We start from the raw sequence: 83535 nt of genomic DNA on the forward strand, positions 1-83535 counted from the left end.
CGGCGGCCCGGCCGACCAGTGGGGCGACCCCGACGAGGACACCATGATGGCGACCGCCCAGCAGCTGAAACTGGGCTACCTGGCCTGGTCGTGGAGCGGCAACACGGACCCGATCCTCGACCTGTCGATCGGCTTCGACCCCAAGCAGCTCAGCGCCTGGGGCCAGCGCATCTTCAACGGCGCCAACGGCATCGCCCAGACCGCCAAGGAGGCCACCGTCTACGGCGGCGGCACGGGCACCGACACCCAGGCCCCGACGGCCCCCGGCGCCCCGGCGGCTTCCGGAACCACCGCCACGTCAACCACCCTGAGCTGGGCCGCAGCCACGGACAACGTTGCCGTGACCGGCTACGACGTCGTCCGCGTCAACGGCACCACGGAGACGACAGCCGCCGCCTCCACCACCAACACGGTCACGGTGACCGGCCTGACCGCGTCCACCGCGTACACCTTCGCCGTGTACGCACGGGACGCGGCCGGCAACCGCTCGCAGCGCTCGGCCACAGTGAACGTCACCACGTCCCCGGGCGGCGGCACCCCGGGCGTCAGCTGCTCGGTCGCCTACCGGGTCGTCGGCGAATGGCAGGGCGGATTCCAGGGCGACATCACCCTGCGCAACACGGGTACGGCCGCCCTCACCAACTGGACGCTGGGCTTCAGCTTCGCGGGCGGCCAGACGATCAACAACATGTGGGGCGGTACGCCGACGCAGAGCGGCGCCAACGTGAGCGTCGTACCCGCGTCCTACACGGCCACGATCCCGGCGGCGGGCTCGGTCACGGTCGGCTTCATCGGGGCGAAGGGGGCGACGAACCCGGCGCCGACGTCGTTCACGCTCAACGGCAGTACCTGCACGACGAGTTGACCAACTCTGCCTGATCGCACACCAGTCACCAGTCACCAGTCACCGGAGGGCGGCGTCCCGTAATCGGAACGCCGCCCTCTGGCCTGCTGATTGACTGTTCGTCAGCCCTGGTGGACCGTGCCGTTGACGATGAGCTCGGACATGTCCATGTACTGGCAGCCGGACGGGCCGCTGTCCTGCGCGCAGTCCACGCCGTTGTCGACGGCCTGGTTGCCCAGCATCGTCACACGGACGTACCGGACGTTCTGCCCGGTGCCCGTGTTGAGGGCCACGACGTTCTCCCGGCCGGTGTCGGCGGGAGAGAAGTGGCCCTCGGCGGCGGTGGCCCAGGTGGTGCCGTCCGCGGACGTCTCGATCCGGTAGTCACCGAGGGACGCCGTCAGGTCGTCCCCGCAGCCCGACGTCGGGTCGACGCGCAGCTCGCTGACGTCCACGGCCGCGGGCAGCCGTACGGTGTTGTGGACCGGGTCGACCCCGGTGCCGTTGGTGCCGCCGTTGGCCTCGGAACCCCAGACGGAGCCCCCCATGTCGATCAGACCGGCGGGTCCGCAGCCGAAGTCGCTGTAGTCGGCGCCGCTGAACTCCGCGATCTCGGCGCCGCCGGAGGAGGCCGACCAGTTCCGGCGCAACGCCCAGTCGGCGGCACCGGCGGTGATGGTGACCGTACGGATCTGCGGCTCGTAACCGCCGCCGCTCGCGTACACCTTCCGGTACGTGCCCTCGGGGACGTTCCGGATCGCGTACGTGCCGTCCGCCGCGCTCACGGCGGAGAGGTCGGCGCCGGGGAAGCCGGAGGCGTGGCCGCTGATGCTGACGGTGACCCCGCCGACCGGGTTGCCGGACAGCGTGTCGGTGACCTTGCCGGTCAGCGTGGCCAGCGGGGTGTCCGGGCCGGGCGGCAGCGAGAAGTCCTCGTCGGGCCGTACGTCGTCACCCGTGAGGGCGGCGGCGTACCAGCCCATGCCCCGGTGGGCGAAGACCTTCCAGATGCGGTCGTGGGCACGCCCGCCGTTGACCACGGTGTCGGCCTGCAGAATGGCGTTCCGCTGGTCGAGGAAGGACGGGTTGACGGGCGACAGCTCCATCGCCCGGGTCACCAGCGACTCGGTGAGCCGGCTGCCGAGGGTGTTGCGCAGGTCCCAGAGCGTCTGGCCCCAGATCTCGCCGTCGGCGTGCACCTCGGGACCGCCGCGGCGGGAGATCTTCCCGTAGTCGCCGTAGGTGTACCCGCCCGGACCCGCGGCGTCGGTTCCCTGGCACTTGGCCGACGTGGCGCCGACCGGGCAGTCCATCGACTGGGTGCGCGCGGGCAGTTCGTCGCTCCAGCCGGGCGCGTCGAGGTTCACGTCGCCGTCGACGCGCCGGTTGTCCTTCAGCAGGCCCTCGTTGTTGAGGAAGTCGAGGGCGTACCAGTCGCTCCACGCCTCGCCCATGGCGTTCGACTGCTGGCTGTTGAGGGCGGGGACGCCGTCGGCGTCGGTGATGAGCCGGTGCGACAGGCCGTGGGTGTACTCGTGGTACACGGTGGCGGCGTCGTCGCCGAAGTTGCCCTGCAGGACGTTGAAGCCCGGTATGGACCCGGTCAGGTACATCTGCATCGTGGGCGCCTGGCCGTCCGGCGGCGTACCCATGTTGGCGTTGTTCAGGTGGTCGCCGTCGGGCAGGCCGTCCTTGATGGCCGCGCCGTCGTCGGTCTGCGCCTGCACGGCGTCGCCGTCCCGGCTGTCGAAGTTGCCGGCGGCCCGGGTGAAACCGATCGGACCGGCTTCCAGATGGTCGTGGAAGGTGCCGAGGAAGTAGAAGACCTGCGCGGCGTTCTGCTCGCGGTTGGTCTGCCAGGAGTTCGGCGTCTTCTGGTCCCACGAGCAGGGCAGCGGGGTGCCGCAGCCGTCGCCGGTGAACGGCTTGAACGGGAAGGAGAACGTCCCGTCGGCGGCAGGGGTGATCTCCTCGCCCGGGTCCAGCTCGTCGTTGTCGTTGACGTCGCTGAAGACGTGCGCCACCGACCCGTTGAGGGTCTGGGCGCCCTGGGGGAGCCAGCCCCGGGCGGTCAGATGGCGGGTGTGCTGCTTGCCACCGGACCGGGCACCCGGGTACTGGTCCCAGACCAGCACCTTGCCGGTACGCAGGAGAGGGCCGGTGGACTGCTTTGCGGGCTTGTCGGAGGCGAGCGACGCAGCATGCCTGGCGGATCCGGCGGACGACGAGTCGGAAGAGGAGTCGGAAGAGGAGTCGGACGACAGGTCGGAGGACAGGTTCTGTCGGTACAGCACCCGTCCGGTAGCCGCGTCGACGACGTGCAGCCACATACCCTGGCCGTCCGGCACGGTGACCGTCCGCCACGCACGCCGGGCCACGCCGCCCGGCTCCGTGTACACCACCTGCTTGGCCGTGTCCGAGGCGCCGAGGCTGCTGTCCCCGGCGCCCGCGATGTCGCGAAGGGCGTTGCGCCGGGCCTGAGTTCCGCTGACCTTGGCGGGCGCCAGCGCGGACGGCAGCCCCCGTACCGGGGAGCCCAGCACGCTGATCAGCCGTCCGTCGCGGGCGACGTTGGCCTTGACGCCGTTGCCGAACACCGGGACGCCTTCGACCGACTGGACGAACGACAGATGACGGGTGCCGGCGACATCGGTGTACTGCTTGCGCAGGGTGAGACCACGGACCTGGTCGGCGGAGAGCCCGAACACATCGGGATGCGCCCGCAGATAGTTCCGGGCGATGTCCTCCGGGGTGGCGCCACTGGCCGAGGTCAGATACCCGTCGAGCCGGGCGACCTGGCGTGCGGTACCGGTGTCCGGGTCCAGCTCGAGCACACCCTGCGTTCCGAGCTGCTTGCGCAACTGCCGTACGCCGGGCCGCTGTTCGGCCTTCGTGAGCCGGGCGTCGCTTCGCGCGAGCGACTGCTGCGAGGGTATGACCGGCGGACTGTCGGCCGCCGGTGAGCCGGAGTCGGCCGCTGGGCGGTCCACCGGGTCGCCGGGGGCCGCGCTCGCGCCGCCCGGCAGCAGAGCGACGGCCAGCGAAAGGCATGCCGTCGCGGTGAGTATGGACGCGCGTGTTCTGCGCGAGAAGGGGGCTTTCGCCATGCTGCGCCTCGTGGGGGGTGAGGTTTCAACGACCGCGTGTGGCAGCCGAGTTGTACTTCACAAACCTCTCAGGACGCCCAGCACAACAGGAAGTCCGAGAGTTCGATGTTCACAGGAGCCTCACAGACCTCAGGGTTGGCCGAGCGTCACCCCGGTGAGCACGTTGCCCGTGCCGGCGCCGAGTGTGGGTCTCGTGGACGCCGAGTACGGCTCGGAACTGGTCCTGCGCCTCGTGGACCCGGCCTGCGTGCGGACGTCGCGGATCGACTCCACAGGCAGCTGAGTCATCTGCGGCAAGAGCGCAAGGGTGCTGAACGGCTCATATCCGCGTATCGGGGACTTGGCGTGCGCGCGCGGTCTCACCCCGCTGACCAGGGATGTGAGTTCGGCGCAATCCAAGTCCTCACGGGGTCTAACAGGTCCGAAACCGGCCGCTGCGGCAAGGGGACTAGCTTCGGGACATGAGGGTGTGGACGCCATCACGGCGACTGGTAGCCAGGCTCGGCAGGCCCGGCGCGGTCGGCAAGCGCGTTGTCGGAAGGGACCTTTCCGGGGGCGTTTCCAGGGGTGCGGGGGGCACGGGGGGTGCGTCAGGTGAGGTGATCGCGTCAGGTGAGGGGATCGCCGTGGGTGAGGCGAGTGCCGGGGCGTCGCGTCGCCACCGTGGTCCCGCGGCTTCTCCGCGCCGTCCGCTGCCCGGCTGGCGCACCATCAGGGGCCGGGTGGCGGTGGTCATCACCGTCCCGATCTGTCTGCTGCTGACGGTGGCCGGGCTGGCCGTATACGGCCGTGCCGAGGCCGTGGGGGACGCCCGCACGACCCGCGCCGAGGTCGGCCTCAGTCTGCGCGTCCAGGCACTGGTGCATCAGCTGCAACGCGAACGCGGCCTGACGAACGGTCTGTTGGGCGGCGAGTCGGGATACCGCACACAACTCGCCACCACTCGCAAGCGCGTCGACACGGCGCTGCGCGCGATGCGCTCCGAGCGCGACGTCGAGGCTGTCGTCCAGCGGCACCTGCGCCGCCTGACCGCCATCCGCACCGCCGCCGACCGGGACGCCGACGGAATGAGCACCACGGGCCGCACCGCCGACCGCACAGCCACCCTCACCTTCTACACCACCGCCGTCGACGCCCTGAACGCCGTCGACCCGGTGGCGGACACCGCGACGCGCGACGACCGCCAACTGCGCGACGGACTGGCCGCGTTGCGGGAACTGGCGGCGGCCAAGGAGTCCGTCGCCCTCGAACGCGGCCTGCTCAACGGCGTGTTCGCCGACGGCGCCTTCCACGACCGCGAGTACCTGACCTTCACCGAGGTGCGGGCCACCCGCGTAGCCGCCCTCGCCCGCTTCCGGCAGGTCGCCACAGCACCCCAACTCACAGCTCTCAAGCGTGCGTTCGCCACGAAGGACGCCACCCGCGCCACCGCCTACGAGAGCAGGGCGGAAACCGCCGCCGACGGCTCCCCGCTCCGCGCCGACGCCGCCACCTGGTGGGACGCGATGACCGTACTCGTGGACGACCTGTACGCCGTCCAGCAGACGGTCGGCGACGACGCACGGGACCGGTCCGACCAGCTCAGTCACGACGCCGAACTGGCCCTGGCCGCCTACCTCTTCGCGGGCGCGCTGATGGCCACCCTGGTCGCCGCCCTCGCCGCATTCGCCTCGCGCTCCCTCACCCGCCCCCTCCGCGCACTCGCCGAGGCCGCCCACGACGTCGCCAGGAACCGACTGCCGGCGACCGTCGCCCGTATCCAGCAGTCCCCGCAGAACCAGGCGGAGCTCCCCGAGGCCGAGGCGCAACCACAACAACTGGGCGGCGCGGCCGAGATCACCGAAGTCGCGGAATCCCTGCGCCAAGTGGAGCAAACCGCCGTTCAACTGGCCGCCCAGCAAGCCGGTTTGCGTCGCAACACCACCGAATCGCTCGCCAACCTCGGCCGCCGCAACCAGAATCTCGTACGCCGTCAGCTCGGCCTCATCACCCGTCTGGAACGACAGGAACTCGACCCGGACGCCCTCGCCGAACTCTTCGAACTCGACCACCTGGCCACCCGGATGCGGCGCAACGCCGAGAGCCTGCTGGTCCTGGCCGGACAGAATCCGCCCCGGCCCACGGCGGCGCCCGCCGACGGTCTGGAGGTCGTCCAGTCCGCCGTAGCCGAGGTGGAGCAGTACCGCAGGGTCCTGATCGCGGCGGTGGAACCGGTGCGCGTACGCGGCCACGCCGTCGCCGATGTCGCCCACCTCCTCGCCGAACTCCTGGAGAACGGGCTGACGTTCTCGCCCCCGACCGAACGGGTCGAGGTGCACGGCTGGTACGACACCGAGGACGACACGTACAGCTTCGCCGTCGTCGATCACGGCGTCGGCATGTCGGCGGCCGACAAGGAACGCGCGGAGGCCCGCCTCTCAGGTTCCGGCGAGGACGCGTTCCTCGCCGCGCCGACCCGCTTCCTGGGCCACCTCGTCGTCGGCCGGCTCGCGCAACGCCTCGGCGAGGGCGCGAAGGTCCACCTCTTCGACACCCCGGGCGGCGGCCTGTCGGCCCTCCTCGTCCTGCCCGCCCGCCTGCTGGCCCCCGCACAACCCCCGCAGCCCCTATCCGCCCCACCCACACCTGCTCCAGCCACACCTGCCCCACTCCCGCCCGCCGCACCACCCGCTCCCGCTGTCTCCGCCCTGCTCAACGGTTTCCGGGCAGGTGTCGCCCGAGCCGAGGCCCGAAGCACACCTCGAAGCACACCTCGAAGCACACCCCGAAGCACCCAAGGAGCGTCATCGTGACCACCGCCGTCCAGAGTTTCGGCTGGCTCGTCTCGGAGTTCGTACGGACCGCCGACGGCGTCACCGACGCCGTCGCCGTCTCCTCCGACGGCCTGCTCATGGCCGCCTCCGACAACCTCGGCCGAGACCGCGCCGACCACCTCGCCGCCGTCGTCTCCGGCATCACCAGCCTCGCCCAGAACGCGGCGACGACACACGGCTTCCGAGGCATGAAGCTCGTCATGATCGAAATGCTCGGCGGCTTCCTCATGGTCGGCCGCATCCGCGACGGCAGCTGCCTGGGAGTCCTCGCCACAGAGGGCTGCGACGTAGGCCTGGTCGGCTACGAAATGGCCGTCCTCGCCGATCGCGCGGGCGAACTCCTGACCCCGCAACTGGTACGGGAGCTGCATTCGGCGCCGCTGGGGGCGGGATAGCCGCGCTCGGCGGCGCCGAATGGGGGAGATGACCGCTGGTGCACAGCCACAGCGTGAACCGCGCTCAGAACCTGGTAGGCATCGAACTCGGGGACGCTCCCTCTTTAATGATGTGATCATGCCGAGCTGATCCGACACACTGGTTCGATGCGGCACGATGATGAACAGCCTTTGTCCGGTGGCAACGTCAGTGATGGTGTCGTTCGCGTCGGGGACACCGTTCGCCGTCCGGCCGGACCATGGACTCCCGCTGTGCATGCCCTGCTCGCCCACCTGCACGAGGTGGGATTCGGCGCGGCGCCTCGTCCGCTCGGCATCGACGATCAGGGGCGTGAGGTCCTGACCTTCATGCCGGGAGACGTGATCTGGCCCGACCGGTTCTCGCTGCTGGAACCCGCTCGTCAACTGGCTCGCGTGGCACGGCTGATCAGGGACTTCCACGACGCCGTGCAGGACTTCACGCCGCCCTCCGACGCACGGTGGCAGACGCTGATCCCCCCTGAGGGCAGTGACATCATCGCCCACCACGACCTGGCCCCCTGGAACCTCGTGGTCGCAGACGAGGCGCGGTGGGCCTTCATCGACTGGGACGGTGCGGGTCCCGGCTCGCGCCTGTGGGATGTCGCGTACGCCATTCACGGGTTCCTCCCGCTGTCCGCGCATCCGGACTGGCAGAGCCCGGACGCGGCGGACCGACTGCGAGTCTTCGCCGACGCCTACGGTCTGGCCGAGTCCGAACGCCGCCAGTTGGTCCCTCTACTGGGGCGCCGTACGCGTTCCATGCACGACTTCCTGCGCGACCAGGCAGCCCAAGGAGCCCAGCCCTGGGCAAGGCTGTGGGCCGAAGGCCACGGGGACGCCTGGCGAAACGACGCCGAATACATCGAGCAACGCGAAGAGCAGTGGATGCAGGCCCTGCTCGCCGGCTGAGGCCTCAGCGCCCGTGCCTGGCTCCCGGCGTCGAACGACATGACGACATCTCGAAATGGATCACTCACCTGGGCATTCGCCGGACATTGAAGCGGAGCCTTCGCCTGATCATGTGCTCCGACCAGGTGCACCGATCGAGACGAAGGCCGTGAGGGTGAGACTGCTGCCTGACGCCATGACCGCGCGCGGGGACGAACTGTTCGACCTCGTGGACGCGTTGTTGTGCGCGGACGAGAGCTACGGCCTCAACTCGGTGCGGATACTACGAGAGTTCGGGCGGCGCGTATCCGAAGGGCAGCCAGTGCTCTGACCACGATGGTCCGGGTTCGGGTACTGTCCGCGTATGCGCCAGTTCCCTCGCACTCTGGAAGCCCTCGTCGTGCGCACCGACTTCTCGGCAGATGGTGCTTGGGAGACGAAGACCTGACGCCCGACCAGGCCCTCGAACTGGTCCCTGCGGACTACCAGCATCCCCTCCTTGTCCTGGTCGACTCCACAGCTGTCTCCTCAGCTGAACTGCCGCTCCTCGTAGTGGACAGGAGAGGGGAACGTGGACGTTGCGTCCGCGTTGTGGCAGCCGAGTTGTGGAGCATCGAGAACAACCTCTCGGGCGCGAATATGGACTTCGAGGCGTTCGTCGGCGCCAGGGACGACGACGGGGTGTTCCGAGGGTTTTGAGGTGGCGTAAGGGCAAGTGGATGTGTACGGGAGAGCAACCGCCTTTGTCTTTGCGGGCGTTGTTCGGAGACATTGCTGTTCATTGACAACTTTTTCGACTGTCGGCCCATCTCACTCCCCGAATCGCATCACGCGGAACTGCGAAACCTGACGCGAAAGAGGAGCCTTTGATGAGAACCCCCATCCGACGCCGCGCCCTCCACCTCGCCGGTGTGGCCGTCGCCGCGCTGGCGACCACCGTCGCGACCGCTCTCCCGGCCCATGCCATCAACCGGGTGGACTGCGGCACCTACGGTGAGCTCCTCTACTTCGAGACCGACGGAATCGATCCCTGCTTCGCCAACGCCGGCACCGTCGACGTCGCCATTTACGGCGTGGGATGGATGAACACCGGCAACAACGAGGTCAGCATCAAATACCGCACGGTCCTGGGCGGCCCACAGTGGGACTCGGGCCGACTCCCCAAGTACATGGCCTTCGATTTCGGCCGAGCGTCCGGTGCCCCCAGCGGCAAGGTCCACAAGATCGAGCAGATCACCATTTACTGAGCTGTTTCAGCGTGCTCGCAGATCTGTGAACCTACGCAGTCGGAGCACTGGTGAGCCCGATACTGTCGACGACGAAGGCCCAGGTCCGAGAATTCTCTCCTTGACCTGGGCCTTCACCGATCTACCCTGTGCCCTCGGCAGGATTCGAACCTGCGACACCGGCTTTAGGAGAGCCGTGCTCTATCCCCTGAGCTACGAAGGCGAGGGCTTGTAGAAGACCTTGTTGAAAACCCAGGGTGTGGATCTTCGGCGAGGAGTACAAGCCCGCTGGTCAAACGTGGTGCAACGCTCTCCACAGGGTCATCTGAGCAGACAACGTCACGTACCAACGGCTGACCAGGGACAGCCTAGCGGATGCGCGCCAGTGAGGGTCCTCGGTATAGGGGCAGAAGGGCGCTACGGCGAGCTGGAGTGCCTCTGACCTGCCGTGCCTGTGGTCTGGAGAGCGTGGTCGGTGGACGTGGAGGGAGCCGGGAGCGAGGGCGGTTGGACCGTTCTGCTCTCAGGCGGCTCGACCGGTGAAGGAGCGGCTGAACTGCTGTCCCGACTGGACCATGCCGCGGACGTTGCCGAGCCGCTTCCTTTCGTACGCTCCGAGAGACTGCGCCACCGTCGATCCACGCACGCCCACAGCAACGGATTCGGCGACGGCCTCGGCGTCGTAGAGCGATGCGCTGAAGCCCGAGCCGGTCATCGGGGTCGGCACATGCGCGGCATCTCCCACGAGGGCAAGACGCCCGTTGGCGAGCTTGTCGGGGACGTACTCGGCGATGGGGGTGCCGATGACGGCACGCCGCTCGACGCAATCAAGGATGGCCTCGCGCCAGGGCGACGGCCACAAGTCCTCGGCTCTGTCCGCGAGCTCGCGCAAGGTCGCCTCCGGTATGTCGGCGGAGGTCAGCGACCGGCGCACGACGTTGCCGACAACACTGCCCGTTTCGCGAAGGAGAACATTGTGGCTCGCGTCGTACCAGGCCCAGCCGACCTGGCGGGAGCCTGGTGCGACGGAACCGTCAGGGCCGGGCAGTGGGTAGCCGAGGAGATAGTCCTGGCCGCCGCTGACGATGTCGACGTTCCGTGGCAGGCGGCGTGAGGACGCGAGCGAGGACTCGTTGGTGAGGCCGAGCCAGATCAGGTAGCCGGCGAACGTCGCGTCGGGCTTGTCGGGTGCGACGCCGAGGCGCACGACACTTCCGTGGCCATCCGCCCCGATCACAACATCGCCGCGGAACGTCTGCTGGTCCGAGGTGATCACCCAAGCGGAATCCGCGTCCTGGTCGACGCTCCGTACGATCGTGTGGGGACGAAGCTCGATATAGGGGTCGGCGTCGACGGCCGCCCGGAGCCGGGCGTGGACCGCCATCCAGCTCTGCACACCGGGAGCCACTGAACTCAGTGGCGCCGAACCGCTCTGCGAGTGACGGGATCCCGTGATTCTGCTGAGGAAGCCCTCACTCACCCCGCCGAGAGCAGCCCCCTTCCGGGCCCGAGGGGCGGCCCCCGATCGCTCCAGCATCGTCACGTCGACTCCGGCCTGCGACAGAGCCAATGCGGTCATCAGACCCGCGAGAGACGCACCGACGACGATGGCGGCGCCATGGCGCTCGTCCCGGTTCCCGGAACGGGGCACGTCGCGCATAGCTGTGGTCATGCTGTTGTTCTCCTCACGGAGTCGTCACGGTGGTGGTCCGGGCGGGCGCGCTGTGGCAGGCGCCGAGGCTCTGGGCGGACATCTCGGCGGCGCTGCCCAGCGTGATCACCGGAATTACGAGGAGCTGCCGGGGCGCTCAGTGTGAGAGCAGCGCGCCGAGGTCGATCTTCCCGCTCTGCACTTGCGCGTCGTGGGGCTCGTTGAGTCCGCCGTCGGTGATGTACAGCCGCTTCCCGCGCACCGCGGTGGCGGTGGGCGAGGCGAGGCCGTGAGAGGCGGTCAGCACGGTCCTGGTGGTCCCGTTCGGGTAGACGACCGCGATCTGGTTCTGTGTGTTCAGCGCGGCGAACACGACGTCGGAGCGGTCGCTGAGGAAGTTGAAGTCATCGATGCCAGTGAGGCCGCCGGAGACGGTGTGGACCCGGCCCGGAGCTCCGGCGGCTGTGACGGGGATCCGCAGCAGGGTGCCCTTGCTGAGGTTGGAGACCCATACGGCGCCATTGTGGAAACGGAGTCCGTTCGCGCCGTACGGCACCGGTGCGGACGCCTCGATCGCGAGGGCGGGGTCGACCAGCCACGCGGTCGCAAGGCCGCCGGAGACCGGTACGGCCCAGACGGTGGCCATCCGGCTGTCGGCGACGTACAAGGTGCGCCCGGCCGGATCGATGGCCAGACCGTTGGGGACTCCGCCCGCGGGCAATGCCGCGATGCGGTGAGGAGTGCCGCCGTGCGGCAGCTTCCACACCCCGTTGCGGGAGGCATCGGAGGACCACACGTTGTAGTAGACGGTGCCGTCGTGGCCGCGGGTGTTGCCGGTGATCCCGTCGCCCTTCTGCCCGGTGACCAGCACCGTGCGGTGCCCGGACGGCGCGATCCGCACCAGCGCCGGCCGTTCGCCCGCGGGCGCGCCCACCATCGAGACGGTCAGCGAATTGTCCGGGGCGACGGTGATGTTCTCGGGCACGTCGCCGGTGGCGAAGTCGAAGGCGGCCACGGTCTTCACGTGGGTGACGGCGGGCCGCGCGTTCGCGTGTCCGGTCGCGGCGGACGCGTACGGTGCCGAGACGATGACGGCTGCGGTCGCGGAGATCGCCGCGAGCTTGAACGACTTCTTCATGGATATGTCTTTCGTGATCATTGCGCTCTTTCGTTTTCTGCGTCGGCGCCGGGGAGTCCCTAGGCGGGGATCGGGAAGCCGGCGTTGTCCAGGTTGAGCGAGTCAGGGTCGGGTCCGCCGCGTACGCCGGTGTCGAGGGCGTCGATCGCGGCCACCTCGTCGGGGGTCAGGGCGAAGTCGAAGACGTCGAAGTTCTCGGCGATGCGATGGGCCTTGACGGACTTGGGGATCGCGCAGAAGCCGTGGTCGAGGTGCCAGCGCAGCACCACTTGCGCGGGTGTCTTCGCGTACTTGTCGGCGAGGGCGGTGATGACGGGGTCTTCGAGTGGGTTGGTGTCGGCACCCCGGTAGACGTAGGAGCCGCCGATGGGCGACCACGACTGGGTCAGGATGCCGTGGCTTTCGTTCGCCGCGCGCCACTCGCCCTGCGTGTAGTAGGGGTGCACCTGGATCTGGTTCACCGCCGGAACGATGTCGGTGCGGGAGATGAGCTCGTCGAGCTGCTTCGGCGTCTGGTTCGACACGCCGATCGCACGGACGCGCCCCTCGGCGAGGAGCTTCTCCGCCGCCTTGTACGCCGCGATCGTCTGCTCGAAGTCGGACGGCAGCGGCTGGTGCAGCAGCCACAGGTCGAGCTGCTCGATGCCCAGCTTGCGCAGACTCACGTCGAAGGCCCGCAGCGCGGAGTCGTAGCCGTAGTCGCTGATCCACAGCTTGGTCGTCACGAAGATCTCGGAGCGGTCCACGTCGGAGCGGGTGATCGCTTCGCCGACCTCCCGCTCGTTGAAGTAGGCGGCGGCGGTGTCGATCAGCCGGTAGCCGTCGTGCAGCGCGGTCAGGACCGCGTCGGTGGTCTCCTCGGGGGCGCTCTGGTAGACGCCGAGTCCCAGGGCGGGGATCCGTACGCCGTTGTTCAGGGTGATGAGTGGGTTCGTTGCGGTCATCGTTCACTCCGATCGGGTGGGCGCACGCAGCGGTGCCCGCGTGCGGACGGGAAGGGGGACGGACGCGGGCTCAGTCGGCAGAGACCGCTGTCGGCAGTTCGACGCCTGTGAGATCGGCGCAGTACTTCAGCAGTTGGTCCTGCACTTCGGGCGACTGAGTCGCCGGGTGCGGAGGGCGGGGCTGCTGGTGGTGGAAGTAGCGGCCGGTGACCAGCGCCGCCGCGTCGTTGCCGACCGCCAGCCAGGCCTGGGTCACCGGAGCCGGCCGCAGGTCGTCGGTGGCGCCGCTCCCGCCCATCTTCGTGGGGACCCAGCCTGGGTCGACGGCGTTGGAGAGCACCTCGGGCCATCTCCTCGCGACGGCGAGCATGAGAGCGGTGACGTGGAACTTCGACTCCGAGTACGCCTGGGAGCCCTGCCACGGCCGCGTCGCCCACTGCGGGTCCCGCAGGGTGGCCTCGCCGCTGTGGTGCATGCCGGAGCTGAGATAGACGACGCGTCGGGGCGGGGTGATCAGCGTCGTGAGGAGGTAGGGCGCCAGCACGTTGACCGCGAAGACGTCCGAGAGGCCGTCCTCGGTCTCCACCCTGCCTCGCCCGTAGTAGCCGACGCCGGCGTTGTGGATGACCGCGTCGAAGGTGCCCAAGTCGTTGACCTGGGTGGCCACATCGCGGGTCCGGGCGATGCTGGAGAGGTCACCGACGGCGACGCCCGCGTTGTCCGGGAGCGCGGCGTGTGCGTCGCGGGCCCGGGGGTTGTTACGTGCGTGGAGCGCCACCGTGTGGCCCTGCCGCAAGAGCAGTTGGGCGGCCATCAGGCCGAGGCCGTCGGTGGAACCGGTGATGAAGATGCGAGCCATGAGTATGTCCTGAAGGGTTCGGACCCCGGCCGGTCGCTAGTTGGGGTCGCTGACCCGATTGCTGGTGGTGACCTTGAGGGGTACGGCGAGCAGCGGGAGGAGTTGCTCGACGACTTTGGTCACGTTCGGGTGCTCGGCGTGTTCCGCGACGGCCTCGGGCGAGGCCCAGCCGTCGACGATGTAGAAGGTGTCGGGCTCGTCCGACTGCTGGTAGAGGTCGTAGTAGAGGCATCCCGCCTCGGCCCGCGCGGGGCCCACGAACTCCAGCAGGAGCTCCTTGACCCTGGCGCGGTGGGCCGCCTTGCCGCGTACCTCGCAGATGATGTGGCGCTCTGCCGACTTGACCGTGGTCATGTGGATTCCTTTGTCAGTTCTGGCCGGCGTAAACGCAGGTCATGCCGCCGTCCACGACGAGGTCGACGCCCCTGATGTAGCGGCTGCTGTCCGAGGCCAGGAAGACGAGGGCGTCGCCGATGTCCTCGGCCGTTCCCACGCGGCCCGCCGGAATCTCCTTCGCGACGCGCTCGACGTAGGCGGCGATGTCGTCGTCGCTCAGCTTCTGTTCGTGGTTGTAGCCCTCGGTGGGCACCACTCCGGGGCTGATCGAGTTGACCCGGATCCCCCGGTCCTTGAGGTCCGTCGTCCAGCTGCGGGCGAGGGAGCGTACGGCCGCCTTCGACGACGCGTAGACGGCGAACCCGGGCAGCCCCATGTCGGCGGTGATCGACGCGTTGAGGACGATGGACGCGCCGTCGCGCAGGACGTCCAGCACGCTCTGCACCGTGAGGACGACGCCCTTGATGTTGATACCGAGCTCGCTGTCGATCTGCTCCTCGGTCAGCTCGGCGAGGGGCGTGGCGTGTCCGCCACCCGCGTTGGCGAAGAGGATGTCGAGGTGGCCGTGCGCCGCCTTGATCGTTTCGGCTACGTGCAGCATGTCGCTCTTGCTCGTGACGTCGGCACGGATTCCGGTGGCGGACGGGCCGAGCTTCTCCGCGGCGGCGTCGAGCACGTCCTTGCGCCGGCCTGTGATGTAGACAGTGGCTCCCTCTTCGATCAGCCGCTTGGCGGCGCCGAAGCCGAGTCCGGTCGTGCCGCCCGTGACCAGGGCGATCCGCCCCCTGAATGCCTGCGATTCCACGTGAACTTCTCCTGAGGTGCAGGGCCTTCCTGGCGAAGCGCCTCGAACAGGGCTCCGGCGCTTCGTCAGGAACGGGCCGATGGAGGCCGGTGACTTACCGGTTGATGGTCTTCTGCTGCGCTGCGGTGTACCGATCGCCCTTGATCTGCACCTGGGCAACGGCCTCTTCGATGCGCTTGAGGTCCTCGGAGGTCAGTTCCACGGTGTCGGCGCCGATGTTCTCTTCGAGGCGGTGCAGCTTCGTCGTGCCCGGGATCGGTGCGATCCACGGCTTCTGCGCCAGCAGCCAAGCGATGGCGGTCTGAGCCCGGGTCGCCTGCTTGGCGTCCGCGATCTCACCCAGCAGCGCGATCAGTGCGAGGTTGGCCTCACGCGCCTCTTCCTCGAAGCGCGGCAGCACGTTACGGATGTCGTTGGCCTCGAACTTCGTGTCCTGGCTGATCGCGCCGGTGAGGAAGCCCTTGCCGAGCGGGCTGAACGGCACGAAGCCGATGCCCAGTTCTTCCAGGGTCGGCAGGATGGTCTCCTCGGGCTCGCGCCACCACAGCGAGTACTCGCTCTGCAGGGCCGTGACCGGCTGGACCGCGTGAGCCCTGCGGATGACGTCCGGACCCGCTTCGGACAGGCCGAAGTGCTTGACCTTGCCTTCCTGGATGAGGTCCCGGACCGTGCCGGCGACCTCTTCGATCGGCACGTCGGGGTCCACCCGGTGCTGGTAGAACAGATCGATGCGGTCGGTCTGCAGACGCTGCAGGGACTGCTCGGCGACCAGCCGGATCCGCTCCGGCCGACTGTCCAGCCCCGCCGTGGGGTTGCCGTCCTTGAACCCGAACTTCGTGGCGATGGAGACCTGGTCGCGCACCGGCGCCAGGGCCTCGCCCACCAGCCTTTCGTTCGCTTCCCCGTACCCTTCCGCGGTGTCGAAGAGCGTCACACCGCGCTCGGCGGCCGCCCGGATCAGCTTGATGGCCTCACCCGTGTCCGCGGCTTGGCCGTAGCCGAAGGTCATTCCCATGCAGCCGAGCCCGATCGACGACACTTCGAGCCCGCTGTTTCCCAGTTCACGCTTCTTCATTTTCGTTCTCCTTTCGAGTGGCCACGAGCGACGACAACGCCGTGGCCGGTATGGGTCCTTCGGCGCGGTGGAGGGCGACCAGGGTGGCAACGGTGATCAGGCTGCGGTCCCGCTGGGACAGGCCCTCACTCGCCCACACCTCGCCGAAGAGGACGTCGTCGGTGAGCCAGTTCGGGCGCGAAGTCGCCGAGCAGCTTCTGTGCGGCGGTCTGTTCTTCCGTCATGGCGTTTCATCCTTATCGCGGACAGGCCGTGCTCGATGTGCCAGCGCAGCACGATCTGCGCGGGGGTCTTGCCGTACTTGGCGGCGATTCGAGTGATGACCGGGTCCTGCAGCGGGCTCCTGCCCGCGTGCGGGGCGTCGGGCCAGTACAGGTTCACCGCGCAGAGGAGCGACCACGCCTGGGTGACGATGCCGAGGCCGGCATGCGCCTCGCGCGGCTCGCGCTGGATGAAGTAGGGGTGCAGCTCGACCTGGTTGACCGCCGGTACGACGTCGGTGCGCTCGATCAGGTCGTCCAGACGCCCGCGGCTGAAGTTGGAGACGCCGATCGCCCGCACCCGCCCGTCGGCCAGCAGCTTCTGCGCTGCCTCGTACGCGGCGACCGTGGAGTCGAACTCGGACGTGTACGCCTTCTCGTTGCCGTGGACGGCAGCGGTGTCGATCAGTCGGTAGCCGTGCTGGAGCGCGGTCGTGACCGCGGTGGCGGTCTCCTCCGGTGGGCTCTGGAAGATGCCCAGGCCGAGCGCGGGCATCTGCACGCCGTTGTTCAGCGTGATCATCGTGCTCTCGCCAGTCATGGTGTCCTTCCATGAGCAGGGACGGACCGATACGAGGTTCGGCACCGGTCGGCCCCAAAGCGGGGCACTGACCATGCAACCGGGAACGGACACGATGAGGGAGTCTCCGCTGTGAGGGGTAACAGCAGGGACCCCCAGCGGCATATGCGCAGGTCAAAACCCCGCCCTCGCTGCCGGCGGCAGCCGGAGAAGGCGGGGCTGTGGACGTCGGTTCAGTTCTCGGAGTCCACCTCGGCAGCCTGCACGTCCGCGGTCTCGGCCGTGGCGGACCAGCTCGCCAGCAGGTTCAGCGCGTCCGCGGCCGCGGAGCCTGGGGCCGCGTTGTACAAGGCCACGACCAGCCCCGAGCCGTCCGGCAGGTTCATCGATTCGAAGTTGAGCTCCAGCTCGCCGACGACCGGATGCCTGAGGCGTTTCGTCCCGTCATGGAAGACGTGCACGTCGTGGGCGCCCCACATCACGCGGAAGGCGTCGCTGCGGGTCGACAGTTCACCGATCAGGTTCGACAACTCGCGGTCGTACGGGTTCTTGCCCGCCTCTATTTGCAGCGCGCCCACAGCGCCCCTGGCGATGCGCTCCCAGTCGACGTAGAACCGCCGGGCCGCGGGGCTGAGAAACACGAACCGCACGGTGTTCGCCCCACAGACCGGATCGGCGTACATCTCCGAGAACAGTGCGCGACCGAGCGGATTGGCGACCAGAATGTCGAATCGGTGGTTCTTCACGAACGCCGGCATGCCCGGCATCCCGTCAACGATGCGCTGCACGCTGGGCCGCACAGCCGGCCGGGCGGTCCGGCGCCGCACACGGGCGGGCGTCTTGTTCGCCGCTCGGGCCAGGTCGTACAAGTGCGTGCGCTCCGTGTCGTCGAGCCGCAGAGCCTGGGCCAGCGCGTCCAGGACGCTGTCGGAGACACCGCTGAGATTGCCGCGCTCCAGGCGCGTGTAGTACTCGACGCTGACGCCGGCGAGCGTCGCGACCTCGTTCCTGCGCAGCCCGGCCACCCGGCGGTGGCCGTACGCGGGCAGACCGGCCTGCTCGGGCGTGATCTTGTCACGGCGAGACTTCAGAAACGCACTGATTTCGGCGCGGTTGTCCATGAGGCCAGAGTAGGTTCGCCGCACACGGGCTGAGAGACCCTGCCATTACCCCTCACAGCAGTAATCCCCAACGCCTCCCCTTCCGGTAGGGCGGAGCCGCAGGTCAGAGGGGTTCGCCGCCGGATACCGGCTGCAGCCCGCCCCAGGACCCCCTCGTTTCTGCAGCTGGCAGCGATGGCCCCAGGGCCGAAGAGGCGTCTGCGCTCGCCGCGCGCGACGCGTTTCTCGAGGGAGTACGCCGCGAATGTGCCCAGGGTGGGTCCGAACCCGGGTAGCAGGCTGGAGAGGAAGCCGACAAGCGTGCCACGGCCGTAGGCGGGCAGTGAGAGGCACAGCTTCTCGCGGTTCATCCAGGCACGGCTGGTCATCGCCACCCCCTCGTCCGGCCGCTTCCGGCCGACCGACAACTGGCGCAGGGCCTCGGGCACGGCGAACAGCGCCATGGCGACCAGGGAGATGTCGATGCCGTCGGAGAGTTCCAGCACGCCGAAGGTCCAGCGTCCGACCGACGACTGGCTGTCGGTGCCGACCAGGGCGACGGCCATCCCGAACAGGGCGGAGATGCCCGCCTTCAGGCGCGAGCCGGTGATCAGCGAGGCCGTCATGGCCAGGGCGCCGACCATCAACACGGTGTACTCGGCCGAGCCGAAGGCGACGGAGACCTTCGACATGAGGGGCGCGACGAGGACCAGACCGAGGACGGCCACGATCCCGCCGATGTACGAGCCCACGGCGGCGGTGGCCAGGGCTGCGCCGGCGCGGCCCCTGCGAGCCACCAGAGCGAGGAACTCGGGGCCGCAGGGCGACCGTCCGACCGCGTCAACACATTTGCTCGGACGTCCGCATTGCACTCGCGCGCGACTCCGCGCCAGGGAATTGTAAGAAAACTTAATCCTTCACAAAATCGATCCAGTACCCAGCGGTATGAATCCGGAACGTCCGCGACGCGCCTATAGGATTCTAGTGATCGGTTGTCGCCCAATTCTTCGGGAGTGTCAGTTCTTATCCCTTACACATTTTCGACAATGTCGCGGAGTGTTTCTCCAATTCCACCTTTTACGGAGTATTGCCATTAACGCCGCGTTCTCCCCGGTGAGCGACGTGGTCAAGGCGCCGGCGGTGACCTACAACTCCGAGCTGGTGCCGGTGGGCGCCAGGGTCCAGGTCAAGGAAGAGCTGCGCCGCGACGGCGGGACCCGGATCGAGCTGCGCCTGAGGGGCCTGGTCGGCAACCGCGTCTCCGGTGCCCACGTCCACACCAAGCCGTGCGGCAAGCTGCCGACGGACGCGGGACCGCACTACCAGGACAAGGCTGGCCCGACGCAGCCCTCGGTCAACCCCGAATTCGCCAACCCGCGCAACGAGGTGTGGCTGGACCTGCCGACCAACAAGGACGGCTCGGACCGCTGACGGCAGCGTCTGCTCCGACTACTGACCTGGCCTTTGGCTGCTTGGCCGTTACGGAGATCACGAACCGTCCGTGATCTCCGAGCGCAAGCGAGTGCGTCTTCGACCGCCTGGCGACGCCCAGGGGGATCGGGAGCCCGATGACGCCGAGGCGACCGATCAGCGGTAGGTGTTGTTGGTGGTGTGTTCGCCCGCGAGCCACGAGGCGAGATCCGCGTGGGCGGTGCGGCGGCGTTCGGCGTCGCTCGCCTCGATACCGGGGGCGTCCACGGTGAACTCGAGGAGCAGGCCGTTGGGGTCGCTGGTGTAGAGGGAGCGGCAGTAGCCGTGTTCCAGGACGTAGGTCTCCTCGGGCCGCCAGCCCGCCTTCTCCAGTCGCTCGGCGATCGCGCTCTGCACCGCCTCGGTGACCTTGAGCGCGATGTGCTGGAACGGGGAGTGCGGCATCTCGGGGCCGAACTGCTTCTGGTCCTCGGGGTCGGCGAACTGGAAGAACGCGAGGGCGCTGCCGTCGCCGAGGGCGTAGAAGGTGTGGCAGTACGTGCGTACCGCGCCGAACAGTTCGTCGGACTCCTTCCAGGTGGCGACGAGGGGCAGGCCGATGAGGTCCTCGTAGAAGGCCCGGGTCGCCTCCTGGTCGCGGGTGACGTAGGCGTTGTGGTGCAGCCGTGACGGCAGGTCGGCGGCGCTGGACGCGGCTGAGGGGGCGGGGGAAGTCTGGGTCATCGTCGACTCTCCTTGAGATTTCTTGGTCCGCCGGGCAGCAGGCAGCAGGCAGCAGACAAGGCGACGGGGGCAGGACGAAAAACTGGACGACGGAACAGGGCGACGGACGTCTGTCCGACAGGCGGTCGCTCTCGTTACCTTCGTGCGCTTCGCCCCCGCCGTCAAGAGCGTCGCGGGAGCCCGTTGCCCGTATACGGCTTTCTCCACAGACGTGACGGCACGCGGACACTGGGCAGTAACCTGAACACCCAGCCGAACGACTGTGAGGGGCCGCAGATGCCGCGCACCGGTACCGGGCCCGACTTCATCGAAGCGTTGGCCCGGGGGCTCGACGTGATCACCGCCTTCGCCCCGCAGCGCCCGGTGATGTCCCTCTCGGAGCTGGCGACGACGACCGGCCTGGCCCGCCCGACCGTACGGCGGATCCTGCTGACCCTCGAAGAACTCGGCTACGTGCGCGCCCTGGACAAGGGTTTCGCGCTCACCCCGCGCGTGCTCGACCTGGGCGCGGCGTACGTCGGTTCACTGGGCCTCTGGGACGTCGCCCGTCCGCACATGGAGCGACTGGTGGAGCGCACGCGCGAGTCCTGCTCGATCGCGCAGCTCGACGGCAGCGACATCGTGTACGTGGCGCGGGTCGCCGTCCCGAAGATCGTGACGCTCTCCGTGCAGATCGGTACGCGTTTCCCGGCGCTGCAGACCTCCCTGGGCAAGGTGCTGCTCGCGGCACTGGAGCCGGAGCGGCTGGAGAAGACCCTGGCGGAGCCGACCCGCTCCGGACTCACCCCTCTCCGGCAGCCCGGCCGGGAGGAACGGGACGAGGCTCTGCGCGAGGTACGGGCCCGCGGCTGGGCCCTGGCCGACGAGGAACTGGCGCTGGGCATCCGCTCGGTCGCGGTGCCCCTGCGGGACGGCGGGGGCCGGGTGATCGCGGCCGTCAACGTCAACGCCCATGCCGCCGAGACCTCGGTGGCCAAGCTGCGGGAGGAACATCTGCCGCTCCTGCTGCAGACGGCGGGCGACATCAGCTGCGACTTCGCCAAGCTCGCCGCCCTCCCGCAGTCGCTGGTCCTTCCCCGCCCCTGACCCGCTCACCGCGACGGGCCGGCACACGCCGGATCGACTTCCCGGGGGCGGGCAGCGCCGGGCCGCAGCGCCGGACCGGGCCGTTGCGCACGCCGTCCAGCCGTCTCCCCTCGCGTTCGCGTCGGCGCCCCGGGCCGCCCCGGCTCCGCCCGCATCCGGCTGCCGACGACACCCGTGGGGCCCGGTGACGGCCCGCGGCCCCTCGCCGCCCCGCCGGTCGCCGTGCCACAATCCAACTTGGCGGACAAGTGTCCGCTGTGCGGTCGAAGGGATGGTGTCATGGAAATGCCCTCAACGCCGGCAGCCTCGGGCAGGGGCGTCGGGCCGCTGTCCGGGCTGCTTGTCGCCGACTTCTCCCGCGTGCTGGCGGGCCCGTACGCGACCATGCTGCTCGCCGATCTCGGGGCCGAGGTCGTCAAGGTCGAGTCCCCGGCCGGTGACGAGACCCGGACCTGGATGCCGCCGACCCGGGGCGAGACGTCCACGTACTACCTGGGGGTCAACCGCAACAAGCGTTCCATCGCCCTCGACCTGCGCGCGGAGGACGACGCCACGGCCGCCCGTGAACTCGCGCACCGCGCGGACGTCGTGATCGAGAACTTCAAGCCCGGCGCGCTCGCCAAGTTCGGGCTGGACTACGCGGGCGTCGCGGCCCGCAACCCCGGGGTCGTCTACGCCTCGATCAGCGGCTTCGGATCCGGCGCGGGCCGGCACGTACCCGGCTACGACCTGATGGTGCAGGCGATTTCCGGTCTGATGAGCCTCACCGGCGACCCGGACGGCGAGCCCTACCGGGCCGGCATCTCCGTCTTCGACGTCATGGCGGGCAACCACGCGACCATCGGCATCCTGGCCGCGCTACGGCACCGCGACGCGACCGGCGAGGGCCAGCACGTCGAGGTCAATCTGCTGTCCTCGGCCCTGTCCGGCCTGGTCAACCACAGTTCCGCCTATGTGGCGGGCGGCACCGTGCCCTACCGGATGGGCAACGCCCACCCGAGCGTCTTCCCGTACGAACCCTTCCCGACCGCAGATCGCGACCTGATCGTGGCCGCCGCCAACGACGGCCAGTTCCGGCGGCTGTGCGAGGTGCTCGGCATACCCGACGCGGCCGACGACCCCCGGTTCGCGCACAACAGGGACCGCACCGCCCGCCGTGAGGAACTGCGGCCCCTGCTGGTGGAGCGGCTCGCCACCCGGGGCGCGGCCGAGTGGTTCGACGCCCTGGTCGCCGCCGGGGTACCGGCCGCCCCCATCAACACCATCGACGGAGGCTTCGCCATGGCCGAGCGCTTCGAACTGGACCCGGTCGTGGAGGTCGGCCAGGGCGAGCGGGCCGTCCCCATGGCACGCCACCCGATCACGTTCTCCGGGACACCGGCCCGCTACGAACTGCCGCCCCCGGAACTCGACGAGCACGGCCCCGAACTCCGCAAGTGGCTCTCGGCACCGCACCCAACCACCCCCCAAGCCCCGCTCACCACCGGAAAGGACTCCCGTGACTGACGTGACTGACGTGACTGACGTGACCGACCAGCCCGCCCCCTACCCCACAGCGCTCGGGGCCTCCTCTCCCACCACGATCACCCTGCTCGGCACGGACCTCGCCCGGGACGTGATGGGCGAGGTGGGATTCGGTGAACTCGCCTACTGGCTGGCCACCCAGCGCCGCCCCACCCCCGGACAGGTACGGGTCTTCGAGGCCGTCCTCGCCGCGCTGGCCGACCACGGCTTCACCCCTACCGCGATCGTCACGCGCCTCACCTATCTGTCGGCGCCGGACTCGGTGCAGGGCGCGCTCGCGGCCGGGCTGCTGGGCGGCGGCTCCCGCTTCCTCGGGGTCACCGAGGACACGGGGACCTTTCTGCACGAGGTCATCGCTCAGCATCGCGGCCCCCTGCCGGACGACGAGGCGGGATGGGACGTCCTCGCCCTGGAGACCGTACGCGCGCAGCGGGCGGCCGGGCGGTTCGTGCCCGGTCTCGGCCATCACGTCCACAAGGACGGCGACCCGCGCACCCCCCGGCTGATGGAGATCGCCGCCGAGGAGGGGCAGTTCGGCCCCCACCTGTCGCTGTTCGCCGCGATCGGCCGCACCCATCCCCAACTGCTCGGGAAAACCCTGCCGTTGAACGGCGCCGGGGTGTGCGGAGCCGCCCTCGCCGACCTCGACCTGCCCATCCCGCTGCTGCGCGGCTTCGCGCTGCTGGCCCGTACGGCGGGGCTGATCGGCCAGCTCGCGGAGGAGATGAGGCATCCGGTCGCGAACGACATCTTCCTCTCCGTCGACCTCAACAACCGGCCCGTGGCCCCCGACCCGCACCCCGGCAACCTGCCGTGACCCGGTCGCCGACACGCGAGCCCGTGCCCCTCGTCCTGCTCGTCCACGGCGCCCACCACGGCTCCCACTGCTGGGAGGAGGTGACACAACAGCTGACCGCGGCGGGCGTCCGCAGCCGGGCGATCGACCTCCCCCTCACCTCCTTCACCGACGACACCGAGGCCGTCCGCGCCGCCGTACGGGAGGCGGCCGGACGCGGGCCCGTGCTGCTGGTCGCGCACAGCTACGCCGGTCTGCCGGTCTCGGCCGGCGGGCACACGGCGGCACGCCTGGTCTACGTCGCCGCGCGGATGCCGCTGCCCGGCGAGTCGCCCGCACAACTGACGCCCACCTGGAACGACCCCGCCTTCCACCGCTCGGTACGGACGGCCCCGGACGGTACGCGGACCCTGCTGCCGTCCGCCCGCGAGGCGCTCTACTCCACCACGCCTCCCCGGACCGCCGAGCGCGCGGCGGGCCTCTGGCGGCCGATGCGCAGCCGGGTGCCGGACACGCCCCTCGACGACCCGGCGTGGCTGACGGTCCCCAGCGCGTACGTCGTGTGCGCCGCGGACCGGACCGTGCGCCCCGAAGCACAGCGCGCCTGCGCCGCACGTGCCGCCGCACACGTCGAACTCGACTGCGACCACTCGCCGTTCTACTCCGCGCCGGGCCCACTGGCCCGGTTCCTCGCCACGCAGGCCGCGCTTCTGCCGTGACAGACGGTGTGCGGACGCGGTACGCGACGATCGTGGGCCGCGTCCGCACACGGCTCTGGAACCGGGTTACTCCGGTGCTGTCGGCGTCAGCCGGTCTCGACTCCCACGGTCAGCGTCGCCCCGTATCCCGCCGAGGGTGAAGTCCCCAGCGCGGTGAGGGTGAGGAGGCCGGAGACGGCGCCCCCGCCGTCGTAGATCGAGTCCTGGGTGAGGGTCGTACGGGGGACGGTGTTGACCGCGTAGGTCGGGAGTGCGGCCACCCGGCGGGTGATCGTCTCGCTGAAGTACAGCTGGCCGGTGTGGAGTTCGCGGCCACCGGTGAACGAGCCGTCCGGGGTGAGGGTGACGTTGGTGTGCACCTTGAGGTGGATGTGGACGCAGCGGCCCCGGTACCAGCCGGGGTAAACGGTGGTGATGTTCGCGAGGCCACTGGCGTCGGTCAGAACGCCGCCGCGCAGGAACGTGCCGTTGTCGGGTTCGCTGTGGCCGTTCTGGCCGACGAAGCCGGAGTACTCGCCGAGCGCGTCGCAGTGCCACAGCTCGACCAGGGCGTTCTTGAGGGGCGCGCAGGTGTCGTCGTCGACGACGGTCAGGGTGAGCTTGAGGGGGATGCCGGTCTTGTTCTCGTGGATGTCGGCGCGGACGTACTGCCCGTCGAGGTAGTAGGGCCCTTCCGTCATCTCCCTCGTGAGGGTGCAGACGGCGGTGGCGGCGACGGGGACGGTGTCCACGGAGTCACCGGCCTGGGCGGAGGTGGGGGGAGTGGGGGAAGTGGGGGTTTTCGGGGTGGCCGCTGTCACGGCCAGAGCGGCGGCCGTGGCACCCGTCGCGAGGAGCACGGTACGGCGGCCGATCTGGGTGGGCAACGTTTCCCGTTTCTCTGTCATGAACACGGGAAGATAGCGGAGAAGTGGTGGACGGTGTGAGTGTTCGGTGAGGTGATGGGCAGTCAAGTTTCTTATGAGACAAGGGGGTTGGGGTGGAGTCGGCGTGGAGTCGAAGTGGACAAAAATGGATAAGGTAATCCAATTGCTAGACTCGCCGCCATGAACCCAGGCGCCCAGCACCCCGACGGTCACGCCGCCCCGCCCCTGCGCAGTGACGCCGAGCGCAACCGGGAGCGGATCATCGCCGCCGCGCGCACGGTGTTCGCACGGGACGGCCTGAGTGCCTCCATGGCCTCCGTGGCCCGCGAGGCCGGCGTCGGGATCGCCACCATGTTCCGCCGCTTCCCCACGAAGGAAGAACTGGTCGACGCCGTCTTCTCCGACCGCATGGGCGCCTACGCGGACGCGGTCGCCGCCGCCCTGGACGACCCCGACCCCTGGCATGGCTTCGTCGGTTACATCGAGTCCGCCTGTGCCATGCAGGCCGCCGACAACGGCTTCGCCGACGTCCTGACCATGACCTTCCCCACCGCCAAGGTCCTGGAGCAACGCCGGAACGAGGCGTACGAGGCCATGCTGCGCCTCATCGACCGCGCCAAGGCCACCGGCCGTCTGCGCGCGGACTTCGACCCCTCGGACCTCGTACTGATCCACATGGCCAACGCCGGCGTCGTGGGCGCCATCGGCGACGCCGCCCCGGACGCCTGGCGACGCGTAGTCGCCCTGCTCGTCCAGTCCCTCGAGACCCCGGCGCGCGGACCCCTGCCCGCCTCACCCGGACACGAACCCCTCTACCAGGCCATGCTCCGCGCCGGCCAGGGGACGTCAACACCGCCGCCCGGCAAGAGCAGTTGAGCTGACAGACGGAGTCGACGCCTCACCGGGGCCGAGGCCCGGAAAATCATTGGAGCGCCGCCCCCGTACGCCGCTACCGTGCTGCCGAACGCGAACCCCGTCGTCGAGGCAAAGGCATGCCGTTGTACACCAAGTGAGACCCCCCGAACGCTGATCGGTCGCGCGTCGCGCCTATGCGCCGCGCTGCTTTCTGCTGCGGTCTTCTCACTGGAAACGGTGTCCTTCTGTGCTCAATCGCTGGGTGGTCATGCCCACCTGCCTGCCTCTCGTTCTCCGGCGTTGCCACACGTGCACTGCCGAGCGCTTCCGCGTGAACGGCAAGTTCCGCGTCAACGCGAACCACAAACTCATCGACGCCTGGCTCCTCGCGCTCTGCACCGGCTGCGGGGAAACCACGAAGCTCGCGATCCTGGAGCGGGTGAACGTGCGCTCCGTACGGCCCGAGCTGCTGGACCGGATGCACGACAACGACCCTGTACTGGCAGGCGAGTTGCTCCAGGATCCGGTCGTACGGCGCCGTAACCGCATCGCCCTCGACTGGGACCGCGCCTGGCGTCTCGACACCGGCGGATCGGATCACCTGGACCGCGAGAAGGTCGACGTCTCGGTCCGTTTCGTCGCGCGGATCCCTGTCCGGCCGGTGCGGCTGATCGCCGAGGGGTGCGGTCTCTCGCGGGCCGAGGTCGAGCGGCTGATCGTGGAGGGGAAGCTCGTCTCGGCGGTCCGGCTGACCGGCAAGCTCTCCGGCGACTTCACCTTCACGCTCAAGCGCTGAGCATCCCCCCTCCCGGGGGCGGGGTCTGTCCGGCGGCGCAATCCGTCGGGCAGACCCCCTTTCCGCTTACCGCACCAGGCACGGCCGCTTCCCGTCGAACTCCCAGCCCGGCACCAGGTACCGCATCCCGATCGCGTCGTCCCGCGCCCCCAACGCCCGCTCCTGGTACAGCTCGTGGGCCGCGAGCACCCGCTCCATGTCCACCTGGACCCCCAGCCCCGGCGCGTCCGGCACCGCGATCTCGCCCCCGACGATCTGGGGCGGAGCGACCGTGAGGCGTTCCAGGCCCTCCTGCCAGATCCAGTGGGTGTCGAGGGCGTTGTACTCACCCGGCGCCGCCGCCCCGCAGTGCGTGACCATGGCCAGGGAGATGTCGAAGTGGTTGTTGGAGTGGCAACCCCAGGTCAGACCCATCGCGTTGCACAGCTGGGCCACGCGCACCGAGCCCTGCATGGTCCAGAAGTGCGGGTCGGCCAGCGGGATCGACACCGACTGGAGGGCCAGGGCGTGGGTGAGTTGCCGCCAGTCCGTGGCGATCATGTTGGTCGCCGTCGGGAGACCCGTCGCCCGGCGGAACTCGGCGAGGATCTCGCGCCCCGAGTAGCCGTTCTCCGCGCCGCACGGGTCCTCGGCGTAGGCGAGCGTGTCGTTCAGGGGCGCGCACAGTTCGATCGCCTCGCGCAGCGACCACGCGCCGTTCGGGTCGAGGGTGATCCGCGCCTCGGGGAAGCGGTCCTTCAGCGCGCGTACGGCCTTGGCCTCCTCGGCGCCTTCCAGGACCCCGCCCTTGAGCTTGAAGTCGCGGAAGCCGTAGCGGGCGTGGGTCGCCTCGGCCTGCCGGACGATCGCCTCCGGGGTGAGGGCCTCCTCGTGCCGGACGCGGTACCAGTCCACCGGTGAGTCGGGCTCGCGGACGTAGTCCAGGTCGGTGCGGTCCGGGTCGCCGACGTAGAAGAGGTAGCCCAACACCCGTACGGAATCCCGCTGTTGGCCGTCGCCGAGCAGGGCGGCGACCGGTACGTCCAGATGCTGGCCGAGGAGGTCGAGGAGGGCCGACTCGACCGCGGTCACCGCGTGGACGGTGGTGCGCAGGTCGAAGGTCTGGGCGCCGCGTCCGCCCGAGTCACGGTCGGCGAAGCGGGCCCCGATCTCCCTGAGGACGCGCTTGTAGTCGCCCACCTTCGCCCCGACGACCAGCGACTCGGCGTCGCGCAGCGTCCGCGTGATCTTCTCGCCGCCCGGCACCTCACCGAGTCCCGTACGGCCCTCGGAGTCGGTGAGGATCACGATGTTGCGTGTGAAGTAGGGGCCGTGGGCGCCGGAGAGGTTCAGCTCCATGCTGTCCCGGCCGGCGACCGGGTAGACGGAGAGGGCGGTGACGGTCGGCTGATTCGTACGCGTGCTCATGCTCATCGAGGTCCTTGTGCGGGGGGAGAAGGGGGAGGGGGGAGGTGGAGTGGGTCAGATGTTGAGGATGTCGAGGGCCCATTCCGCCGCCAGCACCCCGCCCAGGCCCAGTACGGCCAGCACGGTCGTGTAGCTCGTACGGACCTTGATGGCTTCGACGACGGACAGGTTGAAGTACTCCTTGAAGAGCCAGAAGCCCGGGTCGTTGACGTGCGAGCAGGCGATCGAGCCGCAGGCGACGGCCAGCACCATGATCTCCGGGTGGACACCGCTGCCCGCGAGGAGCGGCAGCACCACGCCGGACGCCGTCACGACTGCGACCGTCGCCGAGCCGAGCGCGATGCGGAGGATCACCGCGATGAGCCAGGCGAGGATGATGGGGGAGACGGACCAGGTGTCCGTGGTGTCCTTGATGTACTCGGAGATACCGCCCTCCACCAGCACGTTCTTGAAGGCGCCGCCCGCGCCGATCACCAGCAGGATCATCGCCATCGCCTGCGCCGCCGACGTGCAGGACGCGCCGACCTCCTCGAGGCTCCGGCCGATGCGCGGACCGAACGCCCACACCGCCAGACACAGGGTGAGCAGCAGCGCGATCGGGGCCGAGCCGATGAACGCGACGACGTTGAGGAAGGGGCTCTCGGTGGAGGTGGCGAGGTCGGTGACCGCCGCGCCCGCTATCAGGATCACCGGGAACAGAGCCACCGACAGCGACCAGCCGAGGCCGGGCATCTCCTCGTCGGTGAACTCGCGGTCGCTGACCAGGCCCTTCGGGATGGACGGGTCCATCGCCCTGATGAACGGCAGCCGCGGCCACACCAGTGCGATGAGCGCGCCCGCCGGGACGGCGATGAACAGGCCGTAGAACAGGGTCAGTCCTACGGAGGCGTCGAAGGTGGCCGCCACGGCGGTCGGGCCGGGGTGCGGGGGCAGGAAGCTGTGCATCGTCGAGAGGGTGATCGACATCGGCAGGCCGACCCAGAGCAGCTTGGCGCCGGTGACCCTGACCAGGGTGAACGCGATCGGCACGATGATGATGAAGGCGACCTCGTAGAACATGGTCACGCCGATGAGCATGGACGTGATCACCATGGCCACCTGGACGCCGCGCGGTCCGCCGGCGTCGAGCAGTTTCCCGGCGATCCGCTGGGCGGCGCCGGAGTCGCCCATGACCCGGCCGACCATCGCACCGAGGCCGATGGTGAGCATGGTGTCGCCGATCTGACCCCCGATGCCGTCGGAGAGGACGTCCGGGATGGTCGCCACCGGGATGCCCCGGACGAGCGCGACGCCGACGGCGACGAGGAGCAGTGCGGCGAAGCCGTTGAGTCTGAACCGGGTCATGAGGAGCAGCAGAATCAGAACACTGATAGCGACCACGAGGAGAGGCAAGACAGTTCTCCTTTGAACTGTTTGTACCGAACTGAACCGAACTGAACCGAACCGAACCGAAGCGTCTGGAGGCGAGCCGCGCTCTTGCGAAAGTGCTGGTCAGAAGGCCTGCTGTCGTACCGCCCCCACCAGTGACAGGCCGTGGTCGAGGATCTTTGCCAGGTCGGCGAGGTCGCCGGGACCCGGGTCGGTGAGCGGGGCGCGGACCGGGCCGACCGGGAGGCCGCGCAGTCGGGCCGCCGCCTTCACCAGGGACACGGCGTAGCCCGGCACCCGGTCGCGGAGTTCGACCAGCGGGACGTAGAACTCGCGCAGCAGCTCGGTCACGACCGTGTCGTCTCCGTCCCGCAGCGCGCCGAAGAACGCGTTCGCGATCTCGGGTGCGAACGCGTGCACGGCGGAGGAGTAGGCGGGCACACCGACCGTGGCGTACGCGCGGGCCTGGATCTCGGCGGTCGAGGCGCCGTTGAAGAAGAGGAAGCCGTCGGGGGCGGCGAGGGTCAGCCGCTGAAGGCGGTCGAGGTCGCTGTGGCCGTCCTTCAGGCCGACGACCCCCGGAATCGCGGCGATGCGGCGCAGGCCCTCGGCCGTGAACGTGACCTGGCCGCGCTGGTACGCGATCAGCGGCAGCCGCGTTCCGGCGGCGATGTGCCGCAACTGCTCCACCAGCCCGTCCTGCGGGGCCCCGACCAGATAGTGCGGCAGGACCAGCAGCGCGTCCGCGCCCGCCTCCTCCGCGATACGGGCGAACCGCAGCGCCTGCGCCCAGCCGTAGCCGATGCCCGCGACCACCGGCAGCCGGCCGTCCGCGATCTCGACGGTGGCCGTGACGACCGCGCGGTACTCGTCCTCGTCGAGCGAGAAGAACTCGCCGGTTCCGCAGGCGGGGAAGACCGCGCCGGGGGCGGCGGCGAGCCGTCCGGTCAGGTAGGCGCGGTAGGCGTCCAGGTCGAGACGGCCGTCGTCGGCGAAGCTCGTGAGCGGAAACGACAGCACGCCACCGGCCATGCCGTCCCGGAGCCGCTGGACCACTGCGGCTGTCCCCGTCTCCGTATCCGTGCCCGGAGCCGTCTCCGCGTCCGTGTTGATCACTGGCATGAATCTCATCTCTCTATGCAGATGACGTCTGCGTATGGAGATGGAGGTTAGATGCGTGAACGGGTAGGGGTCAATGGCAACGACAGCGCTGATTCCTGGCCGATCTACGATTGGGCCATGCTGGAGAAGAGGGGTGTCCGCAGCGTGAAGTCGGCGGCCCGGACCGTCGCGCTGCTGGAACTTCTCGCCGCCCGGGGTGAGCGGCCCTCACGGCTGGACGAACTCGCCGAGGAACTGGATGTGCCGCGCAGCAGCATGTACCAGCTGCTCCAGACCCTCGTCGACTGCGGCTGGGTCCGCTCCGACGCCACCGGCTCCCTCTACGGCATCGGCATCCGCGCCCTGCTCACCGGCACCAGCTATCTGGACGGCGACCGGCGTATCCGCGCGGTCCGCCCCTACCTCGACGAGGCCTCGGACGCGCTCGGCGAGACGATCCACCTGGCCCGCCTCGACGGCCCCGACGTCGTCTACCTCGCCACCCGCGAGTCCCACGAGTACCTGCGCACGATAAGCCGCGTCGGCCGCCGCGTCCCCGCCCACGCCGGCGCCCTCGGCAAGGCGCTCCTCGCCGAACGACCCGACGCCGAACTCCCGTTGTCCGAGGGGGAGTTGGTCGCCCTCACGGACAACACCCACACCACCCGGGCCGCCCTGCACGCCGATCTCGCCGAGGTGCGTGAGCGCGGCTACTCCGTGGACCGCGAGGAGACGGTGGCCGGCCTCGCGGGGTTCGGCTTCGCGCTGCGGTACGACGAACCGGCGACCGACGCGATCAGCTGTTCGGTGCCGGTGGCTCGGCTGACGCCGGAACACGAGCTCCGGATCGTCGCCGTCATGCGGGAGACGCGGGCGAGGATCGAGTCAGCGGTGCCTATGCATTCGGGGGCGGTTGACTGGCGTTGAGCGGGTGGTTCGGTTGCCTGCGGGTGGGTGGGGGCTTGTCGCGCCCACGCGGCGGAGCCGCAAAACGATACAGCCCCGCGCCCCTGTGGGGCGCGGCCCGTCCCTCTACTCCTCTACTCCTCTACGCCAACGGGACCCGAGAGAACCTTCCCGCTGTCCGCAGCTCGCCCTCGATCCGGGACGCCGTCCTGTACAGCTCCGGAAGGATCTCCGTCACGCACTGCTCCGCCGTACGCCGGGTCGTGTGCATCGCGACGTTCACCGCTGCCACCACCCGGCCCGTACGGTCGCGCACCGGGACCGCGATCGACCGCAGCCCCTCCTCCAACTCCTCGTCGACCAGGGCGTATCCCTGGTTCCGCACCTCCGTGAGCAGCCGTGCGAAGGCCGCCGGGTCCGTCACGGTGTGCGGGGTCAGCGGGGCAAGGTCCCGCACCGCACGCGCCGCCTCGGGTATGTCGGCGAGCAGCACCCGGCCCATCGACGTCGGGTACGCCGGAAGCCTCGTCCCGAGGGTGATGTTGGCGCTCATGATGCGCCGGGTCGCCACCCGGGCCGTGTACTGGATCTCCGCGCCGGAGTGGCCCGCCGGCACGGCCAGCGACGCCGACTCGTCGACGCGCCCCGCGAGTTCGGCCAGGTGCGGGGAGGCGATCTCGGCCAGGGACGTGTGGGAGAGGGGCGGGAAGCCCAGGGACAGGACCCGGGGGGTGAGGGCGAAGGTGCGGCCGTGGGCCTCGACGTAGCCCAGGTGCTCGTAGGTGATCAGGGCCCGGCGGGCGGTCGCCCGCGCGAGGCCCGTCGCCCGGGCGACCTCCGTCAGGGTCAGCTCGGCGCGGCCCTCGCCGAAGGCCGTCAGCACGGTCAGGCCTCTGGCCAGGGACTCGATGAACTCCCGGCCCAGTTCCTGCTTGGACGCCCCGGTCCAGGCCGCGAGGCCGGAGGGCGGCGCCGGGGTCCCGGCGGGCGGGCGGCCCCGTAGTTCCGCCTCCATCGCGGTCACCGTCGCCCGCAGGCGCGGCAGCAGGGTGTCGCGCAGGTCGGTCGCGGTGTGGCGGCTGGTGTGGCTGACGACGCTCGCGACACAGGCCACCCGGCCGGTACGGGGGTCCCGTACGGGTACGGAGACGGCGACCAGGCCCGGTTCGATCAGCTGGTCGTCCAGTGCCCAGCCGTCGACGCGGGCCCGCTCGGCGTACGCCTCGAAGTCGGCGCCCAAGGCGTCGGTGCGGGGCGGGACCGCGGGGAAGCCGTGGTCGGCCGGGTCCGCGGCCCGGCGTTCGCGCCAGCGCTGCCAGTCGGCCGGGGTCCACTCGGTGGCGAACAGCGGGCCGGGGGCGGTGCGTTCGGCGGGGAGGAGGTCGCCGATGCGGAAGCTGAGGGACATCGCGCGGCGGCGGGTGGCCTGGTGGATGAACCGGATGCCGTCCCGGTCGCCGACGGCGAGCGACACCGACTCGTCCAGCTCGTCGGCGAGGGCGTCCGCGTGCGCGTCGAGCAGGGCGGGCAGCCGGAGGGCGGCCAGATAGGCGTTGCCGAGCTCCATCAGCCGAGGGGTGAGAACCGCGTCCCGGCCGTCGAGACGGACGTACCCCATGCGGGCGAGGGTCGCGGTGATCCGGTCGACCGTGGAACGGGCCAGTCCGGTCGCGCGCTCGAGACCGCTCAGGCTCAGTGTCCCGCCCGCGTCGGTCAGTTGCCGCAGCACGGCGAGCCCACGCATCAGCGGGGCGACGGCCTCGGCCGGGACGGTGGCGTCGGCGGACGACGCCGTGGCGGAGTCGGGCAGTGACATAGGCGGTGTGTGCTCCCCGTGGAGGATCTCCCGGACACCGTAACGGGGATCATGGCTTGGAACCGGACAGGGTGTCCATGTAGTGGGTTCCGTCGGCCGTGAGGCCCGCGACGGCCTGTTGGGCGTCCTTGCCGGACACGGCCTGGTCCGCCCGGCAGTAGAGCCAGTCGACCTTCATGTCCCAGCCGCGCGCTCCCTTGAAGGGAAGGTCGATGAACCAGTTGCTGAAGTTTACGGTCATGGGCTCACGCGGGGAGTACCTGCTGCCGCTGGTGAACAGTTCGCGGCCGTCGAGGGAGTAGGTGGTCCTGCCGCCGTGTGCGGTGATCACCATGGTGTGCCAGCCGCCGAGCTTGATGATCCGCGACTTGGTGACCCGGTCGTTCGTCTCGCTGTTGCGCCAGCTGGTGGTGTCGAGACGCGGCCCGTACGCTCCCCACCCGCCGTTGGGCAGGTACTCGAAGTCGAGTTCGCTGTACTTCTTCGACTCGTGGTCGGGCGAGATCGTGAAGAAGGACTCGGCGATGTGGTCGCCGTCGGCGCCGCTGGACGGCTTGTCGCTGAGGTGGATGCGGGCGACGAGGGTTCCCTCGAAGAAGGTCGCCCGGGTGCTGTGGAACTCGGACTGCCGGGTGCCCTTCGCGGTTCCGTCGGTCTCGGCCCGCAGCTGGAGAACCTGACCGGCCGTGCCGCCCGCCACTCCGGCCGCCGTGCCGCCCGTCGGCCCGTCCTCCCGGGCGGGGAAGCTGACGCCGTCCTTCGACCAGGTGTCCTTGATGCCCGGCCCGCCGGCGCCGTCGCGGACCTCCCAGCCGTGGGCCGCGAGCGCGGGATCACCGGGACCGGTGTAGTCGAAGTCGTCGAAGAGGACCCCCCGGGGCAGCGCGGGCGCCGCCGCCGTCACCACCGCCGACTTGGGTGCGGGCGAGCCGGCCGGCGCCGGGGTGTCGCCGTTCGGCTCCTCGCCCCAGACGAGTGCGCCGCCGAGGTAGGCCGTCACGCGCTTCGACGGTGTGTACGTGGTGTCGTCGGCGTCGAAGGAACGGTCGTCGGCCTGGTCGAGGTCCTTGTGGTCGACGCGGTAGAGCTGCAGTCCGATGCCGTGGGTGCTCCCGCCCGGCTTCAGGGTCCCGGTGGCCTGCCTGAAGCCGATCTCCAGGTAGTGGTCGGCCTGCGGCGCCGCGTCGTCCGCCGCCGCGGTCCGCTGGGTGAGCTGCGAGCAGCCCAGGGACGTCTGGACACAGTTCGAGGCGTACGCGGAACCGCCGTCGGCCGTGTAGTAGTAGCGCAGGGTGACCTCGCTCAGGTCCACGGGCCTGTCCGACGTGTTGACGACTTCCAGCCAGGGCCTTGCCACGGCGCCCTTGGCGGGCGCGTCGGTCCGGTAGCGGACCGTCAGCTCAAAGGACTCGGCGGTGCCGGAGGACCACCACAGGAAGTAGAAGGCGGCTCCCGCGCCGGCGAGCGCGCCGGCGACAAGCAGCGATATGAGGGCCTTCCGCCCACGGCGAGGGGGCTTGCGGCGGCTCACTGGGGCTCCTGTGTGTCCTGGTTGTTCGAGTTGGCTGAATCCTTGCCTGACGATTCCGTCGTATCGTAGTCATATCTCCACTGTCATCCGACGCGCCTTATGACCATTAAGTGTCTGAATTATCGCCTTTTTGATCGCATGTGATCATCGAAGGGTCTCGGCAGGTGGGAGGGTCTGTTCCGGTTGGCTGCGACTGGGGTATTTTGCAGGCAGCTTTCATGACAAAAACACAGCGGGGGGTCGCTGTGTGCAAAGCCGTGCGGCCGTAGCGGTTTGGGCTGTATGAACCGTATGAACTGGGTGGGGAGAATTTTCGATGGCCGGCACGACGGCGCGCCCTGCGCGCGTTGAACCGCGGCGGGCCTCCCGCAGTCGGCACCGCAGGGGGCGCGGCGCGTACGAGACACCGGTCGAGGCGACGGTACGGGAGACGGCGGTCTACGAGACCGTGGTCCTCGTACCGGCCCGCAACGAGGAGGTCGGTGTCCTCACCTCGCTGGAGTCCCTGGCCGCTCAGTCCCGTCGGCCGGACCTCATCGTCGTGGTGGTCAACAACTCGACCGATCGCACGGACGAATACGCCCGCCGGTTCGCCGACGATGAGAACACGCCACCCACGGTCGTCCTGAATTTCCCGGACAATCCACACAAAAAGGCGGGCGCCCTCAACTACGGCCTGCGCTGGCTGCGGGAGAACGTCGGCGGCCGGCTCACCAACCGGGTGGGCCACATCCTGGTCATGGACGCCGACACCGCCCTGCACCGCAGGTTCGTCGAGAGGGCCCAGAACGTCATCGCCTCCGACCCGGAGATCGGCGGGGTCAGTGCCGCCTGCTTCGGCCGCACCGACCTGTGGCGCAACCCCTGGCAGCGGTTCCTGCTCGGCATGCAGATCATCGAGTACGGACGGGCCGCCCACTCCCGCTACCGCCAGGACGTCCACACGATGTCGGGCGCCGGCTCCTTCTACCGGGCCGAGGCCCTGCAGAACCTGATCGACTGGCGGGGCGAGGTCTTCTGGGAGGACCACCGCAACCTGGTCGAGGACTACGAGACCACGCTGGCGCTCAAGGAGTCCGGCTGGAAGGTGACGGCCAACCAGCTCTGCATCGCGTACACCGACCTCATGCCCACCCTGCGTGAGCTGATCCAGCAGCGCGAGCGGTGGAGCCGAGGGACGGTGGACACGCTGCGCCGCCGTGGCTGGACCAGGTTCACCTGGCACTCCATCGCCACCATGATCATGGGGCTCATCGGCTTCGTCTACATCCTGGGGTGGGGCTCGGGACAGCTTCTGCTGCTCGCCAAGTACGGCTTCTACCACCAGACGCTGCTGTGGGCGCTGTTCGGCTTCTGGATCGTCTATCCCGCCCTGCGGGTACGGCGCCTCGGCTGGAAGGCCATGCTCGTCGAGGCTCTGCTGATCCCCGAGCTGGTCTACACAGTCGTGCGCGCGTACTGGATGGTGTCGTCCCTCGTGAAGTCCTACCTGACTCGTGTCTCGGCCTGGAAATAGCTGGAAGCAGGTCGGAGAGAGACAGATGAACACCCTCAAGGGCCTGGGGGCCTGTGCGGTGCTCGCGGGCATCGCCTTCGCGGTGACCCGGGTGACGACCGTCGATCAGCTGACGCTCGGTATCACCGTCGCGATCGTGGTCATCAGTCTGACCACCTACGCGGCCTCCCTCCGGCAGCGTCGGCGGGATCGCCGGATGGCGAAGGGCAGGGTCAGGTCCCGACGCTAGCTCCTTGAGGAAACGTTCCTGTGAAGTTGGAGCCCTGCGCGGACCGCCCGTACTACCGGCCCCGGGTCACCCGCACCCGGTAGTTCCCCTCGAGGTCCGCGCTCGCGACCGCGATCTGTATGCCACGCCGGGGATCCTTGAAGGCCTCGCCGGGGGCGAAGGGCGCGTCGGAGAGTTCCGCGTGGACGTTCGGGCTGCGCGTGCACCCGCCGCTGTCCCGGCGGGAGTCGTACACCGTGACCGGGCCGCGGCCGGTGTCCACGTTCGCGTCGACCCGGTAGATCAGCACGCCCGGCCGGCACACCGTCTCGTCGTTGCCCTCGCGCGTGCGCAGCTCGACGGCGTATCCCGTACGGGAGGTAAGGGGCACGAAGACGAGTTTCGCGCCGCCGGGACGGGCCAGCGGGGTGAGTGTGTACTCCGTCGTGCCGGCCGTCAGCGCGCAGCCGACCTGCGAGGCGTCCAGCCAGCCGAGCTTCCACTTGTGCCAGCCCAGCAGATCGTTGTTGGCCCCCCAGTCCTCGCTCATGATGTCCCAGTGGCCGACCGCGCCTCCGCCGTGCTGGGTGTAGAGGTCGGGCAGCCCGAACACATGGCCGTTCTCGTGGGGGAGGACGCGGTAGCCGGTCGTGTCGTACGAACCGGAGCCGTCGTCCTGACGTGAGTAGACGAAGGACGCGTTGGCGACGGGCACCCCGTCCGCGACCGGTGCCTCACGGTTGCCGGCGAAGGTGACGGACAGCACGGTGTCCAGGGCGGAGGGTCCCGCGTTCGGGGTGACCAGCACGTTCAGCAGGTCGTACGAGCGGAAGTCGACCGTGGGGTCCGCGGCGGCCACGATGTCGTGGACCAGCCGCCGGTAGCCGGGGTCGAAGGGGGCGCCGCGCTCTATGCCGTACGAGCGGAAGGTCCGCGGCATCCGCAGCCAGCCGGGGACGGGGGCCTCGGGGCGGTAGTCGAGGCGGCCGTACGAGCTGGTGGTGAACCAGTCGCGGGTCTGCGGGAAGAACTCCGCGAGCCGGTCGAGGGCGCTGCCCTGGCCGGGGGCGTCGGAGAAGTCGACCATCAGGTTCAGCGCGCGGACGGTACCGGTGGACCGGGAGTAGCCGGCCGGAGTGGGCAGGCCCTCGGACATCTGGACGCCGAGGCCGCCCCGGATCAGACAGGGGCCGAGCGGGGAGGAGCGGGCCAGCGGGACGGAGCCTGCGGCCGTCGTGGGGTCCCGGGTGAGGTCCCCGGTGCCCGCCGAGGTGCTGACCGCGAGGGTCAGCGCGGCCACAGAGACCAGGGCGGCCATCCGGCGTGGGCGCAGGGGGCCCGGCGGGCGTATCCGACGACGGCTGGTCGGCTGCTGCATGCACGGCCCCTTCGCGCCACGGCAGCCGCCGGTCTCGGACTGCACCCTTTCGATCACCCTGTGTCGAGGTCGGCGAGGGCGCGCGCTGAAGGAGACCGATCGTGGGTTTCTCGCTCCGAGCGACTGTGACTCAGGTCACATGAAATCTCTTCGGGGGAGGGAAATAACCGGGGACTGATTCCCCGTTTAGCCATGTGTCCGAGCGAAACGGGGAGTGATTCCCCGGATCGAAGCGCAGAAGCCCTGAAGCGCAGAAGCGCAGAATCCACGAAGGAGTACACCGTGCAGACCGCGACCCCCGTGCTGAAGGTGACCCGGCCCCGCGCCGACGCCCTGCGCAACCGGGAGCGGATCGTCACCGCCGCCCGCGAGATGTTCGTCGAGTTCGGCTCCGAGGTGCCGATCGACGAGATCGCCCGCCGGGCCGGCGTCGGCAACGCCACGGTGTACCGCAACTTCCCCGACCGGGAGGCCCTCGTACGCGAGGTCGTCTGCTCGGTCATGGACCGCACGTCCGAAGCGGCCGAACTCGCGCTCGCGGAGACCGGCGACGCCTTCGAGGCGCTGGCGCGCTTCGTGCACGCCGCGGCCGACGAACGGCTGAGCGCGCTGTGTCCGATGATGGCCAGCGCGTTCGACAAGCACCACCCCGACCTGGAGGCCGCGCGGGAGCGGGTCGAGCAGCTCACCCAGATGATCATGGACCGCGCCAAGGCGGCCGGACAGCTCCGCACCGACGTGGACGTGGGCGACGTCATGGTCGTCGTCTCCCAGCTCAGCCGCCCTCCGGCGGGCACGGAGTGCACGAGCATCGACCGCTTCGTCCACCGCCACCTGCAACTGTTCCTGGACGGGCTGCGGGCCCCGGCCCACTCCGAACTGCCCGGCAGGGCGGTGACGATGGAGGACCTGCGCCGATCCTGACCGATTAGTTCATCGCCGTATCCGCGTCACCACTCGCAACAGACTTTCGGCCGTCAGCGCTGACGTGCCGGTCCCCTTTCACACACTTTTCCGTCACGAAGTCCCGAAGTGGGTATCCCCATGTCCGAAACTGCCCAGGCTGCCGCCGCAAAGGCGCCGGCTCCCGACTCCAACCGCTGGAAGGCGCTGACCTTCATCGCGCTCGCCCAGCTGATGGTCGTGCTCGACGCGACCATTGTGAACATCGCACTGCCCTCCGCCCAGCAGGACCTGGGGATATCGGACGGCAACCGGCAGTGGGTCATCACGGCCTATGCCCTGGCCTTCGGCGGACTGCTGCTCTTCGGCGGCCGGATCGCCGACATCTGGGGCCGCAGGAACACCTTTGTCACCGGTCTCGTCGGCTTCGCGGCCGCCTCCGCCCTGGGCGGCGCGGCGACCAACGAGGCGATGCTCCTCGGCTCCCGCGCCCTGCAGGGTGCGTTCGGCGCGCTGCTCGCGCCCGCCGCGCTCTCCCTGCTCGCGGTGATGTTCACCGACGCCAAGGAGCGCGCCAAGGCGTTCGGCATCTACGGTGCGATCGCCGGTGGCGGTGGCGCCGTGGGCCTGATCCTCGGCGGCTTCCTCACCGAGTACCTGGACTGGCGCTGGACGTTCTTCGTGAACATCCCGTTCGCGATCGTGGCCGCCCTCGGCGCCGTCTTCGTCATCCGTGAGCCGGCCGGCAGCCGCAACCGCTCGCCGCTGGACATCCCGGGCGTCGTCCTGTCCACCCTCGGTCTGGTCTCCCTCGTCTACGGCTTCACACGCGCCGAGTCCGAGGGCTGGAGCGACTCCCTGACGATCGGTCTGTTCGTCGCCTCGGCGCTGCTCCTCGCGTCCTTCGTGTTCGTCGAGTCCAAGGTCAAGGCCCCGCTGCTGCCCCTGCGCGTCATCACCGAGCGCAACCGCGGCGGTGTCTACCTCTCGCTCGGCCTCGCGATCATCGCGATGTTCGGCCTGTTCCTCTTCCTGACCTACTACCTGCAGATCGTGAAGGGCTACTCACCGGTCAAGACCGGCTTCGCCTTCCTGCCGATGATCGCGGGCATGATCACGGGCTCCACGCAGATCGGCGCCCGCCTGATGACCCGCGTCCCGGCGCGGCTGCTGATGGGCCCCGGCTTCCTGGTCGCCGCGCTCGGCATGCTGCTGCTGACCCAGATGGAGATCGGCTCCTCGTACGCGGCCCTGCTCCTGCCGGCGATGCTGCTGCTCGGCCTCGGCATGGGTACGGCGTTCATGCCGGCCATGTCCCTGGCCACGCTGGGTGTCGAGCCGCGTGACTCCGGTGTCGCCTCCGCGATGGTCAACACCTCGCAGCAGGTGGGCGGCGCGATCGGCACGGCCCTGCTGAACACGATCGCCGCCTCCGCCACCACGTCGTACATCTCCGACCACATAGGCGGCGCGGCCTCCCGCTCCCAGCAGCAGCTGGTCCAGCTGGAGGGCATGGTCAACGGCTACACCAGCGCCATCTGGTTCGCCGTCGGCATCCTGGTCGCCGCCGCGGGCATCGCCTTCACCTTCATCAACGCCGGTCGCCCGGACATGAGTTCGGTCAGCGGCGAGGGTGCCGACGAGGAGCTGAAGGTCCCGGTGGTCGCCCACTGACCCCGGCCGTCGCTCCTTACGGACACCTCGGACCCCTCGTCTCCCTTCGGGCCACTCCGTACGTCACGCGGGGTGGGGACGCCTCGTGACGTACGACTCCAGGATCTGCCCTGGTTCCGCTCAGCGGAGCCAGGGCAGATCCGCGTTCGCGTCCTCGGGCTGAAGGCCCTGGGCGACGATTTCCATGACATCGTGGAGGGTCTGGCGCTGCTCGTCGGTGATCCGGTCGAACAGTGCCTGGCGTACGGCGCTCACATGGCCGGGAGCGGTGCGTCGCAGCACTTCCTGGCCCTGGTCGGTCAGGACCGCGAACTGGCCGCGCTTGTCCGACGGGCAGTCCTCACGCCGTACCCAGCCGTTCTTCTCGAGGCGGGCGATGGCATGCGAGAGACGGGAGCGGGTGATCTTCGCCTTCATCGCGAGCTCCGTCATCCGCAGCCGCCGGTCCGGAGCGTCGGAGAGACCGACGAGCAGGCCGTAGTAGACGTGCGGCATGCCGGCGTCGCGCTGGAGCTGGCGGTCGAGATGGTCCTCGAGCAGCGTGACGGCGTGGACGTACACGCGCCAGGTGCGCTGTTCCTCGTCGGTGAGCCAGCGGGGCTCTGCGTCGGATGTAGATGCCGTGTTCATGTACTCCACTCTACGTTCCCCGTCCTTGAATTTTAAACCAAAACGATGTATGTTCAGTATGCGAGAAGCTTGAGAGTTCAACGGAATCTTCGGAACCGGGAAGGAAGCAGTCGACATGTCCGCCGACATCCAGGAGCGCATGCCCGCGCTCTACCTCAGTCACGGCGCGCCCCCACTGGCGGACGACCCGATCTGGCCCGGCGAACTCGCCGCGTGGTCGGCCGACCTGCCCCGCCCCAAGGCGATCCTGATGGTCTCCGCCCACTGGGAAGAGGCCCCGCTCGCCATCGGCGCCATCGAAACGATCCCCCTCGTCTACGACTTCTGGGGCTTCCCCGAGCACTACTACAAGGTCGAGTACGCCGCCCCTGGCGCTCCCCGCCTCGCCGAGTCCGTACGGAAGCTGCTGCGAGCCCCCGGCACACCCGTGCAGGACGTCCCGGACCGAGGTCTCGACCACGGCGCGTACGTCCCGCTGGTGGAGATGTTCCCCGAGGCGGACATCCCTGTCCTGCAGATCTCGATGCCGACCCTCGACCCGGTGAAACTGATGGACATCGGGCGCAAGCTCGCGCCCCTGCGCGACGAGGGCGTCCTCATCGTCGGCTCCGGCTTCTTCACCCACAACCTGGCCGCCCTCAGGCACACCGGGCCCGGAGTGCCGACCTGGTCGAGCGAGTTCGACGACTGGGGCCACCGGGCCCTGGAAACACGCGACGTGGACGGACTGCTGGACTTCCTGAACAAGGCTCCCGCGGGCCGCTACGCCCACCCGCGCACCGAGCACTTCGCCCCGCTCTTCGTGACGATGGGCGCCGCCGAGGTGGCCGGTGAACTGGACTCCCAGAAGTCGGTCATCGACGGCTTCTGGCTCGGAATGGCCAAGCGGTCGGTCCAGTTCGGCTGACCCCACGGCCCGACAGTCGGCCCCTTCGGGCAGCTGTCCATGGCCGAAAGTGTGCTCAGAGGTCCTTCTCGTACCAGGCCACGTCCCAGTAACGGCCGAACTTGCGGCCCACCTCCCGGTACGTCCCCACGTACCGGAACCCGAAGCGTTCGTGCAGCCGCACGGACGCTTCGTTCGGTGTCACGATCCCCGCCAGGGCGCGATGCACGTCCTCACCCGCCAGCGCCTCGAAGAGAGCCTTGTAGAGCAGGGTGCCGATACCGCGCCCGCCCGCGTCCGGGGCGAGATAGACGGTCACCTCCACCGTGGTGCCGTACGCCGGCTTCGCGCGGAAGGGGCCCGATGTGACATACCCCAGAATCCGCTGTGAGTCCATATCCGTGGCAACCAACAGGCGGTGCGGGCCGTCTTCAGGGTAGGAGAACAGCCAAGGACGGCGTTCCTCCGGTGTGAAGACTTTGGTGTCGAATGTGGTGGGAGTCTCGCGCACGTAGTGGTTGTAGAGGTCGGTGAGGGCCTTGAGGTCAGCCTCGACACCTGGTCTGACCTGCACCTCTGTACATTCCGACGACATCATTCCTCCTCGCGTGGCCGCACAGGGTACTGCAAGATCAGAAAATAGGGGGCCTGGGTGGGAATTCTGTCCTGATTCCAGGCGTTGTTTCCTTCGGATGCCGGGCACGCGAGGAGTGTGCTGAGCGTTCACAGACCAACAGGGATATCAACGACCCCCCGCTGACCCAACATCGCAAGGGAGCACGCATGGCAACCCGTGCCGTCGCCCGTCGTACGTCTTCCGCCACCGGCGGGACCGTCGGCGGCGCACGCAGTGTTCGCGCCCATGGCGGCGAGATCGCCGACCGCGACCTGGTCGGCATGTACTTGGACGAGATAGCAAGGACCCCGTTGCTCGACGCCGCGAAGGAGGTCGAGCTGTCTCAGACCATCGAGGCCGGTGTGTTCGCGCGGCAGATCCTCGACGGCGAGACGGACGCCAAGGCAGACGCCACCGTGGAGGAACTCGAGGCGCTCGTCGCCGAGAGCGAGCGGGCCAAGGACATCTTCATCCGCTCCAACCTCCGGCTGGTCGTCGCCGTGGCGCGCCGCTACCCCCGTAGTGGCCTGCCCCTCCTCGACCTGATCCAGGAGGGCAACGCCGGCCTGGTGCGCGCGGTGGAGAAGTTCGACTACCGCAAGGGCTTCAAGTTCTCCACGTACGCCACCTGGTGGATCCGGCAGGCCATCACCCGTTCCATAGCCGACCAGTCACGCACGATCCGCCTCCCCGTCCACCTGGTCGAGGAACTGGGCCGGATCCGGCGCGTGCAGCGCGAGTTCAACCGGAAGAACGGGCGGGACCCGGAGCCCGCGGAGATCGCCGCCGAACTGGACACGACCGCGGAGCGCGTGGTCGACGTCCTGGACTGGGCCCGCGACCCGGTCTCCCTGAACATGTCGGTGGACGACGAGGGCGAGACCCAGTTCGGCGACCTCCTGGAGGACACGTCGGCGGTGTCGCCGGAGCAGTCCGTGCTGACCCTGCTGCGCAGCGAGGAACTGGACGACCTCATCGGCCGCCTCGACCAGCGCACGGCTTCCATCATCAAGATGCGGTACGGGATCGTCGACGGGCGGGAGCGGACGCTGACGGAGGTCGGCAAGGAGCACGGGCTCACCCGTGAGCGGATCCGGCAGATCGAGAAGCACGCGTTGCTGGAACTGAAGAAGTTGGCGCGGGATACGGGGTTCGACGCGGCGGCGTAGTTCCACGAGGGCTCCGCTGGACGGGCGGGTTGTCGGCTGCGGGCCCGGTGGGGGCTTGTCGCGCCCACGCGACGGAGTCGCAAATGTTCCAGCCCCGCGCCCCTGAAGGCGGTCGGATGGACGTACCGGAATCGGTACTGGGGGCGCGTTTGGGTCGTGCGTGCGCCGGGCGGCGTGCGACTGTTTGGTGGTGCGTGCGCGGGGTGGCGGAAGGCCGCGCAAAGATTGCGGTGTCAGGCTGCTTAAACCATCGGGTCCGGGGCACAAGACCTCAGGGCCCAGGACACTGGTCCGGGCGGCGACGCCTCGGATCCCCTGAGCCAAGTCCTGACGCAACCCCCCCAGCGTCGGGACCTCCCTAGCCGGGCCTCGGTACCTAACCCCCCCCAGGTGCCGGGGCCCGGCTCACTTCTGCCCCCGTCCGCCCGGCCCAACGGCCTCGCCACCCGTCAGGGGCGGGGCACCCCGTACCTGAACACCGGGGTGGCCCGCCCGAATGGCAGATTGTGCCACAGCGGCATAACGTGGCGTCCGTGTCCCACCCCACTTCCTCCGGCTTCTCCGGCCCCGCCGGTTCGCTCACCGAGCGGCGCAAGTACGCGACCCGGATGGAGATCGCCCGGGAGGCGGCACGGCTCTTCGTGACCAACGGGCTGCGGGCCACCCGCGCCGAGGACATCGCCCAGGCGGCCGGGGTCGCGCCGCGCACCTTCTACCGGTACTTCGCCACCAAGGAAGAGGCCGTCGGCCCCGTCTTCGGCGCGGGCATCGAGTGGTGGGCCGGGGCGGTGCGCGAGGCCCCGGCCGCGCTGTCCGTGCCGCAGGCCCTGGAACACGCGGCACTGCGGGTGCTGACACCCGGCGACGTCGTGTCACCGGGCTCCCTCGACTGGGCCCGCACCCTGCTCCGGCTGGCGCAGGAGAGCCCCGGTCTGCTGCGGGTGTGGGCCGAGTGCTGCCGGACCGCGGAACACACGCTTGCCCAGGCGCTGGCCTCACGGGGCGCGGGCCCCGCCGACACACCTGAGGCCCGCTTCGCGGCCGCCGTCGCCAGTGTCGCCGTACGCGTCGCCTTCGAGACCTGGGCGGCCGGGGACGCCCCGGCCGACGGTCCTTCGGGCCCGGCGGCACTGGCGGTGCGCAACCTGCGGGCGCTGCGGGACTTCCCATGGAGCGGCGCGAGCGCGTGAGGCGGGTCGGTCAGCCGCTCGTCGCCCGGGTCATCCGGGCGCCCAACTCACGTACGTGCTCGACCAGTTCGGGCGGCTCCCGGACCGTGAACTCGCACTCGACCGACGCGAGCCGCACCGCCAGCCACTCCACCGGGTCACCGACCGAGGAACGGATACGGCAGCTGTGCTCGTCGACGGGCTCGGGGGTGCCCAGCCACGCCGGGACGCGGGCGGCGACGAAGGGGGCCGGGGCGGCGAACGTCACCTCGAACACGTAGGCCTCCTGCTGTGCGCGCATCGACTGGCGCAGATACTCCGCCGCGTCGCCCGTCGGCAGCTCGCGCGGGGCGAAGCGGGCGCCCGTCGCGAAGGGGTCGCTGACCCGGTCGACACGGAAGGTGCGCCAGTCGGCGCGGTCGAGGTCGTAGGCGACGAGATACCAGCGGCGGCCGGTCGACACGAGCCGGTGGGGCTCGGTCAGGCGTTTGGTGGGGGTGCCGTCCTTGGCGCGGTAGGCGAACCGCAGCCGCTCCTGGCCGGCCACCGCCGAGGCCATCACGGTCAGCGTCTCGGGTGCGATGACCGCGCCGTCCCCGCTGGTCAGCGGAGTGGTGGCGGCCTGGAGGGTGGAGACGCGCCGCCGCAGCCGCGACGGCAGGACCTGCTCCAGCTTGGCCAGCGCCCGTACGGAGGCCTCGTCCAGCCCCTCGACCGCGTGCCCGGCGCCCGCCCGCAGCCCGACCGCGATGGCCACCGCCTCCTCGTCGTCGAGCACCAGCGGCGGCAGCGCCTTGCCGGCGACCAGCCGGTATCCGCCGTCGGAACCCTTGGACGCCTGCACGGGATAGCCGAGTTCACGCAGCCGGTCGATGTCCCGCCGGACGGTACGCCGTGACACCCGCAGCCGGTCGGCGAGCTCGCCGCCGGGCCACTCACGGGGTGTCTGGAGCAGTGAGAGGAGCTGAAGGAGCCGGGCCGGTGTGTCCGTCGTCATGAGTTCGAGCATGCCTCACCACTAGGACACAATCTGACCTAATGGGGTTCTAGCTTGAAGTCATGACCTCAACCGAAACACCCACGGTCGTGCCGGACCGGCGACGATGGTTCGCCCTCGCCATCGTGATGACCGCGGCCTTCATGGACCTCGTCGACGTCACGATCGTCAACGTCGCGATCCCGTCCATCCAGCGCGAGGCAGGCGCCTCCTTCAGTCAGATCCAGTGGATCACCGCCGGTTACGCGCTCGCCTTCGCCGCCGGCCTCGTCACCGGAGGACGCCTCGGCGACATCCACGGCCGTAAGCGGCTGTTCCTCGTCGGCATCGGCGGCTTCACCCTCGCCTCCGCCCTCTGCGGCTTCGCCGCGAACGCGGAGATGCTGGTCGCCTCCCGCATCCTCCAGGGCGGCATGGCGGCGATGATGGTGCCGCAGGTACTGTCGATCGTCCACGCGACCTTCCCGGCGCACGAACGCGGCAAGGTGTTCGGCCTCTTCGGCGCGATCGTGGGCCTGGGCGCGGTGACCGGCCCGCTGCTGGGCGCGCTGCTCACCGAGTGGGACCTGTTCGGCCTCGGCTGGCGGCCCATCTTCCTGATCAACCTGCCGGTCGGCATCGCCGCCCTCGTCCTCGGCCACCGCTTCATCACGGAGTCGAAGGCACCCAGGGCCCTCAGGCTGGACCTGGTCGGCGTCGCCCTCGTGACGCTGGGCCTGCTGATGCTGCTCTACCCGCTGACCCGCGGGCGTGAGCTGGGCTGGCCGCTGTGGGGCCACCTCTCGATGGTGGGCGCGCTCGGTGTCTTCGGCGTGCTGGTGGCGTACGAGCGGCGCAAGGCGCGGATCGACGGTTCGCCGCTGATCGAACTGTCGCTGTTCAAGGTGAAGAGCTTCGCCGCGGGCATCGCCGTGCAGACCGTCTTCGGGATCGGCCTGGGCATCTTCTTCCTGGTCTGGACGATGTACATGCAGTTCGGGCTCGGCTGGAGCCCGCTGCGGGCCGGGCTGACCGGGGTGCCGTTCTCGATCGCGGTGTCGGCGGCGGCCGGGATGTCCGTCCAGATGCTGGTCCCGCGCTTCGGGCGCAAGGTGCTCCAGGCGGGCGCCCTGGTGATGGGCCTCGGCGTGCTGATCTACATCTGGGAGGCCGGACGGTACGGCCTGGCCATCGCCTCCTGGCAGATGGCGCTCCCGCTGGTGGTGATGGGCGCCGGCATGGGTCTGATCGTCGCGCCGCTGACCGACATGGTGCTGTCGGAGGTGCCCAGGGAGCATGCCGGGTCGGCGTCCGGGCTCATCAACACCGTGCAGCAGATGGGCAACGCGCTCGGACTCGGGCTGGTGTCGGTGGTGTTCTTCGGCGCGATGGGGGACCGGCTCGCGCAGAGCGAGGTGGGACCGGCGTTCGTCAACGCGTTCCAGCACGCGCTCGGTTGGGTGGCCGGGCTGATGGGCGTGATCTTCGTGGTGATGTTCGCGCTGCCGAGGCGGCCGGCCGCGGGCGCCGAGCAGGCGGCGGAAGCGCCGGTCGAGGACGCGGGCGAGGGCGAGAAGGAGCGGGAGCCGCAGCTCGTGCACTGAGCGCCGACGAGGGTGGGAGCTGTTTGGGGTCATGCCCGTTTGTGCCCACCTCATGCCCGAGCCTGTTTACTTTCCGGAAATCGGAGCGTAGCCTCCGACTGAATCCACAAAGCAAACAGGTTCGGGCATCGGTCGGAGGCAAACGGACATGTACGCACCGGAGCGGCAGCAGGAGATCCTGCGGCTCGCCCGTGACGGCGGGCGGGTGGACGTGCTGTCCCTGGCCGAGGAGTTCCAGGTCACCGCGGAGACCATCCGCCGGGACCTCAAGGCCCTCGACCGCGCCGGCCTCCTACGACGTGTGCACGGCGGGGCCATACCGGCCGGCCGCCTCGACTTCGAGCCGGACCTCACCGAGCGCGAGTCGACCTACGCCGACGAGAAGGACCGCATCGCCAAGGCCGCCCTCGCCGAACTGCCCACCGAGGGCACCCTGATCCTCGACGCGGGCTCGACCGTCGCCCGCCTCGCCGCCGCCATCCCGCTGGACGCGACGCTCACCGTCGTCACCCACAGCCTCCCCATCGCGGCCCGCCTCGCCGACCACCCCGGCATCCAGCTGCACCTGGTCGGAGGCCGCGTCCGGCACCGCACCCGCGCCGCCGTCGACGCCTGGGCGCTGCGGGCGTACGGCGAGATCCGCGCCGACGTCCTGTTCGTGGCCGCCAACGGCTTCTCCGCCGAGCACGGGCTGACCACCCCCGACCTCGCCGAGGCCGCCGTGAAACGAGCCGCTGTGGACGCCGCCCGCCGAGTGGTGCTCCTGGCCGACTCCACCAAGCACGGCGAGGAACACTTCGCCCGCTTCGGGGACCTGGGCGACGTGGACCTGCTGATCACCGACAGCGGGCTGAGCCCCGAGGACGCCACCGACCTCGAGCGCGACGGCACGGAAGTGGTGCGCGCATGATCCTCACCGTCACACCCAACCCGTCCCTCGACCGTACGTACGAGGTCCCGTCGCTCGACCGCGGCGAGGTCATCCGGGCCACCGGCGAGCGGATGGACCCCGGCGGCAAGGGCGTCAACGTGTCGCGGGCCGTCGCCGCCGCCGGGCAGCGCACCGTGGCCGTACTGCCCCTGGGCGGAGCGCCCGGCGCGCTCGTCGCCGACCTGCTCGACGCCCAGGGCATCGAGGTCGCGCCGGTACCGATCTCAGGGGCCACCCGCTCCAACATCGCCCTCGCCGAGGCCGACGGCGTACTGACGAAGATCAACGCACCTGGCCCCGAACTCTCCCTCGCCGAACAGGAGTTGCTGCTGGAGACCGTACGCGGGCAGTCGGCCCACGCCGACTGGATCGCCTGCTGCGGCAGCCTCCCGCGCGGCCTCGCACCCTCCTGGTACGCCGACCTCGTCGCCCGTGCGCACGCCGCGGGCGCCCGCATCGCCCTCGACACCTCCGGCCCGGCCCTGCTGGCGGCCCTGCGCGAACGCCCGGACGTCGTCAAGCCGAACGCCGAGGAACTCGCCGAGGCGGTCGGCCGCCCCCTCGCCACCATCGGCGACGCGGTCAAGGCCGCCGAGGAACTGCGCGAACTCGGCGCGGGCGCCGTCCTCGCCAGCCTCGGCGCCGACGGACAACTCCTCGTGGAAGCCTCCGGCACCTGGTTCGGCAGCGCCCGCGTGAACACGGTCCGCAGCAACGTCGGCGCGGGCGACTCCTCCCTCGCCGGCTTCCTGATCGCCGGCGGCCACGGCCCCGAGGCCCTCACCTCCGCAGTCGCCCACGGCGCCGCCGCAGTGCAACTCCCGGGCAGCGTCATGCCAACCCCGTCCGATCTCGACCTGTCCGCCGTGACGGTGACGAACGAGATCCCGGTGGACCGCGCCCTGAGGGAGCCGGCGTCATGAACTCCGGCCCACGCGTCCTCCGCGAACAGGCTCCGACGCCATCCATCGGCCCCGCGGCGCAGGGCGCGGCCCGCGCTGTGGTGCCGCTGGGGGGAACCGGTGCCCGCTCGCGTGTCCTGAGGGGACCGGCTCTGCCGCGGCCGTCCGGTGTCGTTCACGGCGTGGCCGGCATTCGGTGGCCCGGCAGTGCGATGCCGCTCAGGGCAGCTGGTGCCCGCTCGTGTGTCCTGAGGGGACCGGCTCTGCCGCGGCCGTCCGGTGTCGTTCACGGCGTGGCCGGCATTCGGTGGCCCGGCAGTGCGATGCCGCTCAGGGCAGCCGGCGTCAAGAGCTCCGGCCCGCGTGCCCTCCGTGGCTCGGCGCCGCTCGCCGCCCTCGTCGTTCGGCCGGCCGGCATTCCGCATGCCGCCGAGGGAGCCCGAGTCATGAGCCGATCGGTACCCCGTGTCCCCCCTGAACCGGCCCTGACGCGGCGGGGTTTCCCCGGCCCCGCCGCAGCCGCCGATCCTCCCCCGGACCCCCACCACACCCCCCGCGTCACCCGCTGCACCCCCGTCCCCAGCCCCGCCCACCCCACTCCCCGGGCGATACGCGTGCGAAGGAGCCCGCGATGAGCGACATGATCACCGCGGACCTGGTCGACCTCGACCTGTCCGCCCAGACCAAGGACGCGGCGGCCCGTGCCCTCGCCGAGCGCATGGTGGCGAAGGGACGGGTGACCGACCTCGACGGCTTTCTCGCCGACGTTGCCGCCCGTGAGGCGCAGATGCCGACCGGCCTTGACGGCGGCATCGGCATCCCGCACTGCCGGAGCGAACACGTGACCGAGCCGACGCTCGCCTTCGGGCGCAGCGCCGCCGGGATCGACTTCGGCGCGGCGGACGGCCCCGCCGACCTCATCTTCCTGATCGCGGCCCCCGCCGGTGCCGACGACGCCCATCTGACGATCCTCTCGTCGCTGGCCCGCCAGCTGATGAACGACGAGTTCACAGCGGCCCTGCGCTCGGTGCGCGACGCGGCGAGCGCAGCCGCCCTGATCCGCGGCGACAAGACCCCCGCCGCGGCCACCGAAGACTCCGCGACGGTTTCGGCGGCGGCCTCCGCCGAAACCGTCGCGGACACCCACCCCGAAGACACCGACGGCCGCCCGTTCCGTATCGTCGCCGTCACCTCCTGCCCGACCGGTATCGCCCACACGTACATGGCGGCCGAGTCCCTGGAGAACGCCGGCCGCGAGGCGGGCGTCGAACTCGTCGTCGAGACACAGGGCTCCGCCGGCTTCACCCGCCTCGACCCCGCGGTCATCGCCGACGCGGACGGCGTGATCTTCGCCCACGACGTGCCCGTACGGGAGAAGGAACGCTTCGCCGGGAAGCCGACCGTCGACGTCGGCGTCAAGGCCGGCATCAACAAGCCCGCCCAGCTCATCGCCGACGTACGCGGCAAGGCCGAGCGCGGCGAGGTCACCGCGAGCGCCACCGGCGGCGCCGGGACACCCGTCGAACGGGCCGGCGAATCCGGTGACAGCTACGGCACCAAACTGCGCAAGTGGCTGATGACCGGCGTCAGTTACATGGTCCCCTTCGTCGCCGCCGGCGGCCTCCTGCTCGCCCTCGGCTTCGCCATCGGCGGCTGGGAGATCAACAAGGCGCCCTCCGTCATGGAGCACTTCTCCTGGACCCAGGTCGACAGCTGGGGCGCGCTGCTGTTCCAGATCGGCGGAGTCGCCTTCGGGTTCCTCATCCCCGTCCTGGCCGGATACATCGCCTACGGCATGGCGGACCGCCCCGGTCTCGTCCCCGGCTTCGTCGGCGGCATGATCGCCTCGAACATCGCGGCCGGCTTCCTCGGCGGTCTGGTCGCCGGTCTGCTGGCCGGTGGCATCGTCCTGGCGATCCAGAAGATCAAAATCCCGCCGGTACTGCGCGGCATCATGCCCGTCGTCGTGATCCCCCTGATCTCCTCGCTGATCGTCGGCTTCCTGATGTTCGTCGTCGTCGGCAAGCCCATCGCCGAGGCCCAGAAGGGCATGACCGACTGGCTGTCCGGCCTCTCCGGCACCAACGCCGTCCTGCTCGGCGTACTCCTCGGCCTGATGATGTGCTTCGACCTCGGCGGCCCCGTCAACAAGGTCGCCTACGCCTTCGCCACCGCCGGTATCGCCGTCCAGGACCCGAGCGACGCCGCGATGAAGGTCATGGCCGCCGTGATGGCCGCGGGCATGGTCCCGCCGCTCGGCATGGCGCTGGCCACCGTCGTCCGCAAGAAGCTCTTCACCCCGGCCGAACGCGAGAACGGCAAGGCCGCCTGGGTACTGGGCGCCTCCTTCATCTCCGAGGGCGCGATCCCGTTCGCGGCGGCGGACCCGCTGCGCGTCATCCCGGCCTCGATGGCGGGCGGCGCGGTCACCGGCGCCCTGTCGATGGCCTTCGGCGCCACACTCCGCGCCCCGCACGGCGGCATCTTCGTGGTCCCGCTGATCGGCAGCCCGTTCCTCTACCTGATCGCCATCGCGGCCGGCACCTGCGTCACCACTGCCCTGGTGATCACCCTCAAGAGCATGCGCAAGCCGACACCGGGCACCACGGCGGCGGAGGCCGCCGAGGGCACCGCGGCCACCTCGGTCGAGAAGAAGGAGCCCGTGGCGGCGTAAAGCGGAGGCGGGGGCGTAGGCGCAGGGCCGAAAGCCTCAGGCGTACGCAGGGCACGCCGACCCGCCAACACGCCAAAATGCCAACACCCCGGTGGGCCGGTCGCGTTGACGACCGGCCCACCGGGGTGTGTGTGACTCCGGCCGCGCTACGACGTCCGTGACGTCCGCGCCGCCCGCCGCTCCATCGCGTCCCGCGCCCCGTCCTCCGTCGGATACACCTCGCACATGTGCCGGCCGTCGGGCGTGGCTGTGTGCTCGACCTCCCACAGGGAGACCTCCTCGCCGCCCGGCAGCAGGAAGGCATGCTCGTAGAGCGAGAAACCGAGACCGGCCCGGCCCGCACGGCACGGCCGCCCGAACGCCTGGGTGATCTGGTGCGCGAACGCCGTCTCCAGCAGCTCGGCGATGTCGACCCCGGGCCGGTCCGCGTTCTCCGCCCGCCTCAGTAACCTGCGCGCGTGGTCCGCCGAGTGGTCGGGAACATACATGTGCCCCGGCTGGAGGACCGGCGCGAGCTGCACCATCACCGGCAGCTCGAAGTCAGGGGTGTCGGCGGGCAACGGAAGCCGGGCCGTGGCGGCGCGCAGCTCCTCCTCGTCGACGTACACCTCGGCCTGCGGACCCGCGCCGGGCGCCGTGTTGTGCACCAGCTCCCACAGAGTGAGCGCCGAACCGTCGGCGAGCAGCCAGGTGTGGCGGTACGTCTCGCGGTGCAGCCCCGCGCTGTGGTGCGCGGAGTGCAGCGAACTGTCGTGCGCCAGCGCGCAGTCGAGCCGCCTTATGGTGTCATCGGGCAGTTCGAAGGAGTTCAACGCACGACCCAGGAGCCGCTCGAGGTGCTCCTCCGGAGACTCGGGCGACTCGGGTGGTTCGTACGCTGCCGTCTCGTACGGAACGCTCAAGGCATCTCCCGGCGTTGCTGCATGTCACCTTGTGGGTGCATACCGTAGCCCCTCGACCGGACATCATGTCCGGGAACCGAGAAACCCACGTTGAGAAGACGCCCGGGCCGCGCGAAAAGTTCCCGCGCGGCCCCCGAAAACCGTCAATGCTCCGTCAGGAAGCCGCCCCCGCCGTCCACTCGCTCCACGGCATGTTCCAGCCGTTGAGACCGTTGTCCGGCGCGACCTGCTTGTCGGGGGAGTTCTTGACGATGACGACGTCCCCGACCATCGAACCGTCGAAGAACCACTTGGCGGGCGTGTTCCCCTGCGCCCCCTGAACGTCCTGCAGCCCCACGCACCCGTGGCTCGTACCCGTGCGCCCGAAGGGCGGATTGCCCTTGTTGTACCAGTAGTTGCCGTGGATGAAGGTCCCGGAGGTCGTCAACCGCATCGCGTTCGGGACATCCTTGATGTCGTACGCGTTGGCCAGATTGACCGTACGGCTGTCCATCCGCGTCTCCCTCAGCTTCTCGGAGATCACCATCTGCCCGTTGTACGTGGTGAACTCCGGGCTGCCCGCCGAGATCGGGATGCTCTTGATGGTCTGCCCGTCCCGTACGACCGTCATGGTCTGCGTGTTGACGTCGACCGTGGACACCTGCGAGCGCCCGATCGTGAAGGTCACGGTCTTCTTCTGCACCCCGACCACGCCGTTTGCGCCCTTCACGCCGTCCAGGTCGATCTTCATCGTGACCTTGGAACCGGCCTTCCAGTACTCCTCGGGCCGGAAGTCGAGCCGCTGCGCCCCGAACCAGTGCCCCACCACCTGCTGCCCGCTGCTCGACGTGACCGTGATGTGCGACCGCACGGCGGCCTGGTCGCTGATGGGCTTGTCGAACGTGAACGACACCGGCATCCCCACCCCGACCGTCGTCCCGTTGTCCGGCGTGTACGTCCCGATGAAACTGTTCGCCTTGGTGACCGTCGTGAAGGTCGAGTCGGCGCTGCTGGCCCGACCGTCGCCGTCCTTCGCGGTCGCCGCTATTCGGTATCGCGTCCCACGCTCCAACTGCTGCGCCGGCTGCCAGCTTCGCCCGTCCGCGGATATCGCGCCCGCCACGGCCGCTCCCGTCCCCGCGACGGTCATCTTCACGTCGGTCAGCGTGCCACCGCTGACCTTCACATCCGTCGTGTTGATCGACGCGCCCGCCGAACCGTTCTTCGCGGAGATGTCGATCCGCGCGCCCGACGTCGCGACGGAACCGCTGCCGCCCTTGCCGCTGCCGCCCTTACCCCCCTTGCCGTCGTCGCTTCCGCTGTTGCCACCACCGCACGCGGTGAGGGTCAGTGCGCCGACGATCAGGACGGCACAGGCCCCCAGTGCGCGCCGAGCTGTTGTGTCCGGCGTTGTCACGGGCTGCTCCAGGTTTGTGTGATCCGGGGTGTCCGGGCTTTTCGGGTGATCCGTTCCACTGCGTGAAGAAAGAGGCAAACACCGGCGGCGCGGGTTCCCACCGACCGCCCTCGCACCCATCACGTGACAGAACCGCGACAATCCCAGCTCAACCAAGAAGAAACAGTGCCCAGTTACTGGCGTCACCATGGCTTGCCCCCGGCGGCCATGGGCCGCCCGGGCAGCCTGAATTACCGAGAGCCCGCCGGGCTTCGTTCCACAGCAGCTCGAACTCCTCCGCAGAGATCTCGGCAGCCTGCGGCTGGTGCTGCCAGCCGTCCATGGGACCTTCGGCGAGAACGCCGTACTGCCTTTCATAGCGGCCCATCGCCGCGAGATCCGCATGATCACGCAAGTGCAGCACCTCTTCCAAGGAGGCCGCCGTCACCGGACGCGAGTCCTGCCCCCGGACCTCAACCTGCCGCGCGGCCCAGCCCTCGTCATCGGCCTCGAAATACAGCCACAGATCTTCGTCCTCGTAGTAGGCGCGGACCCATGTCGTCATGCCGTCATCCTGACCCAAGACCTCGACCAGAGCAGATACGGGCACCCCCTCCCGCCCTCCCCTCTCTACCGCTCCCCGTACAACTCCCCGTACGACGGCCACTGCCCGCCCGGCCCCGTCACCGGCCCCGCCGCGCGTACCGCCCGGACGATCGCTCGGGTCACCAGGTCCGCGCTTGCCGCGAGGATCTCGTTCAGTGCCAGGGGATTGCTCTCGTCCAGTGGACGCGCCCCTGTCGCCAGCGTGAACACCGTGTCCCCGTCGTTGAGCAGATGCACCGGCCGTACGGCACGTGCGATGCCGTCGTGCGCCGTGCCGGCCACCTTCTGCGCCTGCGCCTTCGACAGCGCCGCGTCGGTCGCGACCACCGCGAGCGTGGTGTTCAGCGGTGGCAGCGGGGCCTGCGCGGCGACCTCCGCCAGCCGCCGCCGCGCCGCCTCGTGCACACCGGCCGCCGGATAGTCGACCCGCCGCCCCTCGAACAACTCCCCGTACAGCACCCCCGTCTCCGGATCCACCGAGGACCCCGCCGCGTTCGCCACCACCAGCGCCGCCACCGTGATCCCCGACCCGAGCACCGTGCTCGCGGTGCCGACACCGCCCTTGAGGTGCCCGACCACGGCCCCCGTACCCGCGCCCACACACCCCTCCGGCACGGGCGCGCCGGGCTCGCCCGCGGCCGCCGCCTCGACGGCCGCCCGCCCGGTGGCCGCGTTCGGCCGGGCCCGGAAGTCGCCACCCCGGCCCAGGTCGAAGACGCAGGCGGCGGGCACCACCGGCACCACGTGCCCGGGGTCGGGCCCCACCCGCACCCCGCGCCCCCGCTCCTCCAGCCAGGCCATCACCCCCGACGCCGAGTCCAGCCCGTACGCGCTGCCGCCCGTCAGCACGATCGCCTCGACACCTCGCACGACGTTGCGCGGATCCAGGGCATCGGTCTCCTTGGTGCCGGGCCCCCCGCCCCGCACGTCCACGGCGGCCACGGCTCCGCCCTCGGGCGCGAGCACGACCGTCGTGCCGGTGAGCCACCCGCCGCCGATACACGTCGCGTGCCCCACCCGCAGGCCGGCCACATCTGTCAGAGCGTCAACTGTCATGACCCCCAGTGTTCTCCTGTCAGACGCGCCCGGTGCTCCCCGCGGCCGTCCGGGCGGTCAGTGTCACGCCGGTCGCCACCGCGAGCGCCGACACAACGCCCGCCGCCGGCACCGCCCAGTCGCCCAGGAACGTGCACCCGATCACCAGCAACGCCGCGGACGGCAGGACCAGTTGCTCTGCGAAGCCCACCTTGAAGTAGCGCGAGTGCAGGGCCCAGACGGTGACGAGATAGAGCGCTGTCGGCACGGTCACGGCGGCCGAAGCGGCGGACGCCGAGAGGTGCGCCTTGCCGATCGCCTGCTCGACCGCGACCTCCAGGCCGGCGCCGATCGCCGCGGCCGACGCGAAGATCAGATAGTGGCCGTAACCCCACAGGAACGCCTGCTTGCTGGAGCGCAGCCGACCGTGGATGGGGACCGCGAAGTAGATCCACCAGGCGGAGAACACGATCAGCAGCCCGCCCGCCGCGATCGGCAGCAGATCGGCCAGCGCGTCGTTCTCCTGGACGCCCGACTTCACGGCGACCGTCGCCGCCGCGATCGCCTCGCCCAGCACGATGATGGTGAACAGCCCGTACCGCTCGGAGATGTGGTGCGGGTGCCAGGAAGTGGTGAAGCTCCTCTCCGCGTAGACGGGAACCGCCAGTTCGACGAGCGCCATCACCAGGAACACCCAGGGGCGGCCGGCCTCCGGCAGGACCACCAGTCCCAGCCAGCCGACCATGCACAGCAGCACCCCGCCGGCGTACCGCAGTGCCGTTGTCCGCTCGGCGCCCTCGGCCGCGCGGGCGGCCCGCAGCCACTGGGTGCCCATCGCCAGCCGCATGATCAGATAGCCGAGCCAGACGACCAGGAAGTCGTGATCCTCGAAGGCCCGCGACACCCCGGCCGCCAGCACCAGGACGCCGGCGATCTGAACCAGCGTGACGACCCGGTAGAGCACGTCGTCGTTGTCGTATGCCGAGGCGAACCACGAAAAGTTCATCCAGGCCCACCAGATGGCGAAAAAGACCATCGCGTAGTTGAGGATGCCCTCGCCCGTGTGCCCCTCGGCGATCGCGTGCACCAGCTGGGCGCCCGCCTGGGCGACCGCCACGACGAAGCAGAGGTCGAAGAAGAGCTCCAGCGGCGAGGCGACCCGGTGCGACTCGCCCCGTCCGCGCGCGGTCAGCCTGCGCAGGGGCGCACCGTGGCCACCGGCCGAGGTGTCCGGTGCGTCGGGTACGTCGGCCGCGGGTGAGGAACTGAACGTCATACGACCCAGGACAGCAGATGAGCACACGGCACGCAGGCGGAAGCCCGGCGCCGGAGCGTGATCGTGATCCGGCGGGCGCCCCACGGCCCGGACAGGGCCCGGCGGGCGGCACGTACCCTGGAGTCATGAGCAGCCCCACCGCACCCGAACCGCGCGCCCCGAAGCCCGCGCTGATCTTCGACGACCCCCTGGACCAGCAGTCGTCGGACGACACGGACCGAGGATGGGGCGAGCGCCCGGGTGACGGCGGCGGCGACAACGCGGCCGATCTGAAGCGCTTCCTCGACGAGAAGCCGCCCCACCACCTCTGACACCTCCGAAGCGGGGCGAACGGCTTCCGGATCGCGTCCAACCGCCTCCGCAGGAGGCCGGCCGTGGCCCCTACCGCTCGTTGTGCCCGGAGCCCCGCTGGGCCACCAGGGCGTCGCGGATCTCCTTGAGGACCTCCAGTTCGCTCACCTCGATGACCTCCTGCGCACCCTCCTTCGCCTTCTGGCGTGCGCTCACCCGGGCCAGGTACTTCGCCATCGGCAGGACCATGAGGAAGTAGACGACGGCCGCGGTGATCAGGAAGGTGAGTGTGGCGCCCAGGACCGAGCCCCACATGATCCGGATGCCGGTCGCGGTGTCGCCGGTGCCGGTGCAGGGGGCCTTGACGCAGGAGCTGTAGTTGTCCAGGGCCTTGGTCCCGAACGCCCCCACCATGGGGTTGATGACGCCCTTCACCACGGAGTTGACGATGTTGGTGAACGCCGTACCGATGACTACCGCGACCGCCAGATCGACGACGTTGCCGCGCGTCAGGAAGGCCTTGAAGCCCTCCCAGACGCTCGGTTGCTTCTTCTCGCTCACCGCGGGGCCTCTCCTCGTGTACGCAGATGGTGGAACAAACAGCTCCGCAACCTACGTCAACGCCCGGCAGGCGTGTCCAATTGGCCCACCCCCAAGAGGTACTTGACGGCAGACGGTTCGAGACGATCATGCTTCGGCTCACCACAGGGTCACCGCCAACCGTGCCGTCACACCCGCGCCGGCCAGCCGGGACGCCGTGGTGCGCGGCACCGACAGCACGACCAGCGCCCCGCCCTCGGCCGCGCTCTCCTGGGCGGTCGGGGCCTGCGGCACCTGTGTCACCCGGGCCCGGCGAGCGACCACGCGGGCGTCGGTGCCCGTCGGTGACTCCTCGGCGGCGATGACGTCGACCCGGTCACCGGGCCGCAGCAGCCGCACGGTGGCCGCGTCGGCGATCCGGACCGGCGCCGTCACCATCTCGACGGTGGGCCGCGCCCGTACGGGATCTGCCACCGGGTGCCCCCGGACGCGTCCCACGTCGGGCGGTGGACCTGCCGGCTGGCGTGGGCCGGCCGCGACGATCGCCGCCGCCGTGACGGCGAGGCCGAGCGCCAGTGCCCGCCTCCGGTGCCGTACCAGGCGCCCCAGTCGATACCGCCCGCCGCGCACCCGCACAGGAGCGAAGTGGGGCACCTCGCAGGGCGCGGGGACGAGCGGGACGGACCGCACGGCACTCACGGAACTCGCCGAACTCGCCGAACTCACCGAATGCGCGAAACTCACGGACCGCGCAGGTAGTACGGGGGACACGGGAGACACGGGACGTACGCAGGACACGGGAACCACCACCTGTGACGAGGGAGCTGCTTGCGCTCCCACGATGAAGGTTCTCGGCGAATCCTGCCGAGGCCTGTGTGTTACTCACCGGTTGTGGACAACTCGCTCACTCGAACGGGAAGTTCCGCCCCCGCGAATCCCGTACCGGGCCCCCGTCAGGGCAGTTCGAAGCCCGGATCCATCCCGCCCAGCGCCTTCGTGCACAGGCAGTCCCGGGTCGCGCTCGCCGGCAGTGCGGTCACCGCGTCGGACAGCACGCCCCGCATCCGGTCCACGTTCGCCGCGAACACCTGGAGCACCTCGTCGTGCGAGACGCCCTCGCCGGTCTCCGCGCCCGCGTCGAGGTCGGTGACCAGGGCCAACGACGTGTAGCAGAGCTCCAGTTCACGGGCGAGCCCCGCCTCCGGATGGCCCGTCATACCCACCACCGACCAGCCCTGCGCCCGGTACCAGAGGGATTCGGCGCGGGTGGAGAAGCGCGGTCCCTCGATCACGGTCAGCGTGCCGCCGTCCACCGGCTCCCAGCCGCGTCCGCGTGCCGCCGACAGGGCGGCCCGGCGGCCGACGGGGCAGTAGGGGTCGGCGAGGGACACGTGCACCACGTTGGGGACGGCGCCGCCGGGCAGCGGTATGCCGTCGAAGAAGGTCCCCACCCGGGACTTCGTACGGTCGACCTGCTGGTCCGGTACGAGCAGGGTGCCCGGGCCGTACTCGGGCCGCAGACCGCCCACGGCGCACGGGGCGAGCACCTGGCGGACGCCGGCCGAGCGCAACGCCCACAGGTTCGCGCGGTAGTTGATGCGGTGCGGCGGCAGATGGTGGCCGCGTCCGTGGCGGGGCAGGAAGGCGACCCGGCGGCCCGCGACCTCGCCGAGGAACAGGGAGTCGCTGGGGGATCCGTACGGCGTGTCCACCTGTATCTCGGTCACGTCGTCGAGGAAGGAGTAGAAACCGGAGCCGCCGATCACGCCGATCTCGGCGCCCGTGGGATTCGCCTGATTCACCATGCCCGCACCCTAGGACCTGTCGTCGGGCGCGCGGAAACGCCGAAGACCCCGTCGTCGTACGACGACAGGATCATCTATGGCGGGAGGCGGTGCCTACGCGGCCGAGCTGGTGCTCGACGAGCTGCTGGAGCCCGAGGAGGAGCTGCTGGACGACGAGGACGAACCGGACGACGAGGAGCTCGACGAACTCGACGACGAGTCCGAGGACGACGACGTCGAAGAAGAGGCCGTCGACGGCTTCGACGCGGGCGCGCTGCTCGACGAGGAGCCGCGGCTGTCGTTCCGGTAGAAGCCGGAGCCCTTGAAGACGATGCCGACCGCGGAGAACACCTTCTTCAGGCGGCCACCGCAGGTGGGGCACTCGGTCAGGGCGTCGTCGGTGAACTTCTGCACCGCTTCAAGGCCCTCGCCGCACTCGGTGCACTGGTACTGGTAGGTCGGCACTGTGTCTTCCTCCTGGCACTCTCACTCGATGAGTGCTAACGACGGTCCAGTGTGACGTATTCCCGGGGATCAGTCCACTGTCACCGGCACGCGGTGATGGACGCCACGTGTCACGGTCCGGCTCGCGGGGTGGGTGGTCGCCCCTGGCGCGAGCCGTGACCGCAGGGTCAGGAGGGTCGCGAGGGCGAGCAACGTGCCCCCCATGGGCACCAGGAACCCGGCGCCGTCCCAGAGGCTGTCCTCCAGCCGGCCGGCGACGGTGACGGCCGCCGCCTGACCGAGGGCGACCGAGCCGGTCAGCCAGGTGAACGTCTCGGTGCGGGCGCCGGCCGGGACGAGACCGTCGACGAGGGTGTAGCCGGTGATCAGCGCGGGCGCGACGCACATGCCGACGAGGAGGCCGAGTCCGGCCAGCGCCGGCACGGACTCCGCCGTCCACAGGCCGGAGGCGGTGACCGCGAGGGCCGTGTACCCGACGACCAGGCGCCGCTGCGGGGCCATGCGCCAGGCGACGGCGCCGCAGACCAGGCCGGAGAGCATGTTGCCGGCGGCGAAGACCCCGTACAGGACGCCGTTGAGGCCGGGGTTGCCGGTGGACTCGCTGAACGCGGCCAGGGAGACCTGCATGCCGCCGAAGACGGCCCCGATGCCCAGGAAGGCGACGATCAGGACGCGTACGCCGGGCACGCGCAGGGCGGAGACGCGCTCCACGCGCGCGTGCGGTCCGCCGAGCGGGCCGACGGTGGCGACGGGCGGCTGGGTGCTCTTCTGCGCGGCGAACAGGAGGCCGCCGAGGAGGGTCAGCGCGGCCTCGGTGACCAGGCCGGCCGCCGGGTGGACGGCGGTGCACAGGGCGGTGGCGAGGAGCGGGCCGAAGACGAAGGTCAGCTCGTCCGTGACGGACTCGAAGGCGGCCGCCGTCGGCATGAGGGGCGAGTCCTGGAGCTTCGTCGCCCAGCGGGCGCGCACCATGGGGCCGATCTGGGGCGTGGAGGCGCCGGTGAGCACCGCGGCGGCGAAGAGGGTCCACAGGGGGGCGCCGGTGAGCGCCAGCGCCGTCAGGGTGAGGCCGGCCAGGGTGTGCAGGGTGACGCCGGGGACGAGGACCGCGCGCTGTCCGTGGCGGTCGGCGAGACGGCCCCCGTAGGGCGCGCACAGGGCCATGGAGACGCCGGTGACGGCGGCCATGGCGCCCGCGGTCCCGTACGAGCCGGTGGTGTGCTGGACGAGCAGCACGATGGAGATGGTGAGCATCGCGAACGGCTGTCGCGCGGCGAAGCCGGGGAGCAGGAACGTCCAGGCGCCGGGGGTGCGGAGCAGCTGTCCGTAGGTGACCGTGGATGCCACGGCCCATGCCTTTCTGCCGCCTGGTGGCACGGCCCCCTTGCATGCGGGCGGCGCCGAGAGCTGTCCTCTTGCGCGGACTGCGGTAGATGCCAGCGCCCCCGCAGAGGATGTCCCGGCCGCCATACGGTCGCGCCAGCTCTGCTTCAGACAGAGTTGGTTCGATCAGGGTGCGCCTTCACTGTACAGGGCGTTCGGGTGAGTGGGCCTCTGAAAGGAAGCAGCGAGCTTCGTCACGCCTTTGCTCCATTGCCGCCCGTCCCGAGCCACTGCGCCAGCTTGCCGCCCTGTCCGACGGCCCGCAGCCGTCGTTCCGTCGCGTCGCGGACCGGGTCGGTGGTCACCACGAGGAGTTCGTCGCCGCGGTGCAGGATGGTCGTCGGCAGCGGAACGAACGATTTTTCATCGCGGACGACGAGGGTGACCCCGGCGCCCGGCGGCAGCCTCAGCTCGCCCACCTCGACGCCGTGCATCTTGGAGCCCTCGGGAATCGCGACCGACAGCAGATGCCCATGCAGCCGCTCCAGGGGCGCGGACTCGATGCCGAGGTCGGCGGCCTCCGCGCCCTTGCCGAGGCGCAGTTCGCGGGCCAGCCAGGGGAGCGTCGGGCCCTGGACGAGGGTGTAGACGACGACCAGGACGAAGACGATGTTGAAGATGCGACGGCTGTCCTCGACGCCGCTCACCATGGGGATCGTCGCCAGGATGATGGGCACCGCGCCGCGCAGCCCGGCCCAGGACAGCAGGGTCTGCTCCTGCCACGGGACCCGGAACGGCGTGAGACTGACGATCACGCTGAGCGGGCGCGCGACCATGGTCAGGGCGAGCCCTATGACGAGCGCGGGCCAGATGTCGTCGCCCATCTCGTGCGGGGTGACCTGGAGGCCGAGCAGCACGAACATGCCGATCTGGGCGATCCAGCCGAGCCCGTCGGCGAAGCCCCGGGTGGCCGGCCAGTGCGGCAGCTTGGCGTTGCCGAGAACCACGGCGGCCAGGTAGACCGCGAGGAAACCGCTGCCGTGGGCCAGTGCGCCGGCGGCGTACGCGGTGACCGCGATCGCCATCACGGCGATGGGGTAGAGGCCGGAAGCGGGCAGGGCCACGTGTCGCAGGCCCCAGGCACCGAGCCAGCCGACCGTGATGCCTATGGCCGCGCCGATGGCCAGTTCCAGGACGATGACGCCCAGCAGCTTGTACCAGTGCTCGACCGGGCCCGCCGTGGACAGCGAGACGACCAGGATGACCACTGGGGCGTCGTTGAAGCCCGACTCGGCCTCCAATGTGCCCGTCACGCGCGCGGGAAGGGGGATTTTGCGCAGGACGGAGAACACCGCCGCCGCGTCCGTGGAGGACACCACCGCGCCGATGATGAACGCCTGCCGCCACTCCAGCCCGACCAGGTAGTGCGCGGCCGTCGCCGTGACCCCCACGCTGACCGCGACTCCCACCAGCGCCAGCGTCGAGGCGGCGGGGAGGACCGGTTTGATCTCCTTCCACTTCGTGCCGAGTCCGCCCTCGGCCAGGATCACGACCAGGGCCGCGTACCCGATGACCTGGGTCAGTTCGGCGTTGTCGAAGTGGATGTCGCCGATGCCGTCCTGGCCCATGGCGATTCCGATCCCCAGGTAGACGAGCAGGCTGGGGAGCCCGCTGCGCGAGGAGATCCGAACCGCTGCCACAGCGACGAGGAGGACGAGCGAGCAGACGAGCAGGAGCTGGTTGAGGTGGTGGACAGTCAGCGGGCCGTTCCCTTCCTGGGCCCGGGCGCGGCACGCGCGCGGGTCACGTACATCGGACACGAAGTGAGGCCACCGCGTACCCAAGTACTTTGTTACCTTACCTAACTCTTGACGATTTCTTGACGCTTCCAGAGGCATGATCGAACGCCCGTCCGTTCGCGTACCCGACTCCGCGTCAAGTCGCGTCGGGCCCTGCGCCTATGGTTGCTCCAGCACTCCAGTACCGCCTGCCGCTCGCGTTAGGACAGCAAGGACAGCGATGCCCCCCACCACCACCAGCTCTTCCGGACACAAGCCGGGCAAGTCCGGCAGGAAGAAGGGGCGCAGAGCCCGACTGTTCGTAATCGTCCTGGTTCTGGCGATCATCGGCGGCTTCGCCTACGGCGCGTACTGGTCCGTCAGTACCGTCCGGGCCTCCTTCCCGCAGACCAAGGGCTCGATCTCCCTCCAGGGCCTGTCGGGGCCCGTCGACGTCAAGCGCGACAGCTACGGGATCCCGCAGATCTACGCGTCCTCCGACGAGGACCTGTTCATGGCGCAGGGCTACGTCCAGGCGCAGGACCGGTTCTACGAGATGGACGTACGCCGTCACATGACGTCGGGCCGGCTCTCCGAGATGTTCGGGAAGGGGCAGGTCGACAACGACGAGTTCCTGCGCACCCTGGGCTGGGACCGGGTGGCCAAGGAGGAGTATGACAAGACCCTGTCGCCCGCCACGAAGAAGTACCTGCAGGCCTACGCCAAGGGGGTCAACGCCTACCTCGACGGCAAGGACGGCGCGGACATCTCCCTGGAGTACGCGGCCCTCGGGTTCGAGAACGACTACAAGCCGCAGGCGTGGACCCCGGTCGACTCGATCGCGTGGCTGAAGGCGATGGCCTGGGACCTGCGCGGCAACATGCAGGACGAGATCGACCGCTCCCTGCTGACCAGCCGCCTCGGTCCGAAGCAGATCGCCGACCTGTACCCGGAGTACCCGTACGGCCGGAACAAGCCGATCGTGCAGGAAGGCGCCTACGACGCCGCGACGCAGACGTTCGTGCAGGGCGGCAGCGCCGCGAGCACGCAGTCGGCGTCCTCGGGTGCGTCCGGAACCTCGGCCGCCGACTCCGCGGCCTACCAGAGCCAGCTGGAGGGCCTCTACCGGGTCCTGGACGACGTCCCGACGGCCGTCGGGGTGAACGGCAACGGCATCGGCTCCAACTCCTGGGTGGTCGCGGGCGCCCACACCATCACCGGCAAGCCGCTGCTCGCCAACGACCCGCACCTGTCGCCGTCGCTGCCGTCCGTCTGGTACCAGATGGGCCTGCACTGCCGCAGCGTCTCCGCCAAGTGCCAGTACGACGTCTCCGGTTACACCTTCGCGGGCATGCCCGGTGTGATCATCGGACACAACGGCAGCATCGCCTGGGGCATGACCAACTCGGGCGCCGACGTCACCGACCTCTACCTGGAGAAGCTCTCCGGCGACGGCTACCTGTACGACGGCCGGACCAAGCCGTTCGTCACGCGCGAGGAGACCATCAAGGTCGCGGGCGGCGCGTCCAAGACGATCGTCGTCCGCGAGACCGACAACGGGCCCCTGCTGTCCGACCGTGACGACGAGCTCGTCAAGGTCGGCAAGAAGGCCACCGTCGACGCCGCGGCCCCCGACCGGGGCGACGGCTACGGCATCGCGCTGCGCTGGACCGCGCTGGAGCCCGGCACCTCCATGGACGCCGTCTTCCTGATCGACAAGGCGTCGAACTGGACCGAGTTCCGCAAGGGCGCGGCCTCCTTCGACGTGCCCTCGCAGAACCTCGTCTACGCGGACACCACGGGCAACATCGGCTACCAGCTGCCGGGACGCATCCCCACGCGCGTGGCGGGCGACGACGGCTCGGTCCCGATGCCCGGCTGGGACTCGAAGTACCGCTGGAAGGGCTACCTCAAGCAGGCCGAGCTGCCCTTCGAGTTCAACCCGAAGCGCGGCTACATCGTGACGGCCAACCAGGCCGTCGTCGACCAGACCAAGTACCCGTACACGCTCACCAAGGACTGGGGCTACGGCACCCGCAGCCAGCGCATCGCCGACCTGATCACCTCGAAGATCAAGGGCGGCGGCAAGATCTCCACCGACGACATGCGTCAGATGCAGCTGGACAACAGCAGCGAGATCGCCAAGCTGCTGGTGCCCAAGCTGCTGGCGATCGACGTCGACGACAAGTACGTCCGTGAGGCGCAGAAGCTCCTCGTGGGCTGGGACTACACCCAGGACCCCGACTCGGCCGCGGCGGCCTACTTCAACTCGGTCTGGCGCAACATCCTGAAGCTCGCCTTCGGCAACAAGCTGCCCAAGGAGGTGCGGGTCAAGGGCCAGTGCCTGTACGTCAGGCCGGTGAACACCACCGGCCCCGCCGACGCGGACCAGCCGGTGCTCGAGTGCGGTCAGCGGGACGCGGACCAGGCGCAGCCGGACGGCGGCGACCGCTGGTTCGAGGTGGTCCGCAAGATCATCAACGACGAGAACAACGACTGGTGGAGCACGCCGAAGACCCGCACCGAGAAGGCCGCCACCAACCGCGACCAGCTGTTCCGGCGCGCCATGATCGACGCCCGCTGGGAGCTGACCGCCAAGCTCGGCAAGGACATCGACACCTGGAGCTGGGGCAGGCTGCACCGCCTGTTCCTGAAGAACCAGACCCTGGGCACCGAGGGCCCCGGCTTCGTGCAGTACATCCTCAACCGCGGCCCCTGGAAGCTCGGCGGCGGCGAGGCCACCGTCAACGCGACCGGCTGGAACGCGGCAGGCGGCTACGGCGTCGTCTGGGTGCCGTCGATGCGGATGGTGGTCAACCTCGGCGACCTCGACAAGTCGAAGTGGATCAACCTGACCGGAGCCTCCGGGCACGCCTTCAGCGACCACTACACCGACCAGACGAGCGACTGGGTCAAGGGCGAACTGCTGGACTGGTCCTTCACGGACAAGGCGGTCGACGACAGCACGAGCGACACGCTGGTCCTGAAGCCGTCATGAGCACGCGGTAGTCCCCGAGTCCCATACCGGCCCTCCACGCACGCGTGGAGGGCCGGTTCCGCTTCAGGGGCGGGTACGGAACCTGCGTACCCCCGACGGGGTGACCACCGCGTGCACCGGCCGGTCGTGCGGCTCGGCGGGGACCCGGGGGACGACCTCGGAGTCGTAGAGCAGCACGACCAGGGCCGGATCGGCGCCCGCGCGCTCCAGGCGGGCCAGCACCCGGTCGTAGGAGCCGCCGCCGCGTCCCATGCGCAGCCCGCGGTCGTCCACGGCGAGGCCGGGCAGCAGGACGGCGTCGGCGCTCGTCACGGCGTCCGCCCCGAGGCGGTCGCCGGCCGGCTCCAGCAGGGCCATCCGTCCACCGTGCCGCACCTCCACGAGGGAGCCCTCCCCGTCGTACGTGCCCCAGTCGAGGTCGTTGTCCGGGAGGAGGACCGGCAGCAGTACCCGCACCCCGCGCGCGTGGAGGGTGTCGAGGAGCGTGCGGGTGCCGGGTTCGGTGCCGACGGAGACGTACGCGGCCACCGTGCGCGCGTGCGCGAGTTCGGGCAGGTCGAGTGCGCGGGCGGCCAGCGCCGTCGCCGCCTCCTGGACGCCGGCGGCCGTCAATCCGCCTCGCACCGCGAGGAAGTCACGCCGCAATGTCCGCTTGTCCGGCTCTGCCCCCATGGCTCTCCCACTATCGTTTCCGGTGCTCTCATGTGCTTCATATGCCGATATGAGTGTCAGTTGATCCAAGCCACAGAATCAGCCCAAAGGCACCGGTTAAGGTTGCCCGCATGACTGAGTCGCACCCCAGGATCAGCAAGGCTGTCATCCCCGCAGCAGGCCTCGGCACCCGGTTCCTGCCGGCCACCAAGGCCACTCCCAAGGAGATGCTGCCGGTCGTCGACAAGCCGGCGATCCAGTACGTGGTCGAGGAGGCCGTGTCCGCCGGCCTCGACGACGTCCTCATGATCACAGGACGCAACAAGCGTCCCCTCGAGGACCACTTCGACCGCAACTACGAGCTGGAGTCGGCTCTTCAGAAGAAGGGCGACCGAGCGCGACTCGCCAAGGTCCAGGAGTCCAGCGACCTCGCGACCATGCACTACGTCCGCCAGGGCGACCCCAAGGGCCTCGGGCACGCCGTCCTGTGCGCCGCCCCGCACGTCGGCCACGAACCCTTCGCCGTCCTCCTCGGCGACGACCTCATCGACCCCCGCGACCCCCTCCTCAAGCGCATGGTCGAGGTCCAGGAACAGCACGGCGGCAGCGTGGTCGCCCTCATGGAGGTCGCCCCCGAACAGATCCACATGTACGGCTGCGCGGCCGTCGGGACCACCGACGACGGCGACGTCGTCAAGGTGACCGGCCTGGTCGAGAAGCCGGAGGCCGCGGACGCCCCGTCGAACTACGCGATCATCGGCCGCTACGTCCTCGACCCGCACATCTTCGGCATACTCCGCCAGACCGAGCCCGGCCGCGGCGGCGAGATCCAGCTCACCGACGCCCTCCAGCAGCTCGCCCAGGACGAGAAGGTCGGCGGGCCCGTGCACGGCGTCGTCTTCAAGGGCCGCCGCTATGACACCGGGGACCGTGGCGACTACCTGCGTGCCATTGTCAGACTCGCATGCGAACGTGAAGACCTGGGCCCGGACTTCCGGACCTGGCTTCGCAGTTACGTAGCCGAGGAGATGTAGCAACGTTGACCAGCGCCGCGCCCCGCACCACCGGCCAGGACCACCTGTGGTCGGTGGACGAACACCTGGAGGACATCCTCGCGACCGTCCGCCCCCTCGAACCCATCGAGCTGCAACTCCTCGACGCGCAGGGCTGCGTCCTGGTCGAGGACGTCACGGTGCGGGTCTCCCTGCCGCCGTTCGACAACAGCTCCATGGACGGGTACGCGGTCCGGGTCGCGGACGTCGCGGGCGCGAGCGAGGAGTACCCGGCCGCCCTCACGGTGATCGGCGACGTCGCGGCCGGCCAGGACGGACTGCTCCACGTGGGCCCCGGCCAGGCCGCCCGCATCATGACCGGCGCCCCCCTGCCGCCCGGCGCCGAGACCGTCGTCCCCGTGGAATGGACCGACGGGGGCCTCGGCGAGGGACCCGTCACCGGGATGCGCGCCCGCAGCACCGACCCCGACGGCGCCCAGGGCCAGGTGCGCGTGCACCGCCCCGCCCCGGCACGCGCGCACGTGCGCGCACAGGGCAGCGACGTCCGCTCCGGCGACCGCGCCCTCGCCGAGGGCACCATCCTCGGCCCGCCGCAGATCGCCCTGCTCGCCGCGATCGGCCGCGGCACCGTACGCGTGCGCCCGCGCCCGCGCGTGGTCGTCATGTCCACCGGCAGCGAGCTGATCCAGCCCGACGAGAAGCTCGGCAGCGGCCAGATCTACGACTCCAACAGTTTCGCCCTCACCGCCGCCGCCCGCGACGCCGGGGCGATCGCCTACCGCGTGGGCGCGGTCGCCGACGACGCCGAGACCCTCCGCTCCACCATCGAGGACCAGCTCGTCCGCGCCGACCTCGTCGTCACCACCGGCGGCGTCAGCGTGGGCGCCTACGACGTCGTCAAGGAAGCCCTCTCGCACGTCTCCGACGAGGACGAACCCGGCGCAGGCGTCGACTTCCGCAAGCTCGCCATGCAGCCCGGCAAACCCCAGGGCTTCGGCACCGTCGGCCCCGACCACACCCCGCTGCTCGCCCTGCCGGGCAACCCGGTGTCGTCGTACGTCTCCTTCGAACTGTTCGTGCGCCCCGCGATCCGTGCCCTGATGGGCCTCACCGACATCCACCGGCCCACGACCAGAGCGGTCCTGGACGCGGACAAGGCGCTGACCTCGCCTTCCGGGCGCCGCCAGTTCCTGCGCGCCAAGTACGCCGACGGCCGGGTGAGGCCCGTCGGCGGCGCCGGATCCCACCTGATCGCGGCTCTCGCCCACGCCGACGCGCTGATCGTCGTACCCGAGGCACAGGAGTCCGTGGAGCCCGGCGCCGAGGTCGAGGTCGTCCTGCTGGGCTGAGCGGCGGGCGGGGGCGGCTGAAGGGCGTGCGTGGGGAGTACCGTGTCGCGCACAACAGGCCCGACCGGGAGCGCCGCAGCACATGAGTACGCAGGACGAACGACTGACGCACATCGACGAGACGGGCGCCGCCCGCATGGTCGACGTGTCCGGCAAGGACGTGACCGCCCGCACCGCCCGCGCCAGCGGCCGGGTCCTCGTCTCGCCCCGCGTGATCGAACTGCTGCGCGGTGAGGGCGTCCCCAAGGGAGACGCCCTGGCCACCGCGCGGATCGCGGGCATCATGGGCGCCAAGCGCACCCCGGACCTCATCCCGCTCTGCCACCCGTTGTCGGTGTCGGGTGTGAAACTGGACCTGTCGGTCGCGGACGACGCCGTCGAGATCCTGGCCACCGTGAAGACGACGGACCGCACGGGCGTCGAGATGGAGGCCCTCACGGCGGTCTCGGTCGCCGCGCTCACCGTGATCGACATGGTCAAGGCGGTCGACAAGGGAGCGGTCATCACGGACGTACGGGTGGAGGAGAAGACCGGCGGCAAGTCGGGCACCTGGAGCAGGTCATGACACCGGCGCGGCCCGTCGAGCCGCCGACCGGGGGCGCCCTGCTCGCGCCCTACGCCGCCATGGTCGTGACCGCGTCCAACCGCGCGGCGGCGGGCGTCTACGAGGACAAGGGCGGCCCCCTGGTCGCGGCGGGCCTGGAGAAGTTCGGCTTCGCCGTCGACGGACCGTGGGTCGTGCCCGACGGCGACCCGGTGGAGAACGCCCTGCGGGCCGGTGTCGAGGCCGGGTACGACGTCATCCTCACCACCGGCGGCACCGGCATCTCGCCCACCGACCGCACTCCGGAGGCCACCCGCGCGGTGCTCGACCAGGAGGTCCCGGGCATCGCCGAGGCGATCAGGGCGTTCGGCAGGGACAAGGTGCCCACGTCGGCGCTGTCGCGCGGGCTCGCCGGAGTCGCGAAGGGCACGCTGATCGTCAATCTGCCGGGCTCCACCGGCGGGGTGAAGGACGGACTGACCGTCCTGGAGCCCCTGTTGAAGCACGCAGTCGACCAGATCCGGGGCGGCGATCACCCCAGACCCGGCAAGACCAGCGGGGGTGCGAGCTGAACAGCCCGTCCTGGCCCGTGGAGCTGGTGGAAGGCGATGTCGTCCTCCGGCCCGTCAGGCTGCGCGACCAGCGGACCTGGCGTGAGATCAACCGGCGCAACCGGGACTGGCTGCGCCCCTGGGAGGCGACGATCCCGCCGCCGACGCCCAGCGGCCCGATCGCCCACCGGCCGACCTACCGCCAGATGGTCCGCCATCTGCGCGCGGAGGCGAACGCCGGCCGGATGCTGCCGTTCGCCATCGAGTACCAGGGGCAACTGGTCGGGCAGTTGACGGTCGCCGGCATCACCTGGGGCTCGATGTGCTCGGGCCACGTCGGCTACTGGGTGGACGAGGCCGTCGCCGGGCGCGGCGTGATGCCCACGGCGGTCGCACTGGCGGTCGACCACTGCTTCCGTACGGTCGGACTGCACCGCATCGAAGTCTGCATTCGCCCCGAGAACGGGCCGAGTCGTCGGGTCGTGGAGAAACTCGGATTCCGCGACGAGGGTCTCAGACCCCGCTATCTCCACATCGACGGGGCCTGGCGCGACCATCTCGTCTTCGCGCTCACCGCGGAAGAGGTGCCGGAGGGGTTGCTGAGCCGCTGGCAGCGGGCACGATCCCAGAGGACGCCGCGGAATCCAGCATAAATTGAATAAGTGTTCGAAATAATCGAGCGGGGCCCGTTGTCGATCGACTTGGGGGGCCAAATGGGCGCCCTCGATGACCCGCTGATCGCATCGATCACAAAAAAAGCTCGAAATATCAGCCAGATCGTGCGACACACCGGCTGAATTGGCAGATGGCCTCACGCAAACCCCTCTACCGTGTGAGGCGTGAGCAGCAGCGGCCTCATCTACGCAGTCATTGTCGGGGCCTGGGCCGCCTACTTGGTGCCGATGTGGCTCCGTAGGCAGGACGAGCTGAACGAGGCTCGTCCGACGGAACGCTTCAGCACCGCCATCCGGCTCCTGTCCGGACGGGCGGGCATGGAGCGCCGGTACGCCAAGGACCTGCGGGCGCGCTCCACCGACGAGGAGGAGCACAGCGCCGTGGACCCGGAGGGTGTCACCGACTCGGTGGACGTCCGGGCCTTCGCCATGCCCCCGACCCGGGCCCAGGCAAAGGTCCAGGTGCAGGCACAGGCCCAGCAGGAGCAGTCGTCGGCGCCGGCGCAGGAGCAGCCGAGAGCGCCCAAGCGCGAGCAGCAGCAGGCGCAGGCCCACGCGTCGGCTCCGGCGAGGGAACGGCGGCGCGAGCGCGTACCGGCGGCTCGCCGTAGCGCGGGCACCTCGGCGGAAGCCGCCGCGCGCGCCCGGCGCTCAAAGGTGCTCGCGCGCCGGCGGCGTACGACGGTCATGCTCTTCTTCGCCTTCACGCTCGGCGCGATCGTCGCGGCGGTCGGCGGACTCGCCCTGCTCTGGGCCCCCGCCGTCCCGGCGATCATGCTGAGCGGATACATCGCCTATCTGCGTACGCAGGAACGGCGCCGTTTCGCCTACCACATGGACCGGCGCCAGGCCGAGCTCGCCGCCCAGCGACTGCGCGAACGCCAGCCCCGTCGGCGGCCGTCCACCGACCCGGGCGCCGAGGAGCAGGACGAGCACCCGGAGCCGGAGACCGACCCCGGCCTGTCCGCGCTCGCCGCCGACCGGCGTGCGCTCGTCGAGCAGACCGATCACGCCGAGTGGGTCGACCAGCAGCGCGAACGCCAGCGCCGTCCCGGCCACGGCGACAGCTGGGACCCGGTCCCGGTACCCCTGCCGACGTACGTGACCGCACCGGTCGCCCCCCGAGCGACTTCCGAGGTGGACCTCGGCGCACCGGACGCCTGGAGTTCGGCGCGGTCCAGCACGGTGGGCCGCGAGTCGGAGTCGCCGGCGGACGAGTCGACGGTGACCGAGGACAAGACGGACGCGGAGCCGGACCTGTCCTCGGGGCCGGAGTCCGACACGGACGCCGACGCGGACGACTCGGACGGCCGCACCGACGCCCGCCGCGCGGCCTCCGCCCGCCGGGCCCGCGAGCGGGGCCGCACACCGCTGTTCGACCAGTACGAGGGCGGCGAGCGGCCCCGGGCGGCCAACGAGTAGCGAGCGGCACACGGTTGCGCCGGCGCTGTTCCCGGCCGCCGTCCGGCCAGGTGAGGGCGCGTGCGGCGACCTCGACCGACCAGCGCGGAACGGATTTCCGAGCACCCGGATCGGGATGCTAGAGTTTCACTCGTTGCAAGGGCCTGTGGCGCAGTCTGGTAGCGCACCTCGTTCGCATCGAGGGGGTCTGGGGTTCAAATCCCCACAGGTCCACCGCAATACCGTTGGCGAGCTGGTCAACGGATCAAGATCCCGTCCAACTCTCGGAGTTGGACGGGATTCTTGCATGTGCGGCTCGGTCACCCTGGAGCTGCCCATTCCGTATCGTGCGAGGCGTGAACCTCGAGAGTCCGCTGCTCCGCAGGGCGCTGATCGCCGCCGGCTGGATCGTCCTCGGCCTGCTGGGGCTGTTCGACGTGTTCGCCAACGGGCAAGTGCCCGACCCCCACGGGACGACCCTGCTGCCGATGGTGTCCGGGCCGCTCGTCTGCTTGGCGCTGCTGTGGCCTGCTCGTCGGCCGAACCTGCAGGTACGTGCCGGGCTTGTCGCCGGCGGCTCGCTCGTCCTCACGGCTGTGATCGTCACCTGGGCGGGTCCGGACAGCAACGGTACGTTCGGGCTTCTGGAGAGCGCCGCTCTGCTGGTGCTGCTCTCCCGTGCGGTGGGGGCGGTGCCGCGGCCGAGGACCGCGGCGGCTGTTGCGGCGGCACTGGCTGTGGCGGGCATCGCGATCCCGCTGCGCCTGCTGCCGGCGGACATCCACTACGACAGCGACGGCGCCATCACGGGATCACTGCTGATGACGCTCGCCGTTGGCCTGGCTCTCGCCTGGGGCCTGCGGGCCCGGCTGCTGGAGGACCGGCGCAACCGCGACATCGCCGCCGTGCGTCAGGGTCAGCGCCTGGAACTCGCCCACGACCTGCACGATTTCGTCGCCCACCACGTCACGGACATCATCGTCCAGGCCAATGCCGCGCTGGCCCTTCAGCACACCGCGCCCTGCGCGAGCGCGTCGAAGCGGTGGAAGGCACACTGACCGCCGCCCCCACCGACGACCTTCTCGACCGGCGGCGGACACCCCCGCGAAGCCGACCTCCGTGTCAATGGACAAGGCTGTCCAGACCGCTCGATCCATCACCGCGTAGTTGCCTCACGGTCGGTGGAGCTCCGGCGGCCCTCAGAAAACGTTCTTGTCATCTGTGCGGAGTTTGTGGGTGTGCGGGTCCGGCAGGGTGAGGGGTCGGCCCGGGGTGGGCCACGGCAGGGGGCGCCGGCGGTGTCGAAGGCCTGCTGGACGTGGTCGCGGTCTTCGGTGTAGTGCGCCCAGCCCTCGGCGTGCACGGCCACCACGAGGGGGTCGCCGAGGCGGCGGAGGGCCTCGACGGCCTGGACCGCGGTCAGCGACTGTCGTATGTCACCGAGTTCCTCGAAGCCGGCCGCGCCCAGGTGCAGCAGCGCCACGTCGACGCGGTGCCGGCCGGCCAGATCGCTCATCGCGTCCAGGTCGACGGTGTCACCGGAGACGTACACCGTCGGTGCCGACCCGTCGTCGGTGTGCAGGAGGAAGCCGGTGACCGGACCGGTGATGGCCGGGCGGGGACCGCGGTGATGTTCAGCGGCGTACGGCCCGGCTTCGGCAGGGTCCGGGTCTGCCAGGGCCCGGCGACGACCTGCCCTACCGTGCGGCGAGTGCGGAAGAAGCCCACCAAGGGACCCGGTCGCCGACGTCGTTGGCAGCGAAGAAGTCCGTGACGGCCGCCTTCTCCGCGGCGTCGGGCTGAACGTTGACGCAGTCCGATCCGCCCCAGGCGCCGGACATCACCTTGGAGCACGGGCTCCCCGGACCCAGGTCGGGAAGCGACAGGATGTGCCCGAGTTCATGGACGACGATGCGAGAGGGCTTGTACAGCTGGGCGTCCCCGACTTCCAGGTAGACCCAACCCCGGCCCGCGCCCTTGATGTTGACGTGGGACTGCACGCCCCTGGCCGTCTTGTACTCCATGACCCGCAGCGCCGCCGGAGTGTCCTGCTCGACGAACCTGATCGACGGAACGGCCGTGTTCCAGATCTGGATCGCCTCACGGGCGGCCTCCGTGTAGGAGCCGGCCAGCAGCAGGTCGATCGGGATGACCTCCGGTGCCGGGTCGGCCGCGCCGGTCGCGTCGGCCGGAGTACTGACACCCAGCAGGGCGCCGGACGCCAGGATCGCCGTCGACAACAGATTCAGTGCTCGGGCCATGGGGGAGCCTCCATTCAAGTGTCAAAGGAGGCTAGGGAGTTCGGGTCCGGTCCTCAACACACCTTCAGGCCGGTTCCGTTCGAGGCCGTGGCCGGTATCCGGGGGCAACTTGTTCAGCCGCTGTAGCACGAACCGCAGAGCACAAGGCGGTCCTGGTCGTCCAGGAGCAAGTGGACACGGCAAGCCTGATCCCGGCCCACGACAAAGGCCGCAGACCCAGGCGGAACCGGCCGGATTCGAACCGGCGTCCTCGCGGTTTTGGAGACCGCGCGCGACGACCTCTGCGCTACGGCTCCGCCCTACCCGACATCGTACGAACTCCCGCTGCCGCGTTGGACGACGTGCGCCCGGTCTTGCTCGGCAGGGCGGCGATGGCTGCGGTGTTGCCGTCGGCGGAGGCGGCCCGCACCGCGCGCGAGATCACCGGGCCTCATGATCGCGCGCGAGATCATCGGGCCTCATGCGTCAAGGGCCGTGCCGCGTAGCGGCCTTGCTTCCGTACGAGGCCGACGGGGCCGGCGGCGCCGCCGGCGCGGCGTGGGCGGCGCGGAGGGTGCGCTCCCCGGCCCCCCTCCACGTCCGTCAGCGCGCCGCGCAGGTGCGTTCGTGGTCGACGTCCAGTAGCGCGAGGGCGTTGTGGATGCCCTGGTCGAGGACTTGGTCGGCGAGTTGGGGGTCGGCGAGGGCCCGGGAGAGCTGGAGTGTGCCGGCCATCATGGCGTACGAGCTGAGTGCCATGGCGCGGACCGAGAGCGGGTCGTGCGGCGCCATGCGCGCGGCGATGCCGTCGGCGATCACCAGCACGCCCTCGGTGTAAGCCTGCTTGGTCGGGTGTGTGCAGCGCCCGATCTCGTCGAGCAGGGCGGCGGAGGGGCAGCCGACGTCGCGGCTGTCACGGTGCCAGGGGGAGAGGTACCAGCGCACGATCTGTTCGAGGCCGGCGCGGCCCGGTTCCGCGTGCGCGACGATGGTCGCGTTCTGGGCGTGCAGCTGGTCGGCGATCGTGGTGGCCACGAGGTCGTCCTTGGACGAGAAGTGGGTGTAGAAGGCGCCGTTGGTGAGCCCGGCGTCCTTCATGAGCGCCGTGATGCCCGAGCCGTCGATGCCGTCCTCCTTGAAGCGGCGGCCCGCCGTCTTGATGATCCGCTGCCTGGTGGCCTGCTTGTGCTCTTTCCTGTATCGCACCCCACACACCCCTCTGCCGCCGGGAGGGCCACTCGCCTCCGTCGTCTCCTCCAATGTATTGCATTGTGAACGTAATTCAATAACTTCGTCTCGCTCGGCCCGTCCTCTTGCGAGCCCGATGAAAGTATGATCATACTTTAATTGTCGGCCTGGACCCCCTCTGGCCGCCGGCCCCGACTGCAGTCGCAGTCGGAAGACCTGGGAAAGGGCACGACCGTGAACGCACGCGAAACACGAGGTGACGTGGTGACGTCGTACAAGAACGCGCAGACCCGCACCGTCACAGCCGACGGAGTGACCTTCGCCTACCGAGACCTCGGCCCCCGCACCGGCATGCCGGTCATCTTCATCACCCACCTCGCCGCGGTCCTCGACAACTGGGACCCCCGGGTCGTCGACGGCATCGCCGCCAAGCACCGGGTGATCACGTTCGACAACAGAGGTGTGGGCGCCTCCACCGGCAAGACGCCGAAGACCATCGAGGAGATGGCCAAGGACGCCGTCACCTTCATCCGGGCGCTGGGCTTCGAGCAGGTCGACGTCCTCAGCTTCTCGATGGGCGCCATGATCGCCCAGGTGATCGCCCAGACCGACCCGCAGCTCATCCGCAGGCTGATCCTCGCCGGCACCGGTCCGGCCGGCGGCGAGGGCATCAAGAACGTCACCCGGCTGTCCGACTACGACACCCTCCGGGCACTGCTCACCTTCCAGGACCCCAAGCAGTTCCTCTTCTTCACCCGCACCCCGAACGGGATTCGGGCCGGCAAGGAGTTCCTGGCCCGTCTGAAGGAGCGCACCAGGGACCGCGACAAGGCCATCGCCCTCACCGCGTACAGGTCCCAGCTCAAGGCCATCCACCGCTGGGGACTGGCACAGCCGCAGGATCTGTCCGTCATCAAGATCCCCGTGCTCGTCGCCAACGGTGACAACGACAGAATGGTGCCGACGCCGAACTCGTACGACATGGACCGGCGACTGCCCAACTCCGAGCTGGTGATCTACCCCGACGGCGGCCACGGCGGCATCTTCCAGTACCACGAGCAGTTCGTGCCGACGGCTCTCGAGTTCTTCGGCCGGCCGTAGGGCCGCAGTGCGTCCGCGCTCGGGCCGAGAATGTTGACGCGGAGCCGTGGCACCGGGTGGGGTGGGCGGCTCTGGTCGCCTGTCTACGTGACTGGCCTGCCCGTCTCTCGGCCCTACGGCGCCGAGGCGGTTGTCGAGCCCGGCGCCGGCGTGCCGGCCCTGGTCAGGCGGTCACTCGGTCGGTACTGACTGGCAGCGCGCGACAGCGAGGACGTTCTCGATGCCCCGCTCGAGGACCTCGTCGGAGAACTTCCGGTCGGAGAGCGCGCGGGACAGCTGCAACGTTCCCACCGCCATGGTGTAGATGCCGATGGCCTGACCGCGGGCGGACTGCGGATCCCCCGGTGCCAGGCGGGCGGCGAGCTCGTCCAGGATGGCCCTGGCGCCGTCGGTGTAGGCGTCCTTGGCCCCGTCGCCGCAGCGGCCGATCTCGTCGAGGAGAGCGGCGCTCGGGCAGCCGTCGCCGGGGTTGTCCCGGTGCTGGGGTGACAGATACCCGCGGATGAGGTCCTCGAGTCCCTCGCGGCCGGGTCGCAGCGCGTCGTACTGCTCCACCTGTGTGCGCAGCTGCTCGGCGATGACGTTGGCGACGAGGTCGTCCTTGGACTCGAAGTGGGCGTAGAACGCGCCGTTGGTGAGTCCGGCGTCCGACATCAGCGTGGAGATGCCCGAGCCGTCGATGCCGTCCTGCTTGAACCTGCGGCCGGCCCGCTCGATGATCCGTTGCCGCGTCACCTGCTTGTGTTCCTTGGTGTAGCGCGCCACTGGGTCCTCCCTCGACTCCTCCGGGCCATTGCCAGGTATCCCCATCGTAATTTATGGTCTGGTGTACGTAATATTACGATCGGCAGGTAATGTCCGCTCGACCGTGCTGGTGCAGGCACGCCGAAGCGCCCGAGGACGGTGATCTCCTCGGGCGCCGGGTGCTCTGGTCAGGCGGTATGGGTGGGGTAGTCGGTGTAGCCGGCCGCGCCGCCGCCGTAGAAGGTGGCGGGGTCGGGGGTGTTCAGGGGTGCGCCGGCTCGTATGCGCTCGACCAGGTCGGGGTTGGCGAGTGCCATCGAGCCCACGGTGATGACGTCGGCGATGCCGTTGGCGATGTCCTTGGCGCGGGTGGCGATGTCGGTGCCGGCGCGGTTGAGGATCAGCGTGGTGGGCCACAACGCGCGCAGCGTGCCCAGGAGTTCCTCGTCGCCGCCGTGGGCGAGGTGCAGGTAGGCGAGGTCGAGGGGGGCGAGGGCGCGTACGAGGTGCGGGTAGAGCTCGTGGGTGTCGTCCTCGGTGAGGTCGCCGAGCTGGAAGGGGTTGCCGGGGGAGAAGCGGATGCCGGTGCGGTCGGCTCCGATCTCGTCGGCCACGGCGGTGGCGACCTCGACCGCGAAGCGGATGCGGTTGTCGAGGGAGCCGCCGTACTGGTCGGTGCGCTGGTTGGTGGTGGGGAAGAGGAACTGGTGGATGAGGTAGCCGTTGGCGCCGTGGATCTCGACGCCGTCGGCGCCTGCGGCGATGGCTGCCGCGGCGGCCCGCCGGAAGTCCTCGACCGTCGCGGCGACCTCCTCGGTGGTCAGCTCGCGCGGCTCCGGCATCTCCTGCATCCCGGAGGCGGTGAACATCTGGCCTGCCGGCTTGATCGCGGAGGGGGCCACGGGCTGGCGGTGGTGGGGGGTGTTGTCGGGGTGCGAGATGCGCCCGACGTGCATGAGCTGGATGACGATGCGTCCGTCGGCCTTGTGCACGGCGTCGGTGACCTTGCGCCAGCCGGCGATGTGCGCCTCGGTGTAGATGCCCGGGGTCGTCATATAGCCCTGGCCGTCGTCGGAGGGCTGGGTGCCCTCGGTGATGATGAGGGCGTGCGAGGCGCGCTGGGCGTAGTACTCGGCGTTGAGATCGGTCGGCACGCCGTCCGGGGTGGCCCTGCTGCGGGTCAGGGGGGACATCGCCAGACGGTGCGGCAGGGAGATCTTTCCGGCGACGGTCGGGGTCCACAGGCTGTCGAGCATGGGTGGTTCCTCAGATTGTGGGTGGCGACGCTCGCCCCTCGTCTTTTAACTTATGACCATAATATAACAGGTCGGGAAGTGCGCGCCGGGCAAGCCCGGCAGTGTCGGGGTAGGGCCAGCCATACCCTCGGCACGCCCACTGGGCCCATCGCCCGGTTCGCGGGTGCCTCCTACCGTGATCCGCATGCATCCGAAGAACGTGTGGCAGGCCATGGCCCGGCCGGGGTTTGTGTTGTCGTGGTGGCCCTGGCGGGCGGTCGCCTATCTGGTCAGCGGGGCGGTGACCGGATCCCTCGTCCTGGTGCTGGTCCTGCTCCTGGCGGTGACCGGCGTAACCCTCACCCTCGTGCTGGTGGGCCTGCCGCTGCTCGCCGCCCTCGCCCTGGCCGGGATACCCGTGGCCCGCGTCGAGCGGCTCAGGCTGCGGATCGTCGAGCCCGGGCCGGTGCCCGATCCGCATCGGACGCCGGTCGCGCCGGGGCTGCGGGCCTGGCTGGTGGTGCGACTGGGGGAACGGGCGACCTGGCGGGAGCTCGGACACACCCTGCTGTTCGCGGGGCTGCTGTGGCCCGTGGACGCCCTTGTCGTCGGCGTCGGGCTGTTGTTTCCCGTGTCCGTGATGGCGACTCCGGTGCTGATGGCCACCGTTGGCGACGGGCAGGAGGCCAAGGTGCTCAAGCAGTGGACGGTCACCGACTGGCCGACCGCCTTCGGCTGCTCGATCGGCGGACTGGCGCTGCTGGCCCTGGGCCTCTACGTGGTCGGGGTCGTCGCCGGGGCGCGGGCCGGGCTGACGCGTCTGCTGATCGCCGGGCGCGATGTCGAGCTGGGGGAGCGGGTCGTCGAACTCGCCCGCTCCCGCGTCCGGTTGGTCGACGCCTTCGAGGCGGAACGCCGGCGTATCGAGCGTGATCTGCACGACGGGGCCCAACAGCGCCTGGTCGCCCTGTCGGTGACGCTCGGGCTGGCCCGGCTGGACGCGCCGCCGGGGCCGCTCGCCGATCAGCTGGCCAAGGCGCAGGAGCAGGCGGGGAGCGCGCTGGAGGAGCTGCGGGAGCTGATCCACGGGATCCATCCCCAGGTCCTCGCGGACTACGGGCTCCAGGCAGCGGTGTCCGACGCGGCTGACCGGTCGGTGGTCTCCGTCGACGTCACGGGGTTCGACGTGCCCGGCCGGCTTCCCCGGGCCGTGGAGTCCGCCGCGTACTTCGTGGTCTGCGAGGCGCTCGCCAACGTGGACAGGCACAGCGGGGCGAGCCGGGCCGAGGTCGCCGGCGGCCACCGCGACGGCCGGCTCGTCGTCACCGTGCGGGACGACGGACGGGGCGGTGCGGACGCCGGCGGCGGCAGCGGGCTCACCGGGCTCGCCGACCGGGTGTCAGTGCTCGATGGCAGACTTTCCCTGTCCAGCCCGCCGGGTGGACCGACGTTGCTGCGGGTGGAGATTCCTTGCGAGTGGAGCAGGTTGACGGATCGAGCCCGGGGCTCCGCATAGTCCTTGCCGAGGACAGCGTGCTGCTCAGGGAGGGGCTCATCGGGCTGCTCACCCGCGTCGGGCACGAGGTCGTCGCGGCCGTCGGGGACGCGCAGGCGCTGCTCGCGGCGGTCGCCGAGCAGGAACCCGACGTCGTAGTGACGGATGTACGCATGCCGCCCGGCTTTCAGGACGAGGGGTTGCACGCGGCGGTGAAGCTGCGGGAGGCCCGGCCGGCGCTGCCCGTGCTGGTCCTCAGCCAGTACGTCCAGCGGGCCTACGCCGCCGAACTGCTCGACTCCGGCGACGGCACCGGGGTCGGCTATCTGCTCAAGGACCGGGTCGGCCAGGTCCAGGAGTTCGTCGACGCGCTGGACCGGGTCGCGGCCGGGGGTACGGTCGTGGACCCCGAAGTCGTACGTCAGTTGCTGCGCCGGCGGCGGGATCCGCTGGAGCGGCTGACCCCGCGTGAGCGCGAGGTGCTGGCACTGATGGCCGAGGGCCGGTCCAACGGCTCCATAGCCCGCGAGCTGGTGGTCTCCGAGGCGGCCGTCGGCAAGCACATCGGCGGCATTCTCACCAAGCTGGATCTGCCTCCGGCGGACGAGACACATCGCCGGGTGCTGGCGGTGCTCACGTTTCTGCGGGCCTGACCGGAAGGGGCTGCCGGGCGGGCCGCTACAGGCTCTTGGCGAAGCAGAGGCTTGCCTCGTGGTGGCGGTAGTAGCCGAACTTCGCGGAGGGTTCGTAGCCGCTGGAGGTGTAGAGGGCGATGGCCTCCGGCTGTCGGTCGCCCGTCTCCAGGACCATACGGGTGCGGCCGGCGGCGCGGGCGTCCTCCTCCAAGGCGGCGAGTATGCGGCGGGCCAGGCCGAGTCCGCGGGCCTCCTCGACGACGTACATCCGCTTCAGCTCGGCGTCGCCGGGCAGATAGCCTTCCTCGGACTCCTCGTCGTGGCCGCGCCAGCCGCCCGTGGCCACCGGTCGGTCCTGCTCGTCGTACGCGATCAGATACAGGCCGGACGGCGGGTCGAACATCGCCGGGTCGAGATGGGTGGCGTCGCCCTCGTCCTCGTAGCGGGCGGCGTACTCGGCCTGGACCTGGTCGTTGAGCTTGACGGCGTCGGGGTGGTCGAAGGAGACCCGGCGGATATTCATACCGCATAAGGTACATCTATGCATGTTGTCGTCGCCAGGCGTTTGCGTCCTGCGGGTATCGTGCCCGCGTGCTGACTGTCACCAGTGTGAATGTGAACGGACTCCGCGCCGCCGCGAAGAAGGGCTTCGTGGAGTGGCTCGCCGAGACCTCCGCCGATGTGCTGTGCCTCCAGGAGGTGCGCGCCGAACCGCAGCAGCTGCCGGAGGAGGTCCGCGCGCCCGAGGGCTGGTACGTCACGCACGCGCCCGCCGCCGCCAAGGGCCGCGCCGGTGTCTCCCTCTACACCCGCCGGGAGCCCGACCGCGTCCAGGTCGGCTTCGGCTCCGCCGAGTTCGACGACAGCGGCCGGTATGTCGAGGCCGACCTGCCCGGCGTCACCGTCGCCAGCCTGTATCTGCCGTCCGGTGAGGTCGGCACCGAGCGGCAGGACGAGAAGGTCCGCTTCATGGGCGAGTTCCTCGCCTACCTGAAGGGTCTGCGGGAGCGGGCCGCCGCCGACGGCCGCGAGGTCGTCGTGTGCGGCGACTGGAACATCGCCCACCAGCCCGCGGACCTCAAGAACTGGCGCGCCAACCAGAAGAACTCCGGGTTTCTGCCGGAGGAGCGCGAATGGCTCGGGCGCGTACTCGACGAGGGGGACGGCGGCTTCGTGGATGTGGTGCGCGCTCTGCACCCGGAGGTCGAGGGGCCGTACTCGTGGTGGTCCTATCGGGGGCGGGCCTTCGACAACGACTCGGGATGGCGCATCGACTACCAGATCTCGACGCCGGGGCTCGCCGCCAAGGCGGTCAAGGGGTACGTCGAGAGGGCGGCGACGCACGCCGAGCGCTGGTCGGACCACGCGCCCGTCACGGTCGTGTACGACCTCTGAGCCGGGAGCGCGATGGAACGCGGGGCGTCCCGGGCGGCGGTGTGTTCTCCGCCACCCGGGACGGGTGTTCCAGGGGTGGTTCCGGCCCTGGGTGCGCTCTGTCAGGTGGTTCCGGCGGGGCGCGCTCTGTCAGGTGGTCGCGTCCGGGTCAGATGGTCTTGGTGCGGTCCCAGGACCAGTCGCCGGCGCCCGAGTCCCAGACCTTGACCGGGTTGTTGAGGTCGGTGCCGGTGGAGGTGAAGGTCCACAGGGCGGAGTGGCCGCGTGAGTCGGCGGTGTTGGCGTACCGGTAGAAGGTACCGACGTCGGACTTGCCGTCACCGTTGAAGTCGCCCGCGATGAGGGCGGAGTTGTCCCAGGTCCAGGAGCCGTCGCCGGAGTCCCAGAGTTTGGCGGGGGCGTTGAAGCCGGTGCCGGTGGAGGTGAAGGTCCACAGGGCGGAGTGGCCGCGTCCGTCGGCGGTGTTGGCGTAGCGGTAGAGGACGGCTACGTCGGATTTGCCGTCGCCGTTGAAGTCGCCGGTCACGGGCTTGCTGTTGTCCCAGGTCCAGGAGCCGGCGCCCGAGTCCCAGACCTTGGCGGGGTTGTTGAAGTCGCTGCCGGTGGAGGTGAAGGTCCACAGGGCGGAGTGGCCGCGCCCGTCGGCGGTGTTGGCGTAGCGGTAGAGGACAGCCACGTCGGACTTGTCGTCGCCGTTGAAGTCGCCCGCGATGAGGGCGGAGTTGTCCCAGGTCCAGGAGCCGTCGCCGGAGTCCCAGAGTTTGGCGGGGGCGTTGAAGCCGGTGCCGGTGGAGGTGAAGGTC

Annotated in this window: 84 protein-coding genes and 3 tRNA genes (1 of these 87 running past the window's edge); 42 read left to right on the forward strand and 45 right to left on the reverse strand. The window is 70.0% G+C overall.

The window, feature by feature from the left end:
• Window positions 1-865 carry the 3' portion of a cellulase family glycosylhydrolase gene (locus tag PV396_RS28075; protein WP_319209180.1) on the forward strand. Its footprint begins 815 nt before the window's first position, so only the last 865 of its 1680 coding nucleotides appear in the window; the start codon falls outside the window, past its left edge; it ends in the stop codon at window positions 863-865.
• A 101-nt stretch (window positions 866-966) separates the two neighbouring features.
• Here the strand turns inward: PV396_RS28075 and PV396_RS28080 are convergent, their stop codons facing one another.
• The gene (locus tag PV396_RS28080) at window positions 967-3951 is read right to left on the reverse strand and encodes a M36 family metallopeptidase (protein ID WP_319209181.1); all 2985 of its coding nucleotides are present in this window, start codon (window positions 3949-3951) and stop codon (window positions 967-969) included.
• Between the two features lie 154 nt (window positions 3952-4105).
• Here PV396_RS28080 and PV396_RS28085 point away from each other — a divergent pair, with 154 nt between their 5' ends.
• The 7 genes from PV396_RS28085 (at window position 4106) to PV396_RS28115 (ending at window position 9315) form a co-directional block, all read left to right on the forward strand.
• Window positions 4106-4234 carry a hypothetical protein gene (locus tag PV396_RS28085; protein WP_319209182.1) on the forward strand — a complete coding sequence of 43 codons (129 nt, stop codon included), beginning with the start codon at window positions 4106-4108 and terminating at the stop codon, window positions 4232-4234.
• Between the two features lie 343 nt (window positions 4235-4577).
• The gene (locus tag PV396_RS28090) at window positions 4578-6743 is read left to right on the forward strand and encodes a nitrate- and nitrite sensing domain-containing protein (protein ID WP_319209183.1); all 2166 of its coding nucleotides are present in this window, start codon (window positions 4578-4580) and stop codon (window positions 6741-6743) included.
• Window positions 6740-7159, forward strand: a complete 420-nt coding sequence (locus PV396_RS28095) for a roadblock/LC7 domain-containing protein (protein ID WP_319209184.1) — start codon at window positions 6740-6742, stop codon at window positions 7157-7159. The genes PV396_RS28090 and PV396_RS28095 overlap by 4 nt, the downstream gene beginning before the upstream one ends.
• Before the next feature lie 147 nt (window positions 7160-7306).
• On the forward strand, window positions 7307-8089 hold the full coding sequence (locus tag PV396_RS28100) for a phosphotransferase enzyme family protein (RefSeq protein ID WP_319209186.1): 783 nt from the start codon (window positions 7307-7309) through the stop codon (window positions 8087-8089).
• Between the two features lie 154 nt (window positions 8090-8243).
• Window positions 8244-8399, forward strand: coding sequence for a hypothetical protein (locus PV396_RS28105; RefSeq protein WP_319209188.1), 156 nt, complete (start codon window positions 8244-8246; stop codon window positions 8397-8399).
• A 98-nt stretch (window positions 8400-8497) separates the two neighbouring features.
• Entirely contained in the window at window positions 8498-8767 is a 270-nt protein-coding gene (locus PV396_RS28110; protein WP_319209189.1) for a DUF6924 domain-containing protein, read from the forward strand.
• Window positions 8768-8937: 170 nt separating this feature from the next.
• Entirely contained in the window at window positions 8938-9315 is a 378-nt protein-coding gene (locus tag PV396_RS28115) for a beta/gamma crystallin domain-containing protein (RefSeq protein WP_319209190.1), read from the forward strand.
• Window positions 9316-9444: 129 nt separating this feature from the next.
• On the opposite strand, the gene PV396_RS28120 is transcribed toward PV396_RS28115, so the two are convergent.
• The 12 genes from PV396_RS28120 to PV396_RS28170 form a co-directional block, all read right to left on the reverse strand.
• Window positions 9445-9517: transfer RNA gene (locus tag PV396_RS28120), tRNA-Arg, on the reverse strand.
• Between the two features lie 300 nt (window positions 9518-9817).
• On the reverse strand, window positions 9818-10966 hold the full coding sequence (locus PV396_RS28125; protein WP_319209192.1) for an FAD-dependent monooxygenase: 1149 nt from the start codon (window positions 10964-10966) through the stop codon (window positions 9818-9820).
• A gap of 136 nt (window positions 10967-11102) precedes the next feature.
• Window positions 11103-12104, reverse strand: a complete 1002-nt coding sequence (locus PV396_RS28130) for a hypothetical protein (RefSeq protein WP_319209194.1) — start codon at window positions 12102-12104, stop codon at window positions 11103-11105.
• Between the two features lie 38 nt (window positions 12105-12142).
• Window positions 12143-13027: an aldo/keto reductase gene (locus PV396_RS28135; protein WP_319209195.1), complete on the reverse strand. Its 885-nt coding sequence runs from the start codon at window positions 13025-13027 to the stop codon at window positions 12143-12145.
• 70 nt (window positions 13028-13097) lie between these two features.
• Window positions 13098-13886, reverse strand: coding sequence for an SDR family NAD(P)-dependent oxidoreductase (locus PV396_RS28140; protein WP_319209197.1), 789 nt, complete (start codon window positions 13884-13886; stop codon window positions 13098-13100).
• 36 nt (window positions 13887-13922) lie between these two features.
• Window positions 13923-14240, reverse strand: a complete 318-nt coding sequence (locus PV396_RS28145; RefSeq protein ID WP_319209198.1) for a putative quinol monooxygenase — start codon at window positions 14238-14240, stop codon at window positions 13923-13925.
• Between the two features lie 13 nt (window positions 14241-14253).
• A complete protein-coding gene (locus tag PV396_RS28150) occupies window positions 14254-15027 on the reverse strand; it encodes an SDR family oxidoreductase (protein WP_319209200.1) in 774 nt (257 codons plus the stop codon).
• Window positions 15028-15121: 94 nt separating this feature from the next.
• The gene (locus tag PV396_RS28155; protein WP_319209201.1) at window positions 15122-16102 is read right to left on the reverse strand and encodes an aldo/keto reductase; all 981 of its coding nucleotides are present in this window, start codon (window positions 16100-16102) and stop codon (window positions 15122-15124) included.
• The gene (locus PV396_RS45220) at window positions 16089-16241 is read right to left on the reverse strand and encodes a hypothetical protein (protein WP_416071488.1); all 153 of its coding nucleotides are present in this window, start codon (window positions 16239-16241) and stop codon (window positions 16089-16091) included. Before PV396_RS45220 ends, PV396_RS28155 begins: the two co-directional genes overlap by 14 nt.
• Window positions 16199-16903 carry an aldo/keto reductase gene (locus PV396_RS28160; protein ID WP_319209202.1) on the reverse strand — a complete coding sequence of 235 codons (705 nt, stop codon included), beginning with the start codon at window positions 16901-16903 and terminating at the stop codon, window positions 16199-16201. The genes PV396_RS45220 and PV396_RS28160 overlap by 43 nt, the downstream gene beginning before the upstream one ends.
• Before the next feature lie 212 nt (window positions 16904-17115).
• Entirely contained in the window at window positions 17116-18003 is an 888-nt protein-coding gene (locus PV396_RS28165) for a helix-turn-helix transcriptional regulator (RefSeq protein ID WP_319209204.1), read from the reverse strand.
• Window positions 17970-18779: a tripartite tricarboxylate transporter permease gene (locus tag PV396_RS28170; RefSeq protein WP_319209205.1), complete on the reverse strand. Its 810-nt coding sequence runs from the start codon at window positions 18777-18779 to the stop codon at window positions 17970-17972. Before PV396_RS28170 ends, PV396_RS28165 begins: the two co-directional genes overlap by 34 nt.
• Window positions 18780-19095: 316 nt before the next feature.
• Between PV396_RS28170 and PV396_RS28175 the strand changes: the two genes are divergently transcribed.
• The gene (locus tag PV396_RS28175) at window positions 19096-19413 is read left to right on the forward strand and encodes a hypothetical protein (protein ID WP_319209206.1); all 318 of its coding nucleotides are present in this window, start codon (window positions 19096-19098) and stop codon (window positions 19411-19413) included.
• 156 nt (window positions 19414-19569) lie between these two features.
• Here PV396_RS28175 and PV396_RS28180 read toward each other — a convergent pair whose 3' ends face one another.
• Window positions 19570-20136, reverse strand: a complete 567-nt coding sequence (locus tag PV396_RS28180; protein ID WP_319209207.1) for a VOC family protein — start codon at window positions 20134-20136, stop codon at window positions 19570-19572.
• A gap of 276 nt (window positions 20137-20412) precedes the next feature.
• Between PV396_RS28180 and PV396_RS28185 the strand changes: the two genes are divergently transcribed.
• The 4 genes from PV396_RS28185 to PV396_RS28200 all read left to right on the forward strand — a co-directional run bounded on the left by PV396_RS28185 (window position 20413) and on the right by PV396_RS28200 (window position 24261).
• The gene (locus tag PV396_RS28185) at window positions 20413-21222 is read left to right on the forward strand and encodes an IclR family transcriptional regulator domain-containing protein (RefSeq protein WP_319209209.1); all 810 of its coding nucleotides are present in this window, start codon (window positions 20413-20415) and stop codon (window positions 21220-21222) included.
• A 279-nt stretch (window positions 21223-21501) separates the two neighbouring features.
• Entirely contained in the window at window positions 21502-22728 is a 1227-nt protein-coding gene (locus PV396_RS28190; RefSeq protein ID WP_319209210.1) for a CoA transferase, read from the forward strand.
• Between the two features lie 19 nt (window positions 22729-22747).
• The gene (locus tag PV396_RS28195; protein WP_319209351.1) at window positions 22748-23563 is read left to right on the forward strand and encodes a citryl-CoA lyase; all 816 of its coding nucleotides are present in this window, start codon (window positions 22748-22750) and stop codon (window positions 23561-23563) included.
• A gap of 23 nt (window positions 23564-23586) precedes the next feature.
• On the forward strand, window positions 23587-24261 hold the full coding sequence (locus PV396_RS28200) for an alpha/beta fold hydrolase (protein ID WP_319209212.1): 675 nt from the start codon (window positions 23587-23589) through the stop codon (window positions 24259-24261).
• Window positions 24262-24347: 86 nt separating this feature from the next.
• On the opposite strand, the gene PV396_RS28205 is transcribed toward PV396_RS28200, so the two are convergent.
• Window positions 24348-25148 (reverse strand): intradiol ring-cleavage dioxygenase, encoded by an 801-nt coding sequence (locus PV396_RS28205; protein WP_319209213.1) that lies wholly within the window; start codon window positions 25146-25148, stop codon window positions 24348-24350.
• 159 nt (window positions 25149-25307) lie between these two features.
• Here PV396_RS28205 and PV396_RS28210 point away from each other — a divergent pair, with 159 nt between their 5' ends.
• Entirely contained in the window at window positions 25308-26003 is a 696-nt protein-coding gene (locus tag PV396_RS28210) for a helix-turn-helix domain-containing protein (RefSeq protein ID WP_319209214.1), read from the forward strand.
• A 226-nt stretch (window positions 26004-26229) separates the two neighbouring features.
• Window positions 26230-26778 carry a DUF1062 domain-containing protein gene (locus PV396_RS28215; RefSeq protein WP_319209215.1) on the forward strand — a complete coding sequence of 183 codons (549 nt, stop codon included), beginning with the start codon at window positions 26230-26232 and terminating at the stop codon, window positions 26776-26778.
• A gap of 66 nt (window positions 26779-26844) precedes the next feature.
• Here the strand turns inward: PV396_RS28215 and PV396_RS28220 are convergent, their stop codons facing one another.
• The 3 genes from PV396_RS28220 to PV396_RS28230 form a co-directional block, all read right to left on the reverse strand.
• Window positions 26845-28185 carry an enolase C-terminal domain-like protein gene (locus PV396_RS28220; RefSeq protein WP_319209217.1) on the reverse strand — a complete coding sequence of 447 codons (1341 nt, stop codon included), beginning with the start codon at window positions 28183-28185 and terminating at the stop codon, window positions 26845-26847.
• A gap of 54 nt (window positions 28186-28239) precedes the next feature.
• A complete protein-coding gene (locus tag PV396_RS28225; RefSeq protein WP_319209218.1) occupies window positions 28240-29577 on the reverse strand; it encodes a gluconate:H+ symporter in 1338 nt (445 codons plus the stop codon).
• A 99-nt stretch (window positions 29578-29676) separates the two neighbouring features.
• Window positions 29677-30675 (reverse strand): 5-dehydro-4-deoxyglucarate dehydratase, encoded by a 999-nt coding sequence (locus PV396_RS28230; RefSeq protein WP_319209219.1) that lies wholly within the window; start codon window positions 30673-30675, stop codon window positions 29677-29679.
• Between the two features lie 117 nt (window positions 30676-30792).
• Here PV396_RS28230 and PV396_RS28235 point away from each other — a divergent pair, with 117 nt between their 5' ends.
• Window positions 30793-31581: an IclR family transcriptional regulator gene (locus PV396_RS28235; RefSeq protein WP_319209221.1), complete on the forward strand. Its 789-nt coding sequence runs from the start codon at window positions 30793-30795 to the stop codon at window positions 31579-31581.
• Between the two features lie 121 nt (window positions 31582-31702).
• Here the strand turns inward: PV396_RS28235 and PV396_RS28240 are convergent, their stop codons facing one another.
• Complete coding sequence (locus PV396_RS28240) at window positions 31703-33376, reverse strand: IclR family transcriptional regulator domain-containing protein (protein ID WP_319209222.1); 1674 nt, start codon at window positions 33374-33376, stop codon at window positions 31703-31705.
• 49 nt (window positions 33377-33425) lie between these two features.
• A complete protein-coding gene (locus PV396_RS28245; protein WP_319209223.1) occupies window positions 33426-34907 on the reverse strand; it encodes a cellulose binding domain-containing protein in 1482 nt (493 codons plus the stop codon).
• A gap of 316 nt (window positions 34908-35223) precedes the next feature.
• Here PV396_RS28245 and PV396_RS28250 point away from each other — a divergent pair, with 316 nt between their 5' ends.
• A complete protein-coding gene (locus PV396_RS28250; RefSeq protein ID WP_319209225.1) occupies window positions 35224-36423 on the forward strand; it encodes a glycosyltransferase family 2 protein in 1200 nt (399 codons plus the stop codon).
• Between the two features lie 25 nt (window positions 36424-36448).
• Window positions 36449-36652, forward strand: coding sequence for a hypothetical protein (locus tag PV396_RS28255; protein WP_319209227.1), 204 nt, complete (start codon window positions 36449-36451; stop codon window positions 36650-36652).
• A 52-nt stretch (window positions 36653-36704) separates the two neighbouring features.
• Here PV396_RS28255 and PV396_RS28260 read toward each other — a convergent pair whose 3' ends face one another.
• Complete coding sequence (locus PV396_RS28260; RefSeq protein ID WP_319209228.1) at window positions 36705-38009, reverse strand: M6 family metalloprotease domain-containing protein; 1305 nt, start codon at window positions 38007-38009, stop codon at window positions 36705-36707.
• 282 nt (window positions 38010-38291) lie between these two features.
• On the opposite strand from PV396_RS28260, the gene PV396_RS28265 reads away from it, so the two are divergent.
• Complete coding sequence (locus PV396_RS28265; RefSeq protein WP_319209230.1) at window positions 38292-38933, forward strand: helix-turn-helix domain-containing protein; 642 nt, start codon at window positions 38292-38294, stop codon at window positions 38931-38933.
• Window positions 38934-39053: 120 nt separating this feature from the next.
• A complete protein-coding gene (locus PV396_RS28270) occupies window positions 39054-40586 on the forward strand; it encodes an MFS transporter (RefSeq protein ID WP_319209231.1) in 1533 nt (510 codons plus the stop codon).
• Window positions 40587-40706: 120 nt separating this feature from the next.
• Here the strand turns inward: PV396_RS28270 and PV396_RS28275 are convergent, their stop codons facing one another.
• Window positions 40707-41216, reverse strand: coding sequence for a MarR family winged helix-turn-helix transcriptional regulator (locus PV396_RS28275; protein ID WP_319209233.1), 510 nt, complete (start codon window positions 41214-41216; stop codon window positions 40707-40709).
• A 115-nt stretch (window positions 41217-41331) separates the two neighbouring features.
• On the opposite strand from PV396_RS28275, the gene PV396_RS28280 reads away from it, so the two are divergent.
• Window positions 41332-42123 carry a dioxygenase gene (locus tag PV396_RS28280; RefSeq protein WP_319209235.1) on the forward strand — a complete coding sequence of 264 codons (792 nt, stop codon included), beginning with the start codon at window positions 41332-41334 and terminating at the stop codon, window positions 42121-42123.
• Between the two features lie 55 nt (window positions 42124-42178).
• On the opposite strand, the gene PV396_RS28285 is transcribed toward PV396_RS28280, so the two are convergent.
• The gene (locus tag PV396_RS28285) at window positions 42179-42697 is read right to left on the reverse strand and encodes a GNAT family N-acetyltransferase (protein WP_319209237.1); all 519 of its coding nucleotides are present in this window, start codon (window positions 42695-42697) and stop codon (window positions 42179-42181) included.
• 188 nt (window positions 42698-42885) lie between these two features.
• On the opposite strand from PV396_RS28285, the gene PV396_RS28290 reads away from it, so the two are divergent.
• The gene (locus PV396_RS28290) at window positions 42886-43887 is read left to right on the forward strand and encodes an RNA polymerase sigma factor RpoD/SigA (RefSeq protein WP_319209238.1); all 1002 of its coding nucleotides are present in this window, start codon (window positions 42886-42888) and stop codon (window positions 43885-43887) included.
• Window positions 43888-44420: 533 nt separating this feature from the next.
• Window positions 44421-45077 (forward strand): TetR/AcrR family transcriptional regulator, encoded by a 657-nt coding sequence (locus PV396_RS28295; protein WP_416071489.1) that lies wholly within the window; start codon window positions 44421-44423, stop codon window positions 45075-45077.
• A 10-nt stretch (window positions 45078-45087) separates the two neighbouring features.
• Here PV396_RS28295 and PV396_RS28300 read toward each other — a convergent pair whose 3' ends face one another.
• Complete coding sequence (locus PV396_RS28300; protein ID WP_319209239.1) at window positions 45088-46053, reverse strand: YafY family protein; 966 nt, start codon at window positions 46051-46053, stop codon at window positions 45088-45090.
• Window positions 46054-46115: 62 nt separating this feature from the next.
• Here PV396_RS28300 and PV396_RS28305 point away from each other — a divergent pair, with 62 nt between their 5' ends.
• The 4 genes from PV396_RS28305 (at window position 46116) to PV396_RS28320 (ending at window position 52143) form a co-directional block, all read left to right on the forward strand.
• Window positions 46116-47636 carry an MFS transporter gene (locus PV396_RS28305; RefSeq protein ID WP_319209240.1) on the forward strand — a complete coding sequence of 507 codons (1521 nt, stop codon included), beginning with the start codon at window positions 46116-46118 and terminating at the stop codon, window positions 47634-47636.
• 148 nt (window positions 47637-47784) lie between these two features.
• On the forward strand, window positions 47785-48546 hold the full coding sequence (locus PV396_RS28310) for a DeoR/GlpR family DNA-binding transcription regulator (RefSeq protein WP_319209242.1): 762 nt from the start codon (window positions 47785-47787) through the stop codon (window positions 48544-48546).
• Entirely contained in the window at window positions 48543-49490 is a 948-nt protein-coding gene (gene pfkB, locus PV396_RS28315; RefSeq protein ID WP_319209243.1) for a 1-phosphofructokinase, read from the forward strand. Before PV396_RS28310 ends, pfkB begins: the two co-directional genes overlap by 4 nt.
• Window positions 49491-50100: 610 nt before the next feature.
• On the forward strand, window positions 50101-52143 hold the full coding sequence (locus PV396_RS28320; protein WP_319209244.1) for a fructose-specific PTS transporter subunit EIIC: 2043 nt from the start codon (window positions 50101-50103) through the stop codon (window positions 52141-52143).
• A 146-nt stretch (window positions 52144-52289) separates the two neighbouring features.
• Here PV396_RS28320 and PV396_RS28325 read toward each other — a convergent pair whose 3' ends face one another.
• The 5 genes from PV396_RS28325 to PV396_RS28345 all read right to left on the reverse strand — a co-directional run bounded on the left by PV396_RS28325 (window position 52290) and on the right by PV396_RS28345 (window position 57337).
• The gene (locus PV396_RS28325; RefSeq protein ID WP_319209246.1) at window positions 52290-53045 is read right to left on the reverse strand and encodes a DUF6227 family protein; all 756 of its coding nucleotides are present in this window, start codon (window positions 53043-53045) and stop codon (window positions 52290-52292) included.
• 154 nt (window positions 53046-53199) lie between these two features.
• Entirely contained in the window at window positions 53200-54441 is a 1242-nt protein-coding gene (locus PV396_RS28330; protein ID WP_319209248.1) for a L,D-transpeptidase, read from the reverse strand.
• Window positions 54442-54589: 148 nt separating this feature from the next.
• On the reverse strand, window positions 54590-54985 hold the full coding sequence (locus PV396_RS28335) for a hypothetical protein (RefSeq protein WP_319209249.1): 396 nt from the start codon (window positions 54983-54985) through the stop codon (window positions 54590-54592).
• Window positions 54986-55050: 65 nt separating this feature from the next.
• Window positions 55051-56082 (reverse strand): P1 family peptidase, encoded by a 1032-nt coding sequence (locus PV396_RS28340; protein ID WP_319209250.1) that lies wholly within the window; start codon window positions 56080-56082, stop codon window positions 55051-55053.
• A gap of 19 nt (window positions 56083-56101) precedes the next feature.
• On the reverse strand, window positions 56102-57337 hold the full coding sequence (locus tag PV396_RS28345; RefSeq protein ID WP_319209252.1) for a low temperature requirement protein A: 1236 nt from the start codon (window positions 57335-57337) through the stop codon (window positions 56102-56104).
• Between the two features lie 125 nt (window positions 57338-57462).
• Here PV396_RS28345 and PV396_RS28350 point away from each other — a divergent pair, with 125 nt between their 5' ends.
• Window positions 57463-57648 (forward strand): hypothetical protein, encoded by a 186-nt coding sequence (locus PV396_RS28350; RefSeq protein ID WP_319209254.1) that lies wholly within the window; start codon window positions 57463-57465, stop codon window positions 57646-57648.
• 70 nt (window positions 57649-57718) lie between these two features.
• Here PV396_RS28350 and PV396_RS28355 read toward each other — a convergent pair whose 3' ends face one another.
• The 6 genes from PV396_RS28355 to PV396_RS28380 all read right to left on the reverse strand — a co-directional run bounded on the left by PV396_RS28355 (window position 57719) and on the right by PV396_RS28380 (window position 63560).
• Complete coding sequence (locus PV396_RS28355; protein ID WP_319209256.1) at window positions 57719-58189, reverse strand: MscL family protein; 471 nt, start codon at window positions 58187-58189, stop codon at window positions 57719-57721.
• 138 nt (window positions 58190-58327) lie between these two features.
• Complete coding sequence (locus PV396_RS28360) at window positions 58328-58912, reverse strand: RcpC/CpaB family pilus assembly protein (protein ID WP_416071490.1); 585 nt, start codon at window positions 58910-58912, stop codon at window positions 58328-58330.
• Between the two features lie 209 nt (window positions 58913-59121).
• The gene (locus PV396_RS28365; RefSeq protein WP_319209257.1) at window positions 59122-59973 is read right to left on the reverse strand and encodes an S-methyl-5'-thioadenosine phosphorylase; all 852 of its coding nucleotides are present in this window, start codon (window positions 59971-59973) and stop codon (window positions 59122-59124) included.
• A gap of 93 nt (window positions 59974-60066) precedes the next feature.
• Window positions 60067-60417 (reverse strand): FmdB family zinc ribbon protein, encoded by a 351-nt coding sequence (locus PV396_RS28370; RefSeq protein WP_319209258.1) that lies wholly within the window; start codon window positions 60415-60417, stop codon window positions 60067-60069.
• 69 nt (window positions 60418-60486) lie between these two features.
• On the reverse strand, window positions 60487-61764 hold the full coding sequence (locus PV396_RS28375; protein ID WP_319209259.1) for an MFS transporter: 1278 nt from the start codon (window positions 61762-61764) through the stop codon (window positions 60487-60489).
• 230 nt (window positions 61765-61994) lie between these two features.
• A complete protein-coding gene (locus PV396_RS28380) occupies window positions 61995-63560 on the reverse strand; it encodes a potassium/proton antiporter (RefSeq protein ID WP_319209261.1) in 1566 nt (521 codons plus the stop codon).
• Between the two features lie 199 nt (window positions 63561-63759).
• Between PV396_RS28380 and PV396_RS28385 the strand changes: the two genes are divergently transcribed.
• Entirely contained in the window at window positions 63760-66516 is a 2757-nt protein-coding gene (locus tag PV396_RS28385) for a penicillin acylase family protein (RefSeq protein ID WP_319209263.1), read from the forward strand.
• A gap of 63 nt (window positions 66517-66579) precedes the next feature.
• On the opposite strand, the gene PV396_RS28390 is transcribed toward PV396_RS28385, so the two are convergent.
• Window positions 66580-67188, reverse strand: a complete 609-nt coding sequence (locus PV396_RS28390) for a 5-formyltetrahydrofolate cyclo-ligase (RefSeq protein WP_319209265.1) — start codon at window positions 67186-67188, stop codon at window positions 66580-66582.
• A 110-nt stretch (window positions 67189-67298) separates the two neighbouring features.
• On the opposite strand from PV396_RS28390, the gene galU reads away from it, so the two are divergent.
• From galU to PV396_RS28435, 9 genes are all read left to right on the forward strand, one after another.
• On the forward strand, window positions 67299-68201 hold the full coding sequence (gene galU, locus PV396_RS28395; RefSeq protein WP_319209266.1) for a UTP--glucose-1-phosphate uridylyltransferase GalU: 903 nt from the start codon (window positions 67299-67301) through the stop codon (window positions 68199-68201).
• Between the two features lie 5 nt (window positions 68202-68206).
• Entirely contained in the window at window positions 68207-69529 is a 1323-nt protein-coding gene (glp, locus tag PV396_RS28400; RefSeq protein WP_319209267.1) for a gephyrin-like molybdotransferase Glp, read from the forward strand.
• A gap of 82 nt (window positions 69530-69611) precedes the next feature.
• Window positions 69612-70094, forward strand: a complete 483-nt coding sequence (moaC, locus tag PV396_RS28405; RefSeq protein WP_319209269.1) for a cyclic pyranopterin monophosphate synthase MoaC — start codon at window positions 69612-69614, stop codon at window positions 70092-70094.
• A complete protein-coding gene (locus PV396_RS28410; RefSeq protein WP_319209270.1) occupies window positions 70091-70645 on the forward strand; it encodes a MogA/MoaB family molybdenum cofactor biosynthesis protein in 555 nt (184 codons plus the stop codon). The genes moaC and PV396_RS28410 overlap by 4 nt, the downstream gene beginning before the upstream one ends.
• 26 nt (window positions 70646-70671) lie before the next feature.
• Window positions 70672-71277, forward strand: coding sequence for a GNAT family N-acetyltransferase (locus PV396_RS28415; RefSeq protein ID WP_319209359.1), 606 nt, complete (start codon window positions 70672-70674; stop codon window positions 71275-71277).
• 9 nt (window positions 71278-71286) lie between these two features.
• The gene (locus tag PV396_RS28420) at window positions 71287-71421 is read left to right on the forward strand and encodes a hypothetical protein (protein ID WP_319209272.1); all 135 of its coding nucleotides are present in this window, start codon (window positions 71287-71289) and stop codon (window positions 71419-71421) included.
• A 42-nt stretch (window positions 71422-71463) separates the two neighbouring features.
• Window positions 71464-72720, forward strand: coding sequence for a gephyrin-like molybdotransferase receptor GlpR (gene glpR, locus PV396_RS28425; protein WP_319209273.1), 1257 nt, complete (start codon window positions 71464-71466; stop codon window positions 72718-72720).
• Window positions 72721-72859: 139 nt separating this feature from the next.
• Window positions 72860-72933: transfer RNA gene (locus PV396_RS28430), tRNA-Ala, on the forward strand.
• A gap of 122 nt (window positions 72934-73055) precedes the next feature.
• The gene (locus PV396_RS28435) at window positions 73056-73757 is read left to right on the forward strand and encodes a hypothetical protein (RefSeq protein WP_319209275.1); all 702 of its coding nucleotides are present in this window, start codon (window positions 73056-73058) and stop codon (window positions 73755-73757) included.
• 98 nt (window positions 73758-73855) lie between these two features.
• Here PV396_RS28435 and PV396_RS28440 read toward each other — a convergent pair whose 3' ends face one another.
• From PV396_RS28440 to PV396_RS28460, 5 genes are all read right to left on the reverse strand, one after another.
• Window positions 73856-74251, reverse strand: a complete 396-nt coding sequence (locus PV396_RS28440; protein WP_319209277.1) for a hypothetical protein — start codon at window positions 74249-74251, stop codon at window positions 73856-73858.
• A gap of 145 nt (window positions 74252-74396) precedes the next feature.
• On the reverse strand, window positions 74397-74960 hold the full coding sequence (locus PV396_RS28445) for a snapalysin family zinc-dependent metalloprotease (RefSeq protein ID WP_319209279.1): 564 nt from the start codon (window positions 74958-74960) through the stop codon (window positions 74397-74399).
• Window positions 74961-75181: 221 nt separating this feature from the next.
• Window positions 75182-75256 (reverse strand) — tRNA-Trp (locus PV396_RS28450).
• On the reverse strand, window positions 75247-75384 hold the full coding sequence (locus PV396_RS28455) for a hypothetical protein (protein ID WP_319209281.1): 138 nt from the start codon (window positions 75382-75384) through the stop codon (window positions 75247-75249). The genes PV396_RS28450 and PV396_RS28455 overlap by 10 nt, the downstream gene beginning before the upstream one ends.
• Window positions 75385-75542: 158 nt before the next feature.
• Entirely contained in the window at window positions 75543-76145 is a 603-nt protein-coding gene (locus PV396_RS28460) for a TetR/AcrR family transcriptional regulator (protein WP_319209284.1), read from the reverse strand.
• A gap of 216 nt (window positions 76146-76361) precedes the next feature.
• Between PV396_RS28460 and PV396_RS28465 the strand changes: the two genes are divergently transcribed.
• Window positions 76362-77228, forward strand: a complete 867-nt coding sequence (locus PV396_RS28465) for an alpha/beta hydrolase (RefSeq protein ID WP_319209286.1) — start codon at window positions 76362-76364, stop codon at window positions 77226-77228.
• A 171-nt stretch (window positions 77229-77399) separates the two neighbouring features.
• On the opposite strand, the gene PV396_RS28470 is transcribed toward PV396_RS28465, so the two are convergent.
• Entirely contained in the window at window positions 77400-77993 is a 594-nt protein-coding gene (locus tag PV396_RS28470) for a TetR/AcrR family transcriptional regulator (RefSeq protein WP_319209287.1), read from the reverse strand.
• 167 nt (window positions 77994-78160) lie between these two features.
• Window positions 78161-79228 (reverse strand): alkene reductase, encoded by a 1068-nt coding sequence (locus tag PV396_RS28475; RefSeq protein WP_319209289.1) that lies wholly within the window; start codon window positions 79226-79228, stop codon window positions 78161-78163.
• 184 nt (window positions 79229-79412) lie between these two features.
• Between PV396_RS28475 and PV396_RS28480 the strand changes: the two genes are divergently transcribed.
• Together PV396_RS28480 and PV396_RS28485 are read left to right on the forward strand one after the other, a co-directional pair.
• Window positions 79413-80723 (forward strand): sensor histidine kinase, encoded by a 1311-nt coding sequence (locus PV396_RS28480; RefSeq protein ID WP_319209290.1) that lies wholly within the window; start codon window positions 79413-79415, stop codon window positions 80721-80723.
• On the forward strand, window positions 80684-81355 hold the full coding sequence (locus PV396_RS28485) for a response regulator transcription factor (protein ID WP_319209292.1): 672 nt from the start codon (window positions 80684-80686) through the stop codon (window positions 81353-81355). Before PV396_RS28480 ends, PV396_RS28485 begins: the two co-directional genes overlap by 40 nt.
• Before the next feature lie 25 nt (window positions 81356-81380).
• Here PV396_RS28485 and PV396_RS28490 read toward each other — a convergent pair whose 3' ends face one another.
• Complete coding sequence (locus tag PV396_RS28490) at window positions 81381-81860, reverse strand: GNAT family N-acetyltransferase (protein WP_319209294.1); 480 nt, start codon at window positions 81858-81860, stop codon at window positions 81381-81383.
• A 68-nt stretch (window positions 81861-81928) separates the two neighbouring features.
• On the opposite strand from PV396_RS28490, the gene PV396_RS28495 reads away from it, so the two are divergent.
• Entirely contained in the window at window positions 81929-82732 is an 804-nt protein-coding gene (locus PV396_RS28495) for an exodeoxyribonuclease III (RefSeq protein ID WP_319209296.1), read from the forward strand.
• A gap of 148 nt (window positions 82733-82880) precedes the next feature.
• Here the strand turns inward: PV396_RS28495 and PV396_RS28500 are convergent.
• The coding region (locus tag PV396_RS28500) for a VCBS repeat-containing protein (protein WP_319209297.1) at window positions 82881-83535 on the reverse strand (655 nt) is incomplete at its 5' end.

Origin of the sequence: Streptomyces sp. ME02-8801-2C (assembly GCF_033793965.1) — a bacterium.
Classification (GTDB): Bacteria; Actinomycetota; Actinomycetes; order Streptomycetales; family Streptomycetaceae; genus Streptomyces.

Bases quoted from the DNA above. Each gene is read 5' to 3' on its own strand.
- PV396_RS28230 (WP_319209219.1), bottom strand. From the start codon at position 30,675: ATGCCAGTGATCAACACGGACGCGGAGACGGCTCCGGGCACGGATACG.
- PV396_RS28140 (WP_319209197.1), bottom strand. From the start codon at position 13,886: ATGGCTCGCATCTTCATCACCGGTTCCACCGACGGCCTCGGCCTGATG.
- PV396_RS28220 (WP_319209217.1), bottom strand. From the start codon at position 28,185: ATGAGCACGCGTACGAATCAGCCGACCGTCACCGCCCTCTCCGTCTAC.
- galU (WP_319209266.1), top strand. From the start codon at position 67,299: ATGACTGAGTCGCACCCCAGGATCAGCAAGGCTGTCATCCCCGCAGCA.
- PV396_RS28340 (WP_319209250.1), bottom strand. From the start codon at position 56,082: ATGACAGTTGACGCTCTGACAGATGTGGCCGGCCTGCGGGTGGGGCAC.
- PV396_RS28350 (WP_319209254.1), top strand. From the start codon at position 57,463: ATGAGCAGCCCCACCGCACCCGAACCGCGCGCCCCGAAGCCCGCGCTG.
- PV396_RS28270 (WP_319209231.1), top strand. From the start codon at position 39,054: ATGTCCGAAACTGCCCAGGCTGCCGCCGCAAAGGCGCCGGCTCCCGAC.
- PV396_RS28275 (WP_319209233.1), bottom strand. From the start codon at position 41,216: ATGAACACGGCATCTACATCCGACGCAGAGCCCCGCTGGCTCACCGAC.
- PV396_RS28390 (WP_319209265.1), bottom strand. From the start codon at position 67,188: ATGGGGGCAGAGCCGGACAAGCGGACATTGCGGCGTGACTTCCTCGCG.
- PV396_RS28320 (WP_319209244.1), top strand. From the start codon at position 50,101: ATGAGCGACATGATCACCGCGGACCTGGTCGACCTCGACCTGTCCGCC.
- PV396_RS28305 (WP_319209240.1), top strand. From the start codon at position 46,116: ATGACCTCAACCGAAACACCCACGGTCGTGCCGGACCGGCGACGATGG.
- PV396_RS28290 (WP_319209238.1), top strand. From the start codon at position 42,886: ATGGCAACCCGTGCCGTCGCCCGTCGTACGTCTTCCGCCACCGGCGGG.
- PV396_RS28255 (WP_319209227.1), top strand. From the start codon at position 36,449: ATGAACACCCTCAAGGGCCTGGGGGCCTGTGCGGTGCTCGCGGGCATC.
- PV396_RS28190 (WP_319209210.1), top strand. From the start codon at position 21,502: ATGGAAATGCCCTCAACGCCGGCAGCCTCGGGCAGGGGCGTCGGGCCG.
- PV396_RS28240 (WP_319209222.1), bottom strand. From the start codon at position 33,376: ATGTCACTGCCCGACTCCGCCACGGCGTCGTCCGCCGACGCCACCGTC.
- PV396_RS28100 (WP_319209186.1), top strand. From the start codon at position 7,307: ATGCGGCACGATGATGAACAGCCTTTGTCCGGTGGCAACGTCAGTGAT.
- pfkB (WP_319209243.1), top strand. From the start codon at position 48,543: ATGATCCTCACCGTCACACCCAACCCGTCCCTCGACCGTACGTACGAG.
- PV396_RS28475 (WP_319209289.1), bottom strand. From the start codon at position 79,228: ATGCTCGACAGCCTGTGGACCCCGACCGTCGCCGGAAAGATCTCCCTG.
- PV396_RS28285 (WP_319209237.1), bottom strand. From the start codon at position 42,697: ATGTCGTCGGAATGTACAGAGGTGCAGGTCAGACCAGGTGTCGAGGCT.
- PV396_RS28365 (WP_319209257.1), bottom strand. From the start codon at position 59,973: ATGGTGAATCAGGCGAATCCCACGGGCGCCGAGATCGGCGTGATCGGC.
- moaC (WP_319209269.1), top strand. From the start codon at position 69,612: ATGAGTACGCAGGACGAACGACTGACGCACATCGACGAGACGGGCGCC.
- PV396_RS28345 (WP_319209252.1), bottom strand. From the start codon at position 57,337: ATGACGTTCAGTTCCTCACCCGCGGCCGACGTACCCGACGCACCGGAC.
- PV396_RS28480 (WP_319209290.1), top strand. From the start codon at position 79,413: ATGCATCCGAAGAACGTGTGGCAGGCCATGGCCCGGCCGGGGTTTGTG.
- PV396_RS28205 (WP_319209213.1), bottom strand. From the start codon at position 25,148: ATGACAGAGAAACGGGAAACGTTGCCCACCCAGATCGGCCGCCGTACC.
- PV396_RS28300 (WP_319209239.1), bottom strand. From the start codon at position 46,053: ATGACGACGGACACACCGGCCCGGCTCCTTCAGCTCCTCTCACTGCTC.
- PV396_RS28180 (WP_319209207.1), bottom strand. From the start codon at position 20,136: ATGACCCAGACTTCCCCCGCCCCCTCAGCCGCGTCCAGCGCCGCCGAC.
- PV396_RS28250 (WP_319209225.1), top strand. From the start codon at position 35,224: ATGGCCGGCACGACGGCGCGCCCTGCGCGCGTTGAACCGCGGCGGGCC.
- PV396_RS28310 (WP_319209242.1), top strand. From the start codon at position 47,785: ATGTACGCACCGGAGCGGCAGCAGGAGATCCTGCGGCTCGCCCGTGAC.
- PV396_RS28160 (WP_319209202.1), bottom strand. From the start codon at position 16,903: ATGACTGGCGAGAGCACGATGATCACGCTGAACAACGGCGTGCAGATG.
- PV396_RS28130 (WP_319209194.1), bottom strand. From the start codon at position 12,104: ATGATCACGAAAGACATATCCATGAAGAAGTCGTTCAAGCTCGCGGCG.
- PV396_RS28410 (WP_319209270.1), top strand. From the start codon at position 70,091: ATGACACCGGCGCGGCCCGTCGAGCCGCCGACCGGGGGCGCCCTGCTC.
- PV396_RS28165 (WP_319209204.1), bottom strand. From the start codon at position 18,003: ATGGACAACCGCGCCGAAATCAGTGCGTTTCTGAAGTCTCGCCGTGAC.
- PV396_RS28490 (WP_319209294.1), bottom strand. From the start codon at position 81,860: ATGAATATCCGCCGGGTCTCCTTCGACCACCCCGACGCCGTCAAGCTC.
- PV396_RS28145 (WP_319209198.1), bottom strand. From the start codon at position 14,240: ATGACCACGGTCAAGTCGGCAGAGCGCCACATCATCTGCGAGGTACGC.
- PV396_RS28385 (WP_319209263.1), top strand. From the start codon at position 63,760: ATGCCCCCCACCACCACCAGCTCTTCCGGACACAAGCCGGGCAAGTCC.
- PV396_RS28125 (WP_319209192.1), bottom strand. From the start codon at position 10,966: ATGACCACAGCTATGCGCGACGTGCCCCGTTCCGGGAACCGGGACGAG.
- PV396_RS28210 (WP_319209214.1), top strand. From the start codon at position 25,308: ATGAACCCAGGCGCCCAGCACCCCGACGGTCACGCCGCCCCGCCCCTG.
- PV396_RS28235 (WP_319209221.1), top strand. From the start codon at position 30,793: ATGCTGGAGAAGAGGGGTGTCCGCAGCGTGAAGTCGGCGGCCCGGACC.
- PV396_RS28155 (WP_319209201.1), bottom strand. From the start codon at position 16,102: ATGAAGAAGCGTGAACTGGGAAACAGCGGGCTCGAAGTGTCGTCGATC.
- PV396_RS28260 (WP_319209228.1), bottom strand. From the start codon at position 38,009: ATGCAGCAGCCGACCAGCCGTCGTCGGATACGCCCGCCGGGCCCCCTG.
- PV396_RS28185 (WP_319209209.1), top strand. From the start codon at position 20,413: ATGCCGCGCACCGGTACCGGGCCCGACTTCATCGAAGCGTTGGCCCGG.
- PV396_RS28080 (WP_319209181.1), bottom strand. From the start codon at position 3,951: ATGGCGAAAGCCCCCTTCTCGCGCAGAACACGCGCGTCCATACTCACC.
- PV396_RS28280 (WP_319209235.1), top strand. From the start codon at position 41,332: ATGTCCGCCGACATCCAGGAGCGCATGCCCGCGCTCTACCTCAGTCAC.
- PV396_RS28135 (WP_319209195.1), bottom strand. From the start codon at position 13,027: ATGACCGCAACGAACCCACTCATCACCCTGAACAACGGCGTACGGATC.
- PV396_RS28445 (WP_319209279.1), bottom strand. From the start codon at position 74,960: ATGGCCCGAGCACTGAATCTGTTGTCGACGGCGATCCTGGCGTCCGGC.
- PV396_RS28115 (WP_319209190.1), top strand. From the start codon at position 8,938: ATGAGAACCCCCATCCGACGCCGCGCCCTCCACCTCGCCGGTGTGGCC.
- PV396_RS28335 (WP_319209249.1), bottom strand. From the start codon at position 54,985: ATGACGACATGGGTCCGCGCCTACTACGAGGACGAAGATCTGTGGCTG.